Source organism: Aeromonas veronii, from assembly GCA_041319085.1.
Taxonomy (GTDB): domain Bacteria; phylum Pseudomonadota; class Gammaproteobacteria; order Enterobacterales; family Aeromonadaceae; genus Aeromonas; species Aeromonas veronii_F.
Map to the genome: position 1 here is coordinate 3,529,277 of CP101033.1, position 115,343 is coordinate 3,644,619.

A 115,343-nucleotide genomic window follows, 5' to 3' on the forward strand; every position below is an offset into this window, starting at 1 on the left:
GTGGAGGAGTGGCAAGGGTGGCAGGAGTATGAGAAGGCGCTGACCGAGCACAACAAGAGCCGCTTGATGGAGCTCATCGACCAGCACTTCTTCGCCTGCGAGAGCGACCACCCCACCATGGAGGACAAGCTGGCCGAGGCGCTGCTCTACCGCATCCTCTGCGGCAAGGGCAGTGGCGCGGCGCCCCTCAAGGTGAAGCAGGATCTCAAACGCCGACTTGCGCGGGAGATTGCCCTCGACGAGGCCTGGTTCGACACCGACCATCTGGCCACCCAGCTCGCCCTGATGCTGAGCGCGCTGCCCGCGGACATGGCCACCGCCCTGCGCCAGGAGTTGAGCCCGGGCTTTGTGCCCAACCTGCTGCATACCCTCGGCTTCGTGCGCCAGTACCAGCAGTTGCAAAAAGAGGACGCCTCTCCGGAGAAGCTCGACAACATGGAGATGCGCGCCGGTCTCAAGCACCCATTGCTCGGCTGGCCGCTCTATCACGACTTCTAAGGCCGCTTTCGTCGCCCATCCAGTCGCACCACAACGCCCGGCCCGCCGGGCGTTGTTATATCTGGCGACAAGCAATAAGGGTGGAATCAAGCAAGGTCTATTAGCGATAGCGTAATCGGCCGTACCGCCACCCGCAGTGGCTACGGAAATAGGGATTGTCCGTAAAATGGCGGTTCCTGTTTCGCGATCGTCTGATGACGCTGCGCCAATCAGACCTGCAGCCCGCCATTTATTTCACCAGCAACATCGATTGCACGATAGAGCCAACATCGACACCAACTGGCCGACCGGATCACATCAGCCGTACTGTAACCGCGTGGCACATGCCGTGCCCTGGTGCCACACCACCCACTCGGTCCGGCGCCACGGGTTCGCACGTGACGACCGAGGGAAGCGGTGTTTTTGCTACCCCGCAACGCAGAGCTGCCTGACGGACAGTCAGTCCTTCAATGAGGGCAGCCGCTGCATGCCGGTAACCGGGCATTGAGCGAGGTAATGGCCCACTTCAGGCTTAGCCTTTCAATCACGCAGGGGAGGGTTATCCCTTGAGGAAATCCAGTACCACCTGATGGTGATCGCTGGTTTTGAACTTGTCGAAGTGGTGGGCAATGTTGCCCTCTTCGTCGATCAGGAAGCTCTGGCGGTGAATGCCGTCATACTCCTTGCCCATAAATTTCTTCGGGCCCCAGACGCCAAAGGCATCTGCCACTGCGTGGTCTTCATCGGCCAGCAGGGTGAAGTTGAGCTGGTCCCGCTCTTCGAACTTTTTCAGCCGTTTGGCCGGATCCGGGCTGATGCCAAGTACCACCACATTGAGGGCGGCCAGCTCGGCGTTCACATCGCGCAGGCTGCAGGCCTGGGTGGTGCAGCCCGGGGTCATCGCCTTGGGATAGAAGTAGACCAGCACTTTTTTGCCGCGCAGGCCAGCGAGGCTGACCTGATTGCCATTCTGGTCGGGCAGGGAGAAATCGGGGGCGGGGCTGCCAGCTTGTAGTGGTTGCATGGGGTCTCCTCGGGTAAAACGCCCTCAGGCGTGTTTGCGATTGACGATAAACTCGAACGATTCGGCACCCAGTTGACGACAGAATTCGGCGAAGGCGGTTTGCGAACCTTCCACTTCACCCTCTCTGGCCAGATTGAGCTGAAAACTGATCTTCAGCAGGTTGAACGGCTGCTGCTCGAGGGTCATGGATTGCATCGCCTGGATGTTCCAGCCATGTTCGCTGAAGAACTGGGTGCACTGGCTTACGATGCCGGGCTCGTCGCGGATCAACAGGTCGGCACTGGCGCGGACGTCATACTGCAGGGACTGGTGGCGCTCGGTGCGTTTCATCATGGTGATGAGATCCCACTCCTGGCTACGCAGGGGCAGGCTGATTTCGAGTTGCATCATGCTGTTCCAGTCGCCCGAGAGCAGCATGATAAAGGTAAATTCATTGCCGAAGATGCCAAGGCGGCTGTCCACAATGTTGCAACCACAGCCACTGACGTGGCGGGTCACTTCATTGACGATGCCAGGCCTGTCCGTGCCGATGGCCGTTACGACCAGGTAGTGAGTCATAAATCTTCTCTCGTCCGTTATGTCGTTGCGAAAGCCGCGCTGGCAAGCCAACCCTTCAGCCCTGATGACCACTCCCTGAGGGGCGCTGCCGACTTTCGTCCATTACTTTTTGTGCCGGATGGTATCACGGCTTGCCCCCTCTCTCCCTTGTTTTTCAAAAGGGTCAGCTTTACCATTACGCCCCTGAAAATCGGGAGAAAAGTCCATGTTACGCGGTAGTATTGTTGCGCTCGTTACCCCCATGCTGGCTTCAGGTGAAGTCGATTGGGCCAGTCTGGCCAAGCTGGTCGACTATCATGTCAGCGCCGGGACCAGCGCCATTGTTGCGGTGGGTACCACAGGGGAATCGGTGACCCTGAGCGAGCAGGAGCATATCGCCGTCGTTGAAAAGACCGTTGAGTATGCCGCCGGACGCATTCCCGTCATCGCCGGTTGCGGCTCCAACAATACCGCCCACGCCATTGAATTGGCCAGACAACTGGCCAAAACCGGCGTGGTGGCGGGCCTCTCGGTGACCCCTTATTACAACAAACCCACTCAGGAAGGTCTCTATCGCCATTATTGTGCGATCGCCGAGGCTAGTGGTCTGCCCCAAATTCTTTATAATGTGCCCGGTCGCACCTGTTGCGATCTCAAACCACAGACCGTGGCTCGTCTGGCCAAGGTCCCCGGCATTATCGGTTTGAAAGAGGCAACCGGCGATTTGAGCCGCACCCCGCTGCTGCGCGAACTGTGCGGGCCGGAGTTTGCTCTCTACAGTGGCGACGATGCCACTGGTTGTGATTTTATGCTACAAGGTGGCGATGGCGTGATTTCGGTCACCACCAATATTGCAGCGGCCCAGATGGCCGACATGTGTCGTGCTGCGCTGGCCGGTGATGCCGGGCAGGCGCATGACATCAACAATCTCTTGATGCCGTTGCACCAGACTCTGTTCTGCGAACCGAGCCCCACCCCGGTGAAATGGGCCTGTGCCCAACTGGGGTTGATTGCAACAGCCACCTTGCGCCTGCCGCTGGTTGACCTCACTCCCGAGGGCGAACAGCTGATGGCGCGAGCACTGACCACAGCGGAGTTGATGGCGAGTGTTTAAATCTAATGGAAAGGGAAATAGAGCCCGTCTGGTGCTGAGCGTTGCGACCATGGCCGTATTGGCCGGTTGCAGCACCCCCCAGGATCGCAAAATGGCCAACCGCGACTTCGATTATGAAGATGCCCGCCTCGAAGGCCGCGCGTTCTTGATCCCCGCAGGATTGAGCGCCCCCACCTTCAACAGCCAGTACGATATTCCGCCGCTGCCCGAGAGCAGCCGTGAAGGTGCCATCGGCGCCAAGGTCGATGTGCGCCCGCCGGCCCAACTGCTGACGGTGGTACCGGGCAGTCAGGTGGTGCAGAGCGCAACCGAACCGACCGTTGCCTTCTATGCCCTGAGCACCAGCCAGAGCGTGGAGCGCGATACCTGGTCGTTCCTGATGAACTTCCTGGCCAAACACAAGGTCACCACCGAGAAGCTGGATCAGCAAGATGGCGTATTGCAGACCGGCTGGTTTGACAACACGGCCGCCCTCGATGGCTGGGGTGAAGATGACGAAGATTTCAAAATCCGCCAGCGTTACCAGTTCACCGTGCGCAACGATGCCCAGCGCCACGCCGTCAACATGTCGGTCCGGGTACTGGATCACGAAGAGACCATCAACGGCGAGACCAGCAACAAGCTGACCCCTGCCGATGCCCAGCGCTATGCCGCGCGGGTGCTGAACCAGTTCTCTCTCTATTACGACAGCCAGCTGAAAGCCCGTGAGCAGCACAAGTCCAACGATGGCATGGGTCTGCAACTGGGTCTGGACAACAACGAGCTGAGCGCCTGGATTGCCGAAGGCTCCTTTGACCAGGTGTGGCGTCGCCTCAACCAGGTACTGCCCGCTTACGGTTTTGTCATCAAGGATACCCAGCAGTCACTGGGCTGGATCGACGTCGAGTACGACGGGCCGGGCGCCGAGTTCTGGAAGGCGAAAGGGAGCGAGCCGTTCAAACTGGAGGAGGAGAAATACCGCTTCCAGCTTGGCGAAATGGCGGGAGGCAAGACCTCCATTACCCTGTTCGACAAGGACAAGAAGCCGGTATCGTCCGGGGTTATCTCTCAGATGTATATCAGTCTGTCCGAGGCATTCGCCAAGGGGCTGGCCGATCAGGCAGCAGCAAAAGCAGAATAAATACAGGGGCCTTGTGCCCCTGTTTTGTTATCAGAATCCCCCTGAAAACGAGGGGGTTCTGATCGGTTTTCGATGATGCGAGCCCCCTTGCCAGCCCGTTGCAAACAGAGCGTGCAGGTGAGGGACTCGCGATGTTTACCCCCCACAAACAGGAAGTGTTACTTACCATGAGTCTTGCAGATCAAGTATTGGCGGTGAATGACGATTTGCCGATCCGTACCGATAAACCTGTCCATTCCGGCAAAGTGCGCAGCGTCTACTGGTTGACCCCCGAAGACAGTGCCCGGCTCATAAAAGAGAAAGGCTATGATGTGCCGGCCGATGCGCCCCTCGCCCTCATGGTGATCAGCGATCGCATCTCGGCCTTCGATTGCATCTGGCAAGGTGTGGATGGCCTGAACGGCGTACCGGGCAAAGGGGCTGCGCTCAACGCCATCTCCAGCCACTGGTTCAAGCTGTTCAAGGAGAAGGGGCTGGCCGACAGCCACATTCTGGATATTCCGCACCCCTTCGTCTGGATCGTGCAAAAAGCCCGTCCGGTGATGATCGAGGCGATTGCCCGCCAGTACATCACCGGCTCCATGTGGCGTGCCTACAAGGATGGCGAGCGCGAGTTCTGCGGTATCACCCTGCCGGAAGGGCTCAAAAAGGATCAGAAGCTGCCGGAGATCCTCATCACCCCGTCCACCAAGGGCGTGCTGACAGGGCTGGATGGCGTGCCGGAAGCCGATGACGTCAACGTCTCCCGTGCCGATATCGAGCGCCACTATAAAGGCTTCAACTTCAGCAAACCGGCCGACATCGACCGCTACGAAGTGCTGCTCAAAGAGGGCTTCAGCGTCATCAGCGACGCGCTGGCCGGGCTGGATCAGATCTTCGTCGACACCAAATTCGAATTTGGTTACGTCCACGACGCGGCCGGCAACGAGAAGCTGATCTACATGGACGAAGTGGGCACCCCCGACAGCTCCCGTATCTGGGACGGCGCGGCCCTGCGCGATGGTCAGATCGTCGAGAAGTCCAAAGAGGGTTTCCGTCAGTGGCTGCTCAACCACTTCCCGGATCCGGACATCCTGCTCAACAAGAACCGCATGCCGGAACGTTTCGCCCTGGCCCGTGACAACAAGCTGCCGACCGAAGTGATGATGGATATCTCCAACACCTACGTCGGGATCGCCGAAAAGATTATCGGCCACAAGCTGGCGCGTTCTGCCAATCCCAAGCAGGAGATCATCGAGGTGCTGCGCGATCAGTACGGTCTGATCGACTAAGGGTGGCTCTCTTTTTTTGTTGCCTAGGAACAAACGTTTGCTGGCGGCAAAGGAAAGATGCAAATAAACAGACGGGCCCCATTGCGGGGCCCGTTTTTATTGCTGGTCTGGCGGTTAGCGGGCGGCGATCAGCCGTTCACTCTGAACACCTGACCGGTCTGGATGCCCAACACCGACTTTTTGTAAGCCTGCGCTACCTTGGCGGCGGGCACCGGCACGAACCCCGGGAAGAAGTCGGCGTATTTGTCCATCGACTCCTCCAGCACGGTAGGGCTCACCACGTTGATGCGAAGGCCCCTTGGCAGCTCGCAGGCGGCCGCTTTCACAAAGTGATCGATGGCGCCATTGACGGTGCTGGCGCTCACGCCCCAGTTGATCGGCTCTTCACTCAGGATGCCGCTGATCAGGGTGATGGAACCTTTGTCGCTCAGGTGGGGGATAGCGGCACGGGTCAGGTTGATCTGGCCCATCAGCTTGCTCTGAAGCCCCACCTGCCACTGCTCGTCGGTCATCTCGGTCAGGCCGTTGAAGGCCACGCTACCGCTGGCGACGACCAGCGCATCGAACTGCCCCAGCTTGGCAAACAGCGCCTTGATGGAGGCGGGATCGCGCATGTCGACCGTGGCATCGCCACGGCTGTGGCCGACCCGGATCACCTGATGATCTTTGGCAAGCAGTTCACTGACCGCGGAGCCGACGGTGCCGGAGGCACCCACAATCACAATTTTCATCTGCATCACTCCTGGTTGGGATGTATCGATTCTAGCGCAACAGAAAATGCGAAAAAGCGCGTAAAATAAACCCATTGTTTCCATATTGGAGCTAATGATGGATATCGCCCATCTGGCCAGCTTTTATGAGGTGGTGCTGCGCGGCAGTTTCTCGGCCGCTGCCGATACGCTGGGAGTAAGCAAGGGGATGCTGAGCCGCCATGTCAGCGCACTGGAGACCTCCCTCAATGCGCAACTGTTGCAGCGCACCACCCGCCGCCTCAGTCTGACCGAGGCGGGCAAGACTCTCTATCAGCAGGCGGGGGAGATCTTCGCGCTTGCTCGGCAGGCGGAGCAGGATATTCAGGCGCTGACCGAAGAGGATGGTGGCCGCCTGCGTTTTACCTGCCCGGTCAGCACCGGCGATCGCATGGTGAGCGAGCTGCTGGCCAGCTTTGCCGTGCTCTGTCCGGGAGTGGAGGTGGAGCTCAACTTCACCAACCAGATGGTCGACATGAGTCAGGGAGAGAACGACATCGCCCTGCGTGCCATGAACGAGGTGCCGGACAATCTGGTCGCACTTCCTCTTGGCCGACTCAAGGATGTGGTGGTGGCCAGCCCCGCACTTGTAGCGAGAGAGGGGTGTCCAGCCACCCCCTATGAGCTGAGCGGGCGCAGCTGCCTGTTGCAGGGGCACAATCCGGCCTGGGAGCAGTGGCACTTTATCTGTGAGGGGGAAGAGGCCCACATTCTGGTACAAGGCAAGGTGCGAGCCAACCACTACAGTACCGTATTGCAACTGGCGCGCGCCGGTATGGGCTATGCCAAGTGCCCGCTGATGCTGGTGGAATCGCTGCTGACGGCAGGGGAGCTGGTGACCGTGCTCGACGACTGGCAGAGCGGCCTGCATCAGCTTCATGTGTTGCATGCCCAGCAGCGACGGGTGCCGCGCAAGATCCGGCTGTTCAAGCAGGTGTTGGCCCAGTGGTTTGCCGAGCGACCCCACTACCTGCTCTGAGCGGCGTTATTTTTCTGTCATCTTCGGCTGCTACCCTGCGCCCACCGCGCCGGTTGAGTGAGGCATGTTAGAACCTTGATGAAGGGTGATGAAAGTTCAGGTTACGGAATGGGAGAGACGTTCAAAAAAATCCCCAAGCGATTCTTGGGGATGTCGGTATAAGAGGCGAGCCCGATGGGTGCCCTTAACGAGATGACATGGCTCAGTGACGCAGCCCGGTGCCGCGGGAGATGAGCCACCAGGCCAGACCGTAGAGGGCCACAATAAAGCCGATGATGATGAGGTAGGCGGTACCGAGCGGCACGTCGGAGATGCCGAGGAAGCCGTAACGGAACGCGTTCACCATGTAGATGATCGGGTTCACCTGGGAGATGCCCTGCCAGAAGGGCGGCAACAGGCTGATGGAGTAGAACACCCCGCCCAGGTAGGTGAGTGGCGTCAGCACGAAGGTGGGGATGATGCTGATGTCATCGAAGGTCTTGGCAAACACCGCGTTGATGAGGCCACCCAGCGAAAAGAGGATCGAGGTGAGCAGCACGGTGAAGCAGACGCTGAACAGGTGGTGGATCTGCAGCGGTACGAAGAACAGCGACACCAGGGTGACGATAAGGCCAACGCAGAGACCACGCGCCACGCCGCCACCGACGTAGCCGGCGATGATGACGTAGTTGGGCACCGGCGCCACCAGCAGCTCCTCCACGTTGCGCTGGAACTTGGCGCTGAAGAAGGAGGAGGCGACGTTGGAGTAGGAGTTGGTGATCACCGACATCATGATGAGGCCGGGCACGATGAACTCCATGTAGGTGAAGCCCCCCATGTCGCCAATGCGGCCGCCGATCAGGTTACCGAAGATGACGAAGTAGAGGCTCATGGTGATGGCCGGTGGCACCAGGGTCTGGATCCAGATCCGGGTAAAGCGACTCACCTCTTTGGCCAGAATGCTCTTGAAGGCGATGTAATAGATGGCCAGATTCATGCTTTTCTCCCCTCTTCGACCAGATTGACGAACAGCTCTTCCAGCCGGTTGGCCTTGTTGCGCATGCTCACGACCTGCACCTGCTGGTTCGACAGCTGCTCGAACAGGCTGTTGAGTGACTGGCTCTTGTCGAGATCCACCTCGAGGGTGCGCTCATCCGGCATGCGGCCGTTGAACTCTGGCACCTCAGGTACGGCAGAACCTGGCGCAAGGTCGAGCAGGAAGGTCTCGCGACCCAGCTTGCCCAGCAGATTCTTCATGCTGGTGTTCTCGATCAGACGACCCTTGTCGATGATGCCGATGTTGCGGCAGAGCATCTCGGCCTCTTCCAGATAGTGGGTAGTGAGGATGATGGTGACGCCCTGCTCGTTGAGATCCTTGAGGAAGGTCCACATGGAGCGGCGGATCTCGATATCGACCCCGGCGGTCGGTTCGTCGAGGATCAGCAGCTTGGGCTCGTGCATCAGGGCGCGGGCGATCATCAGGCGACGCTTCATGCCGCCGGAGAGGGTGCGGGCAGGCATGTCGCGCTTCTCCCACAGATCGAGCTGGCGCAGGTACTTCTCGGCGCGGATCTTGGCTTCCGCCTTGGGCACGCCGTAGAAACCGGCCTGATGGGTGACAATCTGGATCACCTTCTCGAACTGGCTGAAGTTGAACTCCTGCGGCACCAGTCCGAGCTGGGCCTTGGCCTGTTCCAGATCGCTGTCGATGTCGTAGCCAAATACCTTCACCTTGCCGGCACTCTTGTTCACCAGTGAGCTGATGACGCCGATGGTGGTGGATTTACCCGCACCGTTCGGACCGAGCAGGGCAAAGAAATCCCCCTGCTTGACGGTAAGATCGATGCCTTTAAGGGCTTCAACGCCCCCCTGATAGGTCTTTTTCAGGCCGCTGATTTGCAGTGCGTTCATTGCAACCTCTGTGATGGTTGAATCCGGCTCGATACAGAAAAGGCGGCCAAGGCCGCCTGCACAGAGCAAATGGCGCAAGGCCACTTCACCCGTGAGATCCCTGAACCTGGCTTACTCCTGGGGTACCACTTTGCCGATAAACGGCAGGTTGCGGTACTTCTGCGCGTAGTCGATGCCACAGCCGACCACGAATTCGTCCGGGATGGCAAAGCCAATCCAGTCGACCGGCACCTGCACTTCGCGGCGAGAGGGTTTGTCCAGCAAGGTGCAGATGGCCAGAGATTTCGGCTCGCGCAGAGAGAGGATCTCGCGCACCTTGTTGAGGGTGTAACCGGTGTCGATGATGTCTTCCACGATCACCACATCCTTACCCTTGATGTCATCGTCAAGGTCTTTCAGGATGCGCACGTCACGGGTGCTGTGCATGCCGGAGCCATAGCTGGAGGCGGTCATGAAGTCCAGGGTGATGGGCAGCTGGCACTGGCGGCAGAGGTCGGCCAGGAAGATGCAGGAACCGCGCAGCAGCGCAATCATCACGACTTCGTCAGAACCCTGATAGCGGGCGGTGATCTCTTCACCCAATTTGGCGATCCGGGCGGCAACGTCAGCCTCGGAGATCATCACCTCAACGGTGTGTTTCATCACATACTCCCATAAGGCCAAAGGGGATTTGGCCGTTCATGAATATCAAAACCGATGATTCTACCACTCATGTCGAAGGGTGCTAGAGATACGTGGTGCTTTTATCAGCTTATTTTAATTGATAGAGTTAGCAGGCACTCAGATATGATTAGTTAAAATACTATAAACACCATAATCAATAACTATTAGATGATAAAAACTATGGAACCACGCGCAGAAATAAGACGTCGTACCCGGCTGTCGCCGGAAGCTCGTCGCTCCCAATTGATGGAATGTGCCATCGAGGTATTCTCCCGTCGCGGTATCGGCCGTGCCGGTCACGCCGAGATAGCCGAACAGGCCAAGGTCTCCGTGGCTACCGTCTTCAACTATTTCAATACCCGTGAGGAGTTGGTCGATGAGGTGCTGGCCGAGATCGAACGCTTTGTGAACCAGATACTGTCACAGGCATACGGTGACCAAGGCTCCATTTTCGATAAAATCCAGCGCCATGTACGCCTCTCTGTCGATGCTGCCTACGATCAACCGGATTATGCCGGTATCTGGCTGGAGTGGAGCTCATCAGTTCGGGAAGAGGTATGGCCCCGCTATAGCCGACTGCTTGATCACTGTCTTGAGCAGATCGCCAGCGAGCTGCAAACTGCCCTGGATGCAGGAGAGATATCCAGCGTGCTGTCAGCACAGGATCTGGCCCGCTCTTTGACCGGTTTTGGTTATGTGATGATGCAGATGAGCAATCAACCTCAGCGCCCAACGCGCGAAGAGGTGACAGATTTCCTGTTCAAGTACGTGACGGCACCGATCCAGGCTCGCTAACACGGCTTTACGAAAATACGGCGCCACTCATTGAGTGGCGCCGTTTTTTATGGCCGGATCTGGCAGTCACCTCACTGGTGGCCATAGCCCCAGCGACGGGTCAGCGCATGCTCGATACCGAGATGATCGAGGAGGCGGGCGACCATAAAGTCCACCAGATCCGCGATACTTTTCGGCTCATGATAGAAACCGGGGGCGGCAGGCATGATGGTTACCCCGAGCCGAGCCAGTTTCAGCATGTTCTCCAGATGGATCGCCGAGAAGGGGGTTTCGCGGGGCACCAGGATCAGCTGGCCGCGCTCCTTGATCACCACATCCGCCGCCCGTTCCAGCAGGTTGTCGGAAGCACCGTTGGCAATGGCCGAGACCGTCCCCATGGAGCAGGGACAGACCACCATCTGCCTGGGCGCCGCCGAGCCGGAAGCCACTGGCGAGAACCACTCCTCCTTGCCACAGGCCACGATCTGCCCCTCCTTGGCGTCATATTGGCGACAGAGATAGGCAGAGAGCTCTTTTGGCGAGCCGGGCCACTCCTGCTGCTGCTCGGTCTTGAGCACCACTCTGGCCGCCGATGAGGCGAGCAGGTAGACCCGATAATCCGCCTGCACCAGACACTGAAGCAGGCGCAGGGCGTAGGGGGCGCCAGAGGCGCCGGTCAGCGCCAGGGTGATCGCTTTGTTCATAGTTCGCCGTGGTAATCCTTGAGGCGGGCAAGCAGCTTGTCATGAATACCGCCGAAGCCGCCGTTGCTCATGATCAGAATATGGTCGCCATCGCGGCTCTCGGCCACCAGCCGGTTGATCAGGGTCTCCAGATCGTTGAACACTTTGGCGGGGCGCGCCATATGGGCAGTGACTTCGCCGAGATCCCAGCCAATGTTGGGGGGCTGGAAGAAGAACACCTCGTCGGCGCCATCGAAGCAGCCGGCCAGCTCCTCCTTGTGTACTCCCAACTTCATGGTGTTGGAGCGTGGCTCCAGCACCGCCAGGATGCGTGACCCGCCCACCTTGGCACGCAGGCCGCCGAGGGTGGTCTCGATGGCGGTGGGGTGGTGGGCAAAGTCGTCATAGACGCTGATGCCCGCCACCTCGCCCTTGAGCTCCATCCGCCGCTTGGGGGATTTGAACTGGCAAAGGGCCGCAATACCGTGCTCGACCATCACGCCGGCATGGCGGGCGGCCGCGATGGCCATCAGGCCGTTGTTGACGTTGTGCTCGCCGATGCACTCCCAGTGCACCTCACCCTGTTTTTCGCCATCCAGCCACACCTCGAAGGCGGAGCCGTCATCGGCCAGCTTGACCGCCTTCCACTTGGCGTCGTCCTGACCTACCAGCTCCACTTCGCTCCAGCAACCCATCTTGCGCACGGCGGTAAGGTTGTCATCGGCCTGCGGGAACAGCACCCGGCCGTTGCTCGGCACGGTGCGCATCAGGTGATGGAATTGACGCTGGATGGCGGCGAGATCCGGGAAGATGTCCGCGTGATCGAACTCCAGGTTGTTCATCACCAGAGTACGCGGATGGTAGTGAAGGAACTTGGAGCGCTTGTCGAAGAAGGCGCAGTCATACTCGTCTGCTTCGATCACGAAGAAGGGAGCCGCGCCGAGACGGGCCGAGACCGGGAAGTTGCCGGGCACGCCGCCGATGAGGAAACCGGGCTCCAGCTTGGCGTACTCCAGCACCCAGGCCAGCATGCTGGCGGTGGTGGTCTTGCCGTGGGTGCCTGCCACGGCCAGTACCCAGCGATCCTGCAGCACATGCTCCAGCAGCCACTGCGGGCCGGAGATATAGGGCAGATTGCGGTCCAGCACATATTCAACACAGGGGTTGCCGCGGCTCATGGCGTTGCCAATCACCACCAGATCCGGCACCGGATCGAGTTGGGAGGGGTCATAGCCTTCGGTCAGTTCGATGCCCTGTTGCTCGAGCTGGGTACTCATGGGGGGATAGACGTTGGCATCCGAACCGGTCACCCGGTAACCAAGCTGTTTTGCCAACACCGCCAGACCACCCATAAAGGTGCCGCAGATCCCGAGAATGTGAATATGCATACCGCTTCCTTTCGCAGTAAAGGGAAGTGCGCATTCTAGGGGGTGTTGCGGTGGTGGCACAAGCCGCACTCATGGTGAGAGGCCCACAGATGCTGCACCGGAGGCAGAAATCTTGTCGCTGTTGGGGTGTGCGAGATTGGAATGGGTTGCGGGGCTTTATTTGAGGCTTGATATTGTGTCGCACTTTCTTACAATTCTCCGGTTTTGTGACGCACACTACAGTTTTACCATATCGCCCTTTTCCAACGGAGAGTCCCCATGGGCAAGTTCCTGCTTTGCTATCTGATCGGTGGTCTGGTGGCCATCAGTTGGGCTGCGCTGCCCGCTCATGGTCCCTGGGATCAGTGGGACCTCGCGATGTTTCATACCGTTAACGGCTGGATCGGGCAATCGCCGTTGTGGGCCGATCTGGTGGCCATCACCAATAACCGGCTGTTCGATCTGGCGGTACTGGCTTGCATGGGGCTGATCCTGGCCCGCTGTTTCTTCGCCCGGGATCTGGCGGGTCGTCGCCAGCTAGTGGCGATGGGCATAGTGATGTTGCTGAGCGCACTGGTGATCAACCAGCTTGGTCACAGATTGCCGGTGGAGCGACCCAGCCCGACCCTGATGGTGGCTGATGCGCTGCGGGTGACCCAGATCAGCGGTATTCCGACCAAGGACTCTTCCGGCGATAGCTTCCCCGGGGATCACGCCCTGTTCCTGATGATCTTCGCCGGCTACGCCTTGCGCTATCTGCCGCGCTGGGCGGGTGTCACCGCATTGCTGATGGTGCCGATCTTTTCCGCGCCGCGCATTCTGGCGGGCGCTCACTGGTTTACCGATGTCTATGTCGGCGCGCTGGGGCTGGCGACCCTCTGCCTGCCCTGGCTGCTGCTGACCCCGCTGGCGGATCGGCTGATCACGCGAATCGTTCCCTATCTCTCGCCATTGCCATTGCTGCGCAGCCAGACCCACTGATTGAACAACGCTAAAATAAAACGCCCCGACATCTTCATGTCGGGGCGTTTTGTTATCAACCCGCTAGAGCATCAGCCTTGATAGCCGTTCGGGTTGTTGCTTTGCCAGCGCCAGGTATCGACCATCATCTGCTCCAGACCACGCTCTGCCTGCCAGCCCAGCTCGGCACGGGCCAGCGTCGGCTCTGCCCAGCACTCGGCGATGTCGCCCGGGCGACGGGGTTTGATCTGGTAGGGAATGGGGCGGCCGCTGGCCGCTTCAAACGCCTTGACCATCTCCAGTACCGAGTAGCCCTGACCTGTGCCCAGATTATAGGTAAAGACGCCGGTGTCACTTTTGATGCGCGCCAGTGCTTTCAGGTGGCCGATGGCGAGATCCACCACATGGATGTAGTCGCGCACGCCTGTGCCATCCGGGGTCGGGTAGTCGTTGCCAAATACCCCCAGCTCCTTGAGCTTGCCGACACCCACCTGGCTGATATAGGGCAGCAGGTTGTTGGGGATGCCGTTGGGATCTTCACCAATCAGGCCGCTCTCGTGGGCGCCGACCGGGTTGAAGTAGCGCAGCAGCACGATGGCCCAGCGGGGATCGGATTTGGATAGATCGCGCAGGATCTCTTCGACCATCAGCTTGGAGCGGCCGTAGGGGTTGGTGGCACTGGTGGGGAAATCTTCCCGCAGCGGTACCGAGGCGGGATCGCCATAGACGGTGGCTGACGAGCTGAATACCAGCCGGAAAACCCCGGCCTTGGCCATCTCCTCGCACAGCACCAGAGTGCCGCTGATGTTGTTCTGGTAGTAGGTGAGCGGGATCTGGCTCGACTCCCCGACCGCCTTGAGACCGGCGAAGTGGATCACCGATTCGATCTGGTGGTTGGCAAACAGCTGCTGCAGACAGGTTCTGTCCAGTACATCCCCTTCAACGAAGGTGATCGGCAGGCCGGTGATCTGCTCGACCCGCTTGAGTGACTCCGGTGAGGAGTTGGAGAGGTTGTCGAGTACCACGACCTGCTGCCCCGCGCCGAGCAGCTCAACCAGGGTGTGGGAGCCGATATAGCCGGCGCCGCCTGTGACCAGTATTGTCATTTTTTATCCCGTGTTCTGGTGAAACTGGGGCTGAGTCTAGCTCCCCTGCCCACTTGGGAAAAGGTTGGAATACCGATGACGCCTTCACCACACCTCAAAAAAGCCTTCACCACGTCTCAATAATCGAGACTGATATCCCCTTGCGCGGTGCAGGAGCAGGCCAGTGCCACGCCTCTCTCCAGATCCTGCGCGCTCAAGGTCATCACGCTCTGGCGCTCGATATCCCCCTCTGTGGTGCAGCGACAGCTGCCACAGACACCGGCTCGGCATGCGGCCATCATGGTTTCGCCCGCCGTTTCCAGCGCCGCCAGCAGGGTCTGACCCGGCAGGATTTTCACCTTTTTGCCGCTCTTTTTCAGGGTCAGCCAGAAGTGGTCGCTGGTGGTCTTGGTGGGCTCTGCGGGAGGAAGACCAAAGGACTCCTGATGCAGCTGCGCCGGTGGCAATCCGAGCTCCGCCAGGATGCTACTGACCGCTGCCATATAGGGTGCCGGGCCGCAGAGATAGACATGGCGCTCGTGCAGGTCAGGGGCCAGTTCGGCCAGCATGGCGGGGGTGAGTCGGCCACTCCAGGGGTGATCTGCAGGGGCCTGTTCCAGAATCAGGGCATGTCGTACACCAGGATGGGCTTCAGCCAGTACAGCCAAGTCATCTGCGAAGATCACATCTGCTGGCGAGCGGGCGCTGTGAATAAAGCGGATATCGGCGTCCGGCCGTTTGGCGAGCTCGTCCCGCAGCATGGCCCACATGGGGGTGATGCCGGAGCCGGCACTGAGCAGCAGCGGCCGCTCGCAGGGCAGCGCGGTCAGGTTGAACTCGCCGAACGGGCCATCGGCCCGGATCTTGTCTCCCACCTGCAAGGTCTGGTGCAAATGGTGGGAGACCAGCCCGACATCCTTGATGGTGACCTGCCAGCAGGCATCTTGTGGGCTGGAGGAGAGGGTATAGGCGCGGCACACAGGCTTGCCGTCAATCTCGGTATGCAAGGTCACGCACTGGCCTGCCAGTACGGGAGGGAGGCAGCCAGAAAGCGGCGCCAGCTGCCAGCTCACGACGTCGTGGGTGTTCTGTTGGCGGCCAATGCAGGTGAGCGTGAGAGAGGTCATCACAAGGCTCCTTATGTTTGAAACGGTTTGAAAAACGTCTGATGAAAAAGCCGGATCCAGAAAAAAGGCGAGCCGGGCGGCTCGCCAAACGCTTACAACATGAGGTGCCGATTAAGCCGCCAGGATCTCGGCCAAGTCAGCTTCGACCGTGGTGGTCCCTTTCAGGCCAAACTGCTCCTCCAGCACCTTGAGCAGGGCCGGGGTGAGGAACGCAGGGGCGGTCGGGCCGGTACGAATGTCCTTCACCCCGAGCGCCAGCAGGGTGAGCAGGATGACGATGGCTTTTTGCTCGAACCAGGAGAGCACCAGGGTCAGCGGCAGATCGTTGACGCCGCACTCGAACGCTTCTGAGAGCGCTAACGCCAGCTGGATGGCGGAGTAAGCATCGTTGCACTGACCCACGTCCAGCAGGCGCGGAATGCCGCCGATGTCGCCAAAGTCGAGCTTGTTGAACTTATACTTGCCGCAGCCCAGGGTCAGCAGCAGGCTGTCTTGCGGGGCGGCTTTGGCAAATTCGGTGAAGTAGGCGCGCTCGGCCTTATCGCCGTCACAGCCACCCACCAGGAAGAAGTGGCTGATCTCACCCGCTTTCACCTTCTCAATCACCGCAGGGGCGGCTTGCATCAGGGCGTTGCGGGCAAAGCCGATGGTGATGAAGTGCTCGAGCTCGGTGTGTTTGAAGCCTTCCAGTGCTTGCGCCTTGGCAATCACGGCGGAGAAATCATCCCCCTCCAGATGAGTGACGCCCGGCCAGCCGACGATGGAGCGGGTGAAGATGCGATCCGAGTAGTTGCCCACATTCGGGTCGATGATGCAGTTGGAGGTCATCACCACGGCGCCCGGGAAGTTGGCAAACTCCTTCTGCTGGTTCTGCCAGGCGGAGCCGTAGTTGCCCACCAGATGGGGGTACTGCTTGAAGAAGGGGTAGGCCAGCGCGGGCAGCATCTCGCCGTGGGTGTAGACATGGATGCCGGTCCCCTTGGTCTGCTCCAGAATGAGCTTGAGATCCATCATGTCGTGGCCGGAGACCAAAATGCACTTGCCGGGGATCGGGGTGACGCGTACCTGGGTCGGTTCCGGATGGCCGAAGGCGCTGGTTTCACCCAGATCCAGCATCTCCATGACTTTGAAGTTGAGCAGGCCGATCTCCATGGCGCAGTTGAACAGCGGCTCCAGCTCGCTCGGGTCTGTGCTGAGCCAGCTCATGATGCGGTGGAATTCGGCGGCCACCTCGTCACTCTGCTGATCCAGCACCCGGGCGTGCTCCATATAAGCGGCGGCACCCTTGAGGCCGTAGAGGCAGAGCAGGCGCAGCCCCATGATGTCTTCGTTCACCTCGCTCTTGCCCCGATTGGGGGCAGCTGGCGCGGCATGGGCAAGTTGTTCCAGCAGCTCTGTACCGGGCTCGAAGTGAGCGGACTGTGGCAAGTCGTTTACCTGCACCGCCAGCGGCGCCAGCTTGGCGGCCAGTTGCTGGCGATAAGCCAGGGCCTGATTGACGTAAGCCACGATGCGATTCGAGTCGAAGTTGACGTTGGTCAGGGTGGCGAAGAAGGCCTTGGGCACGAAGGTATCGATCTCGCGGTCGATGATGCCCTGCTCGCGGGCAGCCAGCGCCCAGGCGCTGAGCCCCTGCAGGGTATAGATCAGGACATCTTGCAGATCCGAGGTTTCCGCCGTCTTGCCGCACATACCTTGTGCATAAGCACAGCCGTTGCCTGCCGGGGTACGAATTGTCTGTTCACATTGCACACAAAACATCATGCCTCTCCTAATTGGACATTTCAGTTGTTTGTTTTGTGGCGATTCTATTCCCCTCGCGAAAAACTTAATAGACATTCAATTTGCCAATTAAGATTCCCTTGATGCAGATCAAAAACAAAAAAGCCGCCCAGACAGGGCGGCAAGCGGGTGGATAAAAGGAGAGACAACTCAGGTTTGCAACAGAACATAACAATCAAGCGGGTTGGGGCAAGGCCTGGTCAGCTGCCCCGGCCCGGCACTTCCTCAAGCCAGCATACGTACGCTGTAGCCGGCTTGGCTGACTATCAGGCCAGATAAGCGCGCAGCATCCAGACCAGCTTTTCCTGCTGCTGCACATAGTCGGAGAGGATGGCGGCAGTGCCCTCATCACCGGCTTCGGCGGCCTGGCCCAGAATACGGCGCTGGGCGACCAGCAGTTCGCGGAAGCTCTCCAGCAGGGATTCGACACAGGCGCGGCCATCGTGCAGCCCCTTTTGCTCAGAGATGGCAGAGACTTTCAGGTAGTCGCTGAAGCTGTGCATCGGCACCCCGTCCAGCGTCAGGATCCGCTCGGCCAGCGCATCGACTTTCAGCAACAGGTCGTTGTAAATCTCTTCAAATTTCAGGTGCAGTTCGAAGAACTGGTTGCCACGGATATTCCAGTGGAAGCCGCGCACGTTCATATAGAGGATCTGGTAGCTGGCCAGCAATTTGTTCAACTCGGCTGCCAGGGCTTGTGATTGAGCAGTATCAAGACCAATCGGACTTTTCATCATTCACCTCCAGATTTGGAAATCGGTTTGAAATTCTCTTTCGGAACGCAGTCAGAGTAACGCCTTGCAAAATGCAGGGACAATTGCTTGTGCCTAACTGTTTGATAGCTAACGGCTATCAAACAGTACGCAGCAACGGGGGCAATGGATGAGGATTAGGGGAAGTATTTTTCGAGCAGCGCCATCAGGATGGCCTGGCACTCGCGGTCAGGTTCGCTATCGACCTTGCTGGCGCGAAAGTGGAGCTGAAAAGCGCCCATGACGGCGCGGCTCTGCTCATCCCACTGGCCGGTCTGGGGCAGGCCGTAGCCATAGCGGGCCAGTTGCTGTTGCCATATGGCCGCATCCCAGTCGGGCAAGGAGCTGACCAGTAGCTCGGCTACCCGCTCTTCATCGGGCCAGGCGCCGACCCCGTACGTCAGATAGAGCTGGCGCCAGGGGAAGTGGGGGCCGGGATCCTGCTTGCGCTCGGGGGCGACATCGCTGTGGCCCAGCACCTGGGTCTGTGGAATCTGGTAGCGGGCGACCAGCTCCCGACTAAGGGCGCCGACGGCAGCAATCTGCTGCGGGGTATAGGGTTGCCAGCGGCGGGCATCGGGGGCCAGCGGCTCATCTTCTGCTGGATAGCCGAGGTTAACGATCTCGATGCCAAGGGAGCTGGCATTGAGCCCGGCATATTGGTGCCAGCGGCTGCGTCCCGCATGCCAGGCGCGCGCGCTGTCCGGTACCAGCTGATAGACCGGCAGCGGGGTCTCGTTACTGTCGCGGGGGATCAGGTAGTGGGCGCTCACCTTGTGCTCCGGCTCGGTCAGCAGGCGCAGGGAGTTGGCATCATCTTCATCGGTGTAGTGGAGGATCAGAAAGGCGATCCGCTCGTTCTGGTTGGCGCTCTGATAGCGGGTTGAGAGCTGATACTCGGACGGAGTACAACCACCCAGCAGCAGAACCAGTGGCAGAAAGAAGAGGGGAAGAAGACAGCGCCAGCGCCATCCCCCTGCCACAGCCAGTCTGCTGAGCGTGGGAGGAGTGCGTCGCTGGCACATGTCGAAGGCCCTGCCCGGTCAGCCGCGCGGCGTGTTAGCTGCGGTATTTGGCAGTGAGGCCGATCAGGAAGTTGCGCAGGATCTGATCCCCGCAATCCTGATAGTGCTTGTGATCCTTGGAGCGGAACAGGGCACTGAGCTCGGACTTGGAGAGGTTGAAGTCGGCGAGCTTGAGCGTGCCGAGCATCTCCTCTTCTTTGTAGTTGAGGCCAATGCGCAGCTTGCGCAGGATCATGTTGTTGTTGATCCGGTTCGGGATCACCTGGGCTGGGGCATCTTCCCGCACGCCACGGCGCGCGATGATGAAGCCATCGAGGAACTGGCTCAGGGCCGAGTCGGGACAGGCAACATAGCCTGCCTCTTGCTCTTCACCTTCTGCCGCCTCTTTCATCAACCAGCTGTGCAGCTGGGCGTGAGTGACCGTCAGATTGCCCTTGGCAAACATCTCGACCATCTGGTCGTTACTGATGGTGAGGGCGTAGCGCAGACGGCGCAGAATATCGTTGTTGGTCATGCTGACTCCTGTGTAAACGGCGCAACTTTACCATCTGGCGGCCCTCGCGTCAGAAAAAGCGGGGGCCGGTACAGTTCAGGTCACGCTCATCAAGCCTTACCGAGGTAGCGGGGCGCCTCCTGGCGCACCCGTTCCAGCGCATCTTGCAGCTCCAGCAGCTCGGGCTCCAGCTCGCTGACCGGCACGCCGTCACGCAGCTGTTGCTCCAGCTGGGAGAGCAGCCGTTGCAGTCCCGGCACCCCGGAATAGGCACAGCCACCGTTGAGGCGATGGAGCTGAGCCAGCACGTCGCTGTCCTCGATCTCGCCAGCCAACGCGCTATCCAGTACCGGCTCGACCTCGTCGAAACTGGCCAGCAGCATGGTCAGCATCTCTTTGGCAAGATGCTCTTTCCCCGCCGCCTGCCGCACCGCCAGCGCCCAGTCGATCTGCTGGGCGCCATCATTCTGGTGGCGACGATGGGCAAAATCGGTGATGAGCTGGGCCAGCATATTCTCGTCGATGGGCTTGGCCAGATAGTCGTCCATCCCCTGCCGGATCAGCCGCTCCCGTTCTCCGGGGATGGCGTGGGCGGTCACCGCCACGATCGGGGTGGTGGTGTTGAGGGACTGGTTGCGGATCGCCTGGGTGGCGCTGATGCCATCCATGATCGGCATCTGGATATCCATGAAGATGATGTCGAACGGCTGGCTCTGGGCCTGCTTGACCGCCTCCTTGCCGTTTTTGCACACCACCACCTGACTCACCATCTCCTTGAGCATGGCGGCGATCAGCTTGAGGTTGGCGGCGTTGTCGTCCACCGCCAGCACCTTGATTGGCTGCAACTGGCGCGGCGCAGGCTGGGCAGGCAACTTCTGGCGGCTCGATTCCGGCGAGAGCAGAGCGTGCAGCAGCTTGCGGTGGTTGACCGGTTTGGATAGACAGTGCTGGGCGCCATGAGCCAGCATCGCCTCATAGAGCGCCGGCTCGTGGCTGCTGAGCAACACTATGGTGTTCTGCTGCTGGCAGTTCAGTTTGTCGAGGCGGCCGAGCACCTGCTGCGGCGTATGCAGGGTGCTGCTGCCGATGATCACCATCTCCTGCTCGCTCATCTCGGGCCAGGGATCATCGCTGGTCAGTGGCTGCACATCGAGGTGCCACTCCGCCAGCAGGGCAAGCAGCGAAGCTTGCGCGAAGGGATCCGGTTCCAGCAGCCAGAGCCGTTTGCCACGGATCCGATCCAGCGGCAGTTGCTCGGTCTGGGGCAGGGGCGAGACCTCCACATCCAGACTGAACGAGAAGATGGAGCCCTTGCCGAGCTCCGATTCGAAACGGATCTGGCCGCCCATCTGCTGCACCAGCTTCTGGGTAATGACCAGGCCCAGGCCCGTGCCGCCATAACGGCGGGAGATGGAGGAGTCGGCCTGATTGAAGGCCTGGAACAGCTGATGTTGCTGCTCTGCCGAGATGCCGATGCCGGTATCGCGGATCTGGACGTTGAGCCTCACCTTGTGGTTGCCACTGCCGATCTGCTCGATATGAACATCGACGTTGCCCTGTTCGGTGAACTTGATGGCGTTGCCGGTGAGGTTGGTCAGCACCTGTTGTAGACGCATGGGGTCGCCGGTGAGGGTGTCCGGGACGTCGGCATCCACCCGCAGGGAGAGCTCCAGCTGCTTGTCGTGGGCGCTGGGGCCGAGCAGGTGCATGGTCTCGTTGAGGGTGTCGCGCAGGCTGAACGGGATGTGCTCCAGCTGCAGCTTGCCCGCTTCCAGCTTCGAGAAGTCGAGGATGTCGTTGATGATGCCAAGCAGGTTGCGCGCCGATTTCTCGATGGTTTGCATGTAGTCGGTCTGGCTCGGGGTCAGGCTGGTTTTCAGCAGCTGGCGGGTAAAACCGATGACCCCGTTGAGCGGAGTGCGCAGCTCGTGGGACATGTTGGCCAGAAACTCCGACTTGACCCGCGCCGCCTCTTGCGCCCGTTTCTTGGCCATGTCGAGCTCGACGTTCTGGATCTCGATCTGCTCCAGGGTTTCGCGCAGGTCAGAGGTGGCCTGATCGATATTCTGCTGCATCTCTTCGTGATATTCGGAAAGCGCCTTGGCCATGGCGTTGATGCCGTTTTTCAGCATATCCAGCTCGCCGGTGAGCTGACCGCTGACCCGGGTATCGAGCCGCCCCTCCCTGATCTTGTGCACCGCCTGCACCATATTGGTGATGGGCTGGGTCACGCTCTTGACCAAGCGGAAACCAAACAGGGTACTGAAGGCCACCCCGATGAGCACCATGATCACCGCAAAGAAGGTGTCGCGGTACTGCAGCAGCATGGCCCGATCGGTCGCCATCTGCATCGAGATGTAGCCGATCATCGGCGGCTCTACATCGCTGGGCAGCGGGAAGCCATCCAGACTGGTTTCGGCCTGGATCGGGGTGCGCAAGATGATGTCGTCCCCCTGAAACGTCACACTGGTCAGATCCGGAATGGGCTCGCCATCGGGCAGCCTGAGCCGGGTGAAATCCCGGTGGTAGTTCGAGGTGACGAACAGCTGGTTGTCCTGGGTGAAGACCGCGATGGACTTGATGAAGGGGGAGTTCTTGCGGTGGGTCAGGCCAATCAGCCGCTTGAGAGATTCGCGACTGTGCTGAGTCATGCCATATTCACTGGCGATGGCCAGCGGTTCGATGATGTTGATCCCCTGATCAATGAGGTTGTTTTCCAACTGCTGGTAGCGGTGGAAGGTGAAGTAACCGGCCATCAGGCCACCGATGATCAGGGTCGGCAGGATGGTGAAGGCGAGAACGCGTGCTCTCAGGCCATATTTGGTCATACGAACAGGCCACCAGTGAACAGGGTTGGCGATAGGGTTGATGGCAATGCACGGGCTCTGTGGCCGTATTTGGTCATACTATTATTCTTGTGGGACAATACCCGGCAGCAGATTCCACAATCATGACATAGCCACCTATAGGCACCAAGTTTTATGGCCCAGTTTTTCAAGCCCCAAAAGAAGTCCACCCAGCTCCAACGCATTGAATTTACGATAGACACTCTCGATCACCACTGCGTTGGTATCGGTCGCCATCAGGGCAAGGCGATCTTCGTCGAAGGGGCACTGCCCGGCGAGACCGTCAAGGCACGCATCACCGAAGAGAAAAAACAGTATGGTCACGCCGCCTTGCAACAGGTGGTGACCCCGGCGGCCAACCGCATCGCCCCCTTCTGCAGCCACTATCGCGAGTGCGGCGGTTGCAGTGCCCAGCACATGTCGGTTGCCGATCAGCAAGCCGCCAAGGCGACCGGACTGGTCAGCCTGTTCGAGCGGTTGGGCAACATCAAGGCGCCAGCGCTGGAGCCGGTACTGACCGGTGAAGATCGTGCCTACCGTCGGGTCTGTCGTCTGGCCATCAAATTTGACAAGAACGGTCGCTGCACCCGGGTCGGTTTCCGCCGCCGTAACAGCAACGATCTGGTGGAGATCGATGGTTGCCCGGTGCTGGCCGAGCCACTCTCTGCGCTGATTGCCCCGCTGCGTGAGTGCCTCAATCGCCTCAAGAGCCAGCGCGAGCTGGGCCATGCCGAGCTTATCCAGGCCGAGCAGGGGATCATGATGCTGCTGCGCCACACCGGCCGCCCCAATGAGGCGGATCGCGCCCTGCTGGTGGAGTTTGCCAAAGCGCAGGGGATCGACCTCTATCTGCATGCTGCCGATGAGCGCATCGAAGCGCTGCAGCAACAATTTTCCCCATCCTACTCGCTGGATGGCCTGTCTCTTGCATTTGCTCCCGGTGATTTCATTCAGGTCAACGCCCCCATCAACCAGAGCATGGTGGAGCAGGCACTGACATGGCTCGGGGCGAGCAAGGATGACAAGGTGCTCGATCTCTTCTGCGGTATCGGCAACTTCACCCTGCCGCTGGCCCGTCAGGCTCGCGAAGTGGTGGGGGTCGAAGGTGAACTGGCCATGGTGCAGCGGGCCGAAGAGAACGCCCGTCGCAACGGCATCAGCAATGCCCGATTCTACAAGGCCGACCTGAGCGATGACATCATCGGCATGTCCTGGGCGCGGGAAGGGTTTGATCTGGTGCTGCTGGATCCAGCTCGCCCCGGTGCGCTGGAAGTGATGGGACACGTCGTGAAACTTTCACCGAAGCGGGTGGTCTACGTCTCCTGTAACCCGGTCACCCTGGCCCGGGATAGTCAGGTACTGGTGAAAGGGGGCTATCGTCTGGTGCGCCTCGGTATGCTCGACATGTTCCCTCACACCGGTCATCTGGAGTCCATGGCGCTGTTTGAACGGATCTAGGCTATGGGGTATCCAGATGTTCCGTAGCCGCGGTCATCTGGAGTCCATGGCGCTGTTTGAGCTGGTGTGATTGGGGTAATCTAGACCCTCGTCGTTCGGCAGGGCCTGTTGGTGCGCTCTATTGTCTTTCTGGACAATATGCCTTGAAAAGTGCGCCGGATATCCCCATTTGAGGCAATCTCATGAGGGGAGAAAGTGACAGCTTTCGGCCCGATAATTTAAAGGATTGATACCATGGTTGCGGTTCGCGATATTCATTTGAAAGACAACTTCACCCTAGAAGAGTGGGTCAGCTCGCTCTCCTTGAGTGACAGTGACAAGGATCAGCTGCGAACCGTTTACCAGTACTGTCTGACGCTCGGTGACGAGGCGCTGACCAGCAAGCTGCTGGTGCGCGGCATCGAAATGGTGGGCATCCTGCAGATGCTCAGCATGGATATCGGTACCCTCAAAGCGGCCATCATCTACCCCTTCGTCGAAGCCGGTCTCATCAGCCAGGAGCGGATGGACGAGGACTTCGGCGCCAAGATCGCCAAGCTGGTGGAAGGGGTGCTGGAGATGGAGGCCATTCGCTCCCTGCAAACTCTCCATCGCAGCGAAACCTCACCGGAGCAGGTCGACAACGTGCGTCGCATGTTGCTCGCCATGGTCGAGGATGTGCGCGCCGTGGTGATCAAGCTGGCGGAGCGGATCGCCTGCCTGCGGGAAGCGAAGACGGCAGATGAAGAGACCCGGGTGCTGATGGCCCAGGAGATCACCAACATCTATGCGCCGCTCGCCAACCGTCTGGGCATCGGCCAGCTCAAGTGGGAGCTGGAAGATCTCGCCTTCCGTTACCTGCACCCGGATACCTACAAGCAGATCGCCAAGCAGCTGGATGAGAAGCGGCTCGATCGGGAGCGCTACATTCAGGAGTTTGTGCGCTCCTTGCGCGATGCGCTGAAAGAGGCGGGGGTCGAGGCCGAGGTCTACGGCCGACCGAAACACATCTACAGCATCTGGCGCAAGATGCAGAAGAAGCACCTCGAATTCAACGAGCTGTTCGACGTGCGCGCGGTGCGGGTAGTAACCAAGCGGCTGCAGGATTGCTATGCGGCGCTCGGTATCGTGCATACCCAGTTTCACCACATTCCCCGCGAGTTTGACGACTATGTCGCCAACCCCAAACCCAACGGCTATCAGTCGATCCACACCGTAGTGGTGGGGCCCGAAGGCAAGACCGTCGAGATCCAGATCCGTACCGACCAGATGCATCAGGATGCCGAACTCGGCGTCGCGGCCCACTGGCGTTACAAGGAAGGGGCGCAGGCCGGCGGCAAGGCCAACACCTTTGAAGACAAGATCGAGTGGCTGCGCAAGCTGCTCGCTTGGCAGGAGGATCTCTCCGAGAGCGGTTCCCTGCTGGAAGATCTGCGCAGTCAGGTGTTCGAGGACCGGGTCTACGTCTTCACCCCGAAAGGGGATGTCATCGACCTGCCGGCAGGCGCAACCCCGCTTGATTTTGCCTATCACGTTCACAGCATGATTGGCCACCGCTGCATCGGCGCCAAGATTGACGGCCGCATCGTGCCGTTTACCTACGCGCTGCAGACCGGCGATCAGGTGGAGGTGATCACCCAGAAGGAGCCGAACCCGAGCCGTGACTGGATGAACCCCAACGCCGGCTTCCTGCGCTCCAGCCGGGCGCGGGCCAAGGTGGCAACCTGGTTCAGAAAGCTGGATCGGGACAAGAATATCGTGGCCGGTCGCGAGCTGTTCGAGAAGGAGCTGGATCGCCACAACCTCAGCATGTCGAAGATCGACAAGGGCAACATGCTGCGGCGTTTCAATCTGGAGAGCACCGACGATCTGCTGGCCGGTATCGGCAGTGGCGATATCCGTATCAACCAGGTGATCAACTACCTGGACACCTGTTACAACAAGCCGACAGCGGAAGAGGAAGATCGCCGTCTGCTGGAGAAGCTGGAGCAGAAGGCCAATGCGCCGATGCGCCACAAGCCCAAGGATCACATAGTGGTGGAAGGGGTCGGCAACCTGATGACCCATATTGCCCGCTGCTGCCAGCCGATCCCGGGGGACTCCATTCAGGGCTTCATTACCATGGGCCGCGGTGTCTCCATCCACCGGGAAGATTGCGAGCAGCTTAAGGAGCTGTCACGGCGCAATCCGGAGCGGCTGATCGATGCGGTGTGGGGGGAGAACTACTCCGGCGGCTATGGCCTCACCATCCGGATTCTCTCCAACGACCGCTCCGGCCTGCTGCGCGATATCACCACCGTGCTGGCCAACGAGAAGATCAACGTGATGGGGGTGCGCTCACGCTCCAACGTGCGCGAGCAGACCGCCGAGATCGACATGGAGCTGGAGATTTACAACATCAACGCCTTCAACCGGGCGTTAGCCAAGCTCAGCCAGCTCAACGATGTGATCAGCGCCAAGCGGCTTTGATAGCGAACAGACCGGCCCCAGTGGCCGGTCTGTATTTACGACCCTTTTTGAACGAATTGAAAGCGAATATCCCATGTCCCAACGTTACGACCTCTCTCAACTGCTCGATATCATGGCTCGTCTGCGCGACCCGCAAAACGGCTGTCCCTGGGATCTGAAACAGGACTTCCAGACCATAGTGCCGCACACCCTGGAAGAGGCCTACGAGGTGGCCGATGCCATCGAGACCGAGGATTGGCAGGGGTTGAAAGGGGAGTTGGGCGACCTGCTGTTTCAGGTGGTGTTCTACGCCCAGTTGGGTAAAGAGCGGGGCTTGTTCGACTTTGCCGATATCGTCGATACGGTGAGCGAAAAGCTGATCCGTCGTCATCCCCACGTTTTTTCCGATACTGACCTTGCCAACGAGCAGGCGGTAAAAGTGAACTGGGAGGCAGAAAAAGCCAAAGAAAGGGCGGCACTCGATAAAGAGAGCGTGCTGGACGATATCCCGCAGGCGCTGCCGGCCCTGACCCGCGCAGCCAAGATCCAGAAACGCTGCGCCACCGTCGGCTTTGACTGGAAGACGCTGGGGCCGGTCGTGGACAAGATCCACGAAGAGATCGACGAGGTGATGGAAGAGGCGCTGATGGCCGACGTGGACGAGGCGCGGGTGAGCGACGAGCTCGGCGACCTGCTGTTTGCCACCGTCAATCTGGTGCGTCATCTGGGCAAGGATCCGGAGCAGGTACTACGGGGCGCCAACGCCAAGTTCGAACGTCGCTTTCGTCAGGTTGAGCAGTTTATCGCCGCAGAAGGCTTGAAAATGACCGATTGTACCCTCGAAAAGCTCGATGCTACCTGGGATCGGGCCAAGGAAACCGAGCAAAGTTGATTTGGCGCAAGATGGGGGGGCGATGAGCCTGATAGATTTTTGCTCATTGTTTGGGAAAGGGGTTTTTGGTATACTGTTTCCCCGTCCTGCTTCATCCCCGAAGCACCCCTTAAAATTCCCTAAACTTCTTTCAGGTTCAGCATGACGACCAAATATATTTTTGTTACTGGTGGCGTTGTTTCATCCCTCGGCAAAGGCATTGCCGCAGCTTCTCTGGCAGCCATTCTGGAAGCCCGTGGTCTGGATGTGACCATCATGAAACTGGACCCGTACATCAACGTGGATCCGGGCACCATGAGCCCGACCCAGCATGGTGAAGTGTTCGTAACCGAGGACGGGGCCGAAACCGATCTGGATTTGGGCCACTACGAGCGTTTCATCCGCACCAAGATGACCCGTCGCAACAACTTTACCACCGGCCGTATCTACGCCGACGTATTGCGTAAAGAGCGTCGTGGTGACTATCTGGGCGCCACCATTCAGGTTATCCCGCACATCACCAACGCCATCAAAGAGCGGGTGATTGCCGGTGCCGAAGGCCATCAGGTTGCCATCGTCGAAGTGGGCGGTACCGTGGGTGACATCGAGTCCCTGCCGTTCCTCGAAGCCATTCGTCAGCTGGCTGCCGAAGTGGGCCGCAACAACGCCATGTTCATGCACCTGACCCTGGTTCCTTACCTGGCTGCGGCCGGTGAAGTGAAGACCAAGCCGACCCAGCACTCCGTCAAAGAGCTGCTCTCCATCGGTATCCAGCCGGATGTGCTGATCTGCCGCTCCGACCGTGCCATTCCGGCCAACGAGCGCGCCAAGATTGCCCTGTTCTGCAACGTGCCCGAGCGCGCCGTCATCTCCATGAAAGACGTCGACTCCATCTACAAGATCCCGGCACTGCTCAAGTCCCAGAATCTGGACTCCTACTTCACCGAGCGTTTCGGTCTGGAGTGCAAAGAGGCTGACCTGTCCGAGTGGGAACAGGTGGTCTTTGAAGAGGCCAACCCGACGGCAGAAGTGACCATCGGTATGGTCGGCAAGTATGTATCGCTGCCGGATGCCTACAAGTCCGTCAACGAGGCGCTCAAGCACGGTGGTCTCAAGACTCGTCTCTCCGTCAACATCAAGTACATCGATTCTCAGGATATCGAGACCCGTGGCGCTGAGCTGCTGGAAGGTCTGGACGCGATCCTGGTACCGGGTGGCTTCGGTGAGCGTGGCGTGGAAGGCAAAATCCAGGCGGCCCAGTATGCGCGCGAGAACAAGATCCCTTACCTGGGTATCTGCCTCGGCATGCAGGTTGCCATGATCGAATTCGCTCGCAACGTGGCGGGCATGGCAGGGGCTCACTCCTCCGAATTCAAGAAAGATTGCGCCTACCCGGTCGTCGGCCTCATCACCGAGTGGGTGGATGAAGAAGGTAACGTCGAGACCCGTACCGAGAAGTCTGATCTGGGCGGTACCATGCGTCTGGGTTCCCAACTCTGCCACCTGGTCGAAGATTCCAAGGTGCGTCAGATGTACGGCAGCCCGACCATTTACGAGCGTCACCGTCACCGTTACGAAGTCAACAACAAGCTGCTGCCGCAGATTGAAGCGGCAGGTCTGAAAGTAACCGGTCTCTCTGCCGACAAGAAGTTGGTGGAAATCATCGAGATCCCGGATCACCCCTGGTTCGTGGCGGCGCAGTTCCACCCGGAGTTCACCTCTACTCCCCGTGATGGCCACGCCTTGTTTGCCGGTTTTGTGAAGGCGGCAGGCGAGTATCAGAAGCGTAATTTGAAGTAACTGAAAATAAATGCGGTTGGGGCACTGTGCCACAGCCGCTTTTTTTGGCATATTTTTGTTGTTTTTTTACGAAACCTGAGGAAATACACATGTCCAAGATCGTTAAAGTGATCGGTCGTGAAATCATCGACTCCCGTGGTAACCCGACCGTTGAGGCCGAAGTTCACCTGGAAGGTGGTTTTGTTGGTATGGCAGCCGCTCCGTCTGGCGCGTCCACCGGTTCCCGCGAAGCGCTGGAACTGCGTGACGGCGACAAGAGCCGTTTCCTGGGTAAAGGCGTGCTGAAAGCCATCGAAGCCGTAAACGGCCCGATCGCTCAAGCTCTGCTGGGTAAAGATGCCAAGGACCAGGCCACTGTCGACCAGATCATGATCGACCTCGACGGCACCGAGAACAAATCCAAGTTTGGCGCCAACGCCATCCTGGCTGTTTCCCTGGCTAACGCCAAAGCTGCCGCGGCTGCCAAAGGCATGCCGCTGTACGCCCACATCGCCGAGCTGAACGGCACTCCGGGTGTTTACTCCATGCCGCTGCCGATGATGAACATCATCAACGGTGGTGAGCACGCCGACAACAACGTCGACATCCAGGAGTTCATGATCCAGCCGGTTGGCGCCAAGACCCTGAAAGAAGCCGTTCGCATGGGCGCAGAAGTGTTCCACAACCTGGCCAAAGTGCTGAAGTCCAAGGGCTACAACACTGCAGTTGGTGACGAAGGTGGTTTCGCTCCGAACCTGAAATCCAACGCCGAAGCGCTGGAAGTTATCGCTGAAGCCGTTGCCGCTGCCGGTTACAAACTGGGCACCGACATCACCCTGGCTATGGACTGCGCTGCTTCCGAGTTCTACGACGCAGAGAAGAAAGAGTACAACCTGAAAGGCGAAGGTCGTGTCTTCACCTCCAACGGTTTCTCCGACTTCCTGGCTGACCTGACCACCAAGTTCCCGATCGTTTCCATCGAAGATGGCCTGGACGAATCTGACTGGGAAGGTTTTGCCTACCAGACTGCTGAACTGGGCAAGAAAATCCAGATAGTTGGTGACGACCTGTTCGTAACCAACACCAAGATCCTGAAGCGCGGTATCGACAACGGCATCGCCAACTCCATCCTGATCAAGTTCAACCAGATCGGTTCCCTGACCGAAACTCTGGCAGCCATCAAGATGGCCAAAGACGCTGGCTACACTGCCGTCATCTCCCACCGCTCCGGTGAGACCGAAGACGCTACCATCGCCGACCTGGCTGTTGGTACCGCTGCTGGCCAGATCAAGACCGGTTCCATGAGCCGTTCTGACCGTGTTGCCAAGTACAACCAGCTGATCCGTATCGAAGAAGCGTTGGGTGCCAAAGCTCCTTTCCGCGGTCTGAAAGAAGTTAAAAACCAGGCTTAATTTGCTGGTTTGCCAGCCTCGGCTGGAATGAAAAAAAACCGGAACCCTTGGGTTCCGGTTTTTTTAGGTTCTTCGCGGAAGCGTGGGGAAGAGTAAGTTGACAGACAGGGTTCGGGTAAACTGGTAGTCGCCTTTCTGATCCCCTCATTTTTTAAGACTCAAATAATTCCAAATGTGCGGGTATATAACCGGTGCTGCTTCAGGTAATAGGTGAACTTTTCCATCAGTAAGCGAGCATAGTCCTCTTTCATCTTGGGCAGTAATTGGTAATAAATGACCCCCTGCCGGAAGAACGAGTAGGTCCGCGTTTTGCTCGTATTGACCTTGATGGTCCGCTCCAGACCTGCACTGTCACCCGCCTTGCCCAGCAGGGTTAACAGCACTATCGCCAGCGCACTGAACAGAAACAGCCGGTCGCGGCGGGCCGGATTTTTGATGTGTACCTCTCCCATCCCCATGCCGAATTTGTAGTCCTTGATGTCACGAAAACTGGTCTCGATACCCCAGCGTTGGCCGTAGAGTTGCAATGCCTTGGCGGCGCTCAAATCGACCCGATTGCTGGCTAGAAACCAGGGCTCTTTCATGCCGCTCTTGTGACAGCAATAGACCCGCTCGACCCGTTGCCGCTGGCCGGTGAGCTCCACCTCTTTGAGTGTGCGAGTCCGTCCGGTTGGCGTCAGCCAGTCACTGGCTGGCACCTGTTCCATATCGGGATAGCCAACCAGAATATTTCCTTTAAAACGAATGACATACGCAAAGTCCAGCTCTTGCTCAAGGCATTCAAACAGCTCCCTATAGCCAAAGCCCCGGTCGGCGACCACGGTGACAAATACCCCTTCCGGCAAGGTCTGTTTGAGCTTGGTCAGCAGCGCTTTCTCATGGGCATTGCGCTGGCCTTTGAGCAGGGATTTCTGGTGGGTCTTCCACAAGAGCGGCGTGTTGCGGCCATGGCTGGTTTGCAGGCTGATAACCAGGGTACTGTGGTCATCCGCATCAAATTCGGTCCAGTCCATTGAAACGACGATTTCGGTGCGCTCGGCCACCACATAGGGCACCCAGTCATCAAACAGGTTCCAGACGTTGAGCTTGGTGTTGGTGAGCAGGCGGTCGACCTGTTTGACGGCATGCTTTCGCTCCAGCCCATTGGCCAGCGAGAGGCCATTGCCGATGGCATGAATGGCTAATGCTCCTGACTCGATAACGCCAAGAGTGGCATTGGCGAGCGACAAGGCACGCTTGGCATGCATGTCGTGGCCGAATATGTCATCGATGTGGTTAAGGATCATCTCGTGATTGAACATGGCGGGCTGTCGCTCGGTATTTGTCGGTCAATACCGGCGATCATACCCCGAAAACCGCGTCATGCCTCGCTCATATGAGGGGATGGCTAAGGGTAGTCGCCAAACAACCGGACTCCCTTACCCTGCTGTCGCTATGCATCATATTGATTTTGCCTCGTTCTGGCCAGGTTACGACGTTTCTGTCCATCGCCGCTCAGCCACACAAATCACATTGGCTCTTGAGCCTCTCGCCAATCATCTACCGCTCTGTGGTCAGTGCCATCAACCCTGTCCACTCATCCATGACCGCCGAATGCGCACAGTTCGTGACCGTGACCTCCTTGAACTTCGCGTACATCTGCAAGTCCCCGTCCGTCGGGTTGACTGCCTGCGTTGTGGTCGGGTTTCTGAGCATATCGATTGGTTACCCCCAGCTCCCGGCTGACACAGCGATTGCTGCGCTGGGTAGAGGCCTTGCTTGAGTTGATGCCTATCAGTCATATCAGCCAGCTCACCGGACTGCACTGGCATACCATCAAGGCCATCGACAAGCGTCGGCTACAGGCCAGTGTTGGCACCTTTGAGCCCGGCTCGGTGCGGCGCCTGGTGATGGATGAATTCGCCCTGCATAAAGGCCACCGCTATGCCACAGTGATCATGGATGCTGAACGGACTCGCGTTTTGTGGGTGGTGCATGGCAACAGCCGAGAGGCTATTCGCCCCTTTTTCGAGCTGATGGGCGAACGATGCCAACAGATTGAAGCGGTGGCCATGGACATGAACTCCGCCTTCGATCTGGAAGTGAAACAGCACTGTCCACAGGCGGAGGTGGTGTATGACTTGTTCCATGTGGTGGCCGGTTATGGCCGCAAAGTGCTCGACCGAATTCGGGTGGATCAAGCCAATGCATTAAAGCATGACAAGCCGGCTCGCAAGGTCGTCAAGCTGGCGCGTTGGTTACTCCTGCGCAATCGAGAAAATCTCAAGGAAGACCAGGCGGTGAAATTACAAGAGCTATTGGAAGCCAATAAGCCCTTGGCGACAGCATATGTTCTCAAGGAGGCCCTGAAGGAAATCTGGTACGCCCCGAGTGTCAGGGAAGGTTGGCGACGATGGAAGGCCTGGATGCGACAAGCGAAGGAAAGTGGCCTGGAGCCCTTAGAGCGTTTTGCCAAAAACCTTCGCCGTTACACCCGGGGGATTTTGGCCAGCGCAATCTTTCCCATGCACACCAGCCTGCTGGAGGGCGTGAATAATCGGATCAAGGTGATCAAACGCATGGCTTATGGATTTCGGGACTCAGAATACTTTTTCCTGAAAATCAAGGCCGCCTTCCCCGGAAAGACGCGATGAACCTTTTTTTATGCCTGATCCTTGCCACAACGGCCTGAGAGGCGAGGGCGTAGTGCCTCTGGTCTCGGGTCAGACAAAGGGCAGCATGCGCTGATAGCGCCCTGCATGTGCCTTGAAGCCCAGCTTTTCAAACAGGGCGATAGAGCGAACGTTATCTGCATCGATATCTGCGGTGAGGCAGGTGACTCCCAGCGTGCTGGCGTGGGCGAACAGCAATCCGAGCGCTTCCGACATAAACCCTCTGCGCCAGTAGGCCGCATTAAGCAGACAACCCAATCCCACTCTTGTCCGCCGCGGCCTGACTTTGCGCAGCCGCGGCGTTCTGTTTTTAAGGCTTTCCCTCCCCGTTTATTGGCGGATGGCCGGTGCGCCTGTGACAGGGCTTTCGTGGCATCCTGCAAATGCCAATCAGACTGAACTGACTGGCCAGCCGCCCCTTGCCAATGGATTTTTCTCGCTAACTCCCCCGCCAGATCAAAAAATTCATTTTATATATGGGTTAACGTGACCCCAGAATCATCTTCCAGCGAGATATCCCATGAACATGAGCAACACAGAGCGTTTGATCCTGAGCAACCAGTACGAAATTCTGGCGAAACTCAATCCAGAGAGAGCGGACGTCTACCAGCGCGCCAGCACCATCATCGAGCGCGGCTACTGCCTGCAGATCCTCGAGCTGGAGAAGAGTTTCGGTCATCTGGATCTGGCTACCTGCCAGGAGGTGATCGACACTCTGGAGCTGCATCACGCACTGGCTATCTCATGGGGCAATCTGGATGCGGCCGATCAGGGCGAGATCAATGCCAGCCGTCTGGAGTTCAACGGCTACAGCCGTAGTCAGGAGCGAGAGCTGGCCGACTATGTCTGCTTCCTGCTGGAGGTGGACAAGCGCTTTCCCGAGCTCAAATGCCCGTGCGACGAGCTCTCCAGCGACATAGCCATGCGCGACAAGTACCAGCGCATGCTGACCGTATGGCGTCAGTGCCCGCGTCAGTACAAGCTCTCCATTCAGGAGATCCGCAAGGTATTGGCGGCCTGATCCGCACACCAACCGCAACAAAAAAGGCGCCACTGGCGCCTTTTTGCATCTGAATCGGGTTATTCATAGAGAAAAGATTTATCGAGCTGCTGGAAAGCGGCCTTAAGGGTATCGGCCAGCTCTTCATAGCGGGGCTGTGACACCAGCTGACGACGCCCCCCCTGCTCGTTCATCTTGCCGTTGATCTCCCGATACCAGCTCGCCAGCGAAGGGGGCAAACGGGTGTCGGCGCGCTGACCGAGCCAGTAGTAACCCTGCAGCGGCAAACTGAGCAGAAACAGCACGGAAGTGATGACGGAGGGCCAATAGTGCAACTCGCCAAATTGGAACTGCAGCATCACGCTCAGCACCGCCAGCGCCGGGATCACCTTGAGGGCGAACTCGGTCGCCTTAATCACCCTGTTTTCAGGAAACATAGAATTGAGCTCGGGACGGCGCGGCCAAAGCGTCATATAATGGCGGCCTTGCTGTAATTTAGTTCCAAAAATGTTCATGCTCATACTACCTCCGAGCGCTTTTTGAACGCACAAACGGCAAAACCTCGAAAAAACTTGATGTAAAGTAACAAGAGCTGAGGATGACTTTGTTATTTTCCAACAATCGGGTTATCCTTTGTACACCCATTTTTGCGTCAAAAGCGTCTTGCTATTGACCTGTCAGGGACGTCTGGATTTCGGGTCTTGTATCACTATACAAGGGGCAAGCAACAGATTGCCAACCCTCATAAGGATAAGTTGAAAGTTTTTGGCCGCGCCGCGTCCAACGCATCCGCCTACACAACCCAATCTGCGATAGGATTTATTCATGAGTAAGCTGGTTCTTGTTCTTAACTGTGGCAGCTCTTCCCTGAAGTTTGCCGTCATTGACGCAACCACCGGTGATGACCTGCTGTCCGGCCTGGCCGAGTGCTTCAACCTCGACGACGCCCGCATCAAGTGGAAACTGAATGGCGAGAAAGGCAGTGCCGATCTGGGCGCGGGTGCCGCTCACCAGGAAGCGCTGGACTTCATCGTCAACAAGATCCTGCCGCTCAATCCGGAACTGGCCAAGAACCTGATCGCCATCGGTCACCGCGTTGTTCACGGTGGCGAGCGCTTCACCTCTTCCGTTGTCATCTGCGAAGAGGTGATTGCCGGCATCGAAGCCGCTGTGCCGTACGCACCGCTGCACAACCCGGCTCACCTGATCGGTATCCGTGAAGCTCGCCGCGTATTCCCGGCGCTGGCTGACAAGAACGTGGCCGTATTCGATACCGCGTTCCATCAGTCCATGCCGGAAGAAGCCTTCCTGTACGCTCTGCCGTACAAGCTCTACAAAGAGAACGGCATCCGTCGCTACGGCGCCCACGGCACCAGCCACTACTACATTAGCCTGGAAGCTGCCAAGCAGCTGAACAAGCCGGTTGAAGAGCTGAACATCATCAACTGCCACCTGGGCAACGGCGGTTCCGTCTGCGCCATCAAGAACGGCAAGTCTGTTGATACCTCCATGGGTCTGACCCCGCTGGAAGGCCTGGTCATGGGTACCCGCTCTGGCGATCTGGACCCGGCCATCATCTTCTTCCTGCACGACAAGCTGGGCATGAGCGTTGCCGATATCAACACCATGCTGACCAAAGAGTCCGGCCTGCAAGGTCTGACCGAAGTGACCTCCGACTGCCGTTTCGTTGAAGACAACTACGACAGCAAAGAAGAAGCCAAGCGTGCCATGGACGTTTACTGCTACCGCCTGGCCAAGTACATCGGCGCCTACGCCGCCGCCATGGACGGTCGTCTGGACGCCGTCGTCTTCACCGGTGGTATCGGTGAAAACTCCGCACCTATTCGTGAAATCACCCTGAACAAGCTGGGTCTGCTGGGCTTTGACGTCGATCACGACGCCAACCTGGCTGCCCGCTTCGGCAAGGGTGGCGAGATCACCAAGGCCGGATCTACCAAAGCCCTGGTTATCCCGACCAATGAAGAGTGGGTTATCGCCCACGATGCGCTGGAACTGGTCAGCGCTTAATTAACGCAGTAACTCGAGGCCGCCCAATGGGCGGCCTTTTCCTGATCCCAAAAAATGAACAAGGGGTATAAAGTGGCACGCACTATTATGCTTATCCCGGTCGGCACTGGTGTCGGCGTAACTTCCGTGAGTCTTGGTGTTGTTCGCGCCATGGAACGTCACGGTGTCAATGTCAGCTTCTTCAAACCGGTTGCCCAACCGCGTCCGGGTGAAACCGGTGCCGAGCGATCAACCGCCGTTATCCGCGCTGCTGCCAACATCAATCCGCCCGAGCCGTTCACCCTCTCCTACGCCGAGAACATGATCAGCACCAGCAACACCGATATCCTGCTGGAAGAGATCGTGGCCCGCTTCGAAGAGCACGTGAAATCCAGTGGTGCCGAAGTGCTGGTTGTCGAAGGTATGGTGCCGACCGACAAGCAGCCCTTTGCCAACAAGTTGAACTACGACGTTGCCAAGGCGCTGGACGCTGACATGGTATTCGTGACCCACCCGGGCCATGACTCCAGCCAGAAGCTGAAAGAACGCATCGAGCTGGCCTGCTCCAACTTCGGTGGTGTCAACAACCCCCGCATCGTGGGTTGCGTGATCAACAAGGTTGGCGCGCCGGTTGACGAGCATGGCGTCACCCGCCCTGATCTGACCGAGATGTTCGAAGCCCATCACCACACATCTGACGCCGCCCACAACCTGGAAGTGCTGCAAGTGTTTGGCAAGAGCCCGCTGCGCATCCTGGGTTGTATCCCCTGGAACACCCAACTGATCGCCCCGCGCGCCAAGGATCTCGCCAAGCATCTGGCCGCCAAGATCCTGCACAAGGGTGAGCTGGACAGCCGTCGCCTGCAGACCGTGACCTTCTGTGCCCGCTCCATCCACAACATGGTTGAGCACTTCCGTCCGGGCAGCCTGCTGGTGACCTCTGGCGACCGTTCTGATGTCATCGTCTCTGCCTGCCTCTCTGCCATGAACGGCGTCAAGCTGGGCGCGCTGCTGCTGACCGGTAACTACCATCCTGAACCGCAGGTAATGGCGCTGTGCCAACAGGCCATGGCCACCGGCCTGCCGATCATGATGACCGGCACCAACACCTGGCAGACCGCCGTCAGCCTGCAGAACTTCAACGTCGATATTCCGGAAGATGACCGCGAGCGTATCGAGCTGGTGCAAGACTATGTGGCTGGCCACATCGACAAGCACTGGATCGAGTCGCTGACTGTCAGCTCTACCCGTTCCCGTCGTCTGAGCCCGCCGGCGTTCCGTTATCAGCTGACCGAGCTGGCCCGTCATGCCAACAAGCGCGTCGTGCTGCCGGAAGGCGACGAGCCGCGCACTATCAAGGCTGCCGCCATCTGTGCCGAGCGTGGCATCGCCCGCCCGGTGCTGCTGGGCAACCCGGAAGAGATCCGCCGTGTTGCAGAGCAGCAGGGTGTGGTACTGACCGATCGCGTCGAGATCATCGATCCGGCCGTTGTACGCGAGCGCTATGTGCCGCGTCTGGTCGAGCTGCGCAAGAGCAAGGGTATGACCGAAGTGGTTGCTCGCGAACAGCTGGAAGACAACGTGGTACTGGGTACCATGATGCTGGAGCGCAATGAAGTTGACGGCCTGGTATCCGGCGCGGTGCACACCACTGCCAACACCATCCGTCCGCCGATGCAGATCATCAAGACCGCTCCGGGCTCTTCCCTGATCTCCTCCATCTTCTTCATGCTGCTGCCGGACCAGGTACTGGTCTACGGTGACTGCGCGATCAACCCGGATCCGACTGCCGAGCAGCTGGCCGAGATCGCCATCCAGTCCGCTGACTCTGCTGCCGCTTTCGGCATCGAGCCGCGCGTCGCCATGATCTCCTACTCTACCGGTACCTCTGGCGCCGGTGCCGATGTAGAGAAAGTGCGTGAAGCGACCGAGCTGGCCAAGGCCAAGCGCCCCGACCTCATCATCGACGGTCCGCTGCAGTACGACGCGGCCATCATGGAGAACGTGGCCAAATCCAAGGCACCGAACTCACCGGTTGCCGGTAAAGCCACCGTGTTCGTGTTCCCTGACCTGAACACCGGTAACACCACTTACAAAGCGGTACAGCGTTCCGCCGAGCTGGTCTCCATCGGCCCGATGCTGCAAGGCATGCGCAAGCCGGTCAACGACCTCTCCCGTGGCGCCCTGGTGGACGACATCGTCTACACCATCGCCCTGACCGGTATCCAGGCTGCTCAGGCTGACGAACAAGCTTAATCAGCTCTAGCCTGAAAAAAACCGATCACAAAGGCTGCTCACCTCAGGTGAGCAGCCTTTTTTATTGATTATCTTTTGAACACTGGTGAAACATACCACCGAAACTATTCTTCGCAGCAGAATGTCATGCAGCATAGCGGCGATGAGTTGCACAATGGCTCTCGGGGATGTGCACTCGCCACACCAACGGTGCATGTAAAATACATTCAAAATCATCAAGTTGAATCGGTGGGCCGCGCACTTATAGCAAATCTGCCGCCATCGGCATGGCGATCTCACCTGTCAGAAATTGCAGTAAAAAAGACCCGTTCGTTGCGCTATTCGTCAATGTGCCACTTGGCAATATCCACATCATGGAGGAATGGAAATGCTGATGAAGAAGATCTCTGCAGTCATGCTGCTGGCCTGCTTGCCCCTGCTCAGCCAACCCGTGCTGGCAGCAGATAAGGCAGCGCCCAAGCAAACAACCACGGTCGCGGTCGCCAAGGAGGGCGGCAAACTGAATATCAATACGGCCACCCTTGCCGAACTCACCAGCCTGAAAGGCATCGGTGACAAGAAAGCACAAGCCATTGTCGACCATCGGGAAAAACAGGGCAAATTCACTTCAGTCGATCAGCTGGCGGATGTCAATGGCATTGGCCCGGCCACGCTGGAGGCCAACCGTGACATGATCATCGTCAAATAACGTCCGAGCTCTGCATATACAAATGGGGCAGCCTGTGGCTGCCCCATTTTTCTTGGAGTATGATTGCCGCACTTTCATCTGTCTGGATAGTTTCCCATGAAAAAGACCCCTCTCGTTGTTCGCAAAGCTGTGCTCCCGGTAGCCGGTCTGGGTACCCGTATGCTGCCAGCTACCAAGGCCATCCCGAAAGAGATGTTGCCAGTGGTCGATAAACCGCTGATCCAGTATGTGGTGCGCGAAGCCATCGCCGCCGGGATCAAGGAGATCATTCTGGTCACCCACTCAAGCAAGAACTCCATCGAAAACCACTTCGACAAGAGCTTCGAGCTGGAAGCGACCCTTGAGAAGCGGGTCAAGCGCCAGTTGCTGGAAGAGGTGCAACAGATCTGTCCGAAAGATGTCACCATCATGCACGTCCGCCAGGGAGAGGCGAAAGGCTTGGGCCATGCGGTACTGTGCGCCCGTCCGCTGATCGGTGATAACCCGTTCGCCGTGCTGCTGCCGGATGTGCTGATCGACGAGGTGGCCAGCGACCTGAAGCAGGACAACCTGGCCGAGATGGTACACCTGTTCGAAGAGAACCAGATCAGCCAGATCATGGTGGAAGCGGTTCCCGAGAGTGAAGTGGATAAGTACGGCATCGCCGACATCAAGGGTGAAGCCCTGAGCGAGGGGATGTCCCTGCCGATGCAGGCCATTGTCGAGAAGCCGCCTCGTGACGAAGCCCCTTCCAATCTGGCAGTGGTGGGTCGCTATGTGCTCTCCTCCAACATCTGGCCGCTGCTGGAGAAGACCCCGACTGGCGCCGGGGACGAGATCCAACTGACCGATGCCATCGCCATGTTGATGGAGCATGAGCAGGTCAACGCCTATTTTATGAAGGGGCGCAGCCACGATTGCGGCAGCAAGCTCGGGTATATGAAAGCCAATGTGGAATATGCCGTCCGTCACCGGGAGCTGAACGGCGAATTCACTACCTGGTTGAAGCAGTTCGTCAAGCAGCTGTAATAGCTGAATATTTACCCAACAGACAGAATAAAAGGCTGGGCATCATTTGATGCCCTTTTTCATTTTATAAACATAAAATCAACCATTGATAGATAAAATAACGTCAAAAACGCTCGTTGTAATTCGATTCCGCTTGTTTTATAAGGAATACGGCTTGTTCCTAGCCCTTGCATAAAATTTCTAAAAAAATATAAGACACAGGTGGAAGTTCCAATGAATAACCCGTCCAAAGGGACCTTTTTAGGTCATCCTAAAGGGCTTTTTTTGCTCTTTAGTACCGAACTGTGGGAGAGATTCTCCTATTACGGCATGCGTGCCGTGCTGGTGCTCTATCTGACTGATCTAACTGCCAACGGCGGTCTGGGCTGGAGTCAGGCAGACGCCCTCAAACTCTACGGTATCTATACCGGTCTGGTTTATATCACCCCGCTGATCGGCGGCTGGCTGGCTGACACCTTCCTGGGTCAACGTCGCGCCATTCTGATCGGTGCCGTGCTGATGGCCGCAGGTCAGTTCACCCTGGCGCTGCCCCATGACATGTTCGCGGACAGCGTAACCACCATGTTCTATCTGGGCCTGGCTGGTCTTATCGTGGGTAATGGTTTGTTTAAGCCGAACATCTCGACCATGGTAGGTGACCTCTATGAAGAGGGCGATCATCGCCGAGATGGTGCCTTTACCATCTTTTATATGGGGATCAACCTGGGGGCTCTGTTGGCCGGCTTCATCGCGGGTGCGGCAGCGAACGCCTATGGTTGGCAAGCAGCCTTCGTCGTTGCAGGTATCGGCATGCTGATATCACTGGTCATGCAGGCCACCATGGCCCAACGTTTTCTCGGTGATATCGGTCGTGTTCCTGCGGCACAGCGGGCAGCGGCACAACGCTCCAAAGAACAGAAAACACCACTCACCAAGCAGGAAGTGGATCGCATCAAAGTCATTCTGGTTCTGGGTCTGTTCACCATCATCTTCTGGGCCGGTTTCGAGCAGGCAGGTGGTCTGATGAACCTCTACACCCAGGAGTATACCGACCGCATGATCGGCAGCTTCGAAGTGCCGACCGCCTGGTTCCAGTCCCTGAACCCCTTCTTCATTATCACCCTGGCCCCGATCGTGGCAGCCATCTGGATCAAGCTCGGCAAGAAAGAGCCGAACTCTCCGGTCAAGTTCGCCATGGGTCTGCTGTTCCTGGCTATCGGTTTCCTGTTCATGGTCGGTGCCGTGCTGCAGCAAGGTGGTGACCAGACCGTCAAGACTTCCATGTTCTGGCTGGTTGGCGCTTACCTGTTCCACACCCTGGGCGAGCTCTGCCTCTCCCCGATCGGCCTCTCCATGGTGACCAAGCTGGCTCCGCTGCGTCTGGCCTCCCTGATGATGGGTGCCTGGTTTGGCTTCAATGCCTTGGCCAACTACATTGCCGGCTTCGTCGGCTCCTTCGTCGGTGAAGCGGGCCCGCTCGCCATCTTCGGCGGCATCGCCACTGCCGCCGTGATCAGCGCCCTGATCCTGCTGGCCATGGCCAACCGCCTGGTCTACTGGATGCACGGTGCCGAAGGCCCGGCCAAAGAGCCGCAAGCTCAAGAGAAGAAACTGCACTCCGCCACCGTCTAAACGGTCAGGATTGTAAACAACAAACAGGGCGCCTATCGGGCGCCCTGTTTGCTTTGGCCTGTTTATCAGGCGGCGTCAATGATGACGGACCTGCACATCCAGCGAGCCGCCGCTGTCGCTGCGAAACTGCAGGGCGAACGGTTCATGCCAGCTGCGCTTGTGCAGGGCGTAGTGGCTGCTGCGCATCAGGCCAAGGGGCAAGCCGCCGGAGCGCATCAGCCAGTGGGGAGAGGTGAGCCCTGCGTTGGCAAACACCAGCCCATCATGCTGATCAAACAGCAGCGCCGCCATGGCAAAAGAGTGGCGAAGCCCGGACGCCATCAACTGATGGTTGAGGTAGTCGAGCAACCGGTGCGGCTGGCTCAGCAGGCGACTCTCGCTTTGCTGAAACTGGCGGTAGGGGACGTTCATCAAGGAGCGCACCAGTGCCCCACAAAATGCCGCATCCGTCCCCATGATCGGCAGCTCCATCACCAGCACCAGCAGCTTGTCCTCCACCTTGAAGGTATCGGGAATAAACAGCTGCCCCAGCCCCTTGAACGTGACCTGCCAGGGGCCCCACTCCTGCAACCCCGGTGGCTTGAGCCCCGCCAGCAGTCGGCTGGCCGCCTTGTCGTGGGCACTGAAGTAGTCGATATGATCCATCAGCTCCAGCTGCTGCGCCCGGTTGGCGCTGCCGTTGAGGCACTGTTCGATGCTGCGCTCGACCAGTGCATAATCCTCCAGCGGCTTGAGCAGGTAATCCCGCGCACCGGCACGCAAGGCGCCGGCGACCGCCTCCATGGTGCTCTGGGCCGAAATAACGATAACCGGAATATGGGGATAGCGGGCAGAGAGGCAGGCGATCACCTCGTGGCCATCCATATTGGGCATATTGAGATCGCATAGCACCACGTCGGGATGATAGAGGGCCGCCGCCGATAGCCCCTCAATACCGTCTTCGGCCTGAAATACCGTTGCCCCGTCCCGTGCGAGGTAACTCACTAGCGAGTGGCGAAAAACGGCTTCGTCCTCCACCACCAGGATCCGTAGCCCGGCTTTTGACATCTTGATAAAGCTCTTATTAGTCAATTGGTTATTTAGGTATTAAGACTAGCTCAAAAGCGCGCTCAGCGCGGAAACCCTGCGTCAAAAATAGACCTCGTTCATGAGATAGCATCAAGAGAACCCCATACATCCGTACCACTCTCTTCGCTCGCTTGGTCACACTGCTGCGACCGCCATCCGAATTGTGCAAGTGGGCGCCATAAGGGATAATGCCCCCCACTCCAGCCCGTGAAGAAGACCATGACCCCAGCCGAATACAGCGCCCTTGCCCACCCCAGATTGTCCCATCCGGCTCGCAGTCTCTATACCCTGCAGCTGCGCAGACTGGTGCTGGAGAATCAGCTGGCCCGGCTCAACTATCCCGAGCTGGGTCGGGCGCTGGCAGTGGTCGACCCGGGCGATCCCTGCGGCTTTTCGTTTCAGGTCAATGCCCGCCAGCTCACCGAGTTGTTCGATGAACTGATGGAGGCAGGCCTGCTACAGGTCGAGGCACAGCCCGAGAGTGAGCACTACCATCAGTGTCTATTCCAGTTGCCGCTGCTGACCCAGAAATCGCGCAGCCCGCTGCCGGAGCGCCCCTTCCAGATGCATCTGCAGTGGCGACCGGACGAGGAGCTGCCCGCCCTCGCCCGCCTGTGCGGGGTGATCGATGCCAGCTACAGCGAAGAGGATCTGGGGGAGTTTATCGCCTACTGGCTAGGGCGCCCCGAGGTGTTCGACTCCCAGCATCAGTGGATGCTCAAGTTCATTCGCGCCCTCAAGACCCGCCGCTATACCCGCCGCAAGCCGATGGAGGTGCAGGGCTACCAGCAGGTGACCCCTACCCCGGCAGAGTCAGGCCCGAGCAAACGGGCCCAGCAGATGATTGAAGAGGCCAAGCGGCTGGCCCACCAGCAAACGCAAGAACCCGCACCGCAGCAAGAGCCGGATAATGATTGATAGCGGCCCCCGCCTGCAGGCAAAATCAACCCCTTGTCTACCCATCCCTGATCGAGCAGAAGGAGCATTCCATGACTGACCCGCAAGATCCCCTGCGCCAGGAGCTGGAAGAGATCGAAGCCAAGCGCAAAAGAATCGCCAAAGCCAAACAAGATCACCGGGTTCACGATCCCGAGCTGAGCCAGCACGTCGGCGGTCTGCTGGAGCGTATTCGTCGCCTGCAGCAAGAGACCGGCGGCGGCCAGTATGACTACGAGACCCTGCGTAAGGAGTACGACGCCAAGGCCAACGCCGAGGTGCGCGAGCTGCAGAAGGCGGCCCGTCAGGAGCGGATCCAGAAGCTGATCGCCCAGGCCGACCTCAACCCCGACTGGGTGTTCGACAAGATGGACGCCACAGATCCCGCACTCCAGTACCCCATCGAAACGGCCCGCTACTTTATCAGCGGTTTCGAGCACTGGGAGAAAAGCGGTGGCGGCTGCATGCTGATCTACGGCGACTACGGCACTGGCAAGTCAACCCTGGCGGGCGCGGTGGCGCATGAGCTGATCGAGCGTCACCAGAAATCGGTGATCTTCCAGCAGTGGGCCTCCATCGTCGACCGCCTCTTCTTCAACGTGATCCCCGATCAGGATGAGCGCAACCAGTACCGCCGCGCGCTGGAAGAGGTGGATCTGCTGATCATCGACGAGGTATCGGCCAACCGCGCCAAGATGGCGGAGAGCCAGTCCAGCTTCCTCGGCCACCTGCTTCGCCGTCGCCGCAACCTGTCAAAGAGCGTCATCATCATCACCAACCACACGCCCCAGACCCTGCATCAGGCGATCGGTGATTTCAGCTATGAGGCGATCAAGGCATTCAATCCGGTGGATATCCACCTGAGCGGCCCCAGCCGTCGCCCCAGCATCGGCAACTACAACGGCTGATCCCCTCAATGCGAGAGCGAGTCCTGGCGGCTCGCTCTCTCTCCTTCCTGCCAACTCACAAATAAAAACAACTCTCATTTACAGCAGGCGAACAAGCCACTACGCTAACCCCTTTTGCCAAGGGAGCTCAGCTATGCCAACCACACTGATTTTCGGAGCCAGCCGCGGGCTGGGCCGCGCCTTTACCCACCACGCTCTCGCTGAGGGTCACCGCGTAGTCGCGCTGGTGCGCAGCACCGAAATGGCAGCCGAATTACGCGAGCTGGGAGTAGACGTCATCGAAGGGGATGCACTGGCTCCGGCTGCGGTACAGCAGGCATGTGCCCGGGCGGGGCAAGATGCACAGGTCGTCTCCACCCTCGGCAGCTTCCGTCAGGCCGCGCCGGTGGACTATCAGGGCAACCGTCATGTGATCGATGCCATGGAGCAGGCAGGCCTGAAACGGCTACTGCTGGTCACCTCCCTCGGCTGTGGCGATAGCTGGCAATATCTGCCACAGCGGGCCCGCGCCGCCTTCGGTCACGAGGTACGTCTCAAGAGTCTGGCGGAGAGCTGGCTGCAGACCAGCGCCCTCGCGTGGACCATTCTGCGCCCGGCGGGCCTGCAAGATGGCGACGCCACCGGCCGCGCCGAGCTGAGTCAGGGCAAGGAGGTACATGGACTGGTGCGCCGCGCCGACGTGGCCGCCCAAGGGCTGCGCCTGCTGGCGGATGATGCGGCGGTGGGGCAGATCTACGCCATCGGCGATCCCGCGCTCCAGCGCGGCTAAGGCAGCAGTAAAACCGCCATCCCCACCACATAACAAAACGGTCAGCCCAAGGGCCGACCGTTTTCGCTTTACCGCACACGCCATCTCACACGCGCTTGCCCTATCCCGCTTAACCGGCGGTTGTTTCACTCTGTACGACCGGCTGACTGGCCACTGGCAACGACTGCTGCCGCCAGCGCAGCAGCAGGCAGGCCAGCGCGCCGTAGAGCAGCGCCAGCCCCCACAACTGCCACCAGTAACGGGAAACCTGCGCGAAGTCGGCCCCCATCTGGTTGAGGCGCAGAAAACCCTCGATAGCCGGGATAGTGGGTACCCACTGAGCCAGCCAGTTGAGGGGGGCCGGGATCAGCTCCAGCGGCCAGATAAAGCCCGCCAGAAAGACCAGCGGCAGGGAGGAGATGAGCACCACCTGAGTCGGCAGATCCCGCCGGGTAAAGATCGCCCCCAGCACAATTCCGAGCCAGCAAGTTGCCAGCAGGAACGGCAGGGCGAACAGCCACAACTCCTGCGGATCGGCATGACGGGCGATGTTGTAGTGATCAAAACAGAAGCCGAGGAAGTAGCTCACCGGCAGCAGGTACAGCCCGGCCAGCACCAGAGTTCTGGCCAGCAGCAGCGGCAACACCGGCGCGCTTTGCCAGTACCCGTGCTCATCGCGGCAGCTGCGCTGGTTCTGGGTCGCCCCCAGGATCCCCGCGCCCATCAACAACACCTGATGCAGGATCAGCACGAACACTGCCGGCACCACGTAGTTGACGTAGCCCATGGTGGGGTTGAACACCGGCACCACATTGAGGGCCACCGCGTTCCAGCCCATCGCCGCTTGCGGTAGCGCCTCACCGTGACTCAGCAAGCGCGCCACCTTCACCTGTGCGGCGAGAGTGCCACCGGCCTGCGCCAACCCCTCGGCAATAGTGCCGTAGACCAGAAAGTAGGAGGCATCACCGGCGTAGCTCAGGGTCACGCTCTTGCCCAGCATCAGATCCCGATAGAAGTGGTTGGGGATGTGCAGGATCCCGTTCGCGTCCCCGGCCATCATCAGCTGCCGCGCTTCATTCAGCGAATTGGCCCGCGCCACCAGCTTTACCTGCGGTGTGGCATCGGCCATAAACTCCAGCTGGCGCGAGAGCTGGCTGTCATCCTCGTTAACCACCACCACCGCCTCTTCCCGCGGTAACTGATGCAGATAAGGCTGAGGGTAGAGGAAGGAGTAGAAGAACACCCCGCCAAACAGGGTCAGCATGATGGCGCGATCCGCCAGCAGGGTGCGCAGCTCGAGGCGCAACAGATCGACAAATCCCAGCATCACTCAGGCTCCTTCTCGGCGACGGCCACTACGACAGCAGCTGATTGACGGGCAAGCTCAGCCTGCTGCTTGTAACGGCGCACCACCAGCAGCAGGGGGAGCAGGAACAGCAACAACGCCCCCAGTTGCGGTAGCGCCGATACGAGGGGCAGACCGTAGTTGCTCTGGCCAATCTGCAGCTCGACATAGTGGGAGATCGGCAACAGACTGCGCCAGAAACGGGCGAACTCCCCCATGGCGCTCACCGGAAAGGTGACCCCCATAAAGGCAAAACCGGGCGCTGTGTAAGCCCCTGCCAGCGACAGGGCGCGGGCCGGATCCCGGATGATGCCGTAAAAGAAGGCCCCCATGGTGACGCAGGCGGCCGAGGCAAGCCCCAGCCCCACCAGCAATACCAACCAGCTACCGTGCATGGGATAGGCCAATCCCTTGAACAGCAGCAGCGTCCAGACGATCCCCCAGCCCCAGCCAATCAGCACGTGGGGCAGCAGGGTGCGCCACAGGCCAAACCAGACACCGCGAGTGGTCCAGTCCAGCCCCAGCCGATCGGTACGAGCCAGCGCATTGAGGCCGAACAGCACCACCAGGATCTGCCACACTGCGGGCAAAATCGCGCTCAGCAGAAACTGGGCGTAGCTGGAGTTAAGGTTATAAAGGGCGGTCACCTGACTGCTGATGGGCACCGACTGCCCAATCGCACCGGGCAGCGCCTTGCCGTCGGCCATCGCCTCCAGCACGCCCACCTGACCGTTGAGAGTGCCTACCACCTGCGCCAGCGCGGAGTTGACCAGCTTGGCGATCAGGATGAACTGGCCATTGTTGAACACCGTCACCTGCGGCTGGGTACCCTGACGGGCATCTCGCTCCAGATGGTTGGGGATCACCACCAGCGCATAGATGTCGCCACCGCGCAGGGCGTGGGCACCGGCATCGATAGAGTCAAACTGTTGCGCGACCTTGAGCCCGGCCGAGCCATCCAGCGAGAAGGCGAGCTGGCGCGACAGCATGCTGTGGTCCAAATCCACCAGCCCCACCTTGAGGTCGCGGGCCAGCCCTGCCGAGAAGATCCAGCAGAGGATCCCCATCAGCAGCAGCGGCACCCAGCTCATCAGGGCACGGCTGAACGGGTCCTGCCACAGCAGCCGAAATTCACGTCCCATCAGAGTTCAACCAGCACACTCATGCCAACCCGCAGCCCCTCAACCGGTTGCAGCGGGCGAGCCTCCACCTGGAAGCTCTTCATATCGAAACCCTGACGGGTATCGGTGGCACGCCAGGTGGCGAAATCCCCCATCACGGCCACATGGGTCACCTTGAAGCGCACCATCTGATCGCCAAGGCCCGGGATACGGGCATCGAACTCGGTACCGACCGGGAAGCGGGGCAGCAGATCTTCGCGAACGTGGAACTGGGCCCAGGCATCACTCATATCGAGCAGGGTCACCACCGGGAAGCCTTGCGGCGCCAGCTCGCCGCTACGCAGCAGCACCTGGCTTACCTCGCCGGAGTGGGGGCTGACGATACGGGTATCGGCTAGATAGGCCTCAACCTCGGCCACCGAACCCGCCGCCATTTTGGCCTTCTCGCGAGCGGCGATCTTGGTCTCTTCCCGCGCCCCTTCCAGCGCCATCTGGTACTGCTGCCACGCCATCCCTTCGCTGTAGCGAGCAGCTTGCCAGGCGGTCCAGGCCTCATCGCGCTTTTGCAGCGGCATTACGCCATCGCGGTGCAGGCTGGCAACCCGCTCATAGGTCTTGCCACGCAGTTGGGCGGCAGCCTTGGCTTTTTGCCACTGATCCTTGGCGGCGGCGATCTGTTGGGCACGGGCCCCCTTCTCCGCCTCTTGCGCCAGCGCACCCGCTGCGGCCTCACCGGCCTTGGCCTGGCTCAACTTGGCTTCAATCTCGGGGCTCGCCAGGGTAAAGACCAGCTGATCCTTGGTCAGCTGATCGCCCTTTTTCACCAACACCTCGTCGATGCGACCCGGCACCTTGGAGGAGACCGAGTACTGCTGAGCCTCAATCTGCCCTTGCAAATGCACCGGCTCAGGCTGATAGGCGAGCCAAAAGCGCCAGCCGAGCCAGACCACCAGGATCACCAGCGCCAATGGCAACAACAGCGGTTTACCCTGGCTCATCTTCTTTTTGATGGGGGGATGGCTCATCACTTCACCTCGACAAACGGGCGACCCTTGGCGGTCGAAACAGAGATAGAAAAAGGCACGGACTGGAGTGCGATCATGAGTTCACCTCGATCACCTGACCGTGCTGATATTGATTGAAACTGTTCATCTGGCCGGAGAGCGCCAGCAGACGGGCCAGCGACACCACATACTGATAGGCCGCCGCCGCGCGCTGGGTCTTGACCCCCGCCAACTGGTTCTGGGCATCCACCACATCGAGGGAGGTAGAGAGCCCCTGGCCGAAGGCCTTGTCACGTAGCAGTACGTTCTCCTCGGCCAGCGCCTGGGTAGACGAGAGAGACTGATACTCCTCCAGCCCCTGCGCCGCTTCGCGCCAGGTCTTCTCAACGAGCAACTCCAGATCCTGGCGGGTCTTGGCTTGCAGCAGATTGACCTGCAGCTCGGCGCTCTTGGCGGCCTGCACCGTCTCGGAGCGGCCATCTCGGCTCACCAGCGGCATGCTGACGCCCACCCCCACCAGCCAGTCCGGCGCTGTCTTGGAGGCGAGTGAATCATCTTCATAGAGGTTGTAGTTGCCGAACAGGAACACCTCTGGGGCATATTTGCCCTGCTCGACCCGGATCAGCCCCTTGGCCTGCTCCTTCTTGGCGCTAAGCAGCTTGAGGCCCGGGTGTACTTCCAGCGTCTGCTGCACCAGACCATCGAGGCGCGGCAGTTCCTTGTTGACGAACAGGCCGCTGCCGGGCTCGGCGCGGGGCAACTTGAGCATGCGGCCGAGGGCCAACTCGGCGATCTCGAGGCTGCGGCGCGCCTTCTGGGTATCGATGCGGGCACGGTCATAGGCCGACTGGGCGGAGAGACGCTCCACCCTGGCGATCTGGCCCTGAGCTTCCAGCTTTTTGGCGTGATCCAGATGGTGGGCCAGCCCCTCTTCGATCTCCTGCTTGGTCTGCACTACCTGAGCGGCCAGCACCACGCCGAAATAGGTCTGGGAGAGGCTCTCGAAGGTGGCTTGCTGCTTGAGCACCAGCAATTGCTGCGCCTCGCTTACCTGCGCCTGGCGGATATCCTGCGCCGCATCGATGCGACCGCCGGTAAACAGCGGCCAGAGCATCTTGACCGAGCTGGTCACCACGTTCTGTTTGGTCAGCGGGGTAACGAAGTCATTGGGCGTGAGGTGGAACTTCTGCATGAGTGGTGCCAACACCTGACCCAGCTCCGGATGGCTGGCGATAGGGTTAAGATCCATCATGTCCAGCTCCACCGGCTGATCGAGGTGGGTATAGCTGGCCCCCAGATCCACCTTGGGCAGATACATGTCCTTGGCAGCCTCGCGCAGTTGCTTGGCCCGATCGACCCCGGCCTGCTCGGCAGCCAGCCCTTCATCCTGCTGGATGACCCGGGTCCAGGCTTCGCCGAAACTGATGGTCTGCGCCTGTGCCGACCCCAGCACGGCCCCCAGCAGGCACGGCCAGAGTGATGTAATGAACCTTGACGTCATAGATCCCCGATCCACTTTTGTTGCATAAATGTTTGGAGCTTTTGCTCGACTTAAGCCCATTATCATAACGCAAAGCAGGCTGGCAAGTTGACTGACAATTATGCAGACAACCGACATAGGTAGTACAGCCATCCCTCACTAGCAATCTGGCCGTTTTTCAACAACTCCAGAATTTGCAAGCCTTGGCGCGACGTTTTTTTTCAGAAAAAAATGGCTGACGCTCAAATACTAACCTTTTCTCCTGCCTAAAAAATGCGTAATATACGCCGCCCTAAGCCGATGGTAACCGTGGAATGCAGATAGGTCCCCACACGCTTGAAACTCCCTTGATTGTGGCTCCCATGGCCGGTGTAACTGACCGACCATTCCGTGAACTTTGTTTGCGACTGGGGGCTGGCATGGCCGTTTCCGAGATGCTGCTGGCCAACCCGGATGTCTGGGATACCCAGAAAACCCGGATGAGGATGGATCACTCTGCAGAAGGTGGATTGCGATCGGTCCAGATTGCCGGAGCCGACCCCGAGATGATGGCGTTTGCTGCCCGCTACAACGTGGAGCAGGGCGCACAGATCGTCGACATCAACATGGGATGTCCGGCAAAAAAAGTGAATAAGAAGTTGGCAGGTTCCGCCCTGCTGCGTGCCCCCGACCAAGTCAAAGCAATTTGCCGGGCCGTGGTGGATGCAGTGGAGGTACCTGTCACCTTGAAGATCCGCACAGGATGGGATCCGGATAACCGCAATGGCGTGGAGATCGCCCGAATCGCCGAAGATTGCGGTATCGCGGCCCTCGCCGTGCATGGTCGTACCCGTGCCTGCCTCTACAAGGGCGAAGCGGAGTACGACACGATCAGGGCGATTAAGCAGGCCGTATCGATTCCTGTTGTCGCCAATGGTGACATCAACAGCCCGGAGAAAGCTCGGTATGTCCTCGACTATACCGGTGTCGACGCCGTGATGATCGGCCGAGCTGCGCAAGGACGACCCTGGATTTTCCGGGAAATCCGTCATTTTCTTGAGACGGGCACCAAGCTGCCGCCTCCCGAGAGGGAAGAGGTTCGCACCCTGATGAACGAGCATGTAACCAACCTGCACCAGTTTTATGGTGCATATCTGGGAGCGCGCATAGCCCGTAAACACGTGGGCTGGTATCTGGATGAAGAAGAGACGGGCCGAGAATTCCGTAAGCACTTCAATGCCCTGGATTGCGCAGACGCGCAACTTGAGGCACTCGAAGCGTATTTCGATGGATTAGGTTAACAAGATAACTAAAGAGCCGACCGAATATGTTCGAACAAACCCTGACTTCTGATGCATTGGTAACAACTACTCACAATCACGCTGCCGAGCCGACCCAGCGCCCCCTGCGTGACTCTGTGCAACAGGCCCTGCGTAACTACCTGGCCCAGTTGAACGGTCAGGAAGTGATTGATCTGTACGATATGGTTCTCTCCGAAGTCGAAGCGCCGATGCTGGACGTGATCATGCAGTACACCCGTGGTAACCAGACTCGCGCTGCCGTGATGATGGGTATCAACCGTGGCACCCTGCGCAAGAAGCTCAAGCGTTACGGCATGAACTAAGATAAAGCAATCAATGCATTGAAAATAAAGGCATTTTCATTAAAATGAAAATGCCTTTTTCATTTTGAACCCACATTTGGACCCACACTTACCGGGCTAGATGCCTGCGCTGATTACTCAGTTCTAACTAACCAAATGGGCAAGTGTTGCCACATTACTGCCCATATCTAACTTACCCATGTTCTACTCCTAGTCGATTCCACTCGAGAGCTCTCTTACGCCAGTGAATATCTATAGCTTGAGTAAAGTCGTGTCGAACCAGCTTTGCCCTAGCTTCACACCAGTCAGAGGATTCACGACGAATCACGATCCCCTCCAGAGCGCCTTTACGGTATCTGCTCGATGTAGTTGCAACAAGATGAATTAGGTCAGTAACCGTAGTCTTCCCATGTAGTATTTGCGGGACCGTTATCAAACCTAGGCTAGCAGCCAATGCATCACGGCGAGAAGTGCTCCAGAAGCGACCTGAGGCGCGATCATACACATCAAAGATCAGGAACCAGTCTGGCAGAGCAACATAATCTAGCGAATGACGCGCAGCGCACCATTCACCGAACAAGATGAGGCCAGGTTTCAGTTTGGAACACAGTGAGTCACAGTGTTGAGCCAGCCACGCAGGCATGCGGGCAAACTGTCCGACATAGGGGGCTGCCAGATATTGCCCTCGATTCTGTACTTGTAAACTTCCATCCGAAGCAAGAGACAAGCCGACATTCGCACCATCCAGCTTTTCTTCTACCACAACATCACCCGCAAGTAGAGATGTCACCTCACTGGGTGACAGCACCTTGTCATCACGTGGTGAGCTGTTACCCAGCCAAGCAATGTGAGGTGTGTGAGGGAAACGAAAGAATTTAGCAGTCATCCAGAGGCAACCTTTGAGGTATACCACTCATCAGGCAACAGTCTCTGAAAGTAAAGTCCTATTCCTCTCAGTTGCTCCTCTGCTATGAACCAGTCCGTCTCTGCTCCGTACACAATCGGTGGTACTTGATCGAAAAGAATCTGCGCAGCCAGTGCACACGCGACCCATTTTCTATCCTCTCGATCCGTTACCAGTTCTTCGTGCGCAGGATCAAGAACAGCAATATGCTCACCGTTTGCCTCAATTGAATCAATAGGTACATAAACGGCCTGATTTCTATCTAGCTTGTATTGTAAAACCTGCATGCCATATTCCTGCTCGCGCAAGTTGAAGGGCATGTTTCGTTCGTACTCGTCTCGTACCAGCCCTTCTTCATCTAGTACAATATGCTGCTCAGACTGGTCAAATTCAGAAAGCCAATCGTAAATCATTTCACGCAGCTCAATCTCTCTCGGCATGGCTCTCACTGCTTGATCTGACAACTCAGAGACCGCGCTGGCTGCCAGCATTACATTGGTATCAACTAGGTACATTACCATCCCTCGCTCTTAGCTCCTTTGCGCGCTTAATGGCCAAGGCGGTCTGCTCTCTTGTCTCCCCCAACACATCCCCGAAGAAACCTTCTGGCCAGTTTTTCACTCTACCGAAATCATCCAACTCTAACGACCGTAAGCGTGCCGCACTCCCTTCACGTTCAACAAAATACATTGCGGCATCTTTGGGCATGATCTGCTGTCTGGCGATCAGTGTCTGCATTCGTCGGAATAGGTGTTCGGAATGACTTTCGACGATGAACTGAACGTTTCGCTCTTTACTTACCTCGACAAACAACTCGGCTAACACTGACTGCGCTAGCGGATGCAAGTGTATCTCAGGCTCTTCAAGGATAATTGTGCTGCCTCTTGGCGCGAAATAGGCGATAGTCAAGACGGGTAGTACTTGTGAAATACCAATACCCACATCACGCAAGTTTGCTTCAACACCGTCACGGTGTACCACCAATTCGTAGCGAGTTGAGCGCCCCACTTGTTTAACTTCCAGCTTGTCGGCAACCTTCATTCGCACAAGCCACTTCGAAACACCTTCAATGATGCGATTTTGGTCATCGCCTTTCATCAAGGCGCTGGCTAGGAGCACATCAATGGCGCGATGGCCATCGCTGCCCACCTCACCAGGTTTGGATTTGTTCCAAACATAGTCTCTTTCTGGCTTACGGCGCAGCGGGCCAAGATAGATGATATTTTCCAACTCGCGGCGAATAGATAGACTCAAATCTTCGAGCACTGCGCCATCCTGCCCCAACGCCACAATTGCTTCTGCGGACAATGACACTGAGCGCTCTGGACACAGGTGCCGACCCTTAGCCCGAGGTTGAGTCTCTTCATCAACATTGAGCGAGTATGCGCCTTTCTCACGGCGAATAGACCTAAATTGCTGCTCATTTGTGCTGACACGCCATTCCTGAATGGCCACACCACCAGCCGAATTCTGGCCATAGCTACAGAAAAAATGCCCGTGATTCACACGCGAAGATGCGGGCGAATGGAAGGTAAAGCTCAGTGAAAATTGACGAACTCCAGTGACGCCTTGACGCAGCACATTGTCAAAGTCGCCAAAATTGAAGAGATCAATAATCTCATCGCCGCCAAGGTTCAAATGAACACTTCGGTCCGGTGACAGCACTGTTTGCCTGAGTAACAACAGACTTTGGATCAGCGTTGATTTGCCAGATGAGTTCGTGCCAAGCAGCATTGTAACGGGCTTCAGCTCCATGAGGCCCGTGTCTTGCCATGCCTTAAAATTTGTCAATTTGAGTCCGGTGAACATTAGTACAATTCTCCTGCTTCCGGTTTATTCCAGACGTTCATTACTGGTTGCTGGGTTCAGTTTTACTATTACGAACCTACGGTCGTTTTTTTGGCAACAATCTTCCCCGTTGTATTATCCATTCGATACTGTGAAATCGTCCCATCCAAAATGTGATGAATAACTTCAAGGACTGTTGCCAATGGAGCATGGAACCACTCTCTCGGGGTATAGCTAGTGCCATCCTGCCCCTTCAAGGTGATATCGAGGCGCTGCTTGGCGAGAAAACCGTGCACCAAGGTCTCCAACTTGTGGGTGTTCATGTTGAAACATTGGAAGGTTGTGATGATCCTGACCGGGGCTTGCAGGAACGTCTTGTCTTTCTCGGCGTGCTTTATCCGGTCTTCGACGGTGCCCTCGGTGAAACCTATTTTGTAGAGATTTTGTTTGAAGGGCATCAATACCGGGTCCGCGCTCTTTGTTGCGAGCACATAGACAAAGCCGCTTGGAATAGGAGCGTCATTTGGCAAGAGGAGTTTGTCACCTAGCATGACCTTGCGGCCTTCCTTGTCACGAATAAGCCCCTGGGTCAGTGACTGGTAGAGCATGTGCAGCTCAGTGCCATTATCAAAAACCAAGTGAAGTCGTGCGTTATACCGCTCGTACTGTTCCAGTCGCTCCCCCGCACTATGCACATAACCCATCACCCCATTCAGGATGAAGAAATCACCGACCTGAAAACCGTGCTCGTTTCGATAGCGCACGAGAGAAAACTCTTGGCCTTGCAGGCCTGTTTTCACGGTCTCAAACAGCGGTGCAAAGCGGGAAAAATCCGGACAGGGCTGGCGCTGGGCTATCTCGTCAGGTAACGCCTTTTTCTCCCTAGGCACATGCTGCATGCTGAATATATCGGGAGCATCAAAATCCAATAACCCGAGATCATCGTCGGCAAAAATGTCGTCAAGCGAGGTCACTAGCTCAGACGTGTCAACGGTCGATGTATTAACCGTCTCAGCAGCTACATCCTTTGCATGATACTGCTCATGCTTCTCTGCCACACTCCCGACAACCTCGATCCCTGCCAACAGGCCATGGATATCCTGACCTGAAAGGGCACGGCATTGCTCTGGATCTGTGCGTATCGCCTGCAAGCGCCTTGCAAGACGCTTCTCGGACATATCAGCAGAGTACGAGTTCTGAGGGGCTCTACCGTGTTGTTCAAAAAACGCCACTATGTCACCAAACTGGTTGCTCACGAGGTCAACTGGCGCGCTTCTCGGTTTTAGGGGCTCTACATCAAGCAGACCCAATACATCGTCTTCGGCGAAGATATCTTCAAGAGACGCTTTGGGTTTGAGCTGATGTGATCGCAACAGGATCATTACTTAGCTCTCCTGTTTAGCCGCAGATTGTTGTTTCTTCTGTTTGATGTAGGCCAGCGCTTCTGCCAGTCGTACCTCGATGGGATCAGGCGCATGCAACGAAGGCTCACGTTTATTCTGCTGTGCAAACGCCTTGATCCTTGGCCATAGCATGACGGCCTCCTCCTCGGAGAGTTGTGACTTGCTGGCGCTGACCGCTTCCTGAATGGTTTTGAGCATGGTGGCCGTCACAGATTTGGAGAGGATTTCATAGGCCCCATGGAACGGGTTAACCGATTCGATCAGGTCGATGCTCAGGTTGTCGATGTTGATGAACTTCTCGCCGATTTTTAAGAACTGCTTACTGGCAGTTGCTTCATCCTTGGTGGCATCAGGGCTTGCCCCTCCGATAGAGGTGGGGCTCGGGCCTCCTACAATCTCAGCATCCGGAGGCAAGTCACTCTCATGGATCAGCCCGCCCTGCTGATTGATATACATGCTTTGCAACAGGCCGGATCGAACTTGCTCTATTTCATGGGGCAATAGGTCGGGGTAGAGTTCCTGAATGACCGAGGGCAGCTCTAACTGGGTAAATACCTCGGGCGGCGCTGTTTCAGCAATCGCCTGTTTGATGACCTTATCCTTGGCCATCAGTGCGGCCAGAATCTCCTCTTTGCCGCCATTGAGAATATCCAATACCTTTTGCGTCACTGGCACGGTCTCATCCCCAACGAGCACGGTATTGGGTGGCAGCACCTCCCCAGTCCATTGCGAGCGAGGCTTGAACTGAATACTGGGGGCCAGGATCTGTTCCATCAGTAGGGAAGTGGTGATCGCCTTGAGCATGTTGTTGACCGACACCTTCACATCGTCATCTTGGGCATCGGGCTGGGCAATCAGGTTTGTGAACTGGGCGTGGGTCTTACCAGGACAATCACGGGTCGCACGACCGATGATCTGCACGACTTCGGTCAGTGAGCTGCGATAACCAATGGTCAGCACATGCTCGCAATAGGGCCAGTCAAAACCCTCTTTCGCCATGCCAAGGGCAATGATGATATCCATGTCATCAACTGATTGGATTGTACGTAAATAAGCCTGGACCTTAGGACGCTCATTGGCATCGTCATCCACCAGATTGGCAACCTTGAGCAGCTTGCCATCTTCATGTCGTTTCACCAGGTAGATGCCAGTGTCGGGATCTTTCGACTGCACCTCGCCCAGCACATCCAAGATAGCATCGACCTCTGTGTGCTTGTCCTTGGTGGACTCGCCAGAGTTCACGTTCGGGATGTGGATAATGGTTTTCAGTGAAGCGTTCAACACCGAAGGCAGAGCACCGATATATTGCCCCTGGTAGAAGTGGTAACCAATCCCGAGAGATTTCAGGTGCTGATAGCCGTTCAGTTGCTCGTAATAGGTGTAGGTGACCTTGGTAAACTTGGCTTCATCCTCTGGTGTCAGGATGGGCACGGTATCGCCACGGAAATAAGATCCTGTCATAGCAACAATATGTGCATTGGACTGCTGGATTAAGCCGTCGAGTAGCGCTCCGAGACGGCTATCTTCACTGGCGGAAACATGGTGAAACTCGTCGATGGCAATCAGGCAATCGTTAAACGAGGCGATATCTACCTCTTCAAAAGCGAAACGCAGGGTGGCGTGGGTGCAAACAAGGATCTGGTCATCACTCTCCATAAAGCGCTTAAACGCGGCCACCTTGCTCTTTTCACCGCCATGAATGCAGAGATTGTTTTCAGGTTTAACCTGCCAGTTCGCAAAGAATCCGTATTCGGTCAACGCAGTGTCTTTAAACGACGCGCCAATAGACATCTCAGGCACCGCAACAATGACTTTGCGCAGGCCCTGATTGAGCAGCTTGTCTAACCCCAGAAACATCAGTGCACGGGATTTACCGCAGGCGGGCGGCGCTTTGATTAGTAGGTAGGGGCTGTTGCGCTGAACAAAGGCGCGGGCCTGCATCTCCCGCATCCCCATACCGTTGAGCGCCGCACTCTGCCCGTTTTGGGCATAGGTCACTTGCAAGATGTTTTCCATACCTGACTCCTTATCAAAAATGGCTAGCGGGTGGCAGCAACGAGCTTTTCATAGAGTCCGAGCAGATGGCTTACCCGATCCGCTGAATCTTTAAAGGGTCGATCCCGATAGAGCTTATCTACAGCGCTATCCAGTGCCTGGTGTGCTTCAAGCAGGCCAGCAGGCATTTTTTCGGGATCATAGAGTTCAGCTAGCGTTTTGCCGGGGTAATCTTCTCGGGCCAGCTCGACTTCCTCTGCTAATCGCTCAATGTTTTGTCGCTGAACTGATGTGACAGTGGGCCAGGGGAAAGTGTTGTAAACCAATTTGGCTGAATAACGATAATCACTTTTTAACCGACCAGCCACCAAACGCATCCAGTCGTTATGGAGTAACGAACTCAGAATCCCAAATTCGTATAGGGTCCCGTTAGGAAGGATAAAATTCAGATCTGTGGAAATTACCTCCACGTCAAAGAAGCCTAAAGGTACATAGGGGCGGCGCTCAGAAGAAACTTTGGGTACTAGGATATAAGTACCAGTGAGAGGTTGCCTGATTTCATCAAACAAGTGTGGTGTGGCAGATTTTTTACGAGTCCCGGCTTTAGTACTGGAAAGTCGAAAATTTCTAACACCATCAACTCTTTTTTGAACAAGTGGCATGGCCTGCAAGTCTTCATTGATGATGCCCACCAACCATAAACACCAACGCTCTTTTGCATTCAGGAATTCATCAGCACCAAGGACTTTTTTGATCCAGCGTTTAGCTTGAGGCTCCCATTTTAACAACTCGTCATGTTCATCGCGACTCAGCAAGAGCTGTCCATTGTCCGTTGGGCCGTTACCCCGAACAATAACTAACGCATCTTTTAGTAATGGCTTCGCACTCGCTGTAACTGCAATATTACTGCCTTCTACCAAATAGGGACTGATATTGGTAACAGCGTGGCTATGCCACTCCCCCATAACTTGTTGAAACAACCGTTTCAATTTGGACCGTGCAGATAACCCAACGATTACCACATGAACAGCAGCCTTATCGCGAGCATTGTTGGCCCATGCAAAGGTGGGGTAGGCAAAGTGAATATTCAGGCCAAGATTGAAGATTCTAGGCCAGAGAGTGGCAACTTGTTCACCTTGGCATATTGAGTTGGTCGAAACCAACGCCAATTCAGCCCGCGAGTTTTGAATATATTTCGCCCCCTTCCAGAACCAACAGGCGACGAAATCAAGGCTACCTAAGGCTGTATCGTCAAACACAGCTTGCATGTCTACCCGCTGCTCAACTGAACGACCCAATGTGCCCAAGAACGGTGGATTACCGATCACATAAACCTCATCCTCGCAGTCTTTCGGACAGATTTGATTCCAATCCAAGGCCAAGCTATTGCCGCTCACGATGTTGCCAGATGATCTCAGTGGCAATGAAGGTGGCGCATAGCCAAAGGTTTGCTCCCATTGCTTGTTGAGTTGATGTTCGGCCAGCCAGAGTGCAAGGCGGGCGATCTCACAGGCGAAGTCATCTATCTCGATACCGTAAAACTGATCGAGGTGCAGGCTGCTCATGGAGAAGCCCTGCTGTGGTTCAAGCTGCTGCAAGGCTTGAATTGCCATCCGCTCCAGTGTGTGCAACTCCTTGTAGGCGATGATCAGGAAGTTACCGGAACCACAGGCGGGATCGAAGACTTTGATGTTACCGAGACGCACCAGCAGTTTTTTGAGGCCATTGGCACTCTTTCTATTTTTTTCCAACTCGGCGCGCAGTGAATCCAGAAAGAGTGGTTGGATCACCTTCATGATGTTGCTGTACGAGGTGTAGTGTTGGCCCAGATTGCCGCGCTGCTCGACATCAATCACCGCTTGGAACATTGAACCGAAGATATCCGGGTTGATATCCCCCCAGTTCATCATGCAGCACTCCAGCAGGATCTTTCGACCTTGCTTGCCGAGCGCAGGGATGGGTTCATCTACCGCGAACAGTCCACCATTTACATAGGGGAAGGCCGCCAGATGGGACGGTAGGTCTTTGCGTAACTCGCTATTGGGTTCGCTGTTCATGACTGTGAACAAGTCACTGAGGAACTGATCGAGGTCGCTGCCGTCCTCCTCGGTGTAGCCTTTAATGGCAGAGGTGAACTGACCCTGATTAAAGATCCCCGTATCTTCGGCAAACAGGCAGAACAGCAGCCGGGTCAGGAATACGTTGAGGGCATGAATATCCTCAGGTCTACTCAATTCGTTGAGGCTCTTGATGAGATCGAAGAGCTTGCCCATCTTCTCGGCAGCCTTCACATCGGCAGGGTTCTCGGCACCCAGAATAGCCTTCTCAAGACCCGCCAAGGGTAGGAAGAAACCATATTCGCGGAACAGTTCGCCGAGCTCAGTATCGAGTCTCTCCTCAGTCAGAACGTCCCACGCGAGGAAGCGAACAAAATCGGTGAGGATGACGAAGCGGTATTTGTGCTTGGTGCTGGCACACGCTGCAATCCGCTGTTCAAAAAGGAGCTCGATGTCGGTCCCTTCATTCACCGGCTGAAAGTAGAACTTTGAGTTGATGCCAACGTGGCCCGCTTCTTTGGCCAGGTTGCGATTTCCCCCTTGCTTGATATGCGTGATCGTGGCCTTGGGCAGCCCATAGGCGGCCATAAAGCCAAAGATAAATTCGGATTTGTCAGGTGCGTTGACCAACGCTTTCAAGTCATCGGAGATTTTGGTCTGATTGACGGCCATGATGATCCTTGGTGTTCTACTGCAATATCACACCCACGGTAGGGAGGGCAGGGTTCAGATTCGATTGGCTGTTATGGTAAACCAATGATGTAGCAAGACACGATACCCAATGATCCAGAATCAGAACGGTGTGTAGAGGACGAAGCCACAAAGCAGTACAAAATCAAAAAACTGTGATTTATTTCAAAAAAATAAAGCCACCCTGTGTGGATGGCTTGAGGTTGATTACAGCTCTCCCCGCTCTGCCAGCGACACCACACCCTCAGTACCGACGACCAGATGATCCAAAATCCGGATATCCACCAGTGCCAAGGCATCCTGTAGGCGTAGGGTGATATTGATATCTGCCCGGCTGGGTTCCGGGTATCCAGACGGGTGGTTATGCACCAGCATCAGGGCGGCAGCATTGTGGTGCAGTGCCCGCTTGACGACATCGCGGGGGTAGACGGTCGCAGCGGACAGGGTGCCGAGAAACAGCTCTTCATAGGCCAATATCCGGTGTTGGGTGTCGAGGAATAGCGCGGCAAACACTTCGCGATCCCGTGTTTGCAGCAGCCCTTGTAGGGCCTGATGGGCCAAGTGCTTGTCGGTGATGGCAACGCCCTTGGCGAGTTTCTGGCGGGCGACCGCTTGAGCGATGGTGAACAAGTCGTCATCGGTAACCAGGTCGGTCACCCGGTAGGTGCCGGGTTGCTCCCCAGCACAGAGTTTTTGATGCAACATGATTGATCCTCCAAAAGCGTTCTCCCCACCGGCCTATGGGCCGGTGGGGTGTGCTTTTTTGCGATAAAGGGGGTGGTGATTGCGGTGAGTGGGTCAGCGGATTACCGATACCTCCTAGTTCCCGCTGACGGTGACGCTGAAGCATTCCAGCCCGCAGTAGGCGACGAAGTTGCGCTGCCACAGCGCGAACAGCTCTCGCGCCTCTGCCAGCTGTAGCGGCCCCCAGCCTTGCATAACGTGCTCGCCGTCGAGGAAGTTGAAATCGAGTTCTTTGCCGAGCTCGGCATAGTCTCCGATACCCTGATAGCTGAAATCGGTCACGTAATCGAACAGCCAGCCATTGAGCCCACGAATGAGGCGGATCTCGACCGGATGAACGCCGCCTCGTTCGGCGCTGTAGCCGGGGTTGCGGAAGTTGAAGATGATCTGGGTGCAGCGCACCAAGTCGAGGTTGGTACGCTCTGCTTCCTGGCTGAGCAGGATCAGCAGCGCCTGACTCACGGGAAGGCTGATGCCGTCCCGGTTGAAGATAATGGTCATGGGATTGCTCCTTGCGTGGTGATGAAGTGGTTGAGCGACGAATGAAGGGGTTAGTCATCGGTGAGCCATTTGAATAACCGGTGTGTGCCATAGGCGACCGCAACGCCCACGGCCAGCGGTGCCCATGCCGGGGCGCTGATGGCGGTGACAGACAAGATGGTGCCGCTGGTCGCCGGAACGCTGGCCAAGCTGGCGGAGGCCCCCATCAAGGCGCTGGTGACGGCCTGACTGCCTTGGCTGGATTTAAGCAACTGGCTGCCGGTGGCCGCGAGGGCGGTGGTGGCCTGGTTCACCTGGGGTGAGCTGTGCCGGTCCTCGATGCACCACAGGACGAAGTGTTCGCAGTTGTTGAAGAGCAGGTGATAGTCCTGCTCGCCCAAGCGGGAGAACGCCCGTGCCACGCATTCTTCCGGGCTGAACGGCCGACGTGGGTGAGAGAGCACCTGTAGCGGCTGCTCGCCGTGAAAATCATCGAGCGAGCACTGCACGATTTGGCCCGTTTGACCATCGTTGGCAAACGGTCCCTGGTAGTGGATCACCTGCCTGTCGCCGACATAGAGACCGTGGTGGCTGTAGCCGAGGCGCTGGACGGCGAGGTGGTCGCCGAGGGTGAGAGGGGGCATGGTCATAGCGGTTCCTTATGAACTGAAAATGAAAAAGGGCGTCACCATGTGGTGACGCCCTGTGGGATTTATGTTGTCGAACGAGTGAGGCTTACTGTTTGGTGAAGGTGAGCTGGGTACGCTCGAATGGGGCCTCCCGGTAGATGTTGGCGCCATCGGCAAAGAATTGCAGCTCTGCCTGGAAGGTTGTGCCGTTGAACGGTGTGGTCACGCGCAACAGATATTGCTGCGCCACATCGACACCATCGCAGACCACGCTCACTACCATGTCCCCGCCAACCGGTGCGAACAGCAATTCCTGACGCACGGTGGCGGGGTCGCCGCCACAGATACCCTGGCTGATACCCGCCTCACGGCTGGCCTTGAAGCTCAGCGGCGCGGTGCCAAACAGCAGTTCGGCGAACTCTTGGCCATCTGGGCTGGTATCGCTGCTCTGCACGCTCCAGCGCAGCGGCGAGCTGAAGAGCCCTTCTGCGAAAGTGGGCGTGCTGATGGCATTACCGCCATCAACCGCCGTGGTCTGCGTGGCGCTGGGCAAGCCGTTGGATTGCACGAGCTTGACGGTTGCCTTCAGTTCCAACGCGTCACCTTGCATGACCTGGTGTGGCAGTGGCCAGACATCGGCAAGGTCGGCAACGGGGGTGTAGTGATGGGTGGCAGTCAGGGTCTGGCTGGCACTATCAAACTGCCAGTCCTGAGTCATAAACGGCGTGCTATTGCCCGCGTATTTCAAGAACAATGGCTTGGTCAGCCCATCAGGCTGCTGTACATCCAACTGGTAGAAGCGATTAGCGAGGGTGAAGCCATTCGCCTGCTTCTGGTGATCCTGCTCCAGATAGGCCCCGGCCAGCGAGCGCCAGCGGGTCGGGTTGTAGTTTTGCAGCTCGACCTTGCCAAAGCCGGGGATGCTGCTGTCGAGTTCGGTCGCCGCGCACCCGCCACAAATCGGCTGGGCCAATTTGATGGCGCTGTCACCGGTATGGCTCAGCTTGTCATCGCGGGTGAGGTTGAAGGGAGACTGACCCAACGCTGGGGCGTTGATGGTCAGAGCCTGGTTATCCAGTTGGTTCACAAACTGCGTATCCCCTTGCACAGTGACAACGCTGGTGCGGGTTTCGTAGCTGCTGGGGGGGCCATTGGGATTGATGGGGTCTTCCCCTCTGAGCCAGAAGGTCAGGGCGCGGTGCTGTGTCCATGCGCCCTGGCTGTCGAGGTTCTCCTGGTCATCGCTTTGCAGGACATTGCCTACACACTGGTCGAGCGCCGTCAGGCTTGGATTGGCTTGCCAGCGGGCGAACTCGGCCTGGATGTCGAAGCCTTCGCAATAACTATCCTCAGGCAACGGGGCCGTGTCATGGGGAACGGGCGTGCCCTCGTTGGTGAACTCCGTGGTGTGGTAGCTGTAGAGACCATTCGCATCCTGACTGAAGGTGCCGCTGCGGATACTCTCGCCTTTGACGGTGGCATTGCCGCTCTCGTCGTAGGTCCAGTCCCAAGCGGAGTGCAGGTTATAATGCTTGCTGTCCCAGTTCTTGTGCTCCTCGTCGATAAAGCGGCGCAGTGGCTGCTGGGCATTGTAGCCTCCCTGCTCATCGAGCAGCCAGCGGGTGCTCTCGGTACGGGTCGTCTCGATGGCCTCAACCCGTTTGGTGTAGACAACCTCTTGCAGGCGGATTAGCTGCCAGATGTCCTGATTGCGGTTGTACTCGCGCAGATTGCGAATGCTGACCGTGACCGATTGCCATCCTTGCGGGTTGTTGGTGGCAAGGGCCGCCGCCAGCTTGGCTTGCAGGGTGCTTGCCTCAACGAGTTGCTGCTCTTTGGTGGCTGCCTCTTCAGCCAGGGCCGCACTGTGTTCGTCACCCGCCGCCAGATAGTCGCCAAACAGCTTCTGTTCGCTGGCCTCCTGCGTCGTCAGCCCCAGCTCGCTGGCAATCAGTTGTTTCTCCTTGGTGGCGATGCTGGATTGATACTGGGTCTTGCGCTCCCCAGGGGCGGTGCTGGTGACCAGTTGGTGGGTATAGGGGCTGACCACAAACTCGGCACCGTCAACGTAACCGAACAGGGTTGGGGTAGCGGCGGCCCGAGCAGCAGCCTTCAGCGAGGTGGCAGGAGCAGCAAGAATAGCCCATGCCTGACGGGCGTCGGCTTGCTGCGTTTCTGGCAGGGTGAAGCTGAAACGCCCCTGACTGTCGGTGGTGGTCTGCGGTTCGCCGTTGTCACATTGCTGGTTGGCGTTGAGGTCCAGGCAGGCGGCTTGCCCAGCCAGATAGTCGCCGGAGAGGGCGCGACCGGTTAGGGTGATATCGGCAGGAGCGCCATTGCCGCCATTATCACTACTGCTGTTGTCGCTGCCACCGCCGCAAGCACTGAGGACCAACGCGGCGATTAACGAGAGATGATGATGTTTTTTCATTATTTTTCTTCCTTGTGTTGAATACGAATCCGATGCGCCGGGAGATACCCCGGCATTATTTTTCTGTTGTCCTGAGGATGCGTTGCACGCTGGAAATGCTGATCCCCGTCTGCCTCGCGATCTCGGCCCTGGGTAACCCGCGCTTGGCTAGCGCCAGCACCTCGCGCCCCTTTGCCATCGCGGTGGGCTTGCGGCCCTTGTAGGCCCCACGCCGTTTGGCGAGCTCAATCCCCTCGGCTTGGCGTTCCAGCATCAACTCCCGCTCGAAGGTGGCGATGGCGCCGATCATGGTCAGCATCAACTTGCCGGTCGGGGTTGAGGTGTCGACGCCTAGGTTCAAGATGCGCAGGGCCACTTGTCGCTGTTGCAGGTACTCCGAAATTTCCAACAGGTGGCGAGTGTTGCGTGCCAGGCGATCCAGCTTGGTCACCATCACCACATCCCCCTCATTCACACAATCCAGCAGCAGGGCGAGCTGGGGCCGGTCATCGCTGGCGCCGCTCACCTTCTCCTGGAAAATCTTGCTGCACTCGGCCAGCGCTTGAAGCTGGGTATCCAGGCTCTGGCCTACCGTGCTCACGCGTGCATAACCTACCAGTGCCATGGTCTCCTCCCGGTCAATAGGGCAAGCCCTATTGCCCCTCACGAAATAGGCACCTTTGTCATTTTCAGAAGACGACTGCACCAGTTGATTGGGCGTAATGGCTGTTGTGCAGCCAGCTCCTGACAGTTCAATATCAGAAGTGATCTGCACCAATCTCGACTATGCTCAATACTCGTGTGCACCAAAGCGAGGTGAGCATGGCGACGGACACCCCACGGATTCCAGAACAAGGCGTGGCCACTCTGCCTGATGAGGCTTGGGAGCGTGCGCGCCGTCGTGCGGAGATCATCAGTCCGTTGGCGCAGTCGGAGACGGTCGGGCACGAAGCGGCCGATATGGCGGCTCAGGCGCTGGGCTTGTCTCGGCGCCAGGTATACGTTCTGATCCGGCGTGCCCGGCAAGGCAGCGGCCTCGTGACGGATCTGGTGCCCGGCCAGTCCGGTGGAGGTAAAGGTAAGGGGCGCTTGCCGGAACCGGTCGAGCGCGTCATCCACGAGCTACTGCAAAAGCGGTTCCTGACCAAGCAGAAGCGCAGCCTAGCGGCCTTTCACCGCGAAGTCACTCAGGTGTGCAAGGCTCAAAAACTGCGAGTGCCGGCGCGCAATACCGTGGCCTTACGGATCGCTAGCCTTGACCCGCGCAAGGTCATCCGCCGGCGGGAAGGCCAGGATGCCGCTCGTGACCTACAAGGTGTGGGCGGCGAGCCTCCTGCCGTGACCGCGCCGCTGGAGCAGGTGCAGATAGACCATACGGTCATCGACCTGATCGTGGTCGATGACCGCGACCGGCAACCTATTGGCCGCCCGTACCTGACCCTCGCCATCGACGTGTTCACCCGCTGCGTGCTCGGCATGGTCGTCACGCTGGAAGCGCCGTCTGCCGTTTCGGTTGGCCTGTGCCTCGTGCATGTCGCCTGCGACAAGCGCCCTTGGCTGGAAGGACTGAACGTGGAAATGGATTGGCAGATGAGCGGCAAGCCCTTGCTGCTCTACCTAGACAACGCGGCCGAGTTCAAGAGCGAGGCCCTGCGCCGGGGTTGCGAGCAGCATGGCATCCGGCTGGACTATCGCCCGCTGGGACAGCCGCACTATGGCGGCATCGTGGAACGGATCATCGGCACGGCGATGCAGATGATTCACGACGAACTGCCGGGAACGACCTTCTCCAACCCTGACCAGCGCGGCGACTACGATTCCGAAAACAAGGCCGCCCTGACGCTGCGCGAGCTAGAGCGCTGGCTCACATTGGCGGTCGGCACCTACCACGGTTCGGTGCACAACGGCCTGCTCCAACCGCCGGCCGCGCGCTGGGCCGAGGCCGTGGCGCGTGTCGGCGTACCGGCCGTCGTCACACGCGCTACTTCGTTCCTGGTCGATTTTCTGCCGATCCTCCGGCGCACGCTGACCCGCACCGGCTTTGTCATCGACCACATCCACTACTACGCCGATGGGCACTGTTGCAAATAGTCGGTGGTGATAAACTTATCATCCCCTTTTGCTGATGGAGCTGCACATGAACCCATTCAAAGGCCGGCATTTTCAGCGTGACATCATTCTGTGGGCCGTACGCTGGTACTGCAAATACGGCATCAGTTACCGTGAGCTGCAGGAGATGCTGGCTGAACGCGGAGTGAATGTCGATCACTCCACGATTTACCGCTGGGTTCAGCGTTATGCGCCTGAAATGGAAAAACGGCTGCGCTGGTACTGGCGTAACCCTTCCGATCTTTGCCCGTGGCACATGGATGAAACCTACGTGAAGGTCAATGGCCGCTGGGCGTATCTGTACCGGGCCGTCGACAGCCGGGGCCGCACTGTCGATTTTTATATCTCCTCCCGTCGTAACAGCAAAGCTGCATACCGGTTTCTGGGTAAAATCCTCAACAACGTGAAGAAGTGGCAGATCCCGCGATTCATCAACACGGATAAAGCGCCCGCCTATGGTCGCGCGCTTGCTCTGCTCAAACGCGAAGGCCGGTGCCCGTCTGACGTTGAACACCGACAGATTAAGTACCGGAACAACGTGATTGAATGCGATCATGGCAAACTGAAACGGATAATCGGCGCCACGCTGGGATTTAAATCCATGAAGACGGCTTACGCCACCATCAAAGGTATTGAGGTGATGCGTGCACTACGCAAAGGCCAGGCCTCAGCATTTTATTATGGTGATCCCCTGGGCGAAATGCGCCTGGTAAGCAGAGTTTTTGAAATGTAAGGCCTTTGAATAAGACAAAAGGCTGCCTCATCGCTAACTTTGCAACAGTGCCGGATTGAATATAACCGACGTGACTGTTACATTTAGGTGGCTAAACCCGTCAAGCCCTCAGGAGTGAATCATGACCGTAGTCACGACCGCCGATACCTCCCAACTGTACGCACTTGCAGCCCGACATGGGCTCAAGCTCCATGGCCCGCTGACTGTCAATGAGCTTGGGCTCGACTATAGGATCGTGATCGCCACCGTCGACGATGGACGTCGGTGGGTGCTGCGCATCCCGCGCCGAGCCGAGGTAAGCGCGAAGGTCGAACCAGAGGCGCGGGTGCTGGCAATGCTCAAGAATCGCCTGCCGTTCGCGGTGCCGGACTGGCGCGTGGCCAACGCCGAGCTCGTTGCCTATCCCATGCTCGAAGACTCGACTGCGATGGTCATCCAGCCTGGTTCGTCCACGCCCGACTGGGTCGTGCCGCAGGACTCGGAGGTCTTCGCGGAGAGCTTCGCGACCGCGCTCGCCGCCCTGCATGCCGTCCCCATTTCCGCCGCCGTGGATGCGGGGATGCTCATCCGTACACCGACGCAGGCCCGTCAGAAGGTGGCCGACGACGTTGACCGCGTCCGACGCGAGTTCGTGGTGAACGACAAGCGCCTCCACCGGTGGCAGCGCTGGCTCGACGACGATTCGTCGTGGCCAGATTTCTCCGTGGTGGTGCATGGCGATCTCTACGTGGGCCATGTGCTCATCGACAACACGGAGCGCGTCAGCGGGATGATCGACTGGAGCGAGGCCCGCGTTGATGACCCTGCCATCGACATGGCCGCGCACCTTATGGTCTTTGGTGAAGAGGGGCTCGCGAAGCTCCTCCTCACGTATGAAGCGGCCGGTGGCCGGGTGTGGCCGCGGCTCGCCCACCACATCGCGGAGCGCCTTGCGTTCGGGGCGGTCACCTACGCACTCTTCGCCCTCGACTCGGGTAACGAAGAGTACCTCGCTGCGGCGAAGGCGCAGCTCGCCGCAGCGGAATGAGCGAACGTCGATATAGCCCGCTCGCGACGCTGTTCGCGGCGACCTTTCTCTTCCGGATCGGCAACGCGGTGGCGGCCCTCGCGCTTCCATGGTTCGTCCTGTCTCATACAAAGAGCGCGGCCTGGGCGGGCGCCACGGCCGCTAGCAGCGTCATCGCGACCATCATCGGCGCGTGGGTTGGTGGTGGCCTCGTCGATCGGTTCGGGCGCGCGCCCGTCGCATTGATCTCGGGTGTGGTGGGCGGCGTGGCCATGGCGAGCATCCCACTGCTCGATGCCGTTGGCGCCCTCTCGAACACTGGGCTGATCGCTTGCGTGGTGCTCGGTGCCGCGTTCGACGCACCCGGTATGGCCGCGCAGGACAGTGAGCTGCCCAAACTCGGCCACGTCGCCGGGCTCTCCGTTGAGCGCGTCTCGTCACTGAAAGCGGTGATCGGGAACGTCGCGATTCTAGGTGGCCCGGCCCTTGGGGGCCGCAATCGGCCTGCTTGGCGCTGCGCCAACGCTCGGGCTGACGGCGTTCTGCTCCGTCCTTGCAGGTCTGCTCGGCGCGTGGGTGCTTCCCGCGCGTGCCGCTCGGACGATGACCACGACGGCGACTCTCTCCATGCGCGCCGGCGTCGCTTTTCTCTGGAGCGAACCCCTGCTGCGCCCTCTCTTTGGTATAGTGATGATCTTCGTGGGCATCGTTGGCGCCAACGGCAGCGTCATCATGCCTGCGCTGTTTGTAGATGCAGGACGCCAAGTAGCAGAGCTCGGGCTGTTCTCCTCAATGATGGGGGCTGGTGGTCTCCTTGGCATTGCCATTCATGCGTCGGTCGGCGCCCGGATATCAGCGCAGAACTGGCTGGCGGTGGCATTTTGTGGCTCTGCGGTGGGCTCGCTTCTGCTTTCACAGTTGCCAGGCGTGCCGGTGCTGATGTTGTTGGGCGCGCTCGTGGGACTGCTGACCGGCTCAGTCTCTCCCATTCTCAACGCTGCCATCTACAACCGCACGCCGCCAGAACTTCTCGGCCGGGTACTCGGCACGGTCTCGGCGGTGATGCTGTCAGCCTCGCCCATGGTTATGCTTGCGGCCGGCGCGTTTGTCGACCTTGCTGGTCCGCTCCCTGGCCTCGTTGTATCGGCCGTGTTTGCGGGGCTCGTGGCTCTACTCTCGCTCCGTCTTCAATTTGCTACAATGGCGGCGGCAGCCACAGCCTCCGCCCCAACCCATACAGAAGGTGAACACTGATGCCCCGCCCCAAGCTCAAGTCCGATGACGAGGTACTCGAGGCCGCCACCGTAGTGCTGAAGCGTTGCGGTCCCATAGAGTTCACGCTCAGCGGAGTAGCAAAGGAGGTGGGGCTCTCCCGCGCAGCGTTAATCCAGCGCTTCACCAACCGCGATACGCTGCTGGTGAGGATGATGGAGCGCGGCGTCGAGCAGGTGCGGCATTACCTGAATGCGATACCGATAGGCGCAGGGCCGCAAGGGCTCTGGGAATTTTTGCAGGTGCTCGTTCGGAGCATGAACACTCGCAACGACTTCTCGGTGAACTATCTCATCTCCTGGTACGAGCTCCAGGTGCCGGAGCTACGCACGCTTGCGATCCAGCGGAACCGCGCGGTGGTGGAGGGGATCCGCAAGCGACTGCCCCCAGGTGCTCCTGCGGCAGCTGAGTTGCTCCTGCACTCGGTCATCGCTGGCGCGACGATGCAGTGGGCCGTCGATCCGGATGGTGAGCTAGCTGATCATGTGCTGGCTCAGATCGCTGCCATCCTGTGTTTAATGTTTCCCGAACACGACGATTTCCAACTCCTCCAGGCACATGCGTAAACGGAGGTGTGCAGAGTCCCTGCGGCAGGCGACGAACACGACCGTCGTCGATTAGTACCGGTACGGTCGGTGGTATCGAAGTCTTGATCACCACTCAGGTCTACGGCTTACAAATGGTGACCATCCCGATACTTGCGTCAGAGCACCGGGCCGATTCTTTGACAGTGAATCACTCCCGTAAGGTTGTGCCGGTGTGGGTGTCCCGGGTCGAGACGATACTCCGCCAATGCGCCCAGCAAACAACCTGGCCATCGCAGGTGGTGGGGAGCGGTGTGGCGGATGAGTTGGACAAGTTGGTGTAGCAGCACGAGCACGGCGAGATAACATCGCAGGAGTTCGACATGCTCAAGAGACAGCTGATTGCGAATCGCGATGCAGATTCATAACCCGATTGCGGGTTGGCTTCACTCCACCATCACCGAGCAGACTAGCACGGCGGGCTCTGTTGCAAAGATTGGCGGCAGTCAGAGGTAGGCTGTCGCTCTGCGCCGATCAGGCGGCTGCTGCGAAATGGTGGTTGAGCATGCCCATGGCCTCCGTCAGCGCCGAGGGCCCAATGCCAAAGCTCTCTCCACAAGGCGCACCTCGCCCCTGATGCCGGGCTGCAGGCACCAGGGGCGAGCCTGTCCTTTGCGCAGGGCTCGCATGACTTCGAATCCCTTGATCGTGGCATAGGCCGTGGGGATCGATTTGAAACCGCGCACCGGCTTGATCAGTATCTTGAGCTTTCCGTGATCGGCCTCGATCACGTTATTGAGATACTTCACCTGCCGGTGGGCCGTCTCCCGGTCCAGCTTTCCTTCGCGCTTCAATTCGGTGATCGCTGCACCATAGCTCGGCGCTTTGTCGGTATTGAGCGTGGCAGGCTTTTCCCAGTGCTTCAGGCCTCGCAGGGCCTTGCCCAGGAACCGCTTCGCTGCCTTGGCGCTGCGGGTCGGCGACAGGTAGAAATCGATCGTGTCGCCCCGCTTGTCGACTGCCCGGTACAGGTAGGTCCACTTGCCCCGCACCTTGACGTAGGTTTCATCCAGGCGCCAGCTCGGATCAAAGCCACGCCGCCAGAACCAGCGCAGCCGCTTCTCCATCTCCGGGGCGTAGCACTGGACCCAGCGATAGATCGTCGTATGGTCGACCGAAATGCCGCGTTCCGCCAGCATTTCCTCAAGGTCGCGATAGCTGATCGGATAGCGACAATACCAGCGCACCGCCCACAGGATCACATCACCCTGGAAATGGCGCCACTTGAAATCCGTCATCGTTCCGTCCGTCCAATCTCCGCCAAGCATGCTCAAGCTTCACGATTTTTGCAACAGAGCCCACACGAGTATTGAGCATAGTCGAGATTGGTGCAGATCACTTCTGATATTGAACTGTCAGGAGCTGGCTGCACAACAGCCATTACGCCCAATCAACTGGTGCAGTCGTCTTCTGAAAATGACATTTGGTATCTCTCATAAACGGATGTTTTTGAGAGAACTATCTTCGGCCTTCACACGCACGAAAGGCGGCGAAGCTCCGCCGTTAATCCGTCCGCCGGAGATCTCGCCCAGGCAGGCTGAAGGCCGAGCAAGCCTGACAGGCCCGAAAAGCCCGGCACGGGCGTCGGCGGCGATGACGGCGGCGGCATTATCCAGGGTTGATGATGGAAGTGGAGGATATCGACAACCTCTCGCGCAACCAAGACATCGCGGTCGGACTGCAAGTGATCTTGAAGCCACGGGCCCGTCCCACCCCGACATGGACCTCGATGCCCGAACGGACGTTAGATTTCGAGTTCTAGGCGTTCTGCGATGAAGGTTGGATCCCAGCCGGGATTGAAAGTGTCGACGTGGGTGAATCCGAGCCGCTCGTATAGGCCACGCAGGTTCGGGTGGCAGTCGAGCCGCAGCTTGGCGCACCCCTGCGTTCGCGCGGCATGGCGGCAAGCCTCGATCAGCGCGGAGCTGACACCCCGGCCCGCATGTGTCCGTCGCACCGCGAGCTTGTGCAGATATGCGGCCTCCCCTTGAGGGCGTCGGGCCAGAACTCGGGATCCTCGGCCGACAAGGTGCAACAGCCGACGATGCCGTCGCTGCAACTCGCGACTAGGAGCTCGGATCTCAGGACGAAGGTCTCCGCGAATGTCCGGTCGATCCGCGCGACGTCCCAGGCGGGCGTTCCCTTGGCGGACATCCACGCCGCAGCGTCGTGCATCAGCCGCACAACCTCGTCGATATCACCCGAGCAGGCGACCCGAACGTTCGGAGGCTCCTCGCTGTCCATTCGCTCCCCTGGCGCGGTATGAACCGCCGCCTCATAGTGCAGTTTGATCCTGACGAGCCCAGCATGTCTGCGCCCACCTTCGCGGAACCTGACCAGGGTCCGCTAGCGGGCGGCCGGAAGGTGAATGCTAGGCATGATCTAACCCTCGGTCTCTGGCGTCGCGACTGCGAAATTTCGCGAGGGTTTCCGAGAAGGTGATTGCGCTTCGCAGATCTCCAGGCGCGTGGGTGCGGACGTAGTCAGCGCCATTGCCGATCGCGTGAAGTTCCGCCGCAAGGCTCGCTGGACCCAGATCCTTTACAGGAAGGCCAACGGTGGCGCCCAAGAAGGATTTCCGCGACACCGAGACCAATAGCGGAAGCCCCAACGCCGACTTCAGCTTTTGAAGGTTCGACAGCACGTGCAGCGATGTTTCCGGTGCGGGGCTCAAGAAAAATCCCATCCCCGGATCGAGGATGAGCCGGTCGGCAGCGACCCCGCTCCGTCGCAAGGCGGAAACCCGCGCCTCGAAGAACCGCACAATCTCGTCGAGCGCGTCTTCGGGTCGAAGGTGACCGGTGCGGGTGGCGATGCCATCCCGCTGCGCTGAGTGCATAACCACCAGCCTGCAGTCCGCCTCAGCAATATCGGGATAGAGCGCAGGGTCAGGAAATCCTTGGATATCGTTCAGGTAGCCCACGCCGCGCTTGAGCGCATAGCGCTGGGTTTCCGGTTGGAAGCTGTCGATTGAAACACGGTGCATCTGATCGGACAGGGCGTCTAAGAGCGGCGCAATACGTCTGATCTCATCGGCCGGCGATACAGGCCTCGCGTCCGGATGGCTGGCGGCCGGTCCGACATCCACGACGTCTGATCCGACTCGCAGCATTTCGATCGCCGCGGTGACAGCGCCGGCGGGGTCTAGCCGCCGGCTCTCATCGAAGAAGGAGTCCTCGGTGAGATTCAGAATGCCGAACACCGTCACCATGGCGTCGGCCTCCGCAGCGACTTCCACGATGGGGATCGGGCGAGCAAAAAGGCAGCAATTATGAGCCCCATACCTACAAAGCCCCACGCATCAAGCTTTTGCCCATGAAGCAACCAGGCAATGGCTGTAATTATGACGACGCCGAGTCCCGACCAGACTGCATAAGCAACACCGACAGGGATGGATTTCAGAACCAGAGAAAGAAAATAAAATGCGATGCCATAACCGATTATGACAACGGCGGAAGGGGCAAGCTTAGTAAAGCCCTCGCTAGATTTTAATGCGGATGTTGCGATTACTTCGCCAACTATTGCGATAACAAGAAAAAGCCAGCCTTTCATGATATATCTCCCAATTTGTGTAGGGCTTATTATGCACGCTTAAAAATAATAAAAGCAGACTTGACCTGATAGTTTGGCTGTGAGCAATTATGTGCTTAGTGCATCTAACGCCTGAATTAAGCTGCGCCGCGAAGCGGCGTCGGCTTGAATGAACTGTTAGACATCATTGGCGTGGAGCCGAGCAGACTGGCGGCTTCGTGCTTCACAAAGTAAATGAACGCAGTCAACTGATCAGCGCGTGAGGCCAAGCAATCCATCCCTTGTCCAAGGTAAGCCTGCTGGGCTTCAAGCAGCACGGGCTGATGTTGGACGGGCAGGCGTTCCATTACCCAGTTGGCAGCTACATCCTTCGGCGCGATCTTGCCGGTTGCTGCGCTGTACCAAATGCGAGACAAAGTAAGCACTACATTCCGCTCGTCGCCTGCCCAATCCGGTTGTGAGTTCCATAGTTTCAAGGTGTCGGCCAGTGCTTTGAATAGATCGCTTTCCGGGACTGAGTTGAAGAAATCTTCCGCGGCCGAACCTGCCAAGGCAAGGCTGTGTTGCCTTGCTTTAGTTAGCAGAATAGCCAGATCAACATCGGTTGTCGCGGGCTCGAAGATGCCCGCAAGAATGTCCTTGCGCTGCCACTCCCCGAATTGCAGTTCCCGTCTGGCTGGATAACGCCAAGGAACAACATCGCCGTACACGACGATGGTAACTTCCAAGGCACGGAGAGCTTCACTTTGGCCGGGAGAAGCGGAAACTTCCAGGAAATCTACGAACAGAGCCTGCCGCACAGTCTCATCGAGCTGTGCAGTCACAGTAACCAGCAAATCAATATCACTGCATGGCTTCAGGCCACCGTCGAGTGCAGAGCCGTACAAATGCACGGCCAGCAACGTCGATCCCAGATGATGCTCGATGACGTTGAGTGCCTGTGATAGCTGTACCGAAATCTCGGCGGGCACTGCGTTGCTCATGATGTCTAACTCCCAATTTGTGTAGGGCTTATTATGCACGCTTAAAAATAATAAAAGCAGACTTGACCTGATAGTTTGGCTGTGAGCAATTATGTGCTTAGTGCATCTAACGCCGCTAAGCAGCGGCACATTTTGCGTTTTGAGCGCAGCGAAGCAAAATGTGTCCGATGGCTTGGATGGTTAACCCCTTTGCCAGATTTGATAGCGATAATTTATATTTGAATGAAATTCCTGCTCGAACACCACATTGAACTCTTTGGGGATTTCCGGAAAGAAAACATTGCCCTCTGGCTCGGAATCTATTGTCGAGATATGTAGCGTGTCGGCATGGGCGATCAGACTCTTGTAGATCTCTCCACCACCAGAAACAACAACATGGTTCGTAAGAGTCTTTAGCTCCCTCATTGCTGCTTCTATAGATGGAAACACAACCACATCATCGTTAGTAGCTACCGATCCTGAGCGGCTGACAACTGCATACTTTCTATTTGGGAGAGCCCCCATTGCCTCAAATGTTTTACGGCCGACTAAGAGCCATTGATTGTAAGTTATTGCTTTAAAAAGCAGCTGCTCACCTTTAGCGTTCCACGGGATATCCGAGCCGCAGCCAATAACCCCATTTCTTGCTTTTGCAGCCATTAGTGATATTTTCACGATACTCCTTTGGGTTAACGCCGCCATAAACGGCGACAGGGTGGCGCGCCTATTGCGCATAAAATGGCGAAGCCATGCGCAACAGGCGCGGAATCTCTGGCGTCCGGTTTGATGGCTTTGTTATGCAAAGGACTAGTCTTCAATGACGTGTAAACCACGGCGCTTTAAGTCCTCCAACGAATCCAACATTCCCCTTATTAATTCAACAGGATGCCCCTCCCAGTCTTCAACAACGCCAACAATTCTCAAGGGTTCGCAGGTTCTATAGGACTGTGTTGGATTACCGGGAAATCTTTTGTTCGTAAGATTCGGATCGTCTTCGAACGGTCCTGTTGGCTCAACTATGTATATGTAGCCGCGACCCTCGAGGCCAGACAGTGACATAGCAAGTTCAGCTCCCCAAACTGCTGGCTCCATCAAGGCTGAAAAGTAGACCTGATTACCCATGATCCTCAGCCAGCTTCAAGAGTCGATATGGCATCGGAGGGCTGGCCACGACTGCATGCCCCAATTCAACCAACATGCTCTTGAGGTCAAAACGATGATTAAACCGGAAGCAGTATTCAGCAAGATGTCTCGGTAAATGCTTCGCTCCGAGCGTATGGCAACTGCCCCGCAGCGAGTTCTTCACATTCCCTATCATCGTGTTTACCCAGTTGAATGCCGGATGATCCAGCAAATCAAGGTTGCCCCCGGTGACAACACCCAGGTGCTCACAATTGGCCTCTTTGACCGCTTTGAAACAGGCCAATCCATCGGATATCACCGCGCTACCACTGGCAACATGCCGTTTTGCCCAATCCGCAATGGACTTGGTTTTGAAACCATCGACCACCGTCATCCGCATCTTGATTGGATGCCCTTCCTTATTCAGGGCCACTGCTGCCACAAATGGCGTCTTGCCTGCCGCGCCCCGACCCCGTTTGCCACCACGGCGCTCGCCACCCCAGTAGACATCATCGAGCTGAATGATGCCGCTGATGGGCTGCTTGTCATCGGACTCTTTCATGGCTTGCAGCAGCTTGTGCTTGAGCATCCAGGCGGTGTCATATTTGACGCCCAACTGGCGCTTTAGCTCCATCGCTGACAAGCCTGTTTTGGTCTGCAATAACAGGTGCATTGCCAGAAACCACTTGGTCAGAGGGAGCTTGGTGTTTGCGAAAATAGTGTTACCAGTCAATGACATCTGGTGACGGCAGTGATTGCATTGCAGCACGCGTGGCCGACTTTTCAGGCGACAACAGGTCTTGTTGGCGCACTCAGGACAGACGAAACCGTGTGGAAAACGCCAAGCGAGCAGCGCGTTTTCGCACTGCGTTTCAGTGCCATAATCCTTGAAAAACTCAAACAGGCTGTAGCCTTTCTGGAATTGGACTTTGCTTTTGGCCATGATCTCGCACCTCAGTAACTGTACGTAAGATCAGTATAGTTCGTGGTGACTGCTGATCATGGGTAATCAGGAAAGTAGATGTGCTTAAGAATACGACCGTCCTCGAAATGAGAGATGAACCCTGTGGTTAGCAAGTCACCAATCGCCAAATTGGCTTTGGTTCCATGATAGAACGGTCCTTGCACCTGCTTGTAATTATCATGAGAGATGGGAATCCAATCTTTTACCATTTTAAGACCCTTAATTGTTGGGATTTGGCTGCATAACTTTGTTTTAGGGCGACTGCCCTGCTGCGTAACATCGTTGCTGCTCCATAACATCAAACATCGACCCACGGCGTAACGCGCTTGCTGCTTGGATGCCCGAGGCATAGACTGTACAAAAAAACAGTCATAACAAGCCATGAAAACCGCCACTGCGCCGTTACCACCGCTGCGTTCGGTCAAGGTTCTGGACCAGTTGCGTGAGCGCATACGCTACTTGCATTACAGCTTACGAACCGAACAGGCTTATGTCCACTGGGTTCGTGCCTTCATCCGTTTCCACGGTGTGCGTCACCCGGCAACCTTGGGCAGCAGCGAAGTCGAGGCATTTCTGTCCTGGCTGGCGAACGAGCGCAAGGTTTCGGTCTCCACGCATCGTCAGGCATTGGCGGCCTTGCTGTTCTTCTACGGCAAGGTGCTGTGCACGGATCTGCCCTGGCTTCAGGAGATCGGAAGACCTCGGCCGTCGCGGCGCTTGCCGGTGGTGCTGACCCCGGATGAAGTGGTTCGCATCCTCGGTTTTCTGGAAGGCGAGCATCGTTTGTTCGCCCAGCTTCTGTATGGAACGGGCATGCGGATCAGTGAGGGTTTGCAACTGCGGGTCAAGGATCTGGATTTCGATCACGGCACGATCATCGTGCGGGAGGGCAAGGGCTCCAAGGATCGGGCCTTGATGTTACCCGAGAGCTTGGCACCCAGCCTGCGCGAGCAGCTGTCGCGTGCACGGGCATGGTGGCTGAAGGACCAGGCCGAGGGCCGCAGCGGCGTTGCGCTTCCCGACGCCCTTGAGCGGAAGTATCCGCGCGCCGGGCATTCCTGGCCGTGGTTCTGGGTTTTTGCGCAGCACACGCATTCGACCGATCCACGGAGCGGTGTCGTGCGTCGCCATCACATGTATGACCAGACCTTTCAGCGCGCCTTCAAACGTGCCGTAGAACAAGCAGGCATCACGAAGCCCGCCACACCGCACACCCTCCGCCACTCGTTCGCGACGGCCTTGCTCCGCAGCGGTTACGACATTCGAACCGTGCAGGATCTGCTCGGCCATTCCGACGTCTCTACGACGATGATTTACACGCATGTGCTGAAAGTTGGCGGTGCCGGAGTGCGCTCACCGCTTGATGCGCTGCCGCCCCTCACTAGTGAGAGGTAGGGCAGCGCAAGTCAATCCTGGCGGATTCACTACCCCTGCGCGAAGGCCATCGGTGCCGCATCGAACGGCCGGTTGCGGAAAGTCCTCCCTGCGTCCGCTGATGGCCGGCAGCAGCCCGTCGTTGCCTGATGGATCCAACCCCTCCGCTGCTATAGTGCAGTCGGCTTCTGACGTTCAGTGCAGCCGTCTTCTGAAAACGACAACCTTTTTCAGCTATTCCCCACCCATTTCAGGTCAATAAGGTCTCTTTGAGGCTTTTGACCAGGGGTGTCAGTGTACCTTGATCTATTGACCCCAAACCAGTGATGGGAATACGCGACGGGCCGTTTTGTGACAGACGTCCCGTCGTGAGGTCGCAGCCGAACGCATCGCTACGAATTGATTTGAAAGGATTTAACGGTCGGTAGTACCGAGTTCAGGCATGGGGTGACGAAGGGTCAGCACCGCTGCCTAGCTTGTTGGTCAAGGGGGAGGGGCGAGGGCGGGAGCGTGCTGGCGTCGTTACCACCGTTGTTGCCATCGGCGGTGAGGCTGATGATGCCTCGCCCGCCTCTGGCTCGGGATAGAACTCCTCCAGCAGAGACGGCACCTCTTCATCCATCTCTTCGAACTGGCCGTTGCGCAGCAGCTCGCGGGCCGTGTGCTCCATCTGCTCGATATCAAGCCCTGCCTCATGATCACGTAGTGCCGCCTCCTTCGCTTGTCCGACAACCTCGGTCAGGGTCAGCTCATCGCGCAGGGTCAGGTCCACGTAGTAGACCGGGGTACGGTAGGACTGGGTGGTGCTCTTGGCCCGCAGCCGCAACGTGAGCGGCAGATAGCGGGTCAGGCCGCCGCTGACCGCTTCCAGGTACTTGAGTCGTGCCGCCAGGGTACGCACCGAGTTGTAGCCGGTGGTGCGAAAGATAAAGCTGCCCAGCTCATCCCCCTGTCCCTCCACAAACAGGTTCAGTCGCCCATACAGCTTGCAGCCCTGTTGCTGGCCGTAAGGACAGCGTTCCGGGCCGGGGCAGCTGACCTCTTCCATCCCCTGTGCGCCGACGCGTCTCGCCACTTCCCCGTTGCCGACACAGAGCGGCCTGCCTGTTTGCCGGTCGAAGGCGCTGTACTCTGCTCGCAGGTTCAGGTCGCTGTCGTTGAACAACACCCGTACCGGGATTGCACGGATCTTGGCGTGCTCATGTCCCTGAGCAAACTGTTGGTGTAAGGGATGGAGCAGCCATCCTCCTTTCTGTTGAACCTGAGTGGTGAGGGTGAAGCTGTCGTCCTTCTCCGGCACCCATTTATCGTTTTTCTGCACCAGCTTGCCGATGCAGATCCGCCCGATCACGGGTGGGGTAATTGCCAGTCCTTTGATCATGATGTTTGCCTCTGGGATTGAATGGTGAAGCGGCGAACGCCGGGTACCGGTTTGACGTAATGGCTGAGCAGATCGGGGTGATCCTGCCCAAGCCGCTCCAGATCCGGTGCCAGCCTATCTTTGCTGCGTTTCCAGGTGATCTTGCCGTTCGCGAACAGCCCGGCGGTGGCTTCACCCAGGGTGGCTTGCAGCCGCTGCTTGATCAGGGACTCCTGTTGCTCGACCACTTCCTTTTGTTCCCGCAGTTGCAGCAGTTGCCCAAACAACTGGTTGAACTCGGAGGAGTCGGAGAGATCGACCGTCTGGCCGTCGTCGCGGGGGAACAGCCAGCCCAGCGCGGCGGCGGCATCGCTGGAGCCGTCGGGCTCGGGTTGCCAGTCTTGCCGCACCTGTTGCCAGAAGTGCGCTTCCCGCCGGATGAGATCGCCGATCTTCTCCTCGTCGCGCTCAATGCGGTAGATCCGAAAATCCTGACCGCCGATGAGCACCGCCACCTCGGCCCAGGCATGGCCGGTGACGGCGAGTTGATGCAGTACCTGACACTGGTAAGCCACCGGCACGCCCTCCTCCCACTGGGGGGCGCTGTGATAGCTGGCGGTCTTGATCTCCAGAATGCCGGGACCATCGGGGTGACCCACCACCTCGCGGTCGAGGTTGGCGAGCATGAAGGTGTGCTCGGGATGCTGGAGTACCGCATTGACCCGGCGCACCTTGTAGCCGGTGCGTTTGGTGTAGACCTGTGCTAATACCGGCTCCAGCTCGACACCCCACAGCACTGCCTCTTTCTGGGAGATATCCTCCGGCGCCTTGCGGGCAGTTTTCTCCAGCCACAGGCTGAGCGGGCATTTGTAGGGGGAGAGGCCGACCGCCACGGCGGCATCGGAAGAGCCGATCCCCAGCTGGCGGATATCCAGCCATTGCTCGCGGGTCAGTTCAGTGGTAGAGGCCAGTCGCAGGGCTTGGCCATATTTGGTTTTTGCTTTCATAGAGGCTCCTTGTTGACGGCATAAGTCCCCCCGCCCGGCCTAATGGCCGGGTTGGTATGTCGGGATATAAAGAGGGAGGTAAGTTATTGCAGCAGGGTGAGCGCCTGATTGAGGGCCTGAGATTTGAGTTGGGCACCTTGGCCGAACCAAGCAGAATCGAGGCGATAATCCTGACTACGGGCACGGCGATGGTGATCCACGTATTCGGTGACCGCATTGACCAGTCCCCAGGCGGAATTGCGGGAGCTGGCGAGTTCCGAGCCCATGCCCGCGCCCTGGTAGAGTTCGTGCAGGCGCTGCACCGGGCGGGTGAGCACGATGTTGTCACCATCCAGCGGTTGGGCCAGCAGATCGCTGAAGAAGCGCAACGCCTCTTCAGGAGCGACCGGACGCTGGGTCAAGGCTTTGGTTTGCGCCTTGAACTCGTCCCAGTGGGAAAGCCCTAGCCCCAGCGCCTCTTTCACCGCAGCAGCATCGAACTGAGTGGAATGGGGGACCTTGATAGCGCCGGTGCTATCCCGCAGCGCCATTTGGAGGGTGTTGTTGCAGACCACCCGCAGGGAGGTGAACTGTGCAGTGGTACAGAGGGTGCCATCGCAACTGGTGGCCAGCAGTAGGTAGGATTTGACCACATCCCCACCCTTGAGACGCATGTCCTGACCTGTTTTGGCCAAGGCCCACAGCTTGCGGCCGCCCTTGAGTGAACCGGCGGTCTCCAGCTCGAAGCCGCCAGCCTCGACCAAATCCTGATAGAAATGCAGCACCTCGTGCGGCTGTACCACCTTGTAGCGCTGGGAGACCACCGAGAGCGGCTCTAGCGTATCGGAGCGGTAGAGCACCTTGCTGTCGGTATAGGGCCTGATATGCAGCGCATCGGAGGCGACGTTAAACATCACCTCGCTCTGCTCGATGGTCCACTCCATCCCGGCAGCTTGCAGCCAGATATCCAGCGATTGCTCTGGGGGCAGGATATTGCCGAGGCCGTGCCAGGGTGTTTGGCCGATGTAGGCCATGGTGTCGATTAAATGTGCCATAGAAGATCTCCAATGAAAAAGGGACTGCGTTGCGCAGTCCCTTGGGGTGGTTCATGGAGATAACATATATCTGTGTTTGCTTGTAATCGATGTAGTCATGCTTTAACCACAACTGCATCCGAAATTACGTTGCCTATCATGAAACGATTTGCTTTTCAGCTTGGTCATGTAATGGACTCTGTTCATGAAGTCGTCAGGATAAATACCCTTTTCAATCTCCTGTTTCAGTAGCGTGTATTTTCCCTTGGGCGGATATTGGACCAAGTGCAGCCCTTCTTCAGGGGGCAGACTTAATGCGCTGCACCACGCGGTCGTTATCATGCTTCTGAGTGTGCAGTCCTCAATGTCGTAATCCCCTAGATGAAAGAATGCATCTTTGTTAAAAAATAGAAGCACGTGGAAATGGCGCTTACCGCTTTGGCTAAATTCACGTACCCACGTATATCGGAGCGTATTGGGATAAACCCGCTTCCCTGATAGTGCTGTCCGCTGTTGGTGAGCAGTTAGTTTCGCATTAAGAGAGTTGATAAAACGGTTCATTACACCTCCGTTGTGATTATGGAAGCATGTCACCATATCGCCATGGTCGATAATGGCAGGGTCATGTAAGTCGACTCGCAGCGCTAATGTTCTCGGATGTGTTCTTAATGCCATGCGGATGGTGAAAATGATCCGTTCGTAGTAACTGGTGATATGGTCGCCATAGATCGTTTGATAGAGGTTCATGCCATCATTTCCAGTGTTATTGATGCGAGCGTACCCCTCCCCCTAATAGGGGAGGATACGCAGGTTGTATGCATTACAGATCCGTCATGTGTAGCAGTGGCCTCCTAGAGGAGGTACCAGTCTGGAATGGATTACATTAATACCCGTTCTTTCGTGAGCATGCGGCTCGCTGTCCATAGCCATTGGCTAGGGGTAATGGCATAGTGCAAGTCATGCGTTGCTTTATAAGCAGCAACTACGATGCTCATGTGATACGTGTTTAATGATCCTGTTGCCAGGGGTGTGTCAGGTATGACAAGAAGATCTGTTGGTTTACTTATAATAACTATCCAACACGTTAAACGACCTGAGAGCCAGATGTAACACAGGGGGATAGACCAATATTACTCAATAGTTATTTGTTGAATTTTCAATAATACATCTAGACCAATATCGCTTAACGGTGGATAGACTGATACCCAGTGCGGTAGCGGTATTAGCTTGAGTCATACCCGATAGCCTGCATCGCTGGATAGCCTCAGCAAAGCAACTGCCCTCAGGCCTGCCTGGCCTGGATTGGTACGTCATGCTCATCGGCCTATGATACCCCCTCTATGAACACTCGGTTGAGAGCGATGCTACTGATAACGCAGATACCAAGCTGGTTATGCAAAAAGTTCGATCTGCTTACAAAAGGTGTCATTAACCCCCCATTTCGCTTGTAATTTGAGCAGTTGCTTATCCATGCCTGCATCCTCATGTTTTGACCTCCTGCCCGAAGAGGTTGATGATGATGGCCCTATCCATCGTCTGCTTCTGTTTTTTTACGTCAGCAGACTTTATTACAGGCGTCATAATCACCATCTCACCCACGTAATAGATAGGGACCCAACACACGCTGGGAGCAGATAACGTCATCTGGTGTTTCTTCAATGCAGCCCTGGTGCCATGATGGATGACATCAAACGTGGGTAGTGCTTGTGAATGGGCAAAGTCAAAGAAATAACCATCACACTCAGATTGCTTTATAAATATCGTGTTTGAGAATCCACCGGCTTTCTTCAGATGGTGAGACACGCGCCTATCGGTATAGATAAAAATGGCCTTCTCAATTGGCATCGTGCTGATGATGCTATCAAGCACTTCCTTGATGCGGGTAATTTCATCCTTCCCCATGTTAGATTTAGCCTGCTTATGTTCATGAATCCGGTAATCAACACAATCCACATTGTGTCTTATTGCTGTTTTCCATAGTCGATGGAAATGCTCTTCAACACTGATGGTGAGTTGTTCTCTTGGCAACAAGCAATCTTGCTGTTTGAGCATCTGAGTTAATTCAAATTCGACATTGTATGCAGCATTAAAATGGGCGTTAATCCGCCCCAGCATTGGCGATAAAAGGTTTAGCAGGTTTGAAATAACCGCAGAGCGAGAGAGTTGTTTTGCTCGGCAATAGTTATCTATCTCGCAGATAGTTGAGTCTCTATCTGCTTGAAACGTGATACGTTTAGGCATACACCATCCTTTGGGTTTTATGATTTCATTTATTCAGAAATAGCTAGCATGGTTTCAATGCTCAGAAAGAGTTCATTGTCGCGTTAATAACCACTCATCGAGCTCAGACTCAAACCAGCCTACCGATTTTTTCCCCAAAGGCTTGGGGCGGGGGAAGCTTGGGTCGTATCGGGGCGATTTGGGGTTAAGCCAGTCATAGAAGGTTGAACGTGACATCCCCATTTTTTGCTCGACTGCAGGCATCCGTAACACCTTGATACTGGGTTGTATGGCCATGGTTTGCGTTCCTCTGGTTTGGTTGACTTTCGATGAGGAGAAGATAACGTTTGTCGCTGGCATCAGAAATACGTGTGCTAACCAACAAATTTTACGTACGCTAAGTGGATGATTTATGTCGCTATTTTCATTTGAAGAACTTGAAGCCGAGTACAAAGAACGTGTAGGGAACCTGCGGACCATCTGCACTAGCGCAGCGTGGCCACAGCGTAAGGCGTGGTTGGAGTCAACGGACCTGTTGTTGACGCGTTACTCTATGGAGGAGTTAACAATCAAATTGCTGCCATACATTCGTCCAATGGGGGCTGGCGATGTCGAAACAATTAAACTCGTAGAATTATCACGTGAATTTTGTCGCAATAAATTGGACTTCCCTTCTAGGATTTCGGAATACAGTAATATCATCGCGCTTTATTACCGGCTGAGCGAAGCATTTAAAGAGGATGCACCTGAAGAGGCTGCGCAAGCGCTCTTGGGGGCAATACGCGTGCTGATGAAATTAATTGGAGTATTGGAGGCGATCGAGATTGCCCATATCCAGGGCAATTTGGAAAAAAAGAAAATGACGGCGAGAGGGAATGGTGGGAGAGTAAAAAGCGAGCGCTATGACAGCGTGAAGCAAGAGATCATCAGGCTTTTTCAACATAAAGGCGCTGGACAGTATGCTGCGAAACAAGCTGCAGCGGAGGACATATTGGAAGATGCTTGGCAATTCAGTCATCGTTTGACAGAAGAAATTAATGCAGAGAATAAGAAGCTGCCAACCAGCAAACAGACCCGAAAGGCACCTGGATTGGTCAGGGAAAATCTCATCAGGCAGATGTTGGATTGGTCTCGTAAGGACGCTGCGGTATCGGAGGCGTTCAATCGCGTCATCAAACCTAGGTAAGGTCTGGCCAAGCGCCATGGTGGCGTGTCTACCCGTCTGAGCGGGGTAGGTTCCGTCGGTGGCACCTGTTTACGGGGTGAAGGGAAGGCCCACTCCCTAGGCCCCGCACTTTTTCCAGTACAGTAATAGATTGAAGAGATCACGGAACGCGCTAAACAACTAGGATCTTCATCCTATCGGAATGGTCCAGATGGCAGCATCTATGTCGAATTCTTCCCTGCACATGCTTCTCGCTTCATCACCAAACGGCAGGCCGTCAAGATCACAAAGGAGAGCAATGCACAGCTGACATCGAAACATTACGTGCTCTGAGGTGTTTTTGTGTAAACGCCAGAATATCTGGCAAAAACTACTGTTGCTCTTCTACCCCACTTGAAGATGCAATACATTGTCTCCCTGCTGCAATGAGGGCCTCAAAATTCCGCCCCACAATTCCAAAGCCACTTTTTGCTCCGGCAACCGAGCTGTATGAACATAGTGGGCCATAACTCCAGGCAGAGCATGACCTAATATTTGCTCCACAACATGAGGAGGGATCCCAGCCTCATTTACTCTGGTCGCTAAACTCCGTCTCAAATCGTGCCAAGTCCAGGGTGTGCTATGCCCAATCCGTTTCCAAATGCCCCTCCCCCACTGACTCACCGCTTCTGGTCGCTTGAGCTCCCCTAACAGGTATGAGGATTCCTGCACAACAGTTGCTTTCAGCAAAGCTTCAATTGTCGGCCGAATAAAATCAGGTATTGGCCGCACGATTTTATTACCATTTTTTGAGTGGGATGCTGGCACTGTCCATGTACCTTCGACTAGATTCCATTCTTCTGGAGCAGATAGCCTAACTTCTTGGGTTCTGGCTCCGAATGACAGTAGAATTTTGGCCAAGTTTCCGTAGTAGCAATATGGGCCTAGCTTGTCAGCCCAATCCCATAGCTTTCGCAGTTCTTCCAGCGTCAGAACCCTATCTCGCTTGCTCGCCTTTTGCCCAACATCAGAAACAGTCAAGTCATCCAACGCATTGCTCACTGCAAACTGTCTAACTCGGCAAAACTTCAGAGCATGCTTACAGTTTTGGAAGCAATAGCCGCTAGCTACAGGTGCAAACTTAGAGTACTCGTCAAAGACGCTCAGCCAGTGCCGAGTATTGCAATCTGACAGCGGAAGATCCCCGATTCGGGGATAGACCCATTTCGCAAATTGCTGGCGATGCTTCTCACTGTTTGACCTTTTCTTATCGGCGTGATGGGAGAGCCAATACTCGAGCGCATCCTTAACAGTGACCGGCTTAAGCCTTTCATCTTTTCCGAGCCGCGTCATCAAGGCTGGATCCTTACCCTCTTCCAGCCAAGCCCGACATTGCGCCGCCTTTTTCCTTGCCTCTGAAAGCGACAAGCCCCCCTCCTGGCCGGTATAAGAACCTAGAGTCAGATTCTTTGCCTTACCTAATATTCGATAGCGGTAAACGAAACTGACTTTTCCACTATTCCTCCACAGAACCGACAGCCCATCTCTGTCAGCAACTTTTCTAGGCGTGGCATCATCATGACCACGTAACATTGCTTTGAGTTTTGAATCTGAAACAGCCATATTTGAACCCACACATGAACCCACATTCGCTTCAGTCCCCTTAAGATGACCTTAGACGATAACGGAAGTTACATCGATATATATCAACAAGATAGCATGTGACTTCGGACGAAATAAAACTCTATCGGAGTAAACGTATGATAATACGGCATGAACTGATTGCTAGCCGCGAGCCGCAACGGCGGCTCAAGGCAGATGCGAAAGGCGCCAGGTAGCAATACCTGGCGCCTTTCCTTTATGATCTCCCCTCCATTTCACCATGACGACCCCGATGAACCGCACTCCCCTGCTGCTGATGGTACTGGTTACCTTGCTGGCCGCCGCTGGCTGGCTCTTCTCGAAAGAGACGATCCGCGAGCTCCCCCCTGCCGCCTTTATTGGCAGCCGTTTCCTGCTGGCCGCCCTGTTGCTGCTGCCGCTCGCCTGGCTGCGTGAGTCTTCCCCCAGTCGGGCACAGTTGCTGCGTGCTGCTGGCAGCGGGTTACTACTCGCCAGTTGCCTGCTGCTGTGGGTGACCGCCATCAGCCAAAGCGATGCACTGGGCAGCGGCGCCTTTATCATGAGCGTTGCCACCCTGATGGCTCCTCTTGTCGCCTGGGCAGCCTTCCAGGCCAAACCTGGTCGCCACTACTGGCTTACTCTGCCTGTTGCTATCGCGGGCCTGCTGCTGCTCTCCAGCAGCACCCACTGGGGAACCTCCCTCTCTCTCTTCTGGTTTCTGGCCGCCGCCGCAGCGCAGGGTACCCAGCTGGCCGTCCATCGCCACATTGCCCAATCCATTCCCCCCACCTGGCTCACTTGCGTGCAGCTCGCGGTCACCGGCCTGCTCGGCACCCTGCTCTCTCTGCTGACCGAACAGTGGCCCGAGGGCGGGGTCAGCCACGGTATCTGGGGCTGGTTTGCAGCAAGCGTGTTGATCGCCACCACTCTGCGCTACTGGCTGCTCACCCACGCATTGAGCAAAATGACCACCGCCCACGCCGCCCTGATGATGCTGCTGGAACCGGTCTGGACCCTTCTCTTGAGCACCCTCTTTTATAGCGAACCCCTCGGCGGCGCCAAACTGGCCGGTGCCGGACTGGTACTCGGCGCCCTGGTGATCTACCAGCTCCCCCTGCTGCTGCGGAGTCGCACGCTGAAACCGGTTCGCTAAGCGACCACTGCAAACACCGCAGAGCGGGTGAACAAAACCAAAACAAAAAGGGGCCTGCAGTTGCAGGCCCCTTTTGTTGCATTGCCACGGCACGGCGGATCACTCCAGCCTGGCAACCATCCAATGATCCTAGCGCGCCACATTAATTGTCAATCAATCACCACGGCGGCGATATCAGGCCATTTTTTCATCATGTAACGATAAAGCTGCGGATTATCTTTAAGATGCGCTCCTGCGACTGGCGGTGCATTTTTCTCCTGGTATTAGGGGTTTACCATCAGCGGCAACATGTTCAACACCACGCAAAGCAAACTTTTTACCATTTCTGTAAGCAAAATATTTCACATCACCGGGATCGAGCTCACCGCGACAGGCCATTGAATAAGAGAGCAGTAGATAATAATCCCCCTTGCCGGTGAGTTCGATGACCTCAAATCCGGCTGGGTTGATATTGATGAACATATCGAGGTTGCAGTTGATCTGCACTGTCATACAGGACCCACTCCGGCTCACCCAATCCGGTAATAGCCAGAGAGCGGCTATCTTCCTCCGTTGCCGGGATCTCATCGACCGACAGAGTGACCTCATGTTTGCCCTTGCTAAAGGTCGCCTCACCGAAGATCCGCATCTTCACCCAGGTGGTATTGGGATCATCCGGATAGTCGTCCTCGGCAGCCTAGGCGATGACATAGAGGAAGTCGTTGGTGCCTTTGAGAAACTAGACATTGCTCTTGTCCATGGTCAATCTTCCAGAAAGTAATCCGAATCCAGGGTCTTGATGGTGAGGGTCTGGCGCGTGGTGACGCCGACGCCGTATTCGATCATCAGGGCGGCAAGACGGGCACCATCGATCAGCACGATGCGCTTCTCAATCAGCCCGACATACTCCTGCGCCTCGCGGCTAAAGCTGGAGGTGGTGATAAAGACCCCCTTGCGGGCCTTGTGCAGATCCAGCGCACCGGCAAAGGACTGGATCTCGGGACGCCCGACGGTTTTGTCGGTGTAGCGCTTGGCCTGCAGGTAGATGGAGTCGAGCCCCAACCTGTCTTCCTTGATGATGCCATCGATCCCGCCATCGCTGCTGTAGCGGGTGGTGCGGGCGGCATCCTGCTGGCTGCCGCCATAGCCCATGGCCACCATCAGATCGACCACCAGCTGTTCGAAGAAGCGCGGAGAAAGACCAAGGATTTCGGTAAGCAGGTCATCGGCAAGGGACTGATTGATGGCAGCCAGCGCCAGCTCAATCTGCTCTTGAGGGGTGCTGGCCTGCTCGGGTGCTGATATGTCTGTCGAGGTCCCTACGGCTTGTTGCGTATTTCCCGCGCTCTCGTTGGAGGCCAGGGTAAACGCCACGAACTCATTGAATTGGGCCAGATAGTGGTTGTCGATAGACAGTCCCGACACTAGCGCCGCCTTACCCCGTTCGGTGATAAGGCAGATGCCACGCTTGGGTTGTTCGATTAATCCCGCCTTGACCAGATAGGTCTTGGCCCAGCCGACCCGGCTACGCAACGTAGTTTGGCGGCCACTTGGCAAGGTGTCGGCCAACTGTTCCGGGGTAAAACCGTAATGCTGGCAAACCAGCTCGAATACCTCTCGCAGAGGACGGGCGACACCATCGGCCAAGACCTTGAGCACGGCAGGCATCATGGCTTCATAGCTAGGCAGGGTTTCTTTCATCAGGCAACCAGATCGAGATAAAACAGGGGCTTATCTTGCTACAGCGGCCTGCTTGGGACCATGTTCTCGGCTCGACCCTGTGCGCCGGATCCCTTCTCGAACGCCCCGTGGCAACCAGTTAGCGACCGGAAAGAGCGAGCCTGATCCCGAGCCCGACAAACAGGGTGCCAATGCCCCGGTTGAGCCAGCGGCCAAGACGCTGTGACAACCGTACCCTGTGGCTGGCATAGACGGTGGTAAAGACCAGCAAGTGACACCAGATGATGCCACCCAGATTGAAGATGCAGCCGAGCAGGATAAAGGCGAACGCCTTGTCGGGGGCATCCGGCGCGATGAACTGGGGCACAAAGGCGAGGAAAAAGAGCGCCACCTTGGGGTTGAGCACATTGGTCAGCACCCCTTGCCGGTAAATCTGGCCATAGGATAGTGCAGGCAGAGTGGCCCCTCTCTCCATGGAACCCGTTGCTTGCTGGCGCAGCAGGGAGAACCCCAGATAGATGAGGTAGATGGCGCCAGCCAGCTTGATGAGGGCAAACAGCTCGGCCGAGGCACTGAGCAGGGCCGACAGACCGAGGGCCGCCGCCAGCACATGCACCATGACACCGGTGCCGATGCCCAACGTTGCGACCGAACCGGCACGCCACCCTTGCGAGCCACTGCGCAGCATGACCAGCAGGGAGTCGGGTCCCGGCATGATATTGAGCAGCAACCCCGAGACCATAAACAGTGCAAGATCATGAATACCGAACATCATCCCTCCCCTCGTAAAGAAAAACCAAACAAAAAGGGCTCCGCAGAGCCCTCTTTCCTTTCACTCTGCGGCAGCTGACGCATCATCAGCTGTCCCGCCAGCCATCAGGGCCGCAGCGCCTTGTCCGCCCGGGAGATACCGCAGACGCCGGAGCGCACCACTTCGATGATCTCGTTGGTCTGGGCGGCAGTCTTGATAAAGGCATCCAGCTTCTCGCTGGTGCCCACCAGCTGTACCGTGTACTGCTCGGGGGTGACGTCGACGATCTGGCCACGGAAGATATCCGCCAGCCGTTTCAGCTCGTCACGGGCGCCACCGGCGGCGCGCGCCTTGACCAGCGCGATCTCCCGTTCGATATGCTCCCCTTCGCTTAGATCACACACCTTGAGCACATCCACCAGCTTGTGAAGTTGCTTCTGGATCTGCTCCAGCACCCGCTCGTCACCCATGGTGACTATGGTCATGCGTGACAGGGTGGGATCCTCGGTCGGCGCTACCGTCAGGGTCTCGATGTTGTAGCCGCGCTGGGAAAAGAGGCCCACCACGCGACTCAGGGCGCCGGATTCGTTCTCCAGCAGAACGGAAATTATATGTCGCATCAGCCTCTCCCCATCTTGCTCAACCATGGAGCGAAACCGTTCTCCACCAGAACAACTGAAATGATGTATCTCATCAGGTTCTCTCCGTTTTGCTCAGCCACATCTCGTCCATGGCACCAAACTTGATCTGCATCGGATAGACATGCTCATCCGGGTCGACCGAGATATCCATAAACACCAGCCGATCCTTCATGGCGAAGGCCTTCTCCATGGCGCTCTCCAGCTCGGCCGGATCGCTCACCGCGATACCGATGTGGCCGTAGGCTTCCGCCAGTTTGACGAAGTCCGGCAGGGACTCCATGTAGGAGTGGCTGTGACGGCCGCCGTAGAACATCTTCTGCCACTGCTTGACCATGCCCAGCGCACGGTTGTTGATGGAGATGATCTTGATGGGCACCCCGTACTGCATGCAGGTCGAGAGCTCCTGAATGTTCATCTGCACCGAGCCGTCGCCGGTGACGCAGCAAACCACCGCATCCGGGTTGGCAAACTGGGCCCCCATGGCGGCCGGAATGCCGAAGCCCATGGTGCCGAGGCCGCCGGAGTTGATCCACTGGCGCGGCTTGGCGAACGGGTAGTAGAGGGCGGCAAACATCTGGTGCTGACCGACGTCGGAGGCCACGAATGCCTCCCCCTTGGTCACCTTGTAGAGGGTCTCGATCACCTGTTGCGGCTTGATCTGGGTGGCCGATTTTTCGTAGGCCAGACAGTGACGGGAGCGCCACTGGTTGATCTGGCTCCACCAGTCCGCCAGCGCCTGCTTGTCGTTATCGAAGCCACACTCGCGGATCACTTCCAGCATCTGCTCCAGCACGGTTTCCACCGAGCCGACGATGGGCACATGGGCCTGTACCGTCTTGGAGATGGAGGTGGGGTCGATGTCGATATGGACCACTGTGGCATTGGGGCAGAACTTGGCCACGTTGTTGGTGACGCGGTCATCGAAGCGGGCACCCACGGCGAAGATGAGATCCGCGTTGTGCATGCTCTTGTTGGCTTCGAAGGTGCCGTGCATCCCCAGCATGCCGATAAATTGCGGATGGACGCCAGAGAAGGCCCCCAGCCCCATCAGGGTGGTGGTTACCGGCAGGTTAAGCAGCTCCGCCAGCTTGGTCACCAGATGGTCCGCATTGGCGTTGATGGCGCCACCGCCCACGTACATCACCGGGCGCTGGGCATCCACCAGCAGCTTGGCTGCCCGTTTGATCTGGCCCTTGTGGCCGGATTTGGTCGGGTTGTAGGAGCGCAGGGAGACCGTCTCGGGATACTGGTAGGGGAATTTCTCTTTCGGATTCTGCACATCTTTGGGCAGATCCACCACCACCGGCCCCGGGCGGCCGCTGGCGGCAATGTAGTAGGCCTTCTTGATGGCCTCGGGAATATCGCTCGCCTTCTTGCACAGGAAGCTGTGCTTCACCACCGGGCGGGAGATACCGATCATGTCGGTCTCCTGAAACGCATCCTCACCGATCATGCTGGTCGGCACCTGGCCGGAGAGGATCACCAGCGGAATGGAATCCATATAGGCGGTGGCAATACCGGTAATGCAGTTGGTCGCTCCCGGGCCTGACGTTACCAGCACAGTCCCCACCTTGCCGGTGGAGCGGGCGTAGCCGTCAGCCATGTGAACCGCGGCTTGCTCGTGCCGCACCAAGACATGCTCCATCTTGCCGTTTTCGAAGAGAGCGTCATAGATGTCGAGCACTGAGCCACCAGGGTAGCCGAAGACGTGCTCAACTCCCTGATCTTCCAGCGCTCTAACCACCATCTGGGCGCCTGATAACATCTCCATGATAAAGCCCTCCAGGCTTTGCTCCGTTTAGCGAATCCCGCCGACGATGCCGAGCTTCCCGGCATGGCCCGATCCGTTTCTTGTTGTTATCTGAATGCAGATCGGCCCAATTCAGCCTCGTCGACAGGTGAAAAAAAGGATTTTTCCATCATTCACCCGAAAATCGGGTGAAAAACCAACTTAACCCGCCAATGAACGGTTGTCCACGGCTTTGTCTGACCAGAACAGTCATAGATTTCAACCGGCTATTAACATTCAATGACTTGCCGCAGAGACCATGAGACAAACGGGAAGGAAGCCGGGGAATAGCCAGCGGATCATTCCGCTGAGGGGAAACACAGCCACAAAAAAGCCCACCGCTCAGCGGTGGGCTTGATGCCGAATGATGACTCAGTTGTCCTGATCCGGCTCCGCCAGCCAGATCTGCTGATCCGGATCGGTCTCTTCACTGACCGAAATGCTGACCCCCATGTCCAGCAATTCGTGCAGGGTCAGATTGTCCGCCAGCGTCATGGTTTCGCCATTCTCATTGGTAAAGCGCATTTGCTCCGTCCTCTCCTTGGTGGGATCGCCTTTCAGTCTAGTCAACAACGCTCACTTGCGATAACCAGCAACTGGATAAACAGTCGCCCCCATCCAGCTCGCTCAGGCGATCGCTCACCTCTTCCGGAAACAGGGTCCGCGCCCAGAGCCGCCGCGATAGAGAAGCCACGCTCTCATCAGCGCCCGTCGCCAGCCAGCGGGCCAGCTCCCCCGCCACATCTGGGTAGCAGACCGCCCCCGGCGAGGCGCTGTCGAGCCAGGTGCGCACCAGATTGGCATCGAGCACATCCATCAAGGTCGCCAGCCCCATCATCTCCAAAGTCTTGCCATTGGTCAGCTGCTCGAACTGGCCGCCGAGGGGTTTGACCAGCAGCTTCTTGCCGAGGGTGAGCGCCTCGGAAGCCAGCTCGAAACCCGCATTGGATATAACGCCGCGACAACCGGCCAGCACGGCGATAAACCCGTGCCGCGACGGCGGCTCGAAGCGCAGGTTGCGCCATTGGCTCGGGGTGCGGATGGCGGGGTGAAAGCAGACGAAACGCTGCTGGCCAAAACGCGACAACAGGGCGGCGATCGCCTCGGTCTGCTCGAACGGCAGATAGACCAGGATCTCGCCGTTATCCGGCATCACACGAACAGGATCGATCACCGGTGGCAAAATCGGCTGACCGAAGTGAAACCAGTGCAGCCCGAGCGGCTGATCCACAGGAGCAAAGTGGCGCATCAGCTGACGGCTGACCCCATCTTCCCCCCAGCGCGGGATGGGCCAGTTGAAGCTGGCCTGATGACTGATGGTGAGGCTCGGCTTGCCATAGCGGCGGGCGGCGTGGGCGGTCAGCGGCTCAAAATCGCTCACCACCAGATCGTATTCGCTGCAATCGAGAGACCGCAGATCCCGCCAGAAGGTGAGCGGCGAGGCGGCTTGCAGGGTGCGCCACGGAGAAACTCGCCCCTCGTGACTGACAAATGTGAGGCCGGAAAAGGCGCGATAGGCGCCAAACTCCTCCATGTCGAAGTAGCGCTCGGCGGGGCGGCCGCTAAAGAGATAATCCACCTCGACCCCGGCTGTGCGCAGCGCCCGCGCCAAGGTGCGACTGCGACTGATATGACCGTTGCCGGTGCCTTGCACCCCAAACAGTATCCTCATGAGTGGCTCCAGCCGAGCGCCAGCACGGCGCAACCGCCACCCAGCAGGGCACCGGCTACCAGATCGCTCAGGTAATGCACTCCAAGCAGCAACCGGGATGCCCCCACCAGCGCCGCCCAGCCAAACAGCAGGGGCGCCCAGAGCGGAAAGCCGGTGGCCAGTATGGTGGCCATCAGAAAAGCGGCGGCGGTGTGGCCGGAGGGGAGGCTATAACGATCGGAGGGGGTGATAAAGACCGGCAAGCCGACCGGCCGTTGCCGTTTCAGGCTGTTTTTCAGCAGCAGATAGAGGGGCAATTCGATGGCGAAGGCAAGCAGCGCCAGTCGCACCAGTTCCCGCTCTGCTTCCCCCTGCCACCAGAGCAGGGCGGCCAGCACGGCGTAAAGCGGGCCATCACCGGTGCGGGAAACAAGACGACTCACCCTCGCCTGCTGCCGGTTGTAACCGTGCAGCAGGCAGACCCGGCACACCTGCAGGTCCCATTGCTGGATCTTGTTCATATCCCCTCCTTCCCTGAATGCTGCTTGCAGAGTAGGAAAGCGGGATGACGTTACGTTGAACGAGGGATAACAGATTTATGAAAAAAGGGCCGAATGGCCCTTTTTTCATCTCGATGTTGCGGCAAAATCAGTGGCTGCCGCGCAAGCCGGTCTCCATCAGACGGCAGTTGTGGTCCGCCAGACGGGCCATGAAGTGCTCATCCACTTTCAGGCCAAACACCTGCTCGTAGAGATCTTTCATCACGAATGGCTGCCACATCATGCTGAGGAAGGAGATCTTCAGCATGTCGGGATCCAGGTTGTCACCCAGCTCGCCGTTGGACTTCATGGTTTCCAGCAGGGCATCGAACTGCGGCAGCTGGCGCTCCAGCAGGCGGTTCAGCACGAAATCCCGGCCCGGGCTCTTTTCGGTCGACAATGCGCTGGCGATGGCCGAGGTCAGCTCGCTGTTGGGCGACATCACCTGATAGTAGGTGTTGAGCAGCTCGTTGAGGCTATGCTTGCTGTGTTCATCTTGCCAGGCATGGTCGAGGGGCTCGGCAACATCGCCCAGCACCGCTTTGTAAAGACCCTCTTTACTGCCGAAGTAGTAGTGGATCATTGCCAAATTGGAGCCAGCAAGCTCGGCGATTTCGCGTGTAGTCACCTTGCTATAGGGAGTATTGAGAAAACGCTCACGGGCGGCAGCAAGCAACTTGTCACGAATGTCAGAACGTCCGACCGGACGACCAGGTCTACGTTTTTCCATTTAACACCTCAGATAATTCAGCCAATGCTGATAAGTCGATCTGGTTGTGCAGAGAATAGAGCACAGCAGGAATGACCAGATAATCGGTCATGGGCCGAATATGGGACAAGGAAATTTGCAATCCTTTACAATCCGATTAAATACCTCAGCAGATTGCCCCTGACCTTCCGTGTTGACACAGCATAAAAATCTCGATATTGGTAAAAGCGTTATCGACTGGAAGGAATAACAACGTCATGCGTATCGCCACCCCGCTACTACTAATCTCCCTAATCGCGTTAACTCGCGCGGGATCCTTGTAGCCGGGCTAAGGCATAGCCGGAATTTACAAAAACCCGTGCACCCTGCACGGGTTTTTTTATGCCGCCGCAGGATGCACGTTACCGAACTTAGGAAGAGGGAAGTCACATGTCAGATCGGGTCATCATATTCGACACCACCTTGCGTGATGGTGAGCAGGCCCTGGCGGCCAGTTTGACAGTCAAGGAGAAGCTGCAGATCGCCCAGGCGCTGGAGCGGCTCGGTGTCGACGTCATGGAGGTGGGCTTCCCGGTCTCCTCTCCCGGCGATTTTCAATCGGTGCAGACTATCGCCCGCCACATCAAAAACAGCCGGGTCTGCGCCCTCGCCCGCGCCCTGCCAAAAGATATCGACGCCGCCGGCGAAGCCTTGCGGGTCGCCGAGGCGTTTCGCATTCACACCTTTATCTCCACCTCCTCCATCCATGTGGAGAGCAAGCTGAAAAAGAGCTTCGAGGATGTGCTGGAGATGGGGGTCGGCGCCATCAAGCACGCCCTGCGCTACACCGATGATGTGGAGTTCTCCTGCGAGGATGCGGGCCGCACGCCGATCGATAATCTCTGCCGCATGGTGGAGGCCGCCATCAAGGCTGGCGCCCGCACCATCAATATCCCCGATACCGTGGGCTATACGGTACCGACCGAGTTCTCCGGCATCATCCAGACCCTGTTCAACCGGGTACCCAACATCGACAAGGCGATCATCTCGGTCCACTGCCACGATGATCTGGGGCTCTCGGTGGCCAACTCCATCGGCGCGGTGCAGATGGGAGCCCGCCAGATCGAGTGCACCATCAACGGCATCGGTGAACGGGCGGGCAACTGCTCGCTGGAAGAGGTGGCGATGATCCTCAAAACCCGCGCCGACCTGCTCGGGGTGCAGACCAATATCCGCCACAACGAAATTCATCGCACCAGCACCCTGGTCAGCCAGCTCTGCAACATGCCAGTACAGCCGAACAAGGCAATCGTCGGGGCCAACGCCTTCTCCCACAGCTCCGGCATCCATCAGGATGGGGTGCTCAAGGCGAAAAACACCTACGAAATCATCACCCCCGAGAGCATTGGCCTGACCCAGAACAACCTCAACATGACCTCCCGCTCCGGCCGCCACGTCATCAAGCACCGGATGGAGTCCATGGGGTATGCCGAGAGCAGCTACGACCTCGACCACCTCTACGGCAAGTTCCTGACCCTGGCCGACAAGAAGGGGCAGGTGTTCGACTACGACCTCGAAGCACTGGCCTTCTTCAGCCAGATCCACGAGGAGCCGGAGCACTTCAAACTGGAGTATCTCGGGGTGCAGAGCGGCAGTTCGGTACTGGCCACCGCCTCGGTCAAATTGAAAGTGGGACAGGATCTGATCTGCGAAGCGGCTACCGGCAACGGCCCGGTGGATGCGGTCTACCAGTGCATCAACCGCATCACCGGCTATGAGATCCGCATCGACAAATATGCCCTCAAAGCTAAGGGCGAAGGGGAAGATGCCCTCGGTCAGGTCGATATCGTCGCCGAGTACAAAGGGCGCAAATTCCACGGCATGGGGCTGGCCACCGACATCATCGAATCTTCAGCCCATGCCCTGCTGCATGTGATCAACAGCATCTGGCGCGCCGATCAGGTCGCCGAACAGATGGAACGAATTAACACTATCAAGACGGAGACAGTATGAGCAGTTATCGGATCGCAGTATTGCCGGGTGACGGCATTGGCCCGGAAGTGATGGCCGAGGCCGTCAAGGTGCTGGAGAAGGTGCAGGCCAGGTTCGGCTTTGCCTTCGAGTATGATCGCCATGACGTGGGCGGTATCGCCATCGACAACCACGGCACCCCGCTGCCGCAAAGCACGATCAAAGGCTGTGAAGCAGCCGATGCTGTGCTGTTCGGCTCGGTCGGCGGCCCGAAATGGGAACATCTGCCGCCCAACGATCAGCCGGAGCGTGGAGCCTTGCTGCCCCTGCGCGCTCACTTCAAACTGTTCTGCAACCTGCGCCCGGCCCGTATCTACACCGGTCTGGAGCAGTTCTCTCCGCTGCGCGCCGACATCTCCGATCGCGGTTTTGACATCGCCTGCGTGCGCGAGCTGACCGGTGGCATCTATTTCGGCCAGCCCAAGGGGCGCGAGGGAGAAGGGGCGAACGAGAAAGCGTTCGATACCGAGGTGTACCATCGCTTCGAGATTGAGCGCATCGCCAAGATTGCCTTTGAGTCGGCTCGTGTGCGCCGTGGCAAAGTAACCTCCATCGACAAGGCCAACGTGCTCGCCTCCTCCATTCTGTGGCGCGAGGTGGTGACGCAAGTCGCCAAGGCTTATCCCGATGTCGAACTGAACCATATGTATATCGATAACGCCACCATGCAGCTCATCAAGGATCCGTCCCAGTTCGATGTGCTGCTCTGCTCCAACCTTTTCGGTGACATCCTCTCCGACGAGTGCGCCATGATCACCGGCTCCATGGGGCTGCTCCCCTCCGCCAGCCTCAACGAATCGGGGTTCGGTCTGTTCGAACCGGCCGGTGGCTCGGCCCCCGATATCGCCGGCAAAGGGATTGCCAACCCCATCGCCCAGATCCTCTCCGCCGCCCTGATGCTGCGCTACAGCTTAGGGATGGAAGCCGCCGCCCAGGCCATCGAGCAGGCCGTGGCCCAGACTCTGGCCGAAGGCTACTTCACCGCCGACCTGCATCAGGCCAGCGCCCGCCATCCGGTACAGAGCACGTCCGAGATGGGCGACCAGATCGCCGCCCGGATCTGAGCTGCATAACAGAAAACAAGGAAGAGAGAAGCAATGGCCAAGACCCTCTATCAGAAAGTATTCGACGCCCACGTGGTACGGGAAGTGGAAGGGGAAACGCCCCTCATCTACATCGACCGCCATCTGGTGCATGAAGTGACCAGCCCGCAGGCATTCGACGGCCTGCGCGCCATGAACCGCCCGCTGCGCCGCCCGGATCTGACCTGGGCCACCATGGATCACAACGTCTCCACCACCACCAAGGACATCGCCGCCTCTGGCGAGATGGCCCGCATCCAGATGGAAACGCTGGCCGACAACTGCAAAGAGTTCGGGGTTCGCCTCTACGATCTCAACCACAAATATCAGGGGATCGTCCATGTGATGGGCCCCGAGCTCGGCATTACCCTGCCCGGCACCACTATCGTCTGCGGCGACTCCCACACCGCCACCCACGGCGCCTTCGGCTCGCTGGCATTCGGCATCGGCACTTCCGAAGTGGAACATGTGATGGCGACCCAGACCCTGAAACAGGGCCGCGCCAAGACCATGCGCATTTCGGTCAACGGCAAGCTGGCCGAGGGCATTAGCGCCAAGGACGTGGTGCTGGCCATCATAGGCCGGGTCGGCCATGCCGGTGGTACCGGCTACGTAGTGGAGTTCGCAGGCGAGGCCATTGAAGGCCTCACCATGGAAGGGCGGATGACGGTGTGCAACATGGCCATCGAGCTCGGCGCCAAAGCCGGCATGATCGCCCCCGACCAGACCACCATCGACTACATTCGCGGCAAGGAGTTCGCCCCCAAGGGCGAGGTACTGGAGCAGGCCATCGCCTACTGGCAGAGCCTCAAGAGCGATGAAGGTGCCCGCTTCGATGCCGAAGTGGTGCTGGACGCCGCCGATATCGCCCCCCAGGTCACCTGGGGCACCAACCCGGGTCAGGTGATTGCCGTCAATGAGCCGATTCCGGCACCAGAATCCTTCAGCGATCTGATGGAGCAGCAGTCCGCCCGCAAGGCGCTCGCCTACATGGACTTGCAGCCGGGCCAGAAGCTCTCCGACGTTGCCATCGACAAGGTGTTTATCGGGTCGTGCACCAACAGCCGCATCGAGGATCTGCGCGCCGCTGCCGCCATCGCCCGCGGTCGCAAGGTAGCTGCCGGTGTACAGGCGCTGGTGGTGCCGGGCTCCGAGCAGGTGAAGGCGCAGGCCGAAGCCGAGGGTCTGGACAAGATCTTCATCGAAGCTGGCTTTGAGTGGCGCCTGCCCGGCTGCTCCATGTGTCTGGCGATGAACAACGATAGGCTGCAGCCGGGGGAGCGCTGCGCCTCCACCAGCAACCGCAACTTCGAAGGGCGTCAGGGCCGCGCCGGCCGCACTCATCTGGTAAGCCCGGCTATGGCCGCCGCCGCCGCCGTCACCGGCCGCTTCGCCGACATTCGTGCGCTGTAATTACGAGGAGAACAAGATGACAGGCTTCAAGCAACATAAAGGGATCGTCGTCCCCCTCGACAGCGCCAACGTCGACACCGACGCCATCATTCCCAAGCAGTTCCTGCAGAAGGTCAACCGCATCGGTTTTGGCAAGCACCTGTTCCACGACTGGCGCTTCCTGGACGATGCCGGTCAGCAGCCCAACCCCGAGTTCGTGCTCAACCAACCACAATTCGCCGGTGCCAGCATCCTGCTGGCCCGCGAGAACTTCGGCTGCGGGTCGAGTCGCGAGCACGCCCCCTGGGCGCTGGCCGACTACGGCTTCAAGACCATCATAGCCCCGAGCTTTGCCGACATCTTCTACGGCAACTCTATCAACAACGGCATGGTGCCGGTACGTCTGAAGGAAGAGGAAGTCGACGCCCTGTTCCAGCTGGTGGCCGCCCAGCCGGGCATAGAGATCGAGGTGGATCTGGAAGCAAATCAGGTGCGTGCAGGTAGCCTCAGCTTCGGTTTCGAGATCGATGAGTTCCGCCGTTACTGCCTGCTCAACGGACTGGATGCCATCGGTCTGACCCTGCAGCACGAGGCCGCCATCAGCGCCTTTGAGGCGAAGCAGCCGAGCTGGATTTAACGCGCCAGTTGCAAAAAAACGAGTAGAATCAACAGGGAGCTTCGGCTCCCTGTTTTACTGTCCGCTACGCTTCCCACTTTGGGCCACCGGAACTGGCCCGTGCCACAGGAAAGGATGATGAAGAGACCGACGGCAATCCCTCTGCTCTGTGCCCTGCTACTTGCCCTGCCTGTGGGCGCCAGTCAAACCAGCTTCAACAACAGCCTCGGCCAGATCAGCGTCGGCTGGCAGGATAGTGAAGGCAAACCCCAGCAGCTCACCTACCGGCTCGAACAGGGCAAGTTGCCGCCCCTCATCGCCTATCGCCCGGCCAGAATGCAGGAGGAGGTATTGCAGGTGTTGCTGCGGGAGGTGCGCCAGAACTACCCCGAGGTGCAGTTCACCCTCGCTCGCCCCTCGCTGGAGCTGCATCTGAAAAGCCGCAATCAGGACAAGGCGCGCGAAGCGATGGCCTTTCTGCAGTCACAACGGAGCAAAGAGGAGCAGGCGTGGCTGACCAAACACTACTTCCAGTACTTCAACACCCCCGATGGGCAGCTGGCGGTGAAGCAGGATCATGTACGCATCGCGCTGGAGAGTCGCAGCGGGCTGGCTCCGCTGGCGGATCAACTAAAACAACAGGGCAGTACCGAAACGGAAGCGCGCCAGAAAACCGTGGCTCATATGCTCACCTTTATCCAGAGCATCCCCTACCAGCAGCTCGACAGCCTGAATGGAAGGCAGGGCAAGGGATTTCTCCCGCCCCGTCAGGTGCTGGAGCAGAATCGGGGGGATTGCGACAGCAAGGTCACCCTGATGGCCGCCATGCTGGCCCAGCTCTTTCCCGAGCTCAAACAGGCCATGGTGTTCGTCCCCGGCCATGCGCTGCTGGCTGTTGACCTGCCCGCCAAGCCGGGGGATGTAACCCTCAACTGGCAGGGGCAGAACTACCTGCTGCTCGAACCCACCGGCCCCGCTACCTTGCCTGCTGGCCAAATAGCATCGACCAGCAAAACGCTGGTCGATAGCAAGCAGTTGAGTGTGCAGCCGGTTCAGGAAAAAGGGTAATCCCCTCCCTCTGCCGATAGGGAGAGAAAGGATTAACCCTGAGGCAGAAACTCTACCGCCAGCAGCAACCCGTCTTCCTCCTCCAGCACCCGGATAATGCGGGCGTGGGCTTCAAAGGGGGGCAACAGGTTGTTGTTGGTGGCAAGACTGATCCGGATGGGCTGATTGATGTCGAGCTGGTGTTCAGAGACCGCAATCCCCATGCCGTTGGCACTGAGATCCCGGCATATCCCCTCCAGCACCAGCTGCTGCTGATAGACGGTGACCGGCGCATTGATGACCATGCGCGCAAAGGCACGCCTTTCCTTGGTATTGGTAAGCACGCGAACATCCTCTGTTGGGTGGGCGTCATCTCATGGGTATTGCACAATTGTGCTGGTCTACCCAAAAGAACGTTAATACAATGCGGTTCGTTTCTCAAACGGGGTGCGGTTTACCGCTGAGATTATACCCGTGTACCTGATCCAGATAATGCTGGCGGAGGAATTTGAGGCATGGCGCTCATTTTTTGCGCCCTCACCCGCTGGCACCTCGTTATTAACAAGTAATAGGGAGTGCCACCCATGAAGACCCTGCTGCTGGTCACCACCGGCCTGCTGTCGGCCAATGTGTTCGCCGCCGATGCTCTCACCGTCTACACCTACAGCTCCTTCACTGCCGAGTGGGGTCCCGGGCCCAAAATCAAACAGGCCTTCGAGAAAGAGTGCGGCTGCACCCTCAATCTGGTTCCCCTCGAAGATGGGGTCGCCATCCTCAACAGGTTGCGGCTGGAGGGCAACCACAGCAAGGCCGATCTGGTGCTGGGACTCGACGATGCGCTCATCAGCGAAGCCAAGCAGAGCGGCCTGTTCGCCCCCCATCCCGCCAAGCTCGACGGCATCAAGGTGCCGGGTGGCTGGCAGGACGACACCTTCGTCCCCTACGACTATGGCTACTTCGCCTTTGTCTATGACAAGGAGAAGCTCAAGCAGCCGCCCAAGAGCCTGAAAGAGCTGGTGGAGCGCCCCGATCTCAAGGTGATCTATCAGGATCCCCGCACCTCCACCCCGGGGCAGGGGCTGATGCTGTGGATGAAGTCTGTCTACGGCGACAAGGCGCCTGCCGCCTGGGCCAAGCTTGCCAAAAAGACGGTCACCGTCACCAAGGGGTGGTCAGAGGCCTATGGCATGTTCCTTGATGGCGAGGCGGACATGGTGCTCTCCTACACCACCTCTCCGGCCTATCACCTGATTGCCGAGAACAAGCCCAAGTATCAGGCTGCCGCCTTCGAGGAGGGTCACTACCGTCAGGTAGAAGTGGCCGCCAAGCTGAAGAGCGCCAAACAGGGAAAGCTGGCTGACCAGTTCCTGCAATTTATGGTGAGCCCCGCCTTCCAGCGCGAGATCCCGACCGGCAACTGGATGTATCCGGTGATCGACACGCCGCTGCCCAAGGGCTTCGAGCAGATGATCACCGTAGCCAAGCCGCTCACCTTCAGCAGCGATGAGGTGGCCGCCAATCGCAAAGGGTGGATCCGCGAGTGGCTGCAAGCCGTCACCCAGTGAGCCGTTATCTGAAACTACAGGCGCGTCCCCTCTGGTGGTTGCCGGGCAGTGCTGCCACCCTGTTGATCCTGCTGTTATCCCTCGGGCCGCTGGCGGCCCTGTTGTGGCAAGCCGGTTCGCTGGCCCCCCGCACCCTGATCGCAGACCCTTATCTGCGTCACGTGCTGGGCTTCAGTCTGGGGCAGGCACTGCTCTCCACCCTACTGAGCCTGGGGCTGGCCATTCCGGTGGCCCGCGCGCTGGCACGGCGCCGTTTCATTGGCCGCACTCTGCTGATCAAGCTATTTGGTCTCTCGCTGGTACTACCGGTCATCATCGCCATCTTCGGCATCGTGGCAGTACACGGCAAACAGGGGTGGCTGCCGCAGGTGCTGCGCACCTTGGGGCTGGATCCCGGCAACTATCTCTACGGCCTGTTCGGTATCCTGCTGGCCCACGTTTTCTTCAATATGCCGCTGGCGGCACGCCTGATGTTGCAGAGCATAGAGAGCATCCCCGAATCGAGCTGGCGTCTCGCCAGTCAGCTCGGCATGCGCTCATCCCATATCTTCCGGCTGCTGGAGTGGCCGCTTATTCGCGGCATATTGCCGGGGCTTGCCAGCCTCATCTTTATGCTCTGTTTCACCAGCTTCACTACCGTGCTGGCGCTGGGGGGCGGGCCGAAATCCACCACACTGGAGGTGGCCGTCTATCAGGCGCTGCGCTTTGACTTCGATCTCGCTACCGCGGGCGGACTGGCGCTGGTGCAACTTATCCTGACCGCAGCCCTGCTCGCCCTTCAACATAAGCTGCAGAGCACCCCGGCCAGCAGGGTGCCTCCCCGTCGCCCCTGCCTGCGGCCGGACCGCCATCAGCCGGGCACGGCCGTGGTGGATCTGCTCTCGCTCGGTATCGGGCTCGCCATCTTTCTGCCGCCGCTGCTGGCCATCTTGGTGGCAGGCCTTCACCCCGGCCTGCTGATGGCACTCACTTCCAGCAAGCTGTGGCAGGCGAGCGGCCAGTCGCTGCTGATTGCGCTGGCGGCAGGCACCTTGGCGACCCTGCTCGGCAGCGGCCTGCTACTCACCAGCCGTCACCTCAAGGTGCGCACCCGCCAGCGGCGGGCGGCGGCCATATGGGAGGCCAGCGGCTCGATGATCCTGATGATCCCGGCGGTAGTGCTCTCCACCGGTCTCTTTATCCTGTTTATGCCCTTTGCCGATGTTTTTGCCCTTGGCCCCTGGCTGGTGGTACTGGTCAACGCCCTGATGGCGCTGCCCTATGTGATACGCACCCTCTCCGCCCCCATGCAGCTGGTGGTGCGCCAATATGACCGGCTGGCGGACAGTCTGGGGGTACGCGGCCTGCATCGCCTGCGACTGGTGGAGTGGCCACTGCTGCGCCGCCCGCTGGCACTGGCGATAGCATTGTCGATGATCCTCTCGCTGGGGGATCTCGGCGCCATCGCCATGTTTGGCAGTCAGGAGCTCACCACCCTGCCCTGGCTGCTCTACCAGCAGCTCGGCAGCTACCGATTGACCGAGGCAGCCGCCACCGCCCTGCTGCTGCTCACTCTCTGTTTCTCCCTGTTCTGGCTGGTGGAACGGGTGCTAGGAGGAAAACATGCTGAACATTGATACGCTGGTGACCAGCTACCCCGACTGGCGCGTCAGCTTCAGCGCGAAGCTGCCCAAGGGGGAGATCACCGCACTGATCGGCCCAAGCGGCGCGGGCAAATCGACCCTGCTCGGCATGATCGCCGGCTTCGTGCCGGTGGAATCGGGCCGCCTCAGCTTCGATGGCGAAGATCTGCTGCCGTTGGGCCCCGCCGAGCGACCAGTCACCACCCTGTTTCAGGATCACAACCTGTTCCTCCACCTGTCGGTGTTCGACAATATCGCCATCGGCCTGCACCCGGGCCTGCGCCTGAGTGCAACCCAACGGGCACAGGTAAATGAGGCGGCCGAGCGGGTTGGCCTTGGCGAGATGTTAAGCCGCCTGCCGGAGCAGCTCTCCGGCGGCCAGCAACAGCGGGTCGGGCTGGCCCGGGCGCTGGTGCGGGGCAAACCATTGTTGCTGCTGGATGAACCCTTCTCGGCACTCGATCCTGCCCTGCGTCGGGAGATGCTGGCCGAAGTCGCCCGCCTTGCTTGCGAGCAGGGCATTACCGTGCTGATGGTTTCCCACAATCCGGAAGATGCGCAGCTGATTGCCGATCAGGTGCTGTTTGTCGACGAGGGGCGGATCGCCCTGCAAGGCAAGCCCGACATCCTGCAACACAGCGATCATCCCGGGCTACTGCGCTATCTGGGTCGTACGCAGGGCTCATGACCGGCGACGGGATCAAAAAAGGGGAAGCCGCTTGGCTTCCCCTTTTTCATATGAAGATGGTCAGTTAAATCAGAGATTTTCCTCGGCGAACGAAGCCAGTCGGCTGCGCACCACACCGTTAAGGAAGATGTTGGCACTGCCGTCGAAGTCCTTGAAACGTTCGACGATGTAGGTGAGACCCGAGGTCACCGGACTCAGGTAGTTGGAGTCGATCTGTGCCAGGTTACCGGAGCAGACTATCTTGGTTCCCTCACCGCAGCGGGTGATGATGGTCTTGATCTGGGAAGCGGTCAGGTTCTGGCACTCATCCAGCAGCACGAAGGTGTTCTGGATGCTGCGCCCGCGCATGAAGTTGACCGATTTGAACTGGATGTTGGCCTTCTCCATGATGTAGCTGAGCGAGCCACTCATGTTCTCGTCCTGCTTGTGTAGCACCTCCAGAGTATCGGTTACCGCCGCCAGCCAAGGCATCATCTTCTCCTCTTCGGTGCCGGGCAGGAAGCCGATGCTTTCAGCAATTTCCGGGGTATTCCGGGTGACGATCACCTTCTCGTAAATGCCCTTCTCAATCACCAGCTCCAGCGCAGCAGCCATGGCTAGCAAGGTTTTGCCGCAACCGGCCGGGCCGGTCAGGATCACCAGATCGATGTGTGGATCGAGCAAGGCATCGAGTGCCATCCCCTGATAGACGTTCTTGGGATGAACCCCCCACGCCTTGCGGGACATCAGCCGCTCGCGGCCCAGATCCTTGATGCGGATCTTGTTGCCATCGTGGCTGAGCACCCGGGCGGCGAAGAAATTCTCTTCATCCACCAGATACTGGTTTACGTGAACGCCTTCCAACAGATTGGCATCGATCACATGGATGGTATCGCGGCCATGGGTCTCACTCTCGCACTCGCCAACCCGCTCCCAGAAGCTGCCGGGCACCACCTGAAAGCCTTTGGCCAGCAGGCGGATATCGTCGATCAGCTGGTCGCTGCGGTAGTCTTCAACGTGAGCAAGCCCGGCCCCTTTGGCCTTGAGGCGCATGTTGATGTCTTTGGTGACCAGCACCACCTGACGCTTCAACTCGTGCTTTTGCAGATAGAGGGCTGCGTTGATGATGCGGTTGTCGGCCTCCTTGTCGGTGAACACCTCGGCATCCTGCGGCAGATGGTGATCGCTGAAAATGCAGATATGGCCGCTCGCTTCGCCAGCCAGCGGAACGCCCTGGGTGATCTGATCCGGGGTTGCATCGCGGAATACATCCTCCAGCGCACGAATGGCCACCCGCGCGTCGCGGCTGACATCTTTGTGGCGATCCTTGATGTTATCGAGCTCTTCCAGCACCGTCATGGGAATGAGCACATCGTGCTCTTTGAAGGAGTAGATCGCGAGGGGTTCGTGAAGCAGAACGTTGGTATCCAGGATAAACAGCTTTCGGTCCGTATTGTCCATAAGCATCCTCCTTGGCACTGAAGGTGCCACGTGTGTGAATCTCAGATGTCATTGAAACCACACGGCCGTGACAGTTTTATTACCCCCAACGCTACGCCCGATTTTACTATCGCGCAACAAATCGCTTGCAAGGCAGGTCTCGCTCGAACATAAAAACAGCAATGAAAAGATCGGCACTCTGGCCGGTCATTTTTCACTGCTGTCTGCCCGTCCCGCCTGTCAGCCGCACTTGGAATCGCCGCAGTTGAGACAGGTCGTGCAGCCATCTTTCAGCACGATCGCCTTGGTGTGGCACTTGTAGCAGAGCGCGGCATTGGCCGGAAAACCACTGCTCGGCTGCTGAACTTCCGTGTCCTGAGCCGCCTTCAGCTCGGCCTGTTTTTCGGCCAGAAACGCCTGCTGATGCTCGTCCAGCCCGGCCACCTTGAGCATGCCTATCTCGGTGAGGTGGGTCTCGATCACGTTGCCAATCTCGGCAATGAGAGAAGGCACGTACTTGCCCTTGTTCCAGTAGCCGCCCTTGGGATCGAACACGGATCTCAGCTCCTCCACCAGGAAGGTGACATCGCCACCCTTGCGAAACACCGCCGAGATGATGCGGGTCAGCGCCACGATCCACTGGTAGTGCTCCAGGCTCTTGGAGTTGATGAAGATTTCGAACGGACGGCGGGTCTCGTGAACCGTGCCTTCGTTGAGAATGATGTCGTTGATGGTGATGAACAGCGAGTGCTCGGAGACATGCTCCGGCGTCTTCAGCTTGTAGGTAGTGCCCATCAGCCGCTCCGGACGCAGCACGGTTTCGTGCATGTGCACCACGTCATCCTGCACAGGGGGTTGCTGCGGTTCATCCCGGGTTTTCACCTGGTAGGCGACGATTTTCCTGTCGATTTTCTTGACCATGCGCTCCGTCCTCAGAATTTACCGTAATAGCCTTCTTTCAAGGCGTCGTAGAGGTTGGCGGCCGTATGCAGCTCACCATCGTATTCGATCTCTTCGTTCCCTTTCGCCGTGACGACTGATCCATCCTCCAGGGTGAACTCATACAGGGTGTTCTCCAGATCCTGCTCCTTCACCAGCACCCCCTGGAAAGCTGCAGGGTTGAAACGGAAGGTGGTGCAACCCTTGAGCCCGGAGTCCGAGGCATACATGTAGATGTCCTTGAACTGCTCAAACGGGAAGTCGGTCGGCACGTTGGCGGTCTTGGAGATGGAGGAGTCGATCCAGCGCTGGGCCGCAGCCTGAATGTCCACGTGCTGGGCCGGGCTGATGTTGTCGGCCGTGATGAAGTAGTCCGGCAGGCGGCTCGCGTCATCCTCCGAGTAAGGCATGGCGGCCGGACTCACCAGCTCGCGGTAGGCTAGCAGCTCATAGGAGTAGACGTCGACGCTCTCCTTGCTCTTCTTGCCCGGCTTGATGACGTTGCGGCTGTAGTGGTGGGCAAAGCTCGGCTCGATGCCGTTGCTGGCATTGTTGGCCAGTGACAAGGAGATGGTACCGGTCGGCGCAATACTGCTGTGGTGGGTAAAGCGGCCACCCACCTCGGCCAGCTCAGCCACCAAGGCAGGATCCACTTCGGCAACCTGCTGCATGTAACGGCTGTAGCGTGCGTGCAGCACCTTGCCCTTCACCTTGTCACCCACCTTGATGCCATCAGCCGCCATCTCGGGGCGCAGCCGCAGCATCTTGCCTGTCACCTCAAACTCCTGCTCCATAATAGGCGCCGGACCCTTCTCCTTGGCAAGACGCAGGGACTCCTGCCAGCCGGTCATCGCCAGTTCCTGGGAGACTTGCTCGGTGAAGGCGACAGAAGCGGCAGAGCCGTACTTGATCTGCAGCATGGTGAGGGTCGAACCAAGCCCGAGGAAACCCATGCCGTGACGGCGCTTGGCGGTGATCTCCTCGCGCTGCTTGGCCAACGGCAGCTGGTTGATCTCCACCACGTTGTCGAGCATGCGGGTGAAGATGGCCACTACCTTACGAAACGCCAGCCAGTCGAAGGCGGCACGATCGGTGAAAGGCTCGCGCACAAACTGGGTCAGATTGACCGAGCCCAGCAGGCAGGCGCCATAGGGGGGCAAGGGCTGCTCACCACAGGGGTTGGTGGCACGGATCTCTTCACAGAACCAGTTGTTGTTCATCTGGTTCACCTTGTCGATCAGGATGAAACCGGGCTCTGCATAGTCATAGGTGGAGGTCATGATGACATTCCACAGCTTGCGGGCTGGCAGGGTCTTGTAGACCTTGCAGGCGACCTGCCCCAGCGCGTTGATCACCACTCCCTCCTTGTTGGGCCAGTCGGCCCAGAGTACCTGTGCAGGGTCATCCAGGGCTATGCCGTCCTGCTCCACCTCCTTGGCGGTGTAGGGGAAGATCAGCGACCAGGGTGCATCCTCTTTCACCGCCTTGACGAACTCTTCGGTGATGAGCAGAGAGAGGTTGAACTGGCGCAGGCGACCATCTTCCCGCTTGGCCTGGATGAACTCGATCACATCGGGATGGCGGATATCCATGGTGCCCATCTGGGCGCCGCGACGGCCGCCCGCCGACGAGACGGTGAAACACATCTTGTCGTAGATATCCATGAAGGAGAGTGGGCCTGAGGTATAGGCTCCGGCGCCGGAGACGAAGGCACCACGCGGACGCAGGGTCGAGAAGTCATAGCCGATGCCACAGCCCGCTTTCAGGGTCAGGCCGGCCTCGTGCACCTTGCCGAGAATGTCATCCATCGAATCTTCGATGGTGCCGGAGACAGTGCAGTTGATAGTAGACGTGGCGGGCTTGTGCTCGAAGGCCCCTGCATTGGAGGTGATACGACCCGCAGGGATGGCACCATTGCGCAGGGCCCACAGGAAGGGCTCATACCAAGCATCGGGCTCGCCCTCCAGGGCTGCCAGCGCCCGGGCAACTCGCTGATAAGTCTCGTCTATGGTGCCGTCGATGGGCGCCCCATCCTTGCTCTTGAGGCGATACTTGCTGTCCCAGATCTCGAGGGAGGTTTCCTGCATGGGGATGAGGGCAGAACCGGGTCCACTCTCCAGAACAGGGTTGGATTTAGCCATTTTCAAGCCACCTTATGTGAATGCAACAACCTCATGATAGCGTTAAAAACACAACCAATAGGTTTTTATAAAAAAATAACACTATATATAGTACCTCTCTCACGGGGCGCCGATTCTATCCTAAAAAAATGCCCCGGCCAGCAGATAGGTGGGCCAGGGCATTTAACCGGTTCATTTCCCGATGAATTTAACGGGAGGAGAAATCTCAGGGCTTCTTGACGTACACGCTCGGCGTCTCACCCGCCATATTCAGATAGAACTCATAGACGCCATCGGCATCCGGCGAGAACTTCATGTCCTCATACTTGGAGCAGGGGTTGACCGGCACAGGCTCTCCGCCAAGCACAGCGACGCCGTCACTCGGGCTCTTGTAGCCAAAGTTGGTACCACAGCTCCAGCCGGAATCGGCGAACTTGAACTTGTAGGGCGCCCACTCTTTCTTGAGCGTGCCCTTGGCCATGTAGAGCTTGTCTGCCACCTTGACCACCTTGCTCTCATCGGTGGCCATCCTTTCTGATCCCCTCATTTTTTAAGACTCAAATAATTCCAAATGTGCGGGTATATAACCGGTGCTGCTTCAGGTAATAGGTGAACTTTTCCATCAGTAAGCGAGCATAGTCCTCTTTCATCTTGGGCAGTAATTGGTAATAAATGACCCCCTGCCGGAAGAACGAGTAGGTCCGCGTTTTGCTCGTATTGACCTTGATGGTCCGCTCCAGACCTGCACTGTCACCCGCCTTGCCCAGCAGGGTTAACAGCACTATCGCCAGCGCACTGAACAGAAACAGCCGGTCGCGGCGGGCCGGATTTTTGATGTGTACCTCTCCCATCCCCATGCCGAATTTGTAGTCCTTGATGTCACGAAAACTGGTCTCGATACCCCAGCGTTGGCCGTAGAGTTGCAATGCCTTGGCGGCGCTCAAATCGACCCGATTGCTGGCTAGAAACCAGGGCTCTTTCATGCCGCTCTTGTGACAGCAATAGACCCGCTCGACCCGTTGCCGCTGGCCGGTGAGCTCCACCTCTTTGAGTGTGCGAGTCCGTCCGGTTGGCGTCAGCCAGTCACTGGCTGGCACCTGTTCCATATCGGGATAGCCAACCAGAATATTTCCTTTAAAACGAATGACATACGCAAAGTCCAGCTCTTGCTCAAGGCATTCAAACAGCTCCCTATAGCCAAAGCCCCGGTCGGCGACCACGGTGACAAATACCCCTTCCGGCAAGGTCTGTTTGAGCTTGGTCAGCAGCGCTTTCTCATGGGCATTGCGCTGGCCTTTGAGCAGGGATTTCTGGTGGGTCTTCCACAAGAGCGGCGTGTTGCGGCCATGGCTGGTTTGCAGGCTGATAACCAGGGTACTGTGGTCATCCGCATCAAATTCGGTCCAGTCCATTGAAACGACGATTTCGGTGCGCTCGGCCACCACATAGGGCACCCAGTCATCAAACAGGTTCCAGACGTTGAGCTTGGTGTTGGTGAGCAGGCGGTCGACCTGTTTGACGGCATGCTTTCGCTCCAGCCCATTGGCCAGCGAGAGGCCATTGCCGATGGCATGAATGGCTAATGCTCCTGACTCGATAACGCCAAGAGTGGCATTGGCGAGCGACAAGGCACGCTTGGCATGCATGTCGTGGCCGAATATGTCATCGATGTGGTTAAGGATCATCTCGTGATTGAACATGGCGGGCTGTCGCTCGGTATTTGTCGGTCAATACCGGCGATCATACCCCGAAAACCGCGTCATGCCTCGCTCATATGAGGGGATGGCTAAGGTGGCCATCCAGTCGTTCATCTCCCCGCGCAGGTAGATGGACTTGCCACTGAAGTCGCTGTTGTCTGCCGCCTGCTCTGCACCGCCACTGGATGCGCAACCGCCTAATACCAGGGTTCCCGCCGCCAGCATCATCGTTACTGTTCTTTTGAGGCGCTGTTCCAGAGCCGTATTGGTGGCAAGCGTTATACTTATTTCAGGTTATTTGAGTAAGGAGCTTGCCATGGACAGCCAAGCGTTTTCCTCAATGCTGCGTTCTTTTGCCCAGCTCGACCCAATCCAACTAGAACGCGCCCAGGAACAACTTCGTCACCATCTGCAACGTGATCAACTCCATCAGGCATTGGCAAACCAGAGCGAGGCTGTCGCAGCATGCCCCTGTTGCAATTCCTCCCATGTCATTCATTGGGGACGTGCTCGTGGTCAGCAGCGGTTCCGTTGTAAGGCATGCGGCAAAACATTCAATCAATTGGATGGTTCTGCTTTGGCGGGGCTTCATCACAAGCACAAGTGGGCTGCCTATGCTGACTGCCTCAGTCGTGGGTTGTCGCTGCGAGCCGCTGCCAGAGAGTGCGCCATCAACCTGAAGACCGCATTTCGTTGGCGCCATCGCTTTCTGCGCTACGCACTGACCACTCGAGCCAAGCAATTGGCCGGGATCGTCGAGGCCGATGAGGTATTTGTAGCCGGATCATTTAAGGGACGACGTCATCTGGATCGTCCAGCAAGGCGCCGGGGCGCGAAGGGTAAAAAACGTGGGCATATACCCTTGGTCCCGCTCTTAATCGCGCTAGATCGATATGGTCGAGAAAGTGATGCTGTGTTGTTAGATAAAAGCTTGAGTCAAATCGAACCTTCCCTAAAACCACTCCTCACGGCGGGAACAATCCTGTGCACGGATGGCAATCTAAGTTACAGCACGATTGCACAGAACGCGCCGGGCGTGATCCATAAGCGGTTGATCGCCAGCGCTCATCATCGAGTAGAAGATGATGTTTTCCACATCCAGACCCTCAATAACTACGTGAGTCGTTGGCGGGAATGGATGGCCAAATTTCACGGAGTAGGGACAGACTACCTGGAAAACTACCTTGCTTGGTTTCGAGTGGTGAACCAGGAGCCGAATACATCCTGTTCATGGCTGCTTGGCGGAGTCACTCGGCTCACCTACACGTAAAGGGAACAGCGCCTCTTTTGAACATGTGTCCATTCCTCAGATTATTGTGATTCCTTGGCCCATCGAACGTGGGCAGACGAATTAAAGCAGAGCAGGCATCACATTCTGTGCTTTTTATATCCAGCACACCGTGTCGATGGATAAATATCGAACAGAAAAGGTTCGAAGTTTGGTGGAGGAAGGTGCTCATCGTCAAACTACAGGAGTGTTAAAGCTAAAGTATCAGTCAATGAACTGAATTTCAGCCAATAAAAAACCCCGCTCGATGAGCGGGGTTTCTTGTATTGGGTGCCTGGCAGTGTCCTACTCTCGCATGGCGAATGCCACACTACCATCGGCGCTACCGCGTTTCACTTCTGAGTTCGGCATGGGATCAGGTGGTTCCACGGCGCTATGGCCGCCAGGCAAATTACTTCAATCTGAGAAAGCTGACGTGAGTAGTGATGTTGCGCTTGGCTTGTCACTATCACTGAATTAGGTAAGTAGTTCGCTTGGTATTTGCTACAAGCCTTAGAACACTTCTTGGGTGTTGTATGGTTAAGCCTCACGGGTAATTAGTATGGGTTAGCTCAACACATCACTGCGCTTACACACCCCACCTATCAACGTTGTGGTCTCCAACGGCCCTTTAGGACCCTCAAGGGGTCAGGGATGACTCATCTCAGGGCTCGCTTCCCGCTTAGATGCTTTCAGCGGTTATCGATTCCGAACTTAGCTACCGGGCAGTGCCACTGGCGTGACAACCCGAACACCAGAGGTTCGTTCACTCCGGTCCTCTCGTACTAGGAGCAACTCCCTTCAATCATCCAACGCCCACGGCAGATAGGGACCGAACTGTCTCACGACGTTCTGAACCCAGCTCGCGTACCACTTTAAATGGCGAACAGCCATACCCTTGGGACCGACTTCAGCCCCAGGATGTGATGAGCCGACATCGAGGTGCCAAACACCGCCGTCGATATGAACTCTTGGGCGGTATCAGCCTGTTATCCCCGGAGTACCTTTTATCCGTTGAGCGATGGCCCTTCCATTCAGAACCACCGGATCACTATGACCTACTTTCGTACCTGCTCGACCTGTCCGTCTCGCAGTTAAGCTGGCTTATGCCATTGCACTAACCTCCTGATGTCCGACCAGGATTAGCCAACCTTCGTGCTCCTCCGTTACTCTTTGGGAGGAGACCGCCCCAGTCAAACTACCCACCAGGCACTGTCCGCGACCCAGATTATGGGCCTGCGTTAGAACATCAAACATACAAGGGTGGTATTTCAAGGTCGGCTCCAGCGCAACTGGCGTCACGCCTTCAAAGCCTCCCACCTATCCTACACATGTAGGTTCAATGTTCAGTGCCAAGCTGTAGTAAAGGTTCACGGGGTCTTTCCGTCTAGCCGCGGGTACACCGCATCTTCACGGCGAATTCGATTTCACTGAGTCTCGGGTGGAGACAGCATGGCCATGGTTACACCATTCGTGCAGGTCGGAACTTACCCGACAAGGAATTTCGCTACCTTAGGACCGTTATAGTTACGGCCGCCGTTTACCGGGGCTTCGATCAAGAGCTTCGCTTGCGCTAACCCCATCAATTAACCTTCCGGCACCGGGCAGGTGTCACACCCTATACGTCCACTTTCGTGTTTGCAGAGTGCTGTGTTTTTGATAAACAGTCCCAGCCATCTGGTCACTGCGACTCCCAACTGCTCCATCCGCAAGGGACTTCACTGTCAAGAGCGAACCTTCTCCCGAAGTTACGGTTCTATTTTGCCTAGTTCCTTCACCCGAGTT

General features: G+C 57.7%; 98 protein-coding genes, 2 rRNA genes, 10 pseudogenes and 1 riboswitch (2 of these 111 running past the window's edge). Of the genes and pseudogenes, 42 read left to right on the forward strand and 68 right to left on the reverse strand.

Translation table 11 applies throughout. From position 1 onward, the window contains the following. A protein-coding gene (locus tag NMD14_16820; GenBank protein ID XEI32375.1) for a hypothetical protein crosses the window boundary here: on the forward strand, window positions 1-498 show its 3' portion. 405 nt of this gene lie to the left of the window's left edge; 498 of the gene's 903 nt are visible here — the last part of the coding sequence; the start codon falls outside the window, past its left edge; it ends in the stop codon at window positions 496-498. Window positions 499-1,036: 538 nt separating this feature from the next. Here the strand turns inward: NMD14_16820 and bcp are convergent. Both bcp and NMD14_16830 read right to left on the reverse strand, forming a co-directional pair. Continuing rightward, entirely contained in the window at window positions 1,037-1,501 is a 465-nt protein-coding gene (bcp, locus tag NMD14_16825) for a thioredoxin-dependent thiol peroxidase (GenBank protein XEI32376.1), read from the reverse strand. 24 nt (window positions 1,502-1,525) lie between these two features. Further along, entirely contained in the window at window positions 1,526-2,059 is a 534-nt protein-coding gene (locus tag NMD14_16830) for a glycine cleavage system transcriptional repressor (GenBank protein ID XEI32377.1), read from the reverse strand. Between the two features lie 205 nt (window positions 2,060-2,264). Here NMD14_16830 and dapA point away from each other — a divergent pair, with 205 nt between their 5' ends. The 3 genes from dapA to NMD14_16845 all read left to right on the forward strand — a co-directional run bounded on the left by dapA (window position 2,265) and on the right by NMD14_16845 (window position 5,543). Then, window positions 2,265-3,152, forward strand: coding sequence for a 4-hydroxy-tetrahydrodipicolinate synthase (gene dapA, locus NMD14_16835; GenBank protein XEI32378.1), 888 nt, complete (start codon window positions 2,265-2,267; stop codon window positions 3,150-3,152). After that, a complete protein-coding gene (gene bamC, locus NMD14_16840) occupies window positions 3,145-4,272 on the forward strand; it encodes an outer membrane protein assembly factor BamC (protein XEI32379.1) in 1,128 nt (375 codons plus the stop codon). The genes dapA and bamC overlap by 8 nt, the downstream gene beginning before the upstream one ends. Window positions 4,273-4,439: 167 nt before the next feature. After that, on the forward strand, window positions 4,440-5,543 hold the full coding sequence (locus NMD14_16845; protein ID XEI32380.1) for a phosphoribosylaminoimidazolesuccinocarboxamide synthase: 1,104 nt from the start codon (window positions 4,440-4,442) through the stop codon (window positions 5,541-5,543). A 128-nt stretch (window positions 5,544-5,671) separates the two neighbouring features. On the opposite strand, the gene NMD14_16850 is transcribed toward NMD14_16845, so the two are convergent. Continuing rightward, a complete protein-coding gene (locus NMD14_16850; protein ID XEI32381.1) occupies window positions 5,672-6,274 on the reverse strand; it encodes a short chain dehydrogenase in 603 nt (200 codons plus the stop codon). A gap of 97 nt (window positions 6,275-6,371) precedes the next feature. Between NMD14_16850 and NMD14_16855 the strand changes: the two genes are divergently transcribed. After that, complete coding sequence (locus NMD14_16855; protein ID XEI32382.1) at window positions 6,372-7,271, forward strand: LysR family transcriptional regulator; 900 nt, start codon at window positions 6,372-6,374, stop codon at window positions 7,269-7,271. 202 nt (window positions 7,272-7,473) lie between these two features. On the opposite strand, the gene NMD14_16860 is transcribed toward NMD14_16855, so the two are convergent. The 3 genes from NMD14_16860 to hpt form a co-directional block, all read right to left on the reverse strand. After that, on the reverse strand, window positions 7,474-8,247 hold the full coding sequence (locus NMD14_16860) for an ABC transporter permease (GenBank protein XEI32383.1): 774 nt from the start codon (window positions 8,245-8,247) through the stop codon (window positions 7,474-7,476). Next, complete coding sequence (locus NMD14_16865) at window positions 8,244-9,161, reverse strand: ABC transporter ATP-binding protein (protein ID XEI32384.1); 918 nt, start codon at window positions 9,159-9,161, stop codon at window positions 8,244-8,246. The genes NMD14_16860 and NMD14_16865 overlap by 4 nt, the downstream gene beginning before the upstream one ends. A gap of 111 nt (window positions 9,162-9,272) precedes the next feature. Then, window positions 9,273-9,803: a hypoxanthine phosphoribosyltransferase gene (gene hpt, locus NMD14_16870; protein XEI32385.1), complete on the reverse strand. Its 531-nt coding sequence runs from the start codon at window positions 9,801-9,803 to the stop codon at window positions 9,273-9,275. Between the two features lie 201 nt (window positions 9,804-10,004). Between hpt and NMD14_16875 the strand changes: the two genes are divergently transcribed. Further along, window positions 10,005-10,619, forward strand: coding sequence for a TetR/AcrR family transcriptional regulator (locus NMD14_16875; protein ID XEI32386.1), 615 nt, complete (start codon window positions 10,005-10,007; stop codon window positions 10,617-10,619). 71 nt (window positions 10,620-10,690) lie between these two features. Here the strand turns inward: NMD14_16875 and NMD14_16880 are convergent, their stop codons facing one another. Both NMD14_16880 and mpl read right to left on the reverse strand, forming a co-directional pair. After that, window positions 10,691-11,302, reverse strand: coding sequence for a UbiX family flavin prenyltransferase (locus tag NMD14_16880; protein XEI32387.1), 612 nt, complete (start codon window positions 11,300-11,302; stop codon window positions 10,691-10,693). Further along, the gene (gene mpl, locus NMD14_16885) at window positions 11,299-12,669 is read right to left on the reverse strand and encodes a UDP-N-acetylmuramate:L-alanyl-gamma-D-glutamyl-meso-diaminopimelate ligase (GenBank protein ID XEI32388.1); all 1,371 of its coding nucleotides are present in this window, start codon (window positions 12,667-12,669) and stop codon (window positions 11,299-11,301) included. The genes NMD14_16880 and mpl overlap by 4 nt, the downstream gene beginning before the upstream one ends. Before the next feature lie 258 nt (window positions 12,670-12,927). Here mpl and NMD14_16890 point away from each other — a divergent pair, with 258 nt between their 5' ends. Then, window positions 12,928-13,629, forward strand: a complete 702-nt coding sequence (locus NMD14_16890; protein XEI32389.1) for a phosphatase PAP2 family protein — start codon at window positions 12,928-12,930, stop codon at window positions 13,627-13,629. 71 nt (window positions 13,630-13,700) lie between these two features. Here the strand turns inward: NMD14_16890 and galE are convergent, their stop codons facing one another. From galE to barA, 7 genes are all read right to left on the reverse strand, one after another. Then, window positions 13,701-14,714, reverse strand: coding sequence for a UDP-glucose 4-epimerase GalE (gene galE, locus NMD14_16895; protein XEI32390.1), 1,014 nt, complete (start codon window positions 14,712-14,714; stop codon window positions 13,701-13,703). Between the two features lie 116 nt (window positions 14,715-14,830). Next, window positions 14,831-15,820 carry a hybrid-cluster NAD(P)-dependent oxidoreductase gene (locus NMD14_16900; GenBank protein XEI32391.1) on the reverse strand — a complete coding sequence of 330 codons (990 nt, stop codon included), beginning with the start codon at window positions 15,818-15,820 and terminating at the stop codon, window positions 14,831-14,833. Between the two features lie 111 nt (window positions 15,821-15,931). Continuing rightward, window positions 15,932-17,581, reverse strand: coding sequence for a hydroxylamine reductase (gene hcp, locus NMD14_16905; GenBank protein XEI32392.1), 1,650 nt, complete (start codon window positions 17,579-17,581; stop codon window positions 15,932-15,934). 287 nt (window positions 17,582-17,868) lie between these two features. Next, the gene (locus NMD14_16910; protein ID XEI32393.1) at window positions 17,869-18,336 is read right to left on the reverse strand and encodes a DNA starvation/stationary phase protection protein; all 468 of its coding nucleotides are present in this window, start codon (window positions 18,334-18,336) and stop codon (window positions 17,869-17,871) included. A 155-nt stretch (window positions 18,337-18,491) separates the two neighbouring features. Further along, a complete protein-coding gene (locus tag NMD14_16915; GenBank protein ID XEI32394.1) occupies window positions 18,492-19,379 on the reverse strand; it encodes an N-acetylmuramoyl-L-alanine amidase in 888 nt (295 codons plus the stop codon). A gap of 34 nt (window positions 19,380-19,413) precedes the next feature. Then, complete coding sequence (locus tag NMD14_16920; protein XEI32395.1) at window positions 19,414-19,893, reverse strand: DUF1456 family protein; 480 nt, start codon at window positions 19,891-19,893, stop codon at window positions 19,414-19,416. 89 nt (window positions 19,894-19,982) lie between these two features. After that, window positions 19,983-22,700, reverse strand: coding sequence for a two-component sensor histidine kinase BarA (barA, locus tag NMD14_16925; protein XEI32396.1), 2,718 nt, complete (start codon window positions 22,698-22,700; stop codon window positions 19,983-19,985). A gap of 153 nt (window positions 22,701-22,853) precedes the next feature. Here barA and rlmD point away from each other — a divergent pair, with 153 nt between their 5' ends. The 5 genes from rlmD (at window position 22,854) to eno (ending at window position 30,665) form a co-directional block, all read left to right on the forward strand. Further along, entirely contained in the window at window positions 22,854-24,176 is a 1,323-nt protein-coding gene (gene rlmD / locus NMD14_16930) for a 23S rRNA (uracil(1939)-C(5))-methyltransferase RlmD (protein ID XEI32397.1), read from the forward strand. Between the two features lie 234 nt (window positions 24,177-24,410). Continuing rightward, on the forward strand, window positions 24,411-26,624 hold the full coding sequence (gene relA / locus NMD14_16935) for a GTP diphosphokinase (protein XEI32398.1): 2,214 nt from the start codon (window positions 24,411-24,413) through the stop codon (window positions 26,622-26,624). A gap of 73 nt (window positions 26,625-26,697) precedes the next feature. Next, complete coding sequence (mazG, locus tag NMD14_16940; GenBank protein ID XEI32399.1) at window positions 26,698-27,495, forward strand: nucleoside triphosphate pyrophosphohydrolase; 798 nt, start codon at window positions 26,698-26,700, stop codon at window positions 27,493-27,495. A 141-nt stretch (window positions 27,496-27,636) separates the two neighbouring features. Continuing rightward, the gene (pyrG, locus tag NMD14_16945; GenBank protein XEI32400.1) at window positions 27,637-29,274 is read left to right on the forward strand and encodes a CTP synthase (glutamine hydrolyzing); all 1,638 of its coding nucleotides are present in this window, start codon (window positions 27,637-27,639) and stop codon (window positions 29,272-29,274) included. Between the two features lie 89 nt (window positions 29,275-29,363). After that, complete coding sequence (gene eno, locus NMD14_16950; GenBank protein ID XEI32401.1) at window positions 29,364-30,665, forward strand: phosphopyruvate hydratase; 1,302 nt, start codon at window positions 29,364-29,366, stop codon at window positions 30,663-30,665. Between the two features lie 158 nt (window positions 30,666-30,823). Here the strand turns inward: eno and NMD14_16955 are convergent, their stop codons facing one another. After that, on the reverse strand, window positions 30,824-31,966 hold the full coding sequence (locus tag NMD14_16955) for an IS4 family transposase (protein ID XEI32402.1): 1,143 nt from the start codon (window positions 31,964-31,966) through the stop codon (window positions 30,824-30,826). A gap of 133 nt (window positions 31,967-32,099) precedes the next feature. Here NMD14_16955 and NMD14_16960 point away from each other — a divergent pair. Further along, window positions 32,100-33,298: pseudogene (locus tag NMD14_16960) on the forward strand (ISL3 family transposase). 69 nt (window positions 33,299-33,367) lie between these two features. Here the strand turns inward: NMD14_16960 and NMD14_16965 are convergent. After that, window positions 33,368-33,580: a GNAT family N-acetyltransferase gene (locus tag NMD14_16965; GenBank protein ID XEI32403.1), complete on the reverse strand. Its 213-nt coding sequence runs from the start codon at window positions 33,578-33,580 to the stop codon at window positions 33,368-33,370. Between the two features lie 256 nt (window positions 33,581-33,836). Between NMD14_16965 and NMD14_16970 the strand changes: the two genes are divergently transcribed. Further along, a complete protein-coding gene (locus NMD14_16970; protein XEI32404.1) occupies window positions 33,837-34,337 on the forward strand; it encodes a YfbU family protein in 501 nt (166 codons plus the stop codon). Between the two features lie 59 nt (window positions 34,338-34,396). On the opposite strand, the gene NMD14_16975 is transcribed toward NMD14_16970, so the two are convergent. Next, complete coding sequence (locus NMD14_16975) at window positions 34,397-34,837, reverse strand: DUF412 domain-containing protein (GenBank protein ID XEI32405.1); 441 nt, start codon at window positions 34,835-34,837, stop codon at window positions 34,397-34,399. A gap of 304 nt (window positions 34,838-35,141) precedes the next feature. On the opposite strand from NMD14_16975, the gene NMD14_16980 reads away from it, so the two are divergent. The 5 genes from NMD14_16980 to NMD14_17000 all read left to right on the forward strand — a co-directional run bounded on the left by NMD14_16980 (window position 35,142) and on the right by NMD14_17000 (window position 41,886). After that, window positions 35,142-36,344, forward strand: coding sequence for an acetate kinase (locus NMD14_16980; protein ID XEI32406.1), 1,203 nt, complete (start codon window positions 35,142-35,144; stop codon window positions 36,342-36,344). Window positions 36,345-36,398: 54 nt separating this feature from the next. Beyond that, a complete protein-coding gene (pta, locus tag NMD14_16985; protein ID XEI32407.1) occupies window positions 36,399-38,579 on the forward strand; it encodes a phosphate acetyltransferase in 2,181 nt (726 codons plus the stop codon). Between the two features lie 367 nt (window positions 38,580-38,946). Then, window positions 38,947-39,267: a ComEA family DNA-binding protein gene (locus NMD14_16990; protein XEI32408.1), complete on the forward strand. Its 321-nt coding sequence runs from the start codon at window positions 38,947-38,949 to the stop codon at window positions 39,265-39,267. 96 nt (window positions 39,268-39,363) lie between these two features. Beyond that, complete coding sequence (gene galU / locus NMD14_16995; GenBank protein ID XEI32409.1) at window positions 39,364-40,275, forward strand: UTP--glucose-1-phosphate uridylyltransferase GalU; 912 nt, start codon at window positions 39,364-39,366, stop codon at window positions 40,273-40,275. Window positions 40,276-40,488: 213 nt separating this feature from the next. Further along, window positions 40,489-41,886, forward strand: a complete 1,398-nt coding sequence (locus NMD14_17000; protein XEI32410.1) for a peptide MFS transporter — start codon at window positions 40,489-40,491, stop codon at window positions 41,884-41,886. A 75-nt stretch (window positions 41,887-41,961) separates the two neighbouring features. On the opposite strand, the gene NMD14_17005 is transcribed toward NMD14_17000, so the two are convergent. Then, entirely contained in the window at window positions 41,962-42,933 is a 972-nt protein-coding gene (locus NMD14_17005; protein XEI32411.1) for a response regulator, read from the reverse strand. 240 nt (window positions 42,934-43,173) lie between these two features. On the opposite strand from NMD14_17005, the gene NMD14_17010 reads away from it, so the two are divergent. From NMD14_17010 to NMD14_17020, 3 genes are all read left to right on the forward strand, one after another. After that, complete coding sequence (locus NMD14_17010; GenBank protein ID XEI32412.1) at window positions 43,174-43,872, forward strand: DnaT-like ssDNA-binding domain-containing protein; 699 nt, start codon at window positions 43,174-43,176, stop codon at window positions 43,870-43,872. A gap of 71 nt (window positions 43,873-43,943) precedes the next feature. Continuing rightward, window positions 43,944-44,798 carry a DnaA/Hda family protein gene (locus NMD14_17015; GenBank protein XEI32413.1) on the forward strand — a complete coding sequence of 285 codons (855 nt, stop codon included), beginning with the start codon at window positions 43,944-43,946 and terminating at the stop codon, window positions 44,796-44,798. Window positions 44,799-44,931: 133 nt separating this feature from the next. Beyond that, window positions 44,932-45,567 (forward strand): SDR family oxidoreductase, encoded by a 636-nt coding sequence (locus NMD14_17020; GenBank protein XEI32414.1) that lies wholly within the window; start codon window positions 44,932-44,934, stop codon window positions 45,565-45,567. A 109-nt stretch (window positions 45,568-45,676) separates the two neighbouring features. Here NMD14_17020 and NMD14_17025 read toward each other — a convergent pair whose 3' ends face one another. The 4 genes from NMD14_17025 to NMD14_17040 all read right to left on the reverse strand — a co-directional run bounded on the left by NMD14_17025 (window position 45,677) and on the right by NMD14_17040 (window position 50,517). Further along, the gene (locus tag NMD14_17025; protein XEI34789.1) at window positions 45,677-46,873 is read right to left on the reverse strand and encodes an ABC transporter permease; all 1,197 of its coding nucleotides are present in this window, start codon (window positions 46,871-46,873) and stop codon (window positions 45,677-45,679) included. Beyond that, window positions 46,873-48,033, reverse strand: coding sequence for an ABC transporter permease (locus NMD14_17030; GenBank protein ID XEI32415.1), 1,161 nt, complete (start codon window positions 48,031-48,033; stop codon window positions 46,873-46,875). Before NMD14_17030 ends, NMD14_17025 begins: the two co-directional genes overlap by 1 nt. Further along, window positions 48,033-49,037, reverse strand: coding sequence for a biotin/lipoyl-binding protein (locus NMD14_17035; protein ID XEI32416.1), 1,005 nt, complete (start codon window positions 49,035-49,037; stop codon window positions 48,033-48,035). The genes NMD14_17030 and NMD14_17035 overlap by 1 nt, the downstream gene beginning before the upstream one ends. Window positions 49,038-49,110: 73 nt before the next feature. Beyond that, window positions 49,111-50,517, reverse strand: coding sequence for a TolC family protein (locus NMD14_17040; protein XEI32417.1), 1,407 nt, complete (start codon window positions 50,515-50,517; stop codon window positions 49,111-49,113). Window positions 50,518-50,810: 293 nt separating this feature from the next. Here NMD14_17040 and dusB point away from each other — a divergent pair, with 293 nt between their 5' ends. Together dusB and fis are read left to right on the forward strand one after the other, a co-directional pair. Further along, window positions 50,811-51,776, forward strand: coding sequence for a tRNA dihydrouridine synthase DusB (dusB, locus tag NMD14_17045; GenBank protein XEI32418.1), 966 nt, complete (start codon window positions 50,811-50,813; stop codon window positions 51,774-51,776). A 26-nt stretch (window positions 51,777-51,802) separates the two neighbouring features. Beyond that, a complete protein-coding gene (gene fis, locus NMD14_17050) occupies window positions 51,803-52,099 on the forward strand; it encodes a DNA-binding transcriptional regulator Fis (GenBank protein XEI32419.1) in 297 nt (98 codons plus the stop codon). A 172-nt stretch (window positions 52,100-52,271) separates the two neighbouring features. On the opposite strand, the gene NMD14_17055 is transcribed toward fis, so the two are convergent. From NMD14_17055 to NMD14_17105, 11 genes are all read right to left on the reverse strand, one after another. Beyond that, window positions 52,272-52,964, reverse strand: coding sequence for an RNA ligase family protein (locus NMD14_17055; GenBank protein XEI32420.1), 693 nt, complete (start codon window positions 52,962-52,964; stop codon window positions 52,272-52,274). Continuing rightward, window positions 52,961-53,497: a hypothetical protein gene (locus NMD14_17060; protein XEI32421.1), complete on the reverse strand. Its 537-nt coding sequence runs from the start codon at window positions 53,495-53,497 to the stop codon at window positions 52,961-52,963. Before NMD14_17060 ends, NMD14_17055 begins: the two co-directional genes overlap by 4 nt. Beyond that, window positions 53,484-54,791, reverse strand: coding sequence for a DUF3696 domain-containing protein (locus NMD14_17065; GenBank protein XEI32422.1), 1,308 nt, complete (start codon window positions 54,789-54,791; stop codon window positions 53,484-53,486). The genes NMD14_17060 and NMD14_17065 overlap by 14 nt, the downstream gene beginning before the upstream one ends. A 68-nt stretch (window positions 54,792-54,859) precedes the next feature. Further along, window positions 54,860-56,152 (reverse strand): GIY-YIG nuclease family protein, encoded by a 1,293-nt coding sequence (locus tag NMD14_17070; GenBank protein ID XEI32423.1) that lies wholly within the window; start codon window positions 56,150-56,152, stop codon window positions 54,860-54,862. 3 nt (window positions 56,153-56,155) lie between these two features. Beyond that, window positions 56,156-58,189, reverse strand: coding sequence for an ATP-dependent helicase (locus NMD14_17075; GenBank protein ID XEI32424.1), 2,034 nt, complete (start codon window positions 58,187-58,189; stop codon window positions 56,156-56,158). Between the two features lie 23 nt (window positions 58,190-58,212). After that, window positions 58,213-60,897, reverse strand: coding sequence for an N-6 DNA methylase (locus NMD14_17080; protein ID XEI32425.1), 2,685 nt, complete (start codon window positions 60,895-60,897; stop codon window positions 58,213-58,215). 225 nt (window positions 60,898-61,122) lie between these two features. Next, window positions 61,123-61,620, reverse strand: coding sequence for a DNA repair protein RadC (gene radC / locus NMD14_17085; GenBank protein XEI32426.1), 498 nt, complete (start codon window positions 61,618-61,620; stop codon window positions 61,123-61,125). Window positions 61,621-61,734: 114 nt separating this feature from the next. Then, window positions 61,735-62,160 (reverse strand): DUF2787 domain-containing protein, encoded by a 426-nt coding sequence (locus tag NMD14_17090; GenBank protein ID XEI32427.1) that lies wholly within the window; start codon window positions 62,158-62,160, stop codon window positions 61,735-61,737. A 50-nt stretch (window positions 62,161-62,210) separates the two neighbouring features. After that, window positions 62,211-62,789: a lecithin retinol acyltransferase family protein gene (locus tag NMD14_17095; GenBank protein ID XEI32428.1), complete on the reverse strand. Its 579-nt coding sequence runs from the start codon at window positions 62,787-62,789 to the stop codon at window positions 62,211-62,213. Window positions 62,790-62,874: 85 nt separating this feature from the next. Then, a complete protein-coding gene (locus tag NMD14_17100; protein XEI32429.1) occupies window positions 62,875-65,199 on the reverse strand; it encodes a hypothetical protein in 2,325 nt (774 codons plus the stop codon). 55 nt (window positions 65,200-65,254) lie between these two features. After that, window positions 65,255-65,803: a recombinase family protein gene (locus NMD14_17105; protein ID XEI32430.1), complete on the reverse strand. Its 549-nt coding sequence runs from the start codon at window positions 65,801-65,803 to the stop codon at window positions 65,255-65,257. A gap of 39 nt (window positions 65,804-65,842) precedes the next feature. Here NMD14_17105 and NMD14_17110 point away from each other — a divergent pair. From NMD14_17110 to mphR(A), 6 genes and pseudogenes are all read left to right on the forward strand, one after another. Further along, window positions 65,843-65,926: pseudogene (locus NMD14_17110) on the forward strand (EAL domain-containing protein). Window positions 65,927-66,000: 74 nt separating this feature from the next. Beyond that, window positions 66,001-67,251, forward strand: a pseudogene (locus NMD14_17115) (transposase). Between the two features lie 64 nt (window positions 67,252-67,315). Continuing rightward, on the forward strand, window positions 67,316-68,020 hold the full coding sequence (locus NMD14_17120; GenBank protein ID XEI32431.1) for an IS6-like element IS26 family transposase: 705 nt from the start codon (window positions 67,316-67,318) through the stop codon (window positions 68,018-68,020). Between the two features lie 121 nt (window positions 68,021-68,141). Next, window positions 68,142-69,047 carry an Mph(A) family macrolide 2'-phosphotransferase gene (locus NMD14_17125; GenBank protein ID XEI32432.1) on the forward strand — a complete coding sequence of 302 codons (906 nt, stop codon included), beginning with the start codon at window positions 68,142-68,144 and terminating at the stop codon, window positions 69,045-69,047. Further along, window positions 69,044-70,280: pseudogene (gene mrx(A), locus NMD14_17130) on the forward strand (macrolide resistance MFS transporter Mrx(A)). Before NMD14_17125 ends, mrx(A) begins: the two are co-directional and overlap by 4 nt. Further along, entirely contained in the window at window positions 70,280-70,864 is a 585-nt protein-coding gene (gene mphR(A), locus NMD14_17135; GenBank protein ID XEI32433.1) for a macrolide-binding transcriptional repressor MphR(A), read from the forward strand. The pseudogene mrx(A) and the gene mphR(A) overlap by 1 nt, the downstream one beginning before the upstream one ends. 492 nt (window positions 70,865-71,356) lie before the next feature. On the opposite strand, the pseudogene NMD14_17140 reads toward mphR(A), so the two are convergent. From NMD14_17140 to NMD14_17180, 9 genes and pseudogenes are all read right to left on the reverse strand, one after another. Then, window positions 71,357-72,120 (reverse strand): annotated as a pseudogene (locus tag NMD14_17140) (IS6-like element IS6100 family transposase). Window positions 72,121-72,626: 506 nt separating this feature from the next. Beyond that, window positions 72,627-73,126, reverse strand: a pseudogene (locus NMD14_17145) (GNAT family N-acetyltransferase). 127 nt (window positions 73,127-73,253) lie between these two features. Next, window positions 73,254-74,093: a sulfonamide-resistant dihydropteroate synthase Sul1 gene (gene sul1, locus NMD14_17150; GenBank protein XEI32434.1), complete on the reverse strand. Its 840-nt coding sequence runs from the start codon at window positions 74,091-74,093 to the stop codon at window positions 73,254-73,256. Next, window positions 74,087-74,434 (reverse strand): quaternary ammonium compound efflux SMR transporter QacE delta 1, encoded by a 348-nt coding sequence (locus NMD14_17155; protein ID XEI32435.1) that lies wholly within the window; start codon window positions 74,432-74,434, stop codon window positions 74,087-74,089. The genes sul1 and NMD14_17155 overlap by 7 nt, the downstream gene beginning before the upstream one ends. Before the next feature lie 116 nt (window positions 74,435-74,550). Continuing rightward, a complete protein-coding gene (locus tag NMD14_17160) occupies window positions 74,551-75,396 on the reverse strand; it encodes an ANT(3'')-Ia family aminoglycoside nucleotidyltransferase AadA16 (protein ID XEI32436.1) in 846 nt (281 codons plus the stop codon). Between the two features lie 180 nt (window positions 75,397-75,576). After that, the gene (gene dfrA27 / locus NMD14_17165; protein XEI32437.1) at window positions 75,577-76,050 is read right to left on the reverse strand and encodes a trimethoprim-resistant dihydrofolate reductase DfrA27; all 474 of its coding nucleotides are present in this window, start codon (window positions 76,048-76,050) and stop codon (window positions 75,577-75,579) included. Between the two features lie 132 nt (window positions 76,051-76,182). Continuing rightward, a pseudogene (arr, locus tag NMD14_17170) lies at window positions 76,183-76,485 on the reverse strand (NAD(+)--rifampin ADP-ribosyltransferase). 4 nt (window positions 76,486-76,489) lie between these two features. After that, a complete protein-coding gene (locus NMD14_17175) occupies window positions 76,490-77,440 on the reverse strand; it encodes an IS1595 family transposase (protein ID XEI32438.1) in 951 nt (316 codons plus the stop codon). 71 nt (window positions 77,441-77,511) lie between these two features. Continuing rightward, window positions 77,512-77,670 (reverse strand): annotated as a pseudogene (locus NMD14_17180) (NAD(+)--rifampin ADP-ribosyltransferase). 172 nt (window positions 77,671-77,842) lie between these two features. Between NMD14_17180 and intI1 the strand changes: the two are divergent. Continuing rightward, complete coding sequence (gene intI1, locus NMD14_17185) at window positions 77,843-78,856, forward strand: class 1 integron integrase IntI1 (protein XEI32439.1); 1,014 nt, start codon at window positions 77,843-77,845, stop codon at window positions 78,854-78,856. Between the two features lie 415 nt (window positions 78,857-79,271). Here the strand turns inward: intI1 and NMD14_17190 are convergent, their stop codons facing one another. The 6 genes from NMD14_17190 to NMD14_17215 all read right to left on the reverse strand — a co-directional run bounded on the left by NMD14_17190 (window position 79,272) and on the right by NMD14_17215 (window position 84,732). After that, window positions 79,272-80,216 (reverse strand): hypothetical protein, encoded by a 945-nt coding sequence (locus NMD14_17190; protein ID XEI32440.1) that lies wholly within the window; start codon window positions 80,214-80,216, stop codon window positions 79,272-79,274. After that, the gene (locus NMD14_17195) at window positions 80,213-81,202 is read right to left on the reverse strand and encodes a YqaJ viral recombinase family protein (GenBank protein ID XEI32441.1); all 990 of its coding nucleotides are present in this window, start codon (window positions 81,200-81,202) and stop codon (window positions 80,213-80,215) included. Before NMD14_17195 ends, NMD14_17190 begins: the two co-directional genes overlap by 4 nt. A gap of 83 nt (window positions 81,203-81,285) precedes the next feature. Next, window positions 81,286-82,236 (reverse strand): DUF932 domain-containing protein, encoded by a 951-nt coding sequence (locus NMD14_17200; GenBank protein XEI32442.1) that lies wholly within the window; start codon window positions 82,234-82,236, stop codon window positions 81,286-81,288. A 102-nt stretch (window positions 82,237-82,338) separates the two neighbouring features. Beyond that, complete coding sequence (locus tag NMD14_17205) at window positions 82,339-82,962, reverse strand: inovirus Gp2 family protein (protein ID XEI32443.1); 624 nt, start codon at window positions 82,960-82,962, stop codon at window positions 82,339-82,341. Window positions 82,963-83,697: 735 nt separating this feature from the next. Next, window positions 83,698-84,456, reverse strand: a complete 759-nt coding sequence (locus tag NMD14_17210) for a hypothetical protein (protein ID XEI32444.1) — start codon at window positions 84,454-84,456, stop codon at window positions 83,698-83,700. A gap of 72 nt (window positions 84,457-84,528) precedes the next feature. Then, on the reverse strand, window positions 84,529-84,732 hold the full coding sequence (locus tag NMD14_17215; protein XEI32445.1) for an AlpA family phage regulatory protein: 204 nt from the start codon (window positions 84,730-84,732) through the stop codon (window positions 84,529-84,531). Between the two features lie 115 nt (window positions 84,733-84,847). On the opposite strand from NMD14_17215, the gene NMD14_17220 reads away from it, so the two are divergent. Then, window positions 84,848-85,621: a hypothetical protein gene (locus NMD14_17220; protein XEI32446.1), complete on the forward strand. Its 774-nt coding sequence runs from the start codon at window positions 84,848-84,850 to the stop codon at window positions 85,619-85,621. A gap of 363 nt (window positions 85,622-85,984) precedes the next feature. On the opposite strand, the gene NMD14_17225 is transcribed toward NMD14_17220, so the two are convergent. After that, window positions 85,985-87,202, reverse strand: a complete 1,218-nt coding sequence (locus NMD14_17225; GenBank protein XEI32447.1) for a site-specific integrase — start codon at window positions 87,200-87,202, stop codon at window positions 85,985-85,987. Between the two features lie 271 nt (window positions 87,203-87,473). Here NMD14_17225 and NMD14_17230 point away from each other — a divergent pair, with 271 nt between their 5' ends. Then, entirely contained in the window at window positions 87,474-88,355 is an 882-nt protein-coding gene (locus NMD14_17230) for a DMT family transporter (GenBank protein XEI32448.1), read from the forward strand. 219 nt (window positions 88,356-88,574) lie between these two features. Here the strand turns inward: NMD14_17230 and NMD14_17235 are convergent, their stop codons facing one another. The 9 genes from NMD14_17235 to NMD14_17275 all read right to left on the reverse strand — a co-directional run bounded on the left by NMD14_17235 (window position 88,575) and on the right by NMD14_17275 (window position 96,115). Continuing rightward, window positions 88,575-88,847 carry a hypothetical protein gene (locus NMD14_17235; protein XEI32449.1) on the reverse strand — a complete coding sequence of 91 codons (273 nt, stop codon included), beginning with the start codon at window positions 88,845-88,847 and terminating at the stop codon, window positions 88,575-88,577. 249 nt (window positions 88,848-89,096) lie between these two features. Further along, window positions 89,097-90,035 (reverse strand): restriction endonuclease, encoded by a 939-nt coding sequence (locus tag NMD14_17240; protein ID XEI32450.1) that lies wholly within the window; start codon window positions 90,033-90,035, stop codon window positions 89,097-89,099. 118 nt (window positions 90,036-90,153) lie between these two features. Then, window positions 90,154-90,786: a LysE family translocator gene (locus NMD14_17245; GenBank protein ID XEI32451.1), complete on the reverse strand. Its 633-nt coding sequence runs from the start codon at window positions 90,784-90,786 to the stop codon at window positions 90,154-90,156. Window positions 90,787-90,890: 104 nt separating this feature from the next. Next, on the reverse strand, window positions 90,891-91,385 hold the full coding sequence (gene ilvN, locus NMD14_17250) for an acetolactate synthase small subunit (GenBank protein XEI32452.1): 495 nt from the start codon (window positions 91,383-91,385) through the stop codon (window positions 90,891-90,893). A 73-nt stretch (window positions 91,386-91,458) separates the two neighbouring features. Continuing rightward, on the reverse strand, window positions 91,459-93,177 hold the full coding sequence (locus NMD14_17255) for an acetolactate synthase 3 large subunit (protein XEI32453.1): 1,719 nt from the start codon (window positions 93,175-93,177) through the stop codon (window positions 91,459-91,461). Between the two features lie 390 nt (window positions 93,178-93,567). Further along, window positions 93,568-93,720 (reverse strand): hypothetical protein, encoded by a 153-nt coding sequence (locus NMD14_17260; GenBank protein ID XEI32454.1) that lies wholly within the window; start codon window positions 93,718-93,720, stop codon window positions 93,568-93,570. Between the two features lie 37 nt (window positions 93,721-93,757). Next, complete coding sequence (locus NMD14_17265) at window positions 93,758-94,867, reverse strand: glycosyltransferase (GenBank protein XEI32455.1); 1,110 nt, start codon at window positions 94,865-94,867, stop codon at window positions 93,758-93,760. Next, window positions 94,864-95,367, reverse strand: coding sequence for a phosphatase PAP2 family protein (locus NMD14_17270; GenBank protein XEI32456.1), 504 nt, complete (start codon window positions 95,365-95,367; stop codon window positions 94,864-94,866). The genes NMD14_17265 and NMD14_17270 overlap by 4 nt, the downstream gene beginning before the upstream one ends. A 127-nt stretch (window positions 95,368-95,494) precedes the next feature. Next, window positions 95,495-96,115 (reverse strand): TetR/AcrR family transcriptional regulator, encoded by a 621-nt coding sequence (locus NMD14_17275; GenBank protein XEI32457.1) that lies wholly within the window; start codon window positions 96,113-96,115, stop codon window positions 95,495-95,497. A gap of 408 nt (window positions 96,116-96,523) precedes the next feature. Here NMD14_17275 and leuA point away from each other — a divergent pair, with 408 nt between their 5' ends. From leuA to NMD14_17300, 5 genes are all read left to right on the forward strand, one after another. After that, the gene (gene leuA, locus NMD14_17280) at window positions 96,524-98,086 is read left to right on the forward strand and encodes a 2-isopropylmalate synthase (protein XEI32458.1); all 1,563 of its coding nucleotides are present in this window, start codon (window positions 96,524-96,526) and stop codon (window positions 98,084-98,086) included. Continuing rightward, entirely contained in the window at window positions 98,083-99,168 is a 1,086-nt protein-coding gene (gene leuB, locus NMD14_17285) for a 3-isopropylmalate dehydrogenase (GenBank protein XEI32459.1), read from the forward strand. Before leuA ends, leuB begins: the two co-directional genes overlap by 4 nt. 33 nt (window positions 99,169-99,201) lie before the next feature. Then, entirely contained in the window at window positions 99,202-100,599 is a 1,398-nt protein-coding gene (gene leuC, locus NMD14_17290) for a 3-isopropylmalate dehydratase large subunit (protein XEI32460.1), read from the forward strand. 16 nt (window positions 100,600-100,615) lie between these two features. Next, window positions 100,616-101,215, forward strand: coding sequence for a 3-isopropylmalate dehydratase small subunit (gene leuD / locus NMD14_17295; GenBank protein ID XEI32461.1), 600 nt, complete (start codon window positions 100,616-100,618; stop codon window positions 101,213-101,215). Window positions 101,216-101,332: 117 nt separating this feature from the next. Further along, window positions 101,333-102,262: a transglutaminase domain-containing protein gene (locus tag NMD14_17300; protein XEI32462.1), complete on the forward strand. Its 930-nt coding sequence runs from the start codon at window positions 101,333-101,335 to the stop codon at window positions 102,260-102,262. A gap of 32 nt (window positions 102,263-102,294) precedes the next feature. Here NMD14_17300 and NMD14_17305 read toward each other — a convergent pair whose 3' ends face one another. After that, complete coding sequence (locus NMD14_17305) at window positions 102,295-102,585, reverse strand: PilZ domain-containing protein (GenBank protein XEI32463.1); 291 nt, start codon at window positions 102,583-102,585, stop codon at window positions 102,295-102,297. A gap of 89 nt (window positions 102,586-102,674) precedes the next feature. Continuing rightward, a riboswitch (TPP riboswitch) is annotated at window positions 102,675-102,765 on the forward strand. Between the two features lie 60 nt (window positions 102,766-102,825). Between NMD14_17305 and thiB the strand changes: the two genes are divergently transcribed. The 3 genes from thiB to thiQ are packed head-to-tail and all read left to right on the forward strand — an operon-like array spanning window position 102,826 to window position 106,116. Further along, window positions 102,826-103,806: a thiamine ABC transporter substrate binding subunit gene (thiB, locus tag NMD14_17310; GenBank protein XEI32464.1), complete on the forward strand. Its 981-nt coding sequence runs from the start codon at window positions 102,826-102,828 to the stop codon at window positions 103,804-103,806. Then, window positions 103,803-105,422 carry a thiamine/thiamine pyrophosphate ABC transporter permease gene (gene thiP, locus NMD14_17315; GenBank protein XEI34790.1) on the forward strand — a complete coding sequence of 540 codons (1,620 nt, stop codon included), beginning with the start codon at window positions 103,803-103,805 and terminating at the stop codon, window positions 105,420-105,422. Before thiB ends, thiP begins: the two co-directional genes overlap by 4 nt. Next, a complete protein-coding gene (thiQ, locus tag NMD14_17320) occupies window positions 105,409-106,116 on the forward strand; it encodes a thiamine ABC transporter ATP-binding protein (GenBank protein XEI32465.1) in 708 nt (235 codons plus the stop codon). Before thiP ends, thiQ begins: the two co-directional genes overlap by 14 nt. Before the next feature lie 69 nt (window positions 106,117-106,185). Here thiQ and NMD14_17325 read toward each other — a convergent pair whose 3' ends face one another. The 6 genes and pseudogenes from NMD14_17325 to NMD14_17350 all read right to left on the reverse strand — a co-directional run bounded on the left by NMD14_17325 (window position 106,186) and on the right by NMD14_17350 (window position 112,519). Then, a complete protein-coding gene (locus tag NMD14_17325; protein ID XEI32466.1) occupies window positions 106,186-107,556 on the reverse strand; it encodes a PhoH family protein in 1,371 nt (456 codons plus the stop codon). 219 nt (window positions 107,557-107,775) lie between these two features. After that, a complete protein-coding gene (locus NMD14_17330; protein XEI32467.1) occupies window positions 107,776-108,456 on the reverse strand; it encodes an NrdJb in 681 nt (226 codons plus the stop codon). 11 nt (window positions 108,457-108,467) lie between these two features. Then, window positions 108,468-110,615, reverse strand: a complete 2,148-nt coding sequence (locus NMD14_17335) for an adenosylcobalamin-dependent ribonucleoside-diphosphate reductase (GenBank protein XEI32468.1) — start codon at window positions 110,613-110,615, stop codon at window positions 108,468-108,470. A 205-nt stretch (window positions 110,616-110,820) separates the two neighbouring features. Continuing rightward, window positions 110,821-111,132: pseudogene (locus tag NMD14_17340) on the reverse strand (pullulanase). A 19-nt stretch (window positions 111,133-111,151) separates the two neighbouring features. Next, window positions 111,152-112,294 carry an IS4 family transposase gene (locus NMD14_17345; GenBank protein ID XEI32469.1) on the reverse strand — a complete coding sequence of 381 codons (1,143 nt, stop codon included), beginning with the start codon at window positions 112,292-112,294 and terminating at the stop codon, window positions 111,152-111,154. Window positions 112,295-112,384: 90 nt separating this feature from the next. Further along, window positions 112,385-112,519 (reverse strand): annotated as a pseudogene (locus NMD14_17350) (pullulanase). Between the two features lie 88 nt (window positions 112,520-112,607). Here NMD14_17350 and NMD14_17355 point away from each other — a divergent pair. After that, the gene (locus tag NMD14_17355) at window positions 112,608-113,561 is read left to right on the forward strand and encodes an IS1595 family transposase (protein XEI32470.1); all 954 of its coding nucleotides are present in this window, start codon (window positions 112,608-112,610) and stop codon (window positions 113,559-113,561) included. Between the two features lie 290 nt (window positions 113,562-113,851). Here NMD14_17355 and rrf read toward each other — a convergent pair. Both rrf and NMD14_17365 read right to left on the reverse strand, forming a co-directional pair. Next, window positions 113,852-113,966: ribosomal RNA gene (gene rrf, locus NMD14_17360) — 5S ribosomal RNA — on the reverse strand. 128 nt (window positions 113,967-114,094) lie between these two features. Beyond that, a 23S ribosomal RNA gene (locus NMD14_17365) occupies window positions 114,095-115,343 on the reverse strand (it continues 1,640 nt past the right edge of the window).

What these genes read in the sequence shown, in the direction of transcription:
- thiB (XEI32464.1), top strand. Translation starts at nt 102,826, where the DNA reads ATGAAGACCCTGCTGCTGGTCACCACCGGCCTGCTGTCGGCCAATGTG.
- NMD14_17100 (XEI32429.1), bottom strand. Translation starts at nt 65,199, where the DNA reads ATGAAAAAACATCATCATCTCTCGTTAATCGCCGCGTTGGTCCTCAGT.
- NMD14_17105 (XEI32430.1), bottom strand. Translation starts at nt 65,803, where the DNA reads ATGGCACTGGTAGGTTATGCACGCGTGAGCACGGTAGGCCAGAGCCTG.
- hcp (XEI32392.1), bottom strand. Translation starts at nt 17,581, where the DNA reads ATGTTTTGTGTGCAATGTGAACAGACAATTCGTACCCCGGCAGGCAAC.
- NMD14_16955 (XEI32402.1), bottom strand. Translation starts at nt 31,966, where the DNA reads ATGTTCAATCACGAGATGATCCTTAACCACATCGATGACATATTCGGC.
- NMD14_16880 (XEI32387.1), bottom strand. Translation starts at nt 11,302, where the DNA reads ATGAACAAAGCGATCACCCTGGCGCTGACCGGCGCCTCTGGCGCCCCC.
- NMD14_17265 (XEI32455.1), bottom strand. Translation starts at nt 94,867, where the DNA reads ATGAGGATACTGTTTGGGGTGCAAGGCACCGGCAACGGTCATATCAGT.
- NMD14_17205 (XEI32443.1), bottom strand. Translation starts at nt 82,962, where the DNA reads ATGAACCTCTATCAAACGATCTATGGCGACCATATCACCAGTTACTAC.
- leuA (XEI32458.1), top strand. Translation starts at nt 96,524, where the DNA reads ATGTCAGATCGGGTCATCATATTCGACACCACCTTGCGTGATGGTGAG.
- NMD14_17275 (XEI32457.1), bottom strand. Translation starts at nt 96,115, where the DNA reads ATGGAAAAACGTAGACCTGGTCGTCCGGTCGGACGTTCTGACATTCGT.
- NMD14_17040 (XEI32417.1), bottom strand. Translation starts at nt 50,517, where the DNA reads ATGACGTCAAGGTTCATTACATCACTCTGGCCGTGCCTGCTGGGGGCC.
- NMD14_17210 (XEI32444.1), bottom strand. Translation starts at nt 84,456, where the DNA reads ATGCCTAAACGTATCACGTTTCAAGCAGATAGAGACTCAACTATCTGC.
- NMD14_17010 (XEI32412.1), top strand. Translation starts at nt 43,174, where the DNA reads ATGACCCCAGCCGAATACAGCGCCCTTGCCCACCCCAGATTGTCCCAT.
- NMD14_17005 (XEI32411.1), bottom strand. Translation starts at nt 42,933, where the DNA reads ATGTCAAAAGCCGGGCTACGGATCCTGGTGGTGGAGGACGAAGCCGTT.
- NMD14_17175 (XEI32438.1), bottom strand. Translation starts at nt 77,440, where the DNA reads ATGGCCAAAAGCAAAGTCCAATTCCAGAAAGGCTACAGCCTGTTTGAG.
- NMD14_17020 (XEI32414.1), top strand. Translation starts at nt 44,932, where the DNA reads ATGCCAACCACACTGATTTTCGGAGCCAGCCGCGGGCTGGGCCGCGCC.
- pta (XEI32407.1), top strand. Translation starts at nt 36,399, where the DNA reads ATGAACAAGGGGTATAAAGTGGCACGCACTATTATGCTTATCCCGGTC.
- galU (XEI32409.1), top strand. Translation starts at nt 39,364, where the DNA reads ATGAAAAAGACCCCTCTCGTTGTTCGCAAAGCTGTGCTCCCGGTAGCC.
- relA (XEI32398.1), top strand. Translation starts at nt 24,411, where the DNA reads ATGGTTGCGGTTCGCGATATTCATTTGAAAGACAACTTCACCCTAGAA.
- pyrG (XEI32400.1), top strand. Translation starts at nt 27,637, where the DNA reads ATGACGACCAAATATATTTTTGTTACTGGTGGCGTTGTTTCATCCCTC.
- NMD14_17255 (XEI32453.1), bottom strand. Translation starts at nt 93,177, where the DNA reads ATGGAGATGTTATCAGGCGCCCAGATGGTGGTTAGAGCGCTGGAAGAT.
- NMD14_17225 (XEI32447.1), bottom strand. Translation starts at nt 87,202, where the DNA reads ATGGCTGTTTCAGATTCAAAACTCAAAGCAATGTTACGTGGTCATGAT.
- NMD14_17330 (XEI32467.1), bottom strand. Translation starts at nt 108,456, where the DNA reads ATGGTCAAGAAAATCGACAGGAAAATCGTCGCCTACCAGGTGAAAACC.
- NMD14_17025 (XEI34789.1), bottom strand. Translation starts at nt 46,873, where the DNA reads ATGCTGGGATTTGTCGATCTGTTGCGCCTCGAGCTGCGCACCCTGCTG.
- leuC (XEI32460.1), top strand. Translation starts at nt 99,202, where the DNA reads ATGGCCAAGACCCTCTATCAGAAAGTATTCGACGCCCACGTGGTACGG.
- NMD14_17325 (XEI32466.1), bottom strand. Translation starts at nt 107,556, where the DNA reads ATGGACAATACGGACCGAAAGCTGTTTATCCTGGATACCAACGTTCTG.
- NMD14_17090 (XEI32427.1), bottom strand. Translation starts at nt 62,160, where the DNA reads ATGACCATTATCTTCAACCGGGACGGCATCAGCCTTCCCGTGAGTCAG.
- NMD14_16910 (XEI32393.1), bottom strand. Translation starts at nt 18,336, where the DNA reads ATGAAAAGTCCGATTGGTCTTGATACTGCTCAATCACAAGCCCTGGCA.
- NMD14_17060 (XEI32421.1), bottom strand. Translation starts at nt 53,497, where the DNA reads ATGTACCTAGTTGATACCAATGTAATGCTGGCAGCCAGCGCGGTCTCT.
- bcp (XEI32376.1), bottom strand. Translation starts at nt 1,501, where the DNA reads ATGCAACCACTACAAGCTGGCAGCCCCGCCCCCGATTTCTCCCTGCCC.
- NMD14_16915 (XEI32394.1), bottom strand. Translation starts at nt 19,379, where the DNA reads ATGTGCCAGCGACGCACTCCTCCCACGCTCAGCAGACTGGCTGTGGCA.
- NMD14_17300 (XEI32462.1), top strand. Translation starts at nt 101,333, where the DNA reads ATGAAGAGACCGACGGCAATCCCTCTGCTCTGTGCCCTGCTACTTGCC.
- NMD14_16975 (XEI32405.1), bottom strand. Translation starts at nt 34,837, where the DNA reads ATGAGCATGAACATTTTTGGAACTAAATTACAGCAAGGCCGCCATTAT.
- sul1 (XEI32434.1), bottom strand. Translation starts at nt 74,093, where the DNA reads ATGGTGACGGTGTTCGGCATTCTGAATCTCACCGAGGACTCCTTCTTC.
- NMD14_16990 (XEI32408.1), top strand. Translation starts at nt 38,947, where the DNA reads ATGCTGATGAAGAAGATCTCTGCAGTCATGCTGCTGGCCTGCTTGCCC.
- NMD14_17355 (XEI32470.1), top strand. Translation starts at nt 112,608, where the DNA reads ATGGACAGCCAAGCGTTTTCCTCAATGCTGCGTTCTTTTGCCCAGCTC.
- NMD14_16860 (XEI32383.1), bottom strand. Translation starts at nt 8,247, where the DNA reads ATGAATCTGGCCATCTATTACATCGCCTTCAAGAGCATTCTGGCCAAA.
- barA (XEI32396.1), bottom strand. Translation starts at nt 22,700, where the DNA reads ATGACCAAATATGGCCTGAGAGCACGCGTTCTCGCCTTCACCATCCTG.
- NMD14_17120 (XEI32431.1), top strand. Translation starts at nt 67,316, where the DNA reads ATGAACCCATTCAAAGGCCGGCATTTTCAGCGTGACATCATTCTGTGG.
- NMD14_16855 (XEI32382.1), top strand. Translation starts at nt 6,372, where the DNA reads ATGGATATCGCCCATCTGGCCAGCTTTTATGAGGTGGTGCTGCGCGGC.
- NMD14_17070 (XEI32423.1), bottom strand. Translation starts at nt 56,152, where the DNA reads ATGATCCTGTTGCGATCACATCAGCTCAAACCCAAAGCGTCTCTTGAA.
- ilvN (XEI32452.1), bottom strand. Translation starts at nt 91,385, where the DNA reads ATGCGACATATAATTTCCGTTCTGCTGGAGAACGAATCCGGCGCCCTG.
- NMD14_17260 (XEI32454.1), bottom strand. Translation starts at nt 93,720, where the DNA reads ATGCGCTTTACCAATGAGAATGGCGAAACCATGACGCTGGCGGACAAT.
- NMD14_16970 (XEI32404.1), top strand. Translation starts at nt 33,837, where the DNA reads ATGAACATGAGCAACACAGAGCGTTTGATCCTGAGCAACCAGTACGAA.
- NMD14_17095 (XEI32428.1), bottom strand. Translation starts at nt 62,789, where the DNA reads ATGACCATGCCCCCTCTCACCCTCGGCGACCACCTCGCCGTCCAGCGC.
- NMD14_17015 (XEI32413.1), top strand. Translation starts at nt 43,944, where the DNA reads ATGACTGACCCGCAAGATCCCCTGCGCCAGGAGCTGGAAGAGATCGAA.
- hpt (XEI32385.1), bottom strand. Translation starts at nt 9,803, where the DNA reads ATGAAACACACCGTTGAGGTGATGATCTCCGAGGCTGACGTTGCCGCC.
- NMD14_16980 (XEI32406.1), top strand. Translation starts at nt 35,142, where the DNA reads ATGAGTAAGCTGGTTCTTGTTCTTAACTGTGGCAGCTCTTCCCTGAAG.
- eno (XEI32401.1), top strand. Translation starts at nt 29,364, where the DNA reads ATGTCCAAGATCGTTAAAGTGATCGGTCGTGAAATCATCGACTCCCGT.
- leuD (XEI32461.1), top strand. Translation starts at nt 100,616, where the DNA reads ATGACAGGCTTCAAGCAACATAAAGGGATCGTCGTCCCCCTCGACAGC.
- leuB (XEI32459.1), top strand. Translation starts at nt 98,083, where the DNA reads ATGAGCAGTTATCGGATCGCAGTATTGCCGGGTGACGGCATTGGCCCG.
- NMD14_17055 (XEI32420.1), bottom strand. Translation starts at nt 52,964, where the DNA reads ATGACTGCTAAATTCTTTCGTTTCCCTCACACACCTCACATTGCTTGG.
- NMD14_16900 (XEI32391.1), bottom strand. Translation starts at nt 15,820, where the DNA reads ATGACCTCTCTCACGCTCACCTGCATTGGCCGCCAACAGAACACCCAC.
- NMD14_17160 (XEI32436.1), bottom strand. Translation starts at nt 75,396, where the DNA reads ATGAGCAACGCAGTGCCCGCCGAGATTTCGGTACAGCTATCACAGGCA.
- NMD14_17215 (XEI32445.1), bottom strand. Translation starts at nt 84,732, where the DNA reads ATGGCCATACAACCCAGTATCAAGGTGTTACGGATGCCTGCAGTCGAG.
- NMD14_17125 (XEI32432.1), top strand. Translation starts at nt 68,142, where the DNA reads ATGACCGTAGTCACGACCGCCGATACCTCCCAACTGTACGCACTTGCA.
- NMD14_17080 (XEI32425.1), bottom strand. Translation starts at nt 60,897, where the DNA reads ATGGCCGTCAATCAGACCAAAATCTCCGATGACTTGAAAGCGTTGGTC.
- NMD14_17230 (XEI32448.1), top strand. Translation starts at nt 87,474, where the DNA reads ATGAACCGCACTCCCCTGCTGCTGATGGTACTGGTTACCTTGCTGGCC.
- NMD14_17200 (XEI32442.1), bottom strand. Translation starts at nt 82,236, where the DNA reads ATGGCACATTTAATCGACACCATGGCCTACATCGGCCAAACACCCTGG.
- fis (XEI32419.1), top strand. Translation starts at nt 51,803, where the DNA reads ATGTTCGAACAAACCCTGACTTCTGATGCATTGGTAACAACTACTCAC.
- NMD14_17065 (XEI32422.1), bottom strand. Translation starts at nt 54,791, where the DNA reads ATGTTCACCGGACTCAAATTGACAAATTTTAAGGCATGGCAAGACACG.
- NMD14_16920 (XEI32395.1), bottom strand. Translation starts at nt 19,893, where the DNA reads ATGACCAACAACGATATTCTGCGCCGTCTGCGCTACGCCCTCACCATC.
- NMD14_17035 (XEI32416.1), bottom strand. Translation starts at nt 49,037, where the DNA reads ATGAGCCATCCCCCCATCAAAAAGAAGATGAGCCAGGGTAAACCGCTG.
- dapA (XEI32378.1), top strand. Translation starts at nt 2,265, where the DNA reads ATGTTACGCGGTAGTATTGTTGCGCTCGTTACCCCCATGCTGGCTTCA.
- rlmD (XEI32397.1), top strand. Translation starts at nt 22,854, where the DNA reads ATGGCCCAGTTTTTCAAGCCCCAAAAGAAGTCCACCCAGCTCCAACGC.
- NMD14_17030 (XEI32415.1), bottom strand. Translation starts at nt 48,033, where the DNA reads ATGGGACGTGAATTTCGGCTGCTGTGGCAGGACCCGTTCAGCCGTGCC.
- NMD14_16830 (XEI32377.1), bottom strand. Translation starts at nt 2,059, where the DNA reads ATGACTCACTACCTGGTCGTAACGGCCATCGGCACGGACAGGCCTGGC.
- NMD14_17075 (XEI32424.1), bottom strand. Translation starts at nt 58,189, where the DNA reads ATGGAAAACATCTTGCAAGTGACCTATGCCCAAAACGGGCAGAGTGCG.
- NMD14_16845 (XEI32380.1), top strand. Translation starts at nt 4,440, where the DNA reads ATGAGTCTTGCAGATCAAGTATTGGCGGTGAATGACGATTTGCCGATC.
- thiQ (XEI32465.1), top strand. Translation starts at nt 105,409, where the DNA reads ATGCTGAACATTGATACGCTGGTGACCAGCTACCCCGACTGGCGCGTC.
- NMD14_16875 (XEI32386.1), top strand. Translation starts at nt 10,005, where the DNA reads ATGGAACCACGCGCAGAAATAAGACGTCGTACCCGGCTGTCGCCGGAA.
- NMD14_17240 (XEI32450.1), bottom strand. Translation starts at nt 90,035, where the DNA reads ATGAAAGAAACCCTGCCTAGCTATGAAGCCATGATGCCTGCCGTGCTC.
- radC (XEI32426.1), bottom strand. Translation starts at nt 61,620, where the DNA reads ATGTTGCATCAAAAACTCTGTGCTGGGGAGCAACCCGGCACCTACCGG.
- mazG (XEI32399.1), top strand. Translation starts at nt 26,698, where the DNA reads ATGTCCCAACGTTACGACCTCTCTCAACTGCTCGATATCATGGCTCGT.
- NMD14_17155 (XEI32435.1), bottom strand. Translation starts at nt 74,434, where the DNA reads ATGAAAGGCTGGCTTTTTCTTGTTATCGCAATAGTTGGCGAAGTAATC.
- NMD14_16890 (XEI32389.1), top strand. Translation starts at nt 12,928, where the DNA reads ATGGGCAAGTTCCTGCTTTGCTATCTGATCGGTGGTCTGGTGGCCATC.
- NMD14_17000 (XEI32410.1), top strand. Translation starts at nt 40,489, where the DNA reads ATGAATAACCCGTCCAAAGGGACCTTTTTAGGTCATCCTAAAGGGCTT.
- NMD14_17345 (XEI32469.1), bottom strand. Translation starts at nt 112,294, where the DNA reads ATGTTCAATCACGAGATGATCCTTAACCACATCGATGACATATTCGGC.
- NMD14_17195 (XEI32441.1), bottom strand. Translation starts at nt 81,202, where the DNA reads ATGAAAGCAAAAACCAAATATGGCCAAGCCCTGCGACTGGCCTCTACC.
- NMD14_16865 (XEI32384.1), bottom strand. Translation starts at nt 9,161, where the DNA reads ATGAACGCACTGCAAATCAGCGGCCTGAAAAAGACCTATCAGGGGGGC.
- NMD14_17235 (XEI32449.1), bottom strand. Translation starts at nt 88,847, where the DNA reads ATGACAGTGCAGATCAACTGCAACCTCGATATGTTCATCAATATCAAC.
- NMD14_17270 (XEI32456.1), bottom strand. Translation starts at nt 95,367, where the DNA reads ATGAACAAGATCCAGCAATGGGACCTGCAGGTGTGCCGGGTCTGCCTG.
- NMD14_16850 (XEI32381.1), bottom strand. Translation starts at nt 6,274, where the DNA reads ATGAAAATTGTGATTGTGGGTGCCTCCGGCACCGTCGGCTCCGCGGTC.
- NMD14_17190 (XEI32440.1), bottom strand. Translation starts at nt 80,216, where the DNA reads ATGATCAAAGGACTGGCAATTACCCCACCCGTGATCGGGCGGATCTGC.
- NMD14_17335 (XEI32468.1), bottom strand. Translation starts at nt 110,615, where the DNA reads ATGGCTAAATCCAACCCTGTTCTGGAGAGTGGACCCGGTTCTGCCCTC.
- dusB (XEI32418.1), top strand. Translation starts at nt 50,811, where the DNA reads ATGCAGATAGGTCCCCACACGCTTGAAACTCCCTTGATTGTGGCTCCC.
- mpl (XEI32388.1), bottom strand. Translation starts at nt 12,669, where the DNA reads ATGCATATTCACATTCTCGGGATCTGCGGCACCTTTATGGGTGGTCTG.
- NMD14_17245 (XEI32451.1), bottom strand. Translation starts at nt 90,786, where the DNA reads ATGTTCGGTATTCATGATCTTGCACTGTTTATGGTCTCGGGGTTGCTG.
- galE (XEI32390.1), bottom strand. Translation starts at nt 14,714, where the DNA reads ATGACAATACTGGTCACAGGCGGCGCCGGCTATATCGGCTCCCACACC.
- intI1 (XEI32439.1), top strand. Translation starts at nt 77,843, where the DNA reads ATGAAAACCGCCACTGCGCCGTTACCACCGCTGCGTTCGGTCAAGGTT.
- NMD14_17220 (XEI32446.1), top strand. Translation starts at nt 84,848, where the DNA reads ATGTCGCTATTTTCATTTGAAGAACTTGAAGCCGAGTACAAAGAACGT.